At 50.2% G+C, this 92,823-nt stretch carries 72 protein-coding genes; 7 read left to right on the top strand and 65 right to left on the bottom strand.

Annotated elements, in window-relative coordinates; all coding sequences use genetic code 11:
- Positions 1 to 153: 153 nt before the first annotated feature.
- Positions 154 to 582, bottom strand: coding sequence for a DUF6442 family protein (locus tag SHK35_RS04005; RefSeq protein WP_318702519.1), 429 nt, complete (start codon positions 580 to 582; stop codon positions 154 to 156).
- Positions 579 to 782 carry a helix-turn-helix transcriptional regulator gene (locus SHK35_RS04000; RefSeq protein ID WP_318702520.1) on the bottom strand — a complete coding sequence of 68 codons (204 nt, stop codon included), beginning with the start codon at positions 780 to 782 and terminating at the stop codon, positions 579 to 581. The genes SHK35_RS04005 and SHK35_RS04000 overlap by 4 nt, the downstream gene beginning before the upstream one ends.
- Positions 783 to 1,138: 356 nt before the next feature.
- Here SHK35_RS04000 and SHK35_RS03995 point away from each other — a divergent pair, with 356 nt between their 5' ends.
- On the top strand, positions 1,139 to 2,593 hold the full coding sequence (locus SHK35_RS03995) for an ArnT family glycosyltransferase (protein ID WP_318702693.1): 1,455 nt from the start codon (positions 1,139 to 1,141) through the stop codon (positions 2,591 to 2,593).
- A 91-nt stretch (positions 2,594 to 2,684) separates the two neighbouring features.
- Here the strand turns inward: SHK35_RS03995 and SHK35_RS03990 are convergent, their stop codons facing one another.
- The 7 genes from SHK35_RS03990 to gap all read right to left on the bottom strand — a co-directional run bounded on the left by SHK35_RS03990 (position 2,685) and on the right by gap (position 10,940).
- Positions 2,685 to 5,342: an ABC transporter permease gene (locus SHK35_RS03990; protein ID WP_318708696.1), complete on the bottom strand. Its 2,658-nt coding sequence runs from the start codon at positions 5,340 to 5,342 to the stop codon at positions 2,685 to 2,687.
- A 12-nt stretch (positions 5,343 to 5,354) separates the two neighbouring features.
- Positions 5,355 to 6,023 carry an ABC transporter ATP-binding protein gene (locus SHK35_RS03985; protein ID WP_318702522.1) on the bottom strand — a complete coding sequence of 223 codons (669 nt, stop codon included), beginning with the start codon at positions 6,021 to 6,023 and terminating at the stop codon, positions 5,355 to 5,357.
- 112 nt (positions 6,024 to 6,135) lie between these two features.
- Positions 6,136 to 7,062, bottom strand: a complete 927-nt coding sequence (locus SHK35_RS03980; protein WP_318708695.1) for a sensor histidine kinase — start codon at positions 7,060 to 7,062, stop codon at positions 6,136 to 6,138.
- Positions 7,059 to 7,724: a response regulator transcription factor gene (locus tag SHK35_RS03975; RefSeq protein ID WP_318708693.1), complete on the bottom strand. Its 666-nt coding sequence runs from the start codon at positions 7,722 to 7,724 to the stop codon at positions 7,059 to 7,061. Before SHK35_RS03975 ends, SHK35_RS03980 begins: the two co-directional genes overlap by 4 nt.
- 125 nt (positions 7,725 to 7,849) lie before the next feature.
- Complete coding sequence (tpiA, locus tag SHK35_RS03970) at positions 7,850 to 8,602, bottom strand: triose-phosphate isomerase (RefSeq protein WP_318702526.1); 753 nt, start codon at positions 8,600 to 8,602, stop codon at positions 7,850 to 7,852.
- Between the two features lie 15 nt (positions 8,603 to 8,617).
- A complete protein-coding gene (locus SHK35_RS03965) occupies positions 8,618 to 9,844 on the bottom strand; it encodes a phosphoglycerate kinase (RefSeq protein WP_318702527.1) in 1,227 nt (408 codons plus the stop codon).
- 82 nt (positions 9,845 to 9,926) lie between these two features.
- Positions 9,927 to 10,940 carry a type I glyceraldehyde-3-phosphate dehydrogenase gene (gap, locus tag SHK35_RS03960; RefSeq protein WP_318708692.1) on the bottom strand — a complete coding sequence of 338 codons (1,014 nt, stop codon included), beginning with the start codon at positions 10,938 to 10,940 and terminating at the stop codon, positions 9,927 to 9,929.
- 278 nt (positions 10,941 to 11,218) lie between these two features.
- Between gap and SHK35_RS03955 the strand changes: the two genes are divergently transcribed.
- Positions 11,219 to 12,037 (top strand): histidinol-phosphatase HisJ family protein, encoded by an 819-nt coding sequence (locus SHK35_RS03955; protein ID WP_318708691.1) that lies wholly within the window; start codon positions 11,219 to 11,221, stop codon positions 12,035 to 12,037.
- On the opposite strand, the gene SHK35_RS03950 is transcribed toward SHK35_RS03955, so the two are convergent.
- Entirely contained in the window at positions 12,024 to 12,527 is a 504-nt protein-coding gene (locus SHK35_RS03950; protein ID WP_318708690.1) for a S24/S26 family peptidase, read from the bottom strand. The two genes, SHK35_RS03955 and SHK35_RS03950, sit on opposite strands and share 14 nt — an antisense overlap.
- Positions 12,528 to 12,653: 126 nt before the next feature.
- On the opposite strand from SHK35_RS03950, the gene SHK35_RS03945 reads away from it, so the two are divergent.
- Both SHK35_RS03945 and SHK35_RS03940 read left to right on the top strand, forming a co-directional pair.
- Complete coding sequence (locus SHK35_RS03945; protein WP_318708688.1) at positions 12,654 to 13,820, top strand: PqqD family protein; 1,167 nt, start codon at positions 12,654 to 12,656, stop codon at positions 13,818 to 13,820.
- Positions 13,821 to 13,869: 49 nt separating this feature from the next.
- Positions 13,870 to 15,639 (top strand): ABC transporter ATP-binding protein, encoded by a 1,770-nt coding sequence (locus SHK35_RS03940; RefSeq protein ID WP_318708685.1) that lies wholly within the window; start codon positions 13,870 to 13,872, stop codon positions 15,637 to 15,639.
- A gap of 129 nt (positions 15,640 to 15,768) precedes the next feature.
- Here SHK35_RS03940 and SHK35_RS03935 read toward each other — a convergent pair whose 3' ends face one another.
- The 24 genes from SHK35_RS03935 to nifS all read right to left on the bottom strand — a co-directional run bounded on the left by SHK35_RS03935 (position 15,769) and on the right by nifS (position 47,432).
- Positions 15,769 to 16,173: a hypothetical protein gene (locus SHK35_RS03935; protein WP_318708684.1), complete on the bottom strand. Its 405-nt coding sequence runs from the start codon at positions 16,171 to 16,173 to the stop codon at positions 15,769 to 15,771.
- Between the two features lie 81 nt (positions 16,174 to 16,254).
- Positions 16,255 to 19,011, bottom strand: coding sequence for a nucleotidyltransferase family protein (locus tag SHK35_RS03930; protein WP_318708683.1), 2,757 nt, complete (start codon positions 19,009 to 19,011; stop codon positions 16,255 to 16,257).
- A gap of 18 nt (positions 19,012 to 19,029) precedes the next feature.
- Complete coding sequence (locus SHK35_RS03925; protein WP_318708682.1) at positions 19,030 to 20,070, bottom strand: Stealth CR1 domain-containing protein; 1,041 nt, start codon at positions 20,068 to 20,070, stop codon at positions 19,030 to 19,032.
- Entirely contained in the window at positions 20,048 to 21,550 is a 1,503-nt protein-coding gene (locus SHK35_RS03920) for a DUF4832 domain-containing protein (protein WP_318708681.1), read from the bottom strand. The genes SHK35_RS03925 and SHK35_RS03920 overlap by 23 nt, the downstream gene beginning before the upstream one ends.
- Positions 21,547 to 23,976, bottom strand: coding sequence for a hypothetical protein (locus SHK35_RS03915; RefSeq protein ID WP_318708680.1), 2,430 nt, complete (start codon positions 23,974 to 23,976; stop codon positions 21,547 to 21,549). Before SHK35_RS03915 ends, SHK35_RS03920 begins: the two co-directional genes overlap by 4 nt.
- Positions 23,973 to 25,298 carry a DUF4874 domain-containing protein gene (locus tag SHK35_RS03910; protein ID WP_318708679.1) on the bottom strand — a complete coding sequence of 442 codons (1,326 nt, stop codon included), beginning with the start codon at positions 25,296 to 25,298 and terminating at the stop codon, positions 23,973 to 23,975. Before SHK35_RS03910 ends, SHK35_RS03915 begins: the two co-directional genes overlap by 4 nt.
- Positions 25,298 to 26,071 (bottom strand): glycosyltransferase family 2 protein, encoded by a 774-nt coding sequence (locus SHK35_RS03905; protein WP_318702542.1) that lies wholly within the window; start codon positions 26,069 to 26,071, stop codon positions 25,298 to 25,300. The genes SHK35_RS03910 and SHK35_RS03905 overlap by 1 nt, the downstream gene beginning before the upstream one ends.
- A gap of 25 nt (positions 26,072 to 26,096) precedes the next feature.
- Positions 26,097 to 27,299, bottom strand: a complete 1,203-nt coding sequence (locus SHK35_RS03900) for a glycosyltransferase (protein ID WP_318708678.1) — start codon at positions 27,297 to 27,299, stop codon at positions 26,097 to 26,099.
- Positions 27,296 to 27,682, bottom strand: a complete 387-nt coding sequence (locus tag SHK35_RS03895) for a DUF2304 domain-containing protein (protein WP_318702544.1) — start codon at positions 27,680 to 27,682, stop codon at positions 27,296 to 27,298. Before SHK35_RS03895 ends, SHK35_RS03900 begins: the two co-directional genes overlap by 4 nt.
- 9 nt (positions 27,683 to 27,691) lie before the next feature.
- The gene (pelG, locus tag SHK35_RS03890) at positions 27,692 to 29,173 is read right to left on the bottom strand and encodes an exopolysaccharide Pel transporter PelG (protein ID WP_318708677.1); all 1,482 of its coding nucleotides are present in this window, start codon (positions 29,171 to 29,173) and stop codon (positions 27,692 to 27,694) included.
- Positions 29,149 to 30,618: a GT4 family glycosyltransferase PelF gene (gene pelF / locus SHK35_RS03885; protein ID WP_318708675.1), complete on the bottom strand. Its 1,470-nt coding sequence runs from the start codon at positions 30,616 to 30,618 to the stop codon at positions 29,149 to 29,151. The genes pelG and pelF overlap by 25 nt, the downstream gene beginning before the upstream one ends.
- Before the next feature lie 25 nt (positions 30,619 to 30,643).
- Entirely contained in the window at positions 30,644 to 32,449 is a 1,806-nt protein-coding gene (locus tag SHK35_RS03880; protein WP_318708673.1) for a DUF2194 domain-containing protein, read from the bottom strand.
- Positions 32,450 to 32,464: 15 nt separating this feature from the next.
- On the bottom strand, positions 32,465 to 33,373 hold the full coding sequence (locus SHK35_RS03875) for a hypothetical protein (RefSeq protein ID WP_318708672.1): 909 nt from the start codon (positions 33,371 to 33,373) through the stop codon (positions 32,465 to 32,467).
- Complete coding sequence (locus tag SHK35_RS03870; protein ID WP_318708670.1) at positions 33,370 to 35,550, bottom strand: NAD-dependent epimerase/dehydratase family protein; 2,181 nt, start codon at positions 35,548 to 35,550, stop codon at positions 33,370 to 33,372. The genes SHK35_RS03875 and SHK35_RS03870 overlap by 4 nt, the downstream gene beginning before the upstream one ends.
- Positions 35,547 to 35,861: a PqqD family protein gene (locus tag SHK35_RS03865; RefSeq protein WP_318702551.1), complete on the bottom strand. Its 315-nt coding sequence runs from the start codon at positions 35,859 to 35,861 to the stop codon at positions 35,547 to 35,549. Before SHK35_RS03865 ends, SHK35_RS03870 begins: the two co-directional genes overlap by 4 nt.
- Positions 35,862 to 35,964: 103 nt before the next feature.
- Positions 35,965 to 36,492 carry a hypothetical protein gene (locus SHK35_RS03860; protein WP_318708668.1) on the bottom strand — a complete coding sequence of 176 codons (528 nt, stop codon included), beginning with the start codon at positions 36,490 to 36,492 and terminating at the stop codon, positions 35,965 to 35,967.
- Between the two features lie 919 nt (positions 36,493 to 37,411).
- Complete coding sequence (gene mnmA / locus SHK35_RS03855) at positions 37,412 to 38,485, bottom strand: tRNA 2-thiouridine(34) synthase MnmA (RefSeq protein WP_318708666.1); 1,074 nt, start codon at positions 38,483 to 38,485, stop codon at positions 37,412 to 37,414.
- Between the two features lie 87 nt (positions 38,486 to 38,572).
- Positions 38,573 to 40,576, bottom strand: a complete 2,004-nt coding sequence (locus SHK35_RS03850; protein WP_318708664.1) for an FtsX-like permease family protein — start codon at positions 40,574 to 40,576, stop codon at positions 38,573 to 38,575.
- Positions 40,569 to 41,345, bottom strand: coding sequence for an ABC transporter ATP-binding protein (locus SHK35_RS03845; RefSeq protein WP_318702556.1), 777 nt, complete (start codon positions 41,343 to 41,345; stop codon positions 40,569 to 40,571). Before SHK35_RS03845 ends, SHK35_RS03850 begins: the two co-directional genes overlap by 8 nt.
- A gap of 148 nt (positions 41,346 to 41,493) precedes the next feature.
- Complete coding sequence (locus tag SHK35_RS03840; protein WP_318708663.1) at positions 41,494 to 42,567, bottom strand: sensor histidine kinase; 1,074 nt, start codon at positions 42,565 to 42,567, stop codon at positions 41,494 to 41,496.
- 28 nt (positions 42,568 to 42,595) lie between these two features.
- The gene (locus SHK35_RS03835; protein ID WP_318702558.1) at positions 42,596 to 43,297 is read right to left on the bottom strand and encodes a response regulator transcription factor; all 702 of its coding nucleotides are present in this window, start codon (positions 43,295 to 43,297) and stop codon (positions 42,596 to 42,598) included.
- Positions 43,298 to 43,303: 6 nt separating this feature from the next.
- Complete coding sequence (locus SHK35_RS03830; RefSeq protein WP_318708662.1) at positions 43,304 to 44,983, bottom strand: glucosyltransferase domain-containing protein; 1,680 nt, start codon at positions 44,981 to 44,983, stop codon at positions 43,304 to 43,306.
- On the bottom strand, positions 44,967 to 46,247 hold the full coding sequence (locus SHK35_RS03825; RefSeq protein ID WP_318708660.1) for a hypothetical protein: 1,281 nt from the start codon (positions 46,245 to 46,247) through the stop codon (positions 44,967 to 44,969). Before SHK35_RS03825 ends, SHK35_RS03830 begins: the two co-directional genes overlap by 17 nt.
- A 21-nt stretch (positions 46,248 to 46,268) precedes the next feature.
- Positions 46,269 to 47,432: a cysteine desulfurase NifS gene (gene nifS / locus SHK35_RS03820; protein WP_318702563.1), complete on the bottom strand. Its 1,164-nt coding sequence runs from the start codon at positions 47,430 to 47,432 to the stop codon at positions 46,269 to 46,271.
- Between the two features lie 155 nt (positions 47,433 to 47,587).
- On the opposite strand from nifS, the gene SHK35_RS03815 reads away from it, so the two are divergent.
- The gene (locus SHK35_RS03815) at positions 47,588 to 48,880 is read left to right on the top strand and encodes a putative polysaccharide biosynthesis protein (protein ID WP_318708658.1); all 1,293 of its coding nucleotides are present in this window, start codon (positions 47,588 to 47,590) and stop codon (positions 48,878 to 48,880) included.
- A 48-nt stretch (positions 48,881 to 48,928) separates the two neighbouring features.
- Here the strand turns inward: SHK35_RS03815 and nrdR are convergent, their stop codons facing one another.
- The 5 genes from nrdR to SHK35_RS03790 form a co-directional block, all read right to left on the bottom strand.
- A complete protein-coding gene (gene nrdR, locus SHK35_RS03810; protein ID WP_318702566.1) occupies positions 48,929 to 49,378 on the bottom strand; it encodes a transcriptional regulator NrdR in 450 nt (149 codons plus the stop codon).
- Positions 49,379 to 49,439: 61 nt separating this feature from the next.
- On the bottom strand, positions 49,440 to 57,665 hold the full coding sequence (locus SHK35_RS03805) for an InlB B-repeat-containing protein (RefSeq protein ID WP_318708657.1): 8,226 nt from the start codon (positions 57,663 to 57,665) through the stop codon (positions 49,440 to 49,442).
- 145 nt (positions 57,666 to 57,810) lie between these two features.
- Complete coding sequence (locus tag SHK35_RS03800) at positions 57,811 to 59,121, bottom strand: ATP-binding protein (RefSeq protein ID WP_318708655.1); 1,311 nt, start codon at positions 59,119 to 59,121, stop codon at positions 57,811 to 57,813.
- 3 nt (positions 59,122 to 59,124) lie between these two features.
- Positions 59,125 to 59,853, bottom strand: coding sequence for a LytR/AlgR family response regulator transcription factor (locus SHK35_RS03795; protein ID WP_318708654.1), 729 nt, complete (start codon positions 59,851 to 59,853; stop codon positions 59,125 to 59,127).
- A 139-nt stretch (positions 59,854 to 59,992) separates the two neighbouring features.
- A complete protein-coding gene (locus SHK35_RS03790) occupies positions 59,993 to 60,226 on the bottom strand; it encodes a YlmC/YmxH family sporulation protein (RefSeq protein ID WP_318708653.1) in 234 nt (77 codons plus the stop codon).
- 89 nt (positions 60,227 to 60,315) lie between these two features.
- Here SHK35_RS03790 and sigG point away from each other — a divergent pair, with 89 nt between their 5' ends.
- Positions 60,316 to 61,095 carry an RNA polymerase sporulation sigma factor SigG gene (gene sigG / locus SHK35_RS03785; RefSeq protein WP_318708652.1) on the top strand — a complete coding sequence of 260 codons (780 nt, stop codon included), beginning with the start codon at positions 60,316 to 60,318 and terminating at the stop codon, positions 61,093 to 61,095.
- Positions 61,096 to 61,105: 10 nt separating this feature from the next.
- Here the strand turns inward: sigG and SHK35_RS03780 are convergent, their stop codons facing one another.
- The 13 genes from SHK35_RS03780 to SHK35_RS03720 all read right to left on the bottom strand — a co-directional run bounded on the left by SHK35_RS03780 (position 61,106) and on the right by SHK35_RS03720 (position 76,279).
- On the bottom strand, positions 61,106 to 62,125 hold the full coding sequence (locus SHK35_RS03780) for a VanZ family protein (protein ID WP_318708651.1): 1,020 nt from the start codon (positions 62,123 to 62,125) through the stop codon (positions 61,106 to 61,108).
- Positions 62,110 to 62,391 (bottom strand): hypothetical protein, encoded by a 282-nt coding sequence (locus SHK35_RS03775; RefSeq protein ID WP_318702570.1) that lies wholly within the window; start codon positions 62,389 to 62,391, stop codon positions 62,110 to 62,112. Before SHK35_RS03775 ends, SHK35_RS03780 begins: the two co-directional genes overlap by 16 nt.
- Positions 62,392 to 62,465: 74 nt before the next feature.
- Positions 62,466 to 63,206, bottom strand: coding sequence for an RNA polymerase sporulation sigma factor SigE (gene sigE, locus SHK35_RS03770; RefSeq protein WP_318702571.1), 741 nt, complete (start codon positions 63,204 to 63,206; stop codon positions 62,466 to 62,468).
- Positions 63,207 to 63,250: 44 nt separating this feature from the next.
- The gene (locus SHK35_RS03765; protein WP_318702572.1) at positions 63,251 to 64,078 is read right to left on the bottom strand and encodes a sigma-E processing peptidase SpoIIGA; all 828 of its coding nucleotides are present in this window, start codon (positions 64,076 to 64,078) and stop codon (positions 63,251 to 63,253) included.
- A 181-nt stretch (positions 64,079 to 64,259) separates the two neighbouring features.
- The gene (locus SHK35_RS03760) at positions 64,260 to 65,399 is read right to left on the bottom strand and encodes an ABC transporter substrate-binding protein (protein WP_318708649.1); all 1,140 of its coding nucleotides are present in this window, start codon (positions 65,397 to 65,399) and stop codon (positions 64,260 to 64,262) included.
- Between the two features lie 48 nt (positions 65,400 to 65,447).
- A complete protein-coding gene (locus SHK35_RS03755) occupies positions 65,448 to 66,461 on the bottom strand; it encodes an ABC transporter permease (protein ID WP_318702575.1) in 1,014 nt (337 codons plus the stop codon).
- Positions 66,462 to 66,478: 17 nt separating this feature from the next.
- Positions 66,479 to 67,972: a sugar ABC transporter ATP-binding protein gene (locus SHK35_RS03750; RefSeq protein WP_318702576.1), complete on the bottom strand. Its 1,494-nt coding sequence runs from the start codon at positions 67,970 to 67,972 to the stop codon at positions 66,479 to 66,481.
- A 162-nt stretch (positions 67,973 to 68,134) separates the two neighbouring features.
- Positions 68,135 to 69,142 carry a substrate-binding domain-containing protein gene (locus SHK35_RS03745; RefSeq protein ID WP_318708648.1) on the bottom strand — a complete coding sequence of 336 codons (1,008 nt, stop codon included), beginning with the start codon at positions 69,140 to 69,142 and terminating at the stop codon, positions 68,135 to 68,137.
- Positions 69,120 to 70,928 carry a sensor histidine kinase gene (locus SHK35_RS03740; RefSeq protein WP_318702578.1) on the bottom strand — a complete coding sequence of 603 codons (1,809 nt, stop codon included), beginning with the start codon at positions 70,926 to 70,928 and terminating at the stop codon, positions 69,120 to 69,122. The genes SHK35_RS03745 and SHK35_RS03740 overlap by 23 nt, the downstream gene beginning before the upstream one ends.
- Positions 70,925 to 72,532, bottom strand: a complete 1,608-nt coding sequence (locus tag SHK35_RS03735; protein WP_318702580.1) for a response regulator — start codon at positions 72,530 to 72,532, stop codon at positions 70,925 to 70,927. Before SHK35_RS03735 ends, SHK35_RS03740 begins: the two co-directional genes overlap by 4 nt.
- Positions 72,507 to 73,919 (bottom strand): rhamnulokinase, encoded by a 1,413-nt coding sequence (rhaB, locus tag SHK35_RS03730; protein ID WP_318702581.1) that lies wholly within the window; start codon positions 73,917 to 73,919, stop codon positions 72,507 to 72,509. Before rhaB ends, SHK35_RS03735 begins: the two co-directional genes overlap by 26 nt.
- 119 nt (positions 73,920 to 74,038) lie before the next feature.
- Positions 74,039 to 74,473, bottom strand: coding sequence for an RbsD/FucU family protein (locus SHK35_RS03725; RefSeq protein ID WP_318702582.1), 435 nt, complete (start codon positions 74,471 to 74,473; stop codon positions 74,039 to 74,041).
- 12 nt (positions 74,474 to 74,485) lie between these two features.
- Entirely contained in the window at positions 74,486 to 76,279 is a 1,794-nt protein-coding gene (locus tag SHK35_RS03720; RefSeq protein WP_318702583.1) for an L-fucose isomerase, read from the bottom strand.
- A 128-nt stretch (positions 76,280 to 76,407) separates the two neighbouring features.
- Between SHK35_RS03720 and SHK35_RS03715 the strand changes: the two genes are divergently transcribed.
- Positions 76,408 to 77,262 (top strand): AraC family transcriptional regulator, encoded by an 855-nt coding sequence (locus tag SHK35_RS03715; protein ID WP_318702584.1) that lies wholly within the window; start codon positions 76,408 to 76,410, stop codon positions 77,260 to 77,262.
- A gap of 21 nt (positions 77,263 to 77,283) precedes the next feature.
- Here the strand turns inward: SHK35_RS03715 and SHK35_RS03710 are convergent, their stop codons facing one another.
- From SHK35_RS03710 to lgt, 13 genes are all read right to left on the bottom strand, one after another.
- Entirely contained in the window at positions 77,284 to 78,480 is a 1,197-nt protein-coding gene (locus tag SHK35_RS03710; RefSeq protein WP_318708647.1) for a D-alanyl-D-alanine carboxypeptidase family protein, read from the bottom strand.
- Positions 78,481 to 78,597: 117 nt separating this feature from the next.
- Complete coding sequence (ftsZ, locus tag SHK35_RS03705) at positions 78,598 to 79,788, bottom strand: cell division protein FtsZ (RefSeq protein ID WP_318702586.1); 1,191 nt, start codon at positions 79,786 to 79,788, stop codon at positions 78,598 to 78,600.
- 109 nt (positions 79,789 to 79,897) lie between these two features.
- Positions 79,898 to 80,629, bottom strand: a complete 732-nt coding sequence (locus SHK35_RS03700) for a cell division protein FtsQ/DivIB (protein WP_318702588.1) — start codon at positions 80,627 to 80,629, stop codon at positions 79,898 to 79,900.
- A complete protein-coding gene (gene murA, locus SHK35_RS03695; protein WP_318702589.1) occupies positions 80,622 to 81,875 on the bottom strand; it encodes a UDP-N-acetylglucosamine 1-carboxyvinyltransferase in 1,254 nt (417 codons plus the stop codon). The genes SHK35_RS03700 and murA overlap by 8 nt, the downstream gene beginning before the upstream one ends.
- 98 nt (positions 81,876 to 81,973) lie before the next feature.
- Positions 81,974 to 83,140: an FtsW/RodA/SpoVE family cell cycle protein gene (locus SHK35_RS03690; protein ID WP_318708646.1), complete on the bottom strand. Its 1,167-nt coding sequence runs from the start codon at positions 83,138 to 83,140 to the stop codon at positions 81,974 to 81,976.
- A gap of 26 nt (positions 83,141 to 83,166) precedes the next feature.
- Positions 83,167 to 84,531, bottom strand: coding sequence for a UDP-N-acetylmuramoyl-L-alanine--D-glutamate ligase (gene murD / locus SHK35_RS03685; RefSeq protein ID WP_318708645.1), 1,365 nt, complete (start codon positions 84,529 to 84,531; stop codon positions 83,167 to 83,169).
- Between the two features lie 27 nt (positions 84,532 to 84,558).
- Positions 84,559 to 85,515 carry a phospho-N-acetylmuramoyl-pentapeptide-transferase gene (gene mraY, locus SHK35_RS03680; protein WP_318708643.1) on the bottom strand — a complete coding sequence of 319 codons (957 nt, stop codon included), beginning with the start codon at positions 85,513 to 85,515 and terminating at the stop codon, positions 84,559 to 84,561.
- 12 nt (positions 85,516 to 85,527) lie between these two features.
- Complete coding sequence (locus SHK35_RS03675; RefSeq protein WP_318708641.1) at positions 85,528 to 87,261, bottom strand: peptidoglycan D,D-transpeptidase FtsI family protein; 1,734 nt, start codon at positions 87,259 to 87,261, stop codon at positions 85,528 to 85,530.
- A gap of 94 nt (positions 87,262 to 87,355) precedes the next feature.
- Positions 87,356 to 89,632: a penicillin-binding transpeptidase domain-containing protein gene (locus SHK35_RS03670; RefSeq protein ID WP_318708639.1), complete on the bottom strand. Its 2,277-nt coding sequence runs from the start codon at positions 89,630 to 89,632 to the stop codon at positions 87,356 to 87,358.
- Positions 89,633 to 89,641: 9 nt separating this feature from the next.
- A complete protein-coding gene (locus tag SHK35_RS03665; RefSeq protein ID WP_318708638.1) occupies positions 89,642 to 90,151 on the bottom strand; it encodes a cell division protein FtsL in 510 nt (169 codons plus the stop codon).
- A 21-nt stretch (positions 90,152 to 90,172) separates the two neighbouring features.
- The gene (gene rsmH / locus SHK35_RS03660; RefSeq protein WP_318708635.1) at positions 90,173 to 91,114 is read right to left on the bottom strand and encodes a 16S rRNA (cytosine(1402)-N(4))-methyltransferase RsmH; all 942 of its coding nucleotides are present in this window, start codon (positions 91,112 to 91,114) and stop codon (positions 90,173 to 90,175) included.
- Positions 91,115 to 91,140: 26 nt separating this feature from the next.
- Entirely contained in the window at positions 91,141 to 91,572 is a 432-nt protein-coding gene (gene mraZ / locus SHK35_RS03655; protein ID WP_318702597.1) for a division/cell wall cluster transcriptional repressor MraZ, read from the bottom strand.
- Between the two features lie 258 nt (positions 91,573 to 91,830).
- The gene (gene lgt, locus SHK35_RS03650) at positions 91,831 to 92,703 is read right to left on the bottom strand and encodes a prolipoprotein diacylglyceryl transferase (RefSeq protein ID WP_318708633.1); all 873 of its coding nucleotides are present in this window, start codon (positions 92,701 to 92,703) and stop codon (positions 91,831 to 91,833) included.
- Positions 92,704 to 92,823: the final 120 nt, after the last annotated feature.

Genomic DNA, 92,823 nt, shown 5'->3' with positions numbered 1-92,823 from the left:
GTTGTGAGAAAAAAATCCGCTTGTTTGAGCGCAGCGAGTTCGGATTTTTTGGAACGCATTTAGCAAATTTGTCGATTTCTGGAGCAACTTGACTCCGAAGCCGCAAACAATTCTGACGATTTTTGACTGGGAGACCTTTTGACCCCAACATCTTTACATTTCTTTATCATACTTAAGACGATAATAAATTGCACATCCATGTACAAATAAATAAGCGAAAACCAAAAGCAGAATGGGCACAATATCCACTCCCATAAGGGCAAAGGAAACCATCAATGCCCCAAATACAAATGTCATGATGTCATAAGCCTTTGCTTTGGCGCTGTTGGAAATTGCTATATTCCGCTCGTCATTTTGTTCAATTTCCATCTGCTTTTGTACGCTGGGATCGCTTTTGACAGCCTTGTCTGCAATCAGACTGCCCATTCCATGTCCGAAAATACCGCATCCAAACCCGATACAGACATATGGCAGCGCAGTCAGAAGCTGGCTGGGATTTTCTACACTTTTTAACAAATATAAGCCCGCTGCCACCAGAACGATGCCAATTATGACGATGATATAATTTGTGGATTTCTTCATTTTGCTTCCTCCTCGTAAATAAAAATCTCTTCAATGCTTAATCCAAAAAATTTTGCAATTTTGAATGCCAATAAAATAGATGGATTATACCTGCCATTTTCTAATGAACCAATGGTTTGGCGGGAAACTTCAAGTATGGCCGCCAGCTCCTCCTGCTTAATGCCACGCTCCTTTCGCAGCTCTTCTAATCTGTTTTTCATAACGGACCTCCTTTCTATGGAAAGTTTGCTTTACATTTGTAGTATAACTGCAACACGCAGAAATGTCAAGTATACTTTCCATTTTTTTATAGAGTAAAACAGCTTCCTGCGGTTCTAACCCAATGGTCAGCGTTGACATACATATCAGAGCTTGCTAGAATAAAGTTGAATTTACCATAAAACGCTTTATGATTATCCCCTGACAGGGAAATCTATATCAAGAGAGGGGATTTACAAACGTGAAAAGCAAACAACTATATCATATTGCCCTGGGTTTTTTATTTTTGATATTTCTAATCACAAGACTTTGGCGCATTGATATAATTCCCTTTGGACTGCATTACGACGAGGCAGGAATGGCATATGATGCCTGGTGTCTTTCGCAGTACGGAGTAGACAGATATTTAAATTCCTGGCCCTTGTATCTAACAAATTACGGGGGCGGGCAAAGCATATTGTACGCATATCTTTGTGCCGCACTCTTTCGTATATTCGGATACCATTCTTTTCTGGTACGGCTTCCATCAATTCTATTTTCATCATTAACTCTGTTCTTTGGAGTCAAGATTACAGAAAAGCTGTACCCCGGAAAATATATGCCGGCCCTTGCAGCAGGTATACTGCTCACCATTTGCCCAGCCCTTATTCTACAGGGACGCCTTGGCATTGACTGCTATCTGATGCTGGGAGCATCTACCGTTTTTCTGTACCTTTTCCTCTGTGCTGCAGAGACTGGAAAAGTCAGGTACTATATCGGTGCAGGGCTGTCAGGTGGACTGCTGTTGTATACTTATGCCCTGACTTACTTTGTGCTTCCACTGTTTCTGGCAATAAGTCTTTTTTATGTTCTCTGGGTGAAAAGATTTTCCCTTCGTGGCTGGGCTGCCATGGCCGTCCCTATGGCTGTCCTGGCATTTCCTCTGATTCTGATTCAGATTATCAATATATTTGATCTGCCGGAAATGAAGCTTGGATGCTTTACTCTGACCAAACTGAACATGTACAGAGTAAGTGAGTTTACCGGCTTCGACTTTTCCAAATTCCTATCAATGCTCCGGATGGTTTTTATCGGAAATGAGCTTTCCTATACATCGGCTCCGGGCTTCTTCAATTTTTATATTTTATCGATTCCCCTGTTTTTCATCGGATTCTGCAGTCTGCTTTGGAAGGCATGGAGAAGTATTGCGAAAAGGAAGCATGTAGGCAGCATTTATGTGCTCCTATGGTTTTTGATTATTTTTCTTCTCTTTTGTAATCTAAAACCCATCGGCTACCGTATCAGCGGGATTTATTTTGCTGTGGTTGCCATAACAGTCTGCGGCCTGCAGAGTCTGCTTTGCTTTTTAAGCAGAAAAAAAATACTGAAAATCAGTTTATCTGCGGCATTTTCGGCATTCTATCTGGTGGGTTTCGCCCGTTTTGGATTCTACTACTACATGGGCGCTTATACTGCTGAAACCAACCCTCTTACCCATTTCGACATCTTAGTGACCGAGGCAGTAGAATATCTGGAGGCGCACCCGGAGTTTCAGAATCAAGGCACCTATATGGCCGAACCCGTCGTCTATTATATGCTCAGTACACTGGCATCTCCCTATGACGTCCGGTATGATATCCACACACTGGACAGTGATTACTATGTCTGCGGCAGTCTGCCGGAAATACAGGACGGGTACAATTATATTGTGAGAAATCACCTTACCGAATATGCCGAGGAATTGCGCCGCAAAGGTTACACAGAAGTGATATTTACAGGATATTCCTTATTTTACCAGGAAGCTGATCAAAATGGTATTTCCAACGCCGGTTAAACCGGACATCGTACCGTAAAAACGCCCGGACAGCATGAAGCTGTCCGGGCGCAGATTTGGAGCATCCGTATTCAATAAACACTAAGCTGTCTCATTCTTCCCGCAGGCGTTCCACGATGGTGTGTCTGGCCGCCAATCGAACGGTAAGGACAGGGATACCTGCTCCCAGCAGGGCGAATAAGGGAATCACCAGCAGGAAAGGCATCAGGGTCAGCCGATAAGTGAAGAACCAGAACAGCCCTTCCACCGCCCGGAAAGCCACCGGCCCCAGAGCAACGGTCAAAACCAGGGCCAGTACCGCAGCCCCCAGGGCGTACAGCAGCCCCTCCCACACCAGCATGGCCCGCAGCTGTTTTCCCGTCATGCCGATGGACTGAAGTACCGCCATCTCCCGCCGTCTGGCGATAATGCCGGTGAGAACGGCGTTAAAGAAATTCAGTATCCCAACCAGGCCAACGATGAAGCTCAGCGCCCCGCCCAGCAGCAGGAACATGGTGCGCATACTTTCAAATTCTCCGGCGTAGGTAGCTTTACTTTCATAGTCAAGGGCAGGATTCACATTTTCGGTATAGTCGGCCAGAAATTCCTCCATGGCGGCGTTGGCGTCATCGGTGATATCGAAGGCATAGTACATAACGGAATCCGTGCCGGTATCGGCTACAAATGTCTCATCATTGAGAATAAACTCGTCGCTGCCATAGTAACGGTAGGAAAGGGCCGAGGGCACTGTCACCAGGGCAGCCACTTCATACTCTACATCCCGGAATTTCACAGGCCGGGTCACAAAATTTGCTCCCTGGGGCACATCCTCATAGTCTCCGTAGATTTCCCCGGTATCGGGGTCGTAATATTCCAACTCCTCCACATACCGAAGGGTTACCATATCTCCCAATCCGGCCCAGTGAGAGTCCATATCGGCGTTGCCATAGTCGTCCTCGGAGTATACGGCTGCAATGGCGCGGCTGCCCGGTTCATAAAGGGCCGACAAATCCCCTTCCAGCACAGTAAGGTGATCCAAGGCGAAGGGACTCATACCGGAAAGCTGGATACCAGCCGCCAGCAGGCCCTCCTCGTTCCGATCCGTAAGGCGTATCAGGTTATCCAGCTGTTGTGGCGTATAAAAATACTGGTTTAACTGCCGGAAGTAATCCTCCTCCACATACTCCAGCATTTGAGAGGTCTGGCCATACACAACGCCGCTGTCTGTGATGCCTCCCTGGGCCTTTATTTGATCCATTGCCGTCTGCGGCACGCCCATATCAGTGTTGAAGCCTGCGGTAGAGGTCTGAAATTTGGCCGCATCTGCCACAATAAAGTCGCTGGCCGTAAAGCTGGACACATACTTATCCATGTCAAAGCCGCCGGTGAAATTGACGGTCACAGCAAGCAGCACCACCGCCAGGGAAAGAGAAATCACTGTCGCCGTGGTTTTCCCCTTGCTGCGGCCCAGGTTGGCCCAGGCCATGGTAAATGGACTTACCTTTCTGGCCCTGCGGCCTTTGGCACGGTTCTTACTTCCGGCCTCGGTGTAGCGAACCGCCTCCACCGGGGAAACCTTAGCCGCCATCCGCCCCGGCCTGCGGCAGGAAAGCAGCACAGTGAACAGGGCGAACAGGGCTGCAATGATGAAAATCAGGGGGTTCTGGGAGGTAGGCGCTATCACTCCATTGAGCCGTTCCACAATCACCGGCGTCAGCTGCCCTCCCACAAACCAGCCCAGCACCAGGCCTATTGGGATACCGGCAATACTGAGGGCCAGGGCCTGGAGACGGATAATCCGCCGCAGCTGTCTGGGCGTAGTGCCGATCGTTTTTAAGAGGCCATAGAACCGAATGTCCCCGGCCACGGAAATCTGGAATACGTTATAAATGATAAGGTAGCCGGTGAAGATGATAAGGAGCGCCACAGCGACGATGGCGGCAATAGCTGTGGGGTCTGCCGCATCTGAAAGCCGCGCCCCGGTGTAGCCCCAGTTGACACCAATGTCAATGTAGTTGTCTCCCCTTTCCTCATTCTGATAGCCATGGTTTTCCAAAATCTGGTTCAGGTCCTGCTCGATATGCCGGGAGCCGCTTTTCAGCATCACATCCATATTCCAGGCTCCGGTCATGCCGTCAGCAGGATTGTTTGGGTCCACGCCGGTCTCTGCCAGAATCTCATCCACCCGGCTCTCCGGAATGAGAATATGGTTGGCTACGATGGCTTCGTCGTACTCCCACCAGCCGGACAGGGTAAAGGTTTGGGTGGTAGGATTGCCGTCCACATCGAAAGAGATTGTGAACTTGGCCCCGATCTCCGGCTCAATGCCCAACAGCTCCAGCACATGAGTGTCGGTGGCGGCCTGATCAGTGCCCTCCTGGGGCAGGGAGCCCTCCACTGGGTCACAATACTGCCAGTGAGCCTCTGCGGCGTCAGAATAGCTGATCTCCACATGGGATTTATGGAAGGGCGCATCCATAGGCATGCCCAGGAAGCGCCGCACCCCCCATTGGTCGATGAGGGGGTCGTCTTTTAATTCCTCGAACTGCTCTTTGGTCAGATACTTGAACCCGCCGTGGGAGAATCCGCCCACCTGGCGGAAGTTGGACTGCTGAAAGCCCTCATTGATGGAAAGGGCGATGGTGAACAGGCTGGTAAACAGCACTGCCGTCAGGGCGATAGCCGCCACTGCAATCAGATTTCGGGTGCGGCTGGCCTGTAAGCTTTTCAGAGCCAGATGTCTGATACATTTGCCATTTTTCACGTTCATGAGCCCACCTCCTTACCGCGTCACGATCCGGCCGTCCTCGATGCGGACGATTCGGTCTGCCAGCTGGGCAATTTCCTCGTTGTGAGTGATCATCACCATGGTCTGGGCGAATTTCCGTCCTGTGACCTTCATCAGGGACAGCACGTCCTGGCTGGTACAGCTGTCCAGGTTGCCAGTGGGCTCGTCAGCCAGAATAATGGCGGGCTTAGTGGACAGGGCTCTGGCAATGGCCACCCTCTGCTGCTGGCCGCCGGAGAGCTGACTGGGCAGATTGTTCAATTTCTTCTCCAGCCCCAGGGCAGTAATGACCTCCTTTACATAGGCCTCATCCACCTTTCCTCCATCCAGCTGGATGGGAAGAACGATGTTCTCATATACCGTCAGCACCGGCACCAGATTGTAGCTTTGGAACACAAAGCCGATCTTTCTCCGGCGGAAAATGGTCAAAGCCTCATCCTTCAGGGAAAAAATGTCTTTTCCGTCCACGGTGACTAAACCGCTGGTGGGACGATCCAGACCGCCCAGCATATGGAGCAGCGTGGACTTGCCGGAGCCTGAGGTGCCCACGATAGCCACGAATTCTCCGTCCTCCACCCTTAGATTGACTCCATCCAGAGCCTTTACCAGCGTATCCCCGCTGCCATAATATTTTTTCAGATCCTTGGTTTCCAAAATTGTCATAGTAATATTCCTCCTGGAAAAAGTCTGTACTGTCTTTCAACAATACAGACTTTACCAGAACAATCTTTCCAGGCCCTTTCTCAAATCTAACAAAATGGAAAGATTCCTGCCTTCACTTTTCCCCTCCAGCGTCCTGTATTTCTCTTGGCAGATACAAAGAAAAGGTACACCCCTCCCCGGGTCTTGATGTCACCTTAATATAACCACCCTGCTTGGTTAATATCTCCCGGGCAAGGTAGAGTCCAAGGCCCAATCCCTGTGCAGTGCAGGCGTCCCTGCCCCGGAAAAAACGGTTAAAGATTTCAGCCTGCTCACTCTCCGGGATGCCCGGGCCGGTATCCGCCACATCCACCCGGCAGAAGGAATCCAGCATCTGGGCGGAGATGATCACTGTTCCACCGGCCGGGGTATACTTCACTGCGTTGTTCACCACATTTCCCAGTGCCTCACCTGTCCAACGGGGATCAAAGGCTGCATCGCCCTGGAATGGCATGACCCTGAGGGTGATCTGCTTGGCTTGCGCCCCACGTTCCTCCTGCTCTGCCGCTCCCTCCAGCAGCGGCCCCACCGGATTATGGGCCGGAAGCGGAGCCACGATGCCAGCTTCCAGTCTGGAGGCTTTCACCAGCCCATGAATCAAAAAGGACAGCTTCTCTCCCTGGGCTGTGATGGCCTGTGTCTGCTCGCGCTGTTTCGGGGTCAGATCACTCTCGGAAAGCAGGGAGGCATACAAAAGCAGGTTCGAGATAGGGGTGCGGGTCTGGTGGGAAGTATCAGCGATGAGGGTTTTTACCGCCGCCTGTTCCCCTTCCACTGCCTTTCTGGCGGCAGCAGAGCCTCGCAGGAACCTGGCCAGCCTGCTCTCTAAGGCGGACATCTCTGTCTCATCGAACCTGTCCTCAACAAAACCGCCGGCAATGGCACTGTCCAGCATCTGGTTCAGCTGCTGTATCATGCGCCGTCTGGCCACCCACTGCCAGATTCCAAAGGCCATGCAGGCGGCAGCCAAGGCGGTCAGGCCCCAGGTCAGGGCGGTCATTTCCCCACCTCCCAGGCATAGCCCACCCCATACACCGTCTTAATAGGTGCCTCTCCCAGCTTGGCACGCAGCCTGCGCACCGCCACGGACAAGGCGTTCTCATCCACAAACTCGCCCCCGTCCCACACCCGCTCCAGCAGCAGATCACGGGGCAGGGTGCGGCCCCGGTTTTCCACCAGCAGACGCAGCAGCCGCTGCTCCGTTTTGGACAATTCAATGGGCGTTCCATCCTTGGAAAATTCCAGGCGGGAGAAGTCAAAGACAAAGCCGTCCAGCTCCACCCTCTCAGACTGCACCGGGCCTGACCGCCGCAGCTGAGCGTTCACCCTTGCCCGGAGCACTGCCAGGGAAAAAGGCTTGGTGATGTAGTCGTCCGCTCCCGCCTCTAAACCTGTGACTTCGTCCAGCTCCAGATCGTTGGCGGTGAGCAGAATGACAGGCGTTTGGTTTCCTTCCTTCCGCAATGACTGCAGCAGCTCCAATCCGCTGCCATCCGGCAGATTAATGTCCAGTATTAACAATTCAAATCGCTGTTTTAACAAGAGGTCCGCCGCCTGGCGCAGCGTACCGCAGCAGGTAACTGTACAATCCGGCGTTTCAAGGGCCATGCCAATTCCCCGCCCCAAAGCCTCATCATCCTCTAAAAGCAATATCTGATTCAACTGTGCCCCTCCTTGCTTACCCTGCCGTTCACCGGCTTTTTTCGTCTTTTGCCAGCATAATTTATGAAGAGGACATTTCTCAGCTTTCCTCCTGAAAAATGTCCTCTTCCTATGAATTCTTTTGCTTATTTATTATAGCACACGATCTTGCCGAAATCCGGCTTCAAGGACGCGCCGCCTACCAGTCCGCCGTCAATGTCCGGCTGTGCAAACAGCTCCGGCGCGCTGGAAGCAGATACGGAACCGCCGTACTGAATCCGGATTGCCTCCGCCGTTTCTGCATCGTAAATTTCAGCGATACAGTCGCGGATTGCCTTGCATACCTCCTGAGCCTGCTTTGTAGTTGCAACCTTGCCTGTACCGATAGCCCAGATAGGCTCATAAGCGATCACGGCTGACGCCGCCTGACTGGCCGTCACATTTAAAAACGCAATCTTAATCTGCTGACGGATAAAGTCAATGGTAACCCCCTGTTCCCTCTGGGTCAGGGTCTCACCACAGCAGATAATTGGCGTTATGCCGTGCTCAAAGGCTTTTAAAACCTTCTTGTTTACAGTTTCATCGGTTTCTGCGAAATATTCTCTTCTCTCAGAGTGGCCGATGATCACATATTTTACGCCCGCGTCTGTGAGCATTTCAGGAGAAATCTCCCCGGTAAAGGCTCCCTTCTCCTCAAAATACATATTCTCCGCGCCAATCACAATGTTGGTGCCCTTGGCTGCCTCTATGGCCGGAATAATGTCAATGGCCGGTACGCAGAAAACTACATCCACATCCTCATTCACCACCAGGGGCTTTAAGGTGTTGATCAGCTCCACCGCCTGGCTGGGTGTCATATTCATCTTCCAGTTGCCGGCAATAATCTTTTTTCTTGCCATTTGATTATCCTCCGCTCACTCTTTGTCATCCGCTGCTGCCACGCCGGGAAGCTCCTTGCCCTCCAGGAATTCCAGGGAAGCGCCGCCGCCGGTGGAAATATGGCTCATCTTGTCGCCAAATCCCAGCTGATTTACTGCCGCCGCAGAATCACCGCCGCCGATGATCGTGGTTGCGTCTGTCTCTGCAAGGGCTTTTGCAACGGCGATGGTTCCCGCTGCCAGAGTAGGATTCTCAAATACACCCATAGGTCCGTTCCATACAACGGTCTTTGCAGATTTCACTGCATCTGCAAACAGCTGGCAGGTCTTAGGTCCGATATCAAGTCCCTCCATATCGGAAGGAATCTTGTCAGAATCCACATAGGATACCTCCACCGGACCGTCGATAGGATTGGGGAAATCTGCCGCAATGGTGGTATCAACCGGAAGCAGCAGGGTTTTGCCCAGCTTCTTAGCCTTATCCATCATTTCCTTGCAGTAGCCGATCTTCTCATCATCCACCAGAGATTTGCCCACCTCATATCCCTGTGCCTTTAAGAAGGTATAAGCCATGCCTCCGCCGATGATCAGGGTATCGCATTTCTCCAGCAGATTGGAGATTACATTCAGCTTGTCAGCCACCTTTGCACCGCCTAAAATTGCAACAAAAGGTCTCACGGGATTCTCAACCGCATTGCCCAGGAAATTGATCTCCTTCTGCATTAAGTAACCCACTACATTCTCGCCGCCCTTTGCGGAGATGAATTTGGTCACGCCTGCAACGGAAGCATGCGCTCTGTGGGAAGAGCCAAATGCGTCGCAAACATAAATATCAGCCAGGTCAGCCAGCTCCTTGCTGAACTGCTCGCCGTTCTTGGTCTCCTCAGCTCCACGGAAGCGGGTATTCTGCAGAAGAACCACATCCCCTTCTTTCATTGCCTCCACAGCCTTGGCAGCGGCCTCGCCGGTTACGTTGTAATCCGATACAAACACAACCTCCTTGCCCAGCTTTTCGGAAAGTCTTTTTGCAACAGGCGCCAGAGACTCTCCTTCGTTGGGGCCATTCTTCACCTTGCCCAGATGAGAGCAGAGAATCACCTTGCCGCCGTCGTTAATCAATTTCTGAATGGTGGGCAGCGCCGCCACAATACGGGTGTCATCGGTGATCTCCCCGTTCTTTAAAGGAACGTTAAAGTCACATCTCACCAGCACTCTTTTTCCCTTTGCGTTAATGTCGTCAACTGATTTCTTATTTAAGCCCATTTCCTTTACCTCCAAATATTAAGGGTCCGGCCCTTTAAGACCGGACCCTGATAGGTCTTGCTTATTTTTCTGTAAAAACAGCTTAGTTCAGCTCGCTGAAATACTTGATGGTACGAACCATCTGAGAGGTGTAGCTGTTCTCATTGTCATACCAGGAAACAACCTGTACCTGGGTATTGCCGTCCTCCATGGGAGCAACCATGGTCTGGGTAGCGTCAAAGATAGAGCCGTAGGTGCTTCCGATAATATCGGAGGATACGATCTCATCGGTATTGTATGCGAAGGACTCTGTAGCAGCAGCCTTCATAGCCTCATTGATCTCTTCCTTGGTAACAGCGCCCTTTACAACTGCCACCAGAATCGTGGTGGAGCCTGTAGGGGTAGGAACACGCTGTGCGGAGCCGATCAGCTTGCCGTTGAGCTCAGGGATAACAAGGCCGATTGCCTTAGCTGCACCTGTGGAGTTAGGAACGATGTTGCATGCGCCTGCACGGCTTCTTCTCAAATCGCCCTTTCTCTGAGGTCCGTCCAGAGTCATCTGATCGCCGGTGTAAGCGTGAACGGTGGTCATGATACCGCTCATGATAGGTCTGCAGTCGTTCAGTGCCTTAGCCATGGGAGCCAGGCAGTTGGTGGTACAGGAAGCTGCGGAGATCACGGTATCCTCCGGCTTTAAGGTGGTATGGTTTACGTTATATACGATGGTAGGAAGGTCATTGCCGGCGGGAGCAGAGATAACAACCTTGCGGGCGCCTGCAGTGATATGTGCGGATGCCTTCTCCTTGGAGGTATAGAAGCCTGTACACTCCAGAACAACATCAACCTTCAGCTCTCCCCAGGGAAGCTTGCTTGCATCAGCCTCTTTATAAATCGTGATGGTCTTGCCGTTAACGGTGATGCAGTCCTCGCCTGCCTCTACGGTGCTTGCATATTTGTAAACACCCTGGGAAGAATCGTACTTCAACAGATGTGCAAGCATCTTAGGGCTTGTCAGATCGTTGATCGCTACCACTTCATATCCCTCCGCATCAAACATCTGTCTGAATGCCAGACGACCAATACGGCCAAAACCATTAATTGCTACTCTTACTGCCATTTTAGTTTCCTCCTAAAATATTAATTTTATATCTTTTGACGATCCTTAAGCCCTGGCACCGGCGGAAAAACCGCGGGAAAACCCTGTCAGATTGTCAAAATTTTATCAGCAAATCCATTTTACCTAATTCCCATGGAGAATTCAAGATGTAAATAAAAAATAATTACCGGTTTTGGGTAAATTTTACACTTTGTTTAGATTTCATATGGCTTTTCACCGGATTTTTGATATACTGTGGATGTACGCTTTTAAAAGTTTTTACAGGAAAGGAAAAAATTATGCCCATTACGTCTGATTTTCATCTGCACTCCTCCTTTTCCGGGGATTCCTCCACTCCCATGGAGGAAATGATCCTGAGAGGAATTTCCCTGGGACTTACGGAAATCTGCTTTACGGAGCACAATGATTTCGAATATCCGCCCTCCCCCGATGGAGACGGCTCCCAGTTTTTATTAAACACCGACGCCTATCTCTATGACCTGATCCGGTATCGGGAAAAATATGCTGACAAAATCAAGGTTCTCTTTGGCGTAGAGCTGGGCCTGCAGCCGCAGCTTATGCGGCAGGACGCCGTATATGCAAAGTCCTATGATTTCGACTTTATCATCGGCTCCTCCCACTTGTGCCACGGGAGAGACCCCTACTTCCCTTCTTTTTTTGAAGGGCGCACGCAGGAGGAAGCCTATCTGGAATATTTTGAATCCATTCTGGAAAATATTAGGAAGCACTCTAATTTTGACGTGTACGGCCATCTGGATTATGTGGTCCGCTACGGCCCAAACAAGGATCAGGGCTATTCTTACGCCGGATACAGGGAAGTGCTCGATCAGATTCTGGAAGCGTTAATCGAGGGCGGAAAGGGGCTTGAGGTAAATACAGGGGGGCTAAAGAGAGGACTTTCCGATCTTCATCCCTGTACGGATATCCTGAAGCGCTACAGACAGCTTGGCGGAGAAATCGTCACCGTCGGGTCCGATGCCCACAACGCGCAGAGCATGGCTGCCGACTTCGACCGGGCGGGAAAAGTGCTGCTGGATTGCGGTTTTCGGTATTACACCATCTTTGAAAAACGCACTCCCGAATTTAGGAGGATCTAATTTTTCGTATTTTCGCCAAAACGCCCCAGAAAAAGGGGCGGATTGGGCGGAAAAAAAGCCATATCCCGGCAGACAGTCTGTAAATGGGGTTTTTCACAGAAAACCGGTGTCCTCTGCGGATTACCTCTTTTAGAATGCCTTTGATCTGTCCCCCTGAAAGAGGCCCTTCTATTTCCTTTTGATTATCTCCCAGCATATAAAATTCATTGCCCCTCCGCTTCCAGATGCGATGCAGCACCAGTCTGCCGCTTTCCCTCCGGTAAAGGGCTACATCCCCTCTTTTGAGCTTCGCTATGTCCGGGGGGCCGATCACCGCCTCATCCCTTTCCGGCACAAAAAGGGGATACATGCTGAAGCCCTTTGGGTGAATCCTGATCAGGTTCCCTTCCTCCAGCAGTTTTTCGATATCCGCCTTCGCCCCCCGCTCCTTTTCTTTCCGTTCCATGTGTCTTTGCCCTATGTCCCTTTTTTCTGCATTCTTCTGCTCCATGCCCATTTGCTCCCCTTCCGATCCTTCCCCTGTTTCCGCCCTTTATCATGCCTGCTTGTATGAAGTATTATAGCATTTTTACTTCAGGAATGCTATAATGCCCTTATACTGAAATCGGAGGAAAAAATGAAGCGAAGCAAGGACTATATGTTATGCCATATATCGGGAATCCCCTATCTTCTCCCCTTCGGGCAGGGAATTGCCGATCACAGGCGGGGAATCAAAATCAACGAAACCGGCGTCTATCTCTGGGAGCTTTTAAAGCAGGACTGTACGGAAGATATGCTGGTTTCCAAATGTGCCTCTCATTTCCATGCAGACAGCGCCCTGCTGCCGGGGCTTCGAAAAGACATCCAACAATTTTTGAATATCCTGCAGGCCCATGGGATTATAGAATCCTCACAGGCAAGACCGGACAGCCCCGTCTCCTTTTACAGGCAGATCAAAATCGGAGGCCTTATATTGGAATTAAGGGGTCCTGCCGGTGCATTTTCAGATTTTTTTCTCCCCTTTGCCGTACAAAAATGCGAAAATGTGCACCAAAGGATAAGGGTGCTGTGCCGCATGCCTGCAAAGCATCCAAACGGCGCCGTGCTTCTGCGAAGCAGTGATCTGGTGGTTATGGAGGGGGAGGCAGAATATATCTTCCTGTTCCCCGCTCTTCGTCATATTTGGGAAGCGAGAATAACAAGGGACGGCTCTTTGATGACCTTTTACTGCCGTCCGCCCTTTACGGATGCCTTTCGGGAAAATCTGTTTCACGCCATCCGGCTGGGCTTTTTGTATCTTTCCCAAAGGCATCACATGGCGGTGATTCATTCCGCTTCTTTGCTCTACCAGGGCAGGGCATGGCTCTTTGCCGCTCCCTCTGGAACGGGCAAATCCACACATACCGGGCTTTGGAACCAAGTCCTTCAGGCTCCCCTCATCAACGGGGATTTAAATCTTCTTGCCATGGATGGGGAAACCCCCTTCGTTCATGGGCTTCCCTGGTGCGGGACCTCCGGAATCAGCAATACGGGCTCCTACCCCTTAGGAGGCATTATCCTCCTCAGACAGGCGGAAAAAAATTATATAGAAGCCCTCAGTGAGGATCAGAAACAGCTTCTTGTGATGCAGCGGTTCATATCGCCGGCCTGGAACAAAAAGCAGCAGGAGGCTAATCTATCCTTCGCGGGCAGGCTGCTGCCCCATATTTTCATCTGCAGACTGCACTGTACAAAGGAGGTCTCCGCCGTTTATGTGATCAAACAGGCCATCGACAGCTATTTGGAAATGCAGATTGAAAATTAAAATTCCCTTCTGATTACAAAGCCGTCCGCGCGGCAGAATGAGAGAAAAAATGTTTGAAAAGATAAAGCATATCAAAAAGAGGATACAGGAAGGCCTGCTGAAGGATATGTGGCGGCAGACAAAATGGATTTACCGGTACGCCAGACGTTATTGGGGGGCCATGATTTTTTATACATTTCTGGGTCTTACGGGCACACTGGTTTCCCTGGGCTCCAGCCTTATCTCCAAAAATCTGGTGGACATTATCACCGGCCGTCAGACCGGTGAGCTGCTTAAAACCTTTTGTCTGATGATCGGCTTTGGCATGGGCAGCGCCCTGATGAATCAGCTCTGCAATTATGCCTCCTCCTGGATCAGCATGAAGGTGGACACGGAAATCAAGGCGGATATTTTTTCAAAAATGCTGGTAGTGGATCTGGAATCCATAGCCCATTACCACACCGGCGATCTTTTGACCCGCTGGAGCCAGGATACCTCCAATATAGCTTCTGGGGTGTTAAATTTTCTCCCAAATCTGATCATTTACCTGTTCCGGTTTATCAGCGCCTTTGCCATTGTTGTCTACCACGACGCCTCCTTCGCCTTCTTTGCCCTGCTTGGCATCCCCTTTGGCGCCGCCGTGTCCCGCAGGCTGTTAAAACGCATGACAGACAATAACCAAAAGAGCGCGGCCATGAATGCAAAAATGTCGGGATTCAACCAGGAATCCTTTGCCAATCTGCGCACCATCAAGGCCTTTGACATGGTTCCTCTGTATGTGAAACGGCTAAAGGATCTGCAGACAGAATATATCTCCATGAAAATGGATTTTCAGAAAATGTCCCTCTTTACCTCTCTTTTGATGACGGCGGTGGGACTGCTCGTGTCCTACAGCTCCTACGGCTGGGGCATTTACCGGGTCTGGAGCGGCGCCATCAGCTACGGAACCATGACGCTGTTTCTATCCATGTCCGGGACCCTGACCGGTGCCTTAAACAACTTAATTTCCCTGGTTCCCACCTCCATCTCCCTGACCACCTCTGCAGGAAGGCTCATGGATATTTTGAATATGCCAAAAGAGGATTACAGTCATACTGAGGAAACCTCTCTGTTTTTAAAGCAATACGGCGCAGAGGGCTTTTCCATCCATTTCAGCCACCTGACCTACTCCTACCGGCAGGGCGTAAATGTATTGGAGGATGCTTCCTTTACTGCCCGTCCCCACCAGATTGCGGCCCTGGTGGGGCCCTCCGGGGAAGGGAAAACCACAATGCTTCATCTGATGCTTGCGCTGCTTCGCCCGGTATCGGGAGAAGCCCTTCTGCTTGCAGGCAGTGGGGAATCCGGGGTTTCTCTGCCCCTGTCTCCCTCCACCCGCAGGCTCTTCTCCTATGTGCCCCAGGGAAACACTATGTTTTCCGGCACCATAGCAGAAAATCTGCGCAATGTAAAGCCCCAGGCCACGGATGAGGAAATCATTGCCGCCCTGGAGGCGGCATGTGCCTGGGAATTTGTAGAAGCGCTTCCGGAAGGCATCCACAGCTATATCAGAGAGCGGGGAGGAGGCTTTTCTGAGGGTCAGGCCCAGCGGCTTGCCATTGCCCGGGCGCTGTTGTGCCATGCCCCTATTCTTTTGCTGGACGAGGCCACCTCTGCCCTGGATACCGCTGTTGAAAAAAGAATTCTTCAGAATATTGCAAGGGATGCTTATCCCCGCACCTGTATCGTGACAACCCACAGACCCAGTGTGCTTGCCATCTGCGATGCTGTATACGCCATTCGTGACAAGCGCTGCGTACTGCTTGACCAGGAAGAAATACAGGCTCTTTCCGGCCTCTGACAATGCCAGCCTCTGGGTCAGAAAATGCAGTGGGCAACGTGCGCCGCCAGGCATACGCATAACGGGGGAACGGCCAAAGCCAGCCGTTCCCCCGTCTGTTTTCATGTATGTCAATGCCTGTCATGTCTGTCAATGCTGCCCGCAGTCATAATTACAGCTCAGCTGTGCACCTGTAATGGCAAGACCGGAATCCGCCTGCACCACCACATCTCCCAGCCCTACATTATCCTGGGCATTGTTGTGATAACCGTAAGAAATGGAAATGGCGCTGGTGCCGTCTCCTCCGGCCAGACTTCCGCCCGATGACACATAGGTCACCGGCTGATTGAAGGACAATGTCAGCACCTGCGCGCCGCTGTGATGTCCATCTGACGCATTATGGGCTCCCACTACCTGAATCCGGTAATCGCCCCGTCCCATCTGCGGTGTCTGCGTAATCACGGCATTTACCGTATAGCAATCACCACTGGCCAGATACACGCCCTCGCTGACTTCATCCACAATTTCCACTACAGGCATTTCATATTTTTCCATCAACCAATACCTCCCACACCTTTACAGTCTTCATAATCTACTTAATATAATACACTAGTCAATCAATATATGTCAATCACTTTACTTTTTCCACAGCCTCAAGCCTGCCATCAGACGGCTTCTCTGCCTTGCCTTCTTCAGGATGGACCAGCCGGACACCCTGCGTATTCTGCGGTTATTGAGCAGAAAACGCGCAAGCGTCACTGTCCAGAGGGCAGGCCAGATGAAAAACACGCTTCCCGCTCTTGGAAAATTCAGCCGCATCTGATGGTGAAATTCTCTGGCAAAGCCTCTAAGTCCCGCCTCCCTGAGCGCCACCATACGATCCGCAGCGGATTTTCCGAATTCCTCCGCCTCCAGAATCTCTTCCATGAATTCCCTTTCACAGCCCTCTTTCGGAAGTTCCATCCACTCCACCCTTTCTCTGGCAAGTCCCAGATAGGCGCAGCATGCCAGGGTCACCGTATCAGAAAAGCCCTTCAGTCCGCTTTCCTTCACCAGGCAAAGGTATTGCTCTTTCTGGGTTTGGGATACGCACCTTCCCCAAAACACCGTCCAATCGCACAAAAGCTTTAACCCAAAGCCCGCCCTCAGAAAATGCTGCAGCATATGAAGCAGCAGCTCATAAGCATGAAAGGCATCCTCCAAAACAGGAAGCTCTACTCCCATAAGCTCCTTTCTGTACACATGCTCTCCACATTCACGGAGCTTTTCCTCCAGATATCTGTTGATGCGCTCATGATCAAAGGGCTCGGCCAGCATGGTGTGCAGCTCTATTTCGATTCCCTCTTTGGAGGAAAACACCACATGGTGCAAGGCAGTCTGCTTTTCTTTTACCCAAAAGCCTTTTTTCTTCAGCACGGCGCATGCCCGGGCAAGCTCGTTTGGACAAAGCAGCAGCAGATCCACATCCCCGGACTTTCTAAGCTCCGGCTCCGGATAAAAGGAAGCCGTGGCCGCTCCCTTTAACAGCACCGTCCGTATTCCCTCCTTCTCCAGCGTGCCGATCAGATACTTGCTCAGAAAAAGAAGCCGATAGCTTTGCATAACCGTTTTTCTTGCCGCCTCCAGAATTTCTTCCCGCACCACTTCAGGAGCCTGGCCTGTCTGCCCCTTTGCAAGAAACAAAAGGGGAAGCACTCCGTGAAGTCTGGCCGTCTGCAAGAGGCTGCTCCATTGATACTCAGGTCTTTCATCAGTGCTTTCCTCTTCTCCCAGCGCTTCCTTTAACAGGTTCAGAAGACCCGCCTCCTGTGGACCGAAATCCTTCTTTTGTGCAAGAGCGTCTTCCTGGGAAGCCCTTCTTTTCTGCCTCCACCTGCCTGCAAGCATTCGTCCCTTGCGCACCAGCAGCTTAAATTCCGGCCTGCGGCAATAGAGAATCAGATATCCAGAATTCACCAGAAAAACACAGATAAGAAGCCTGCATACAAGAACCATAGAAAGGGGGCCTGTGATCTGGCCGCACAGGCCATCGGCCGCCGCCCCCAGTACAAGGGTCACTGCAGAATACAGCCCGTAGCGCAGAAAATAGGGCTTCGCGGAGGTCTTAAGATGATGCTTGTAAAGCATATAAGGCTCCACCCACAGGGAAGTGGTCACCGTGCTGATCATAGTGCCCATAAAAATCCCGGCAGTTCCCATGCTCCTTCCCAAAATAACGGAGGCTGCCAGATTGATCGCCGCTTCCGCAAGGGATTTATACCTGTCATACCGGAAAAGTCCTATGGAATCCCGGAATACAAGGCAGGCCTGACGCATTCCCGTCAGGTAAAAATTAAGGCAGAGAATCAACGTCACCTCTCTTGGAAACACATATTGTTCTCCAAAGCTCAGCGCCACAAAAGGATCTATAAGCTCATACAGGCACACAGCCGCCAGCCCAAACACCCATTGTCCTGCAAAAAAGGCGGCCTCAAAAATCCGCCTGACCCGGTCTGTGCTTTCCTCCACTCCGAGATTGCCCACACTGGCGGTAATTCCCTGGAACATCTGGTTTAACACCTGGCGCACAGAGCCAATGATCAGATAGTAATTGGAATAGCAGCTTACGCTGGCAATCCCCACCATGGAGGACAAAAGCAGATTGTCCGTATTGTTCACAATCACATTGCCCACCTTGTGCATCAGCATGGCGCGGACATCTCTGTATATCCCCTTTCTCTCCTGCCTGGGAAGCCTCTGTACATTCTTCTGGCGCAGATAGGGATACATTTTATCCGCCTTTCTGGAAATACAGAAATTATTTCCCAAAGTGCACAAAATCAAAATACTTACAAACAGGATAAAGTTTCCTGTAAGCAGAAGCGCCGCTATCTGCAGCGCGTTTTGCAGCAGCAAAAAGCCGGTCTGATACAAAACGCCTATATAGCTTTGCTGATGCGCGTCGATCAGGGTTTTTTTGTATACCAGCAGATAGGACAGCACGGAATTTAACAGGTACATCAGATAAATAAACGTAATATGCTCAATGCCTGCCCCATCCTTGATCAGCACATCCAAAAAAGGCAGCACCATAAGTCCACAGACAAGCACAATGGCCGCCACCACACGATAAAAGGTTCGATACATGCGCATCAGAGATTTCTGGCGCTCCAGATCCTCCTCGGCAATAGGCCTGTACAGGGCACAGGTGATGGCCGTTCCCACTCCAAGCTCCGAAAGGGACAATATGTTTAAAATATCCGTAAACAGCCCGTTGATTCCCACATAGCTTTCACTGAGCGTATGGGTAAATACCACTCTGGTTAAAAAGCCTGCCAAAATAGCTATGATTCTCGCCACAATAGCCACAGTGGTATTGCGCGCCGAGTATTCCGTCCTGCTTTTCTTCGTCACAACGCTTCCTCCAGATTTCTACCTTTCAAAGGAGCAGGGCTTTGGCAGTATCTGTGCAAATGCCTCCGAAAGCTCCACCTTTATCTGTTCAAAGTCTCCCGCAAACCGGGCGTCATTGATACAAATCTGCTTCTTTTTCTGTCCTCTCACCGTCTGCACAAGCTTCCTGTTATCCTCCGAGATATCAAAATACCCAAAATTTTGCTGTACATTACAGGGGAAAAAATTCCCCGACAGCTTCTGCCATTCCCGAAACAGATAAGGCGTCAGATCCTTTTCGCTGCGGAAACGGTGGGCCGACATTTCGCAAAGAGCCTCTCCCTCCTTTTCCCACACCTCAAAAAAAGTGCTCTTTAAAAAAGGAGAAGGCCCATGCACCGTATAAAATCCCGTATACAAGGGAAAGGAAAGCTCCAGCAGATTGTAAAAAAAGTATAGGGGCGGATAGCCAGGTTTAAAATAGCTTCCCGGCTGCAGCCGCACATTTTCCCTTTTTGAAAAATGTCTGGCCAGCACCAGCGTATTGTTCAAAAACAAATGGGACATTACAGGATTTTCAGGATTTGCCACCACCGGCTGGAAGGCCAGCATATCACAGGGCTTCCCTCCTCTGAAAAAATCTTCAGGGTCCGCTTTTTTTATCAAAAACATATCGTCATTAAAGTATACAAACTGTTCAGCAAGCCCCTCTATCCTGTGCAGATAAACTTCAAGCACATTGCTGTTAAAAACAGGCAGATATTCCTTGGGAATGTAGTCCTCATGTCTCACCACATGAAGCTTTTCATGATCCACATTCAGCCATTTCGGAAGATGTCCCCAGGTAACGAAATGAATCCTCCTAACCCAGGGCGCAAAGGCTTCCACACCTCTGAACCAATAGGGCAGAAGCTCCCAGTCTCTGTAGCGTTCCTCGCCTGCATCCCTTTTTTCAGCCCCTTTTCCCATCTCCTGCCCGTACAAGTTTCTTTGTCTGCGCCAGGCCGGATCACTGCCGTCCACCCAGGTTACCACAAAATCAATTTCCTTCTCCCCGTCAAACATCTGTCTGCCCTTCAAGCTTTTCTTCCTCCCAAAACGTTTCCGCAGCTCCAAGCTCTACCTCGCCGATAAAATATCCGTACTTCTCCGGCTCTTTCTCATTTCCCAGAAGGATACGCTGCCCGGAAAGCCGGTCCGTAATGTCAAGATACACCTGAAAGCTTCCCGTCTGCTCTCCCCAAAGGGATACCTCCCTGGAAAGTACCTGTGAGTCCTTGGCCTGCGTGCCGCCGCAAAGCTGCCTCAAATCCTGTTCTATCTCATAGCTGTACACCCTGTCATTGGATGTGCTTAGAAATGTAAGCTGCACCTGCACCTCCCGGTACAAGGGGGCAAAGCCCACATTCTGTATGGTCACATAGGTCTTTAAGCTGTCTCTTTTCCAGTCATAAGTAAAGGATGCCTCCCGCAGCACAAGACGATACCCCAAATGTCTTTCCATATAGGAAAGACCGTCCATCCCCTGAAAGCAGCCTTCCTCACAAGCTACATATTCCGCCCATTTATCCAGCACCTGCGCGTCATAATCCCTGTTTAAGTAGGTTACGTGCATACGGGAAAAATCCTCCAGGGCATTTTCGAAATCATTATAGGGATTATCGTTGATCACTTCTCCTCCTAAGGGCACTATCCTGCACAGCTGGTCCTGAAAGGCAAGCTCCTCCTCCCTGTTCCAGGGGGAAAAAGCTCCCTGCTCCACCCTGGAGGATGCTCCATAGGTTCCATAATCCCCCTGGTTTCCCAGCATTCCGTCGTTAAACAGACCAAGTCTGGAGGCCAGGGTGCCATCCCCTGGCTGCACCCTGGCCGGATCTGCAATTCCGGTAATATTTCGCCATTGTGCCGGCGTTCTCACTGCCAGATAGGCGCTTAGTGGAGCTGCCTGGGCCAAGCCCTCTGCAAGGGCTCTAAACGCCCCAGGCTGCGAAAAGCTTGTGCCGTTCATTTCTCCCCAGCGCCCGGTAAACAGGCCCTGATAGAGAAAAACCTCCTTTTCGTACTCCTTTAAAATGGGCCCAAGCTGCTCCATATGCCCCAGAATAATACTAAGATCATCTGGTTCCGATTGTGTGGTTTCCCCATCCCAGTTATATAAAAAGCGTATGATCAGCTGCTTGTCGGTGGCACTGAGCGCTTCAAAGAGAGCACGGATATTGGCAAGTCCCCGGCTGGAAATCTCCCCTTTGGCGTATTGCTGGAGATTGATTTCTATGAGGGCTAAGCTTGTATCCGTATCCTGACGGAACCTTTCAAAAATCTCCTTCTGAAAATCCGTCTCCTCATCCACAATCCGAAACCCATGAATATGATAAAAGCCCCTGTTTGGATTTTTAAGCTCCTTTGCGGATTCCGTAAAAACGGCGCTCTGGGTATGGACTCTGCCATGGCCTCTCAGCTCAAAATAAATCCGCACTCCAAAGAGTCCGAACATTCCAAGCAAAAAAAGCGCCAATAAAAGAGACAAACCTCGCTGGAGCCTGCGCACACCGTCACTCATCCGGCATCCTCCTGATACAAAATTCCCAGCTGATACAGGCTCTGCACATTCTGCCTGAAATAATAGCACACAATAGACTCATCCTCGTAATAAAGCTTCAGCTCCCCGGGGTAAAGCCTGTCAAATTCCTCACACCATTCCATTGCCGCCTCCTCCACCAAGGTTCTGGATTCCAGATCGGAATAAGTGCTGGAATGACTGACAAAGACTCTGTCCTGCGCCCTCTCCTCTCCCGTAAGAGACGCCGACAAAATCTGCGGGCACTGACTTACATTGGAGGGAAAATAGGCCGGATACTTTTCCCAGGCAAGCCACCTGGGCCCTGTAAAGAAATGGCTCTGGGAGGATTGGATGGGCCTCTTTTCCACATATAAAAACACATACTCCGTGGGAAGGGTGTACTCCTTTGTCCGGCTCTTGTTGACAAAATCAATCAGCTCTTCATGCCAGCCGTACTGGATCACCTGATAGAGCTCCTCCGTAGGGGACACTATGGTATAGGTCTCTTCGGGTAGGGCATTCACAATAGAGCAGGTAGCAAGCACCGCACCGTTATAGCGGGTCAGCTCATAATATAAATAGCCGTGAAAGCTTCCCGTAAGCATGGTTCCCACATAAATTGCCCCGGCCAAAAGCACCGACGCCGGATTCAGAATAAGCTGCGGGACAAAAGGCTTTGTAAGCATAAAAAGCACATCCGGCCCAATTCCCATTACAGCCAGAATCAGCAGCTGCTCCGTGGAACAAAGCCTTGCGCCCTCTACCAGCTGGGGCAGTCCGACACTGGAGGCGCAGTACATTGTCATATACAGCACAGAGGCAAGGGCGATTGCAAGATATCCGTCAAAAAAGCTTTTTTCTGCGGGCCTCTTTCTGCGAATAAGCCTCACAAACAGCAAAATGATCCGGCATACAGCCCACAAGAGCACTGCAAGAGCCGTTGCGCCTGCAATCCACTGCGCCCTCTGCTCTCTGTATAACGTCACATAGCCCTTTTGATACACAGTCCAAAGCTTCTCCCACAAAGCATTCCCAAGGCTTTCAAGCTTCTCTGAAAGGCTCTCTGCTTCTTTCCCGGTCTGCGTCTGCTCTTCTGCCATCTGCCCAAGGGCAGATTGACCATGGGCAGCTTCCCCCTCCATGCTCTCTCCTCCGGTCTGGCCGTCCAGGGCCTCCCCGGCTTCTTCCGGGGAAAGTTCTGACGCTTCCTCCTGCGCGTTTTCCTCCTGCGCGCTTTCCTCCTCTCCATTGATCACGCTCATAGCCCAGCCGATGGAGCCCTGAAAGGGAATCCCCGAGGCCAGGGCGCCGCCCATAGGTATCACCGCGATCAGAAAGCCGCAGATCACTGCTGACAAAAGAGGAACAAAATATCTGGGGCGGAAAATTTTGTGCCAGAACACCGGCACAAAGCACACGCACAGGAAAAAGGCCATAATGGTGGGATAAAAATGGATCGCAAGAGAGGCCGCAAGGGACATAAGAAACAAAAGCAGATTCTCATCCCAGCAAAACCTGGTGCTCTTTCCCCTCCACTGCCTTTGGCCCGCGTTCTTTAAATATCTCACAAGAAAGGCCGCGCAGGCAAAGATCGTAAACAGACCAAATTCCTGGGGAAGCGTCCACTGCAGGCGGGACATGCTGAAAATTTCGTCAACGCACAAAACGTCCACGGTCAAAAAAGCCGTCAGAACCCACAGCGCCGTAAATCTCCAGCAGAAAATTTCCTTCATCAGAATATAAGCCGACACCAGAAACGCCGTCACATGAATTCCCCCAAGGAAAAGAAGGCAGCTGTATATCTTTATGCCAAAGAGCGTATGCAGCCCGTAAACAAAGCAGTGCATTCCTTCGGGATACACCCCTGCAGAAAAAACCTGTCCCTCCGTCAGCCCGTATATCCAGGCGTTATGGACATACAAATCCCCGGACCCAAAGGAATAATCCTGAAAGGCTCCATAGCTGAAATAAATCATGGCATACACAAGCAGAACGGCCAAAAGCCCATATTCCAATACGTGTCCCCCAAGCGTCCTTCGAAAGCATCTCCACCCTGCAAGCAGGCTTCCTTTCATTTTTTCCCAAAGTCGCAGGAAAAAGAGCTTTTTCCCATAGGTTCCCGTAAACAAGTGCCGAAGGGCCCTCTTCTCTCTCTCCTCAAATTTTATGCCTCTGCAGATAGAAAAAAGAAACACGCCGTAAAACAGACCGCAAAATATCCACGGCTTCAAAATGTGAAGCAGGCCCAGCAAGAGCACCACTGTGTTGAAAAGCAGGATTTGTCCCGCCACGCAGAAGGAAAAACGGAAGGTCAGGGATTTTCCCTTAAAAACTCCCCGAAACACCACCGACGGCCAGATAAACATCACAAACAGATAGGCAAAAAGCACCTTTGCATACTCCAAAAGCCAATAACCTGTAATCATGAATCTACCTCCAGGGTTCCAAGCCTTATCCTCCCCCTTTTGTCACAGCTGTTGGCAAAGCGAATGACGGCTCCGTCCCTTTTTCTTTTCATTTCCAGAAAAAACGGGCCTTCTACAGGCCAAATGTCACAAAAAAAAGTTTTTTCCTCTCCCGGGTCCAGGCTGCGCATATCCCACGTAAGCTTCTTTTTCTGCCCCGGTCCCATTTTATCCTCGGTGAAAACAAACAGCTCCGCTTCCTGATAAAGCGGGGCAAAGCCCTTGTTTTGCACCGTAATTTCCAATCCCGGGCCCTCCTTTTTGAAAACTGCCTTCACCTTTCGAATCACAAAGCGATACCCCATATGACCGCCGATATAATCAAAGACGCTTTTTCCCTGCCAGACGCCCCCCGCGCTGTATTCCCACTGTCCAAAAAGCGTAAGAAGCCTCTGGTCATATGTCCTGTTGAGATAAGTGATCCGCATCTGTGCAAGCTCCGCCAGCACTTTCTGGGGCGTCAGCTGTCTGTAAAAAGATTCTCCAAAAACGGCCTCTCCCCCATTGGGAACCGTTCTGCACAGCTTTCCTTCAAATAAAAGCTCTTCTTTTTTCCCCCATGGCTCCTGCCATCCCGGCTTTTTCCCGGTATTTTCCCCAAAGGTTCCAAGATTGCTTTCCGAGCCGAATATCCCGTCGTCAAAAAGCCCTATCTGATCCCTTGCAGCCGCTTCCCCAATTCCCTTCTCAAGGCCCTCGGGATGCAGCATGCGCCAATGCACCGGCCTGCGCACGGCAAGATAAGTATTCCCTCCTTTTACAGAAGCAAGGGCTTCTGCCATGCTGCGCAGCTTATCCGCTCCAAGGAAACGGGAGGTGTGCATTTCTCCCCAGTTTCCCACAAGAACCCCCTGAAACACAAAGATAATGTCTCCATATTCCTGCAGCACCTCTCCAAGCTCCTTTATGTGCTGCAGCACCCACTCAAAGAAAAAGGGTTCCCGTTCCATGGCTTTTCCCTCATGGTCATAGGCGATCCGCAAAATGACATCGCACCGGTTTTTTCTGAAAAAAGACAATATCCTTCCTATGCGCGCAAGTCCCTCCGCCTTAAGACTCCTGTCCCGAAAGGCTCCGATATTTATCCTAACCAAATCCAAAGCGTCTCTTTTGTCAATGCACCATTCCAGTTCTTTAAAATCCGGCTCCTTTTCCGCATAGAAGGTGAAAATCTGATACCATCCCCTGGCAGGATTACAGACAGCCTCCGTGGTTTCCGTAAAATCTGCCGGACAAAATCTCCATCTGCGATTGCCTCTGCGCCTTAAAAATATCCGCTCCATCAATTCCTTTCCTCGCCCACAGCATCCGTGTCAATGTGAAACAGCTTGATTCTGATCCACACCGCCACTATGGAAAACAACATACGCAGCACATACACAAAGGGCTTAAGCCCCGAGTGCATGCTCACACCCTCCGTTCTGGGGTGCATCACCGCGGGAATTTCCTCCACCCGAAAGCCAAGCAGCAGCATTTCCATTATCTTATTGGCGTCCGGATACCTGTCGTCAAAGCGACTGTATCCCGCATAAAAGGAGAATACTCTTTTATCAAGCCCCCACAGTCCTGTAGTGGGATCCTTTATATGCCTCCCTGTTCCCATATAAATCAACCGCCGAAACAGCACAAACCCAACCTTTTTGGCAAAGGAAACCGGAAAGGATACGCTGTCCTTTAAAAAACGGGAACCCAGCACCACATCCGGGCATTCTCCCCTTTCGTCTTTTTTCTTAAGTCTTTCATATATGGCTGCAATATTCCCCACATCGTGCTGTCCGTCCCCGTCTATCTGAATCACATACCGGTAGCCATGGCGCAGGGCGTATTTATAGCCTGACTGCAGGCCGCTTCCATATCCAAGATTAAACACATGATCCACCACTATATGGTTACTGGCCCGGGCTATCAGGCCTGTCCGATCCTTAGAGCCGTCGTTTATCACCAGAATATCCGCAATCCTCCCGATCTCCGGTTGTTCCAGACGCTCCAAAAGCGCTCCGATATTCTTTTCTTCATTGTAAGCCGGAATGATCACCAAAAGCTCCTTGTTGTTCATTCTACCACCTTTCCCCCCTCAAGTTTTAAGCCAAAAGGCAAAACAGCTTTTCCAGCTCCGATGCGTCCCCAAAGCTTCTTGCCGCCGCAGCAAGGCCAAGCCTCTTTCGCAAATCCCCATCATGAATAAGGGCCTGTACCCCGTCACGGATGCCCTCCGGCGTCAGGCTGCACATCATCCCGTCCTCCATGGGTTCTACCTGCTCTCTGTTTCCACTGCAGTCCGACACCAAAATGGGCTTCCCCAGAATCTGGGCCTCCTGTATGGCAATACTCTTTCCCTCATAGCGGCTGGCGTGTACATAGATATCTGCCTGCCGCAGATAGGGATAGGGATTGGGGACTGCGCCCAGGAGCAGAAAATCCCTCTCCAGGCCAAGCTGCCTGATTTTCCCCTCCAAAAAGCGCCTCTCATCTCCCTCCCCCAGCACATACCATCGCACATTTTCGCCGCTTTTTTTCAGAAGCGCCATAGCCTCCACCGACACCTCCAGAGCCTTCTGGGCCGTCAGCCTGCCCACGGTGAGAATCCTGAGTCCCTGAAAGGAATCGGAAAATCCCCCAGGAAGCTGCGCCTTTTTCAATATGCCCTCCCTGTCCACAAGATTGTGGAAAATTTCCGTCTTTTCCCTGCATTGGGGATACACCTTTAAAAACGCCTTTCTCACCTCATCCGAAACCGTAAATATTCTGTCAAATTTCAGATAACAGTCTCTGTCAAGCCTTCTGGTATACCCGGCCCTTGTGTAATCCACATGAATAAACGCGGCCTTTTTTTTGGCCTTCACATGATCCGCCACATAGTAGGAGGCGCCGCCCTCCAAAAAGGCCACAGCCAGATCATAAACCCTGTCAAAACGCTCTGCGCCGTCAGACAATGCCCTCCACATCAGCTTATCCGGCAGAATTCTTTTTTTTCCCGCCATCTCCCAAAAATTTCCTGCAAGATATGGCAGCAGAAAAAACAGGTTTCCCCTTGCAGCAAGCGCCCGGAGCGTATTGGAAAAAAGAAGCTTTTTCCCCTCTCTGGAAAGCACCGAGCAGTCACTGTAGCGTCTGTTAAGCAGCCTTATATGTTCCGGCAGCCTGTGCACCAGCTCCCCCTGTCCCAGCAGCACATACAAATCCGTTTGGTATTCCCTGGGATTTATATGGCGGACAAGCTCTAAAAGAGCCGTCTCCGCCCCTGCCATCCCCAGCGTGTTGATCACAATCAATATCCTTTTCATAGCGGCTTCTGCCCCATCTCTTCCGCCAGCTCCTCAAGACGCTTTTTGATCACTTCGTTTTCCTGATTGAGCAAAGATACCTGCATGGCCAGCTCCAGATTTCTGCGCATCAGCTCAGAAACCCGGGCGCTCATAATGTACGCGCCGTAAATTGCGCAGAAGCCCAAAAGCAGAACCAGTGCCATGCCCGTTGTAGAGATATATCGATTCAAAATCACCGGGCGCAGCAAAACCCCCGCCAGAATTATGATGATGCTGATAAGTCCCCAGGTAAGGCAGAAGGGTTCCGTCATCCTCCTTTTTGCCAGCGATGAAACCGTGATGCAAAGCAGCACCACCCCGGTGATGATGATAATAATGCGCAAAACATTTCCCACTTCCATAAGTTTACCTTACCTTCCTCTTTTTTTCTCCAATTTTGTCTCCATTTTGGGAGTGGGACCGCCATAAACCAAATTAGAGAGTTTCCTCCCATGTCCCGCCTTCATAATGCTTCCCTGGCAGAATACATGGATATCCAGCGTCCTCTCCATCACCCTGAGTCTGTGATACGCTGCGCAAAAGCCCGTAAAGGCTCCGGCCACAAGCCCCAGCCCGTACCAGGGAGCCGACAGCTGCGAGGAAAACAAGCTGCCAAGAAACGTGATCCCGCAAAAGCTCGCCGCCGTAAGCACCGCTCCCTTCAAATCATTAAAGTAATACAGAAAAATGATAGCAGCGTACATTAAAAACAAAATGAAATATCCTGCCGCCAGACACGGATAAATACGCATCACCTGCCCTCCTATCCCCAGCCTGGGGAGCAGAACAATGCAGACGAAAAAAATAGCGCATGAAATAATAAACTGAATACGGGCCAGATTCATAAGCTCGTCGGAAAGCTGACGGAACATTCTCTTTTTGGCATTTTGGATGTCAATGCCCCGGCCGCCGATCACCGCCTCCGAATACGCTTTATAGCGCTCATGATAACGCATTTCCACTCTGGAAATAAATATAACACTGGCAGAAATATTTGTAAACATGGCAAGGCAGGAAGCCATGTCATAGGATGTCATGCACACAAAGCTCCCCGCCACTTCAATACGCATATCCGTATTCCAAAACACAAAATTATGGATAAAAAGCCCCAGGGTATACAAAAAGTTTGCAGCCACCAGCTGGGGATACTTCCTAAAATACGCCAAAACCTCCCGGTATCTGCCGCTGTTTACCCGAAAATAGCTCTTTACCAGCGCAAGCTCCAGGGAGGCAATCAGCAGAAATCCCCCATCCAGCGCAAGCAGCATGGAAAAAGTGACCTCCATGCCCAGCACATAAACAAAAAACAGGGACAAAAGCACCGTCAGGGTCATTCCAAGGAGATAAAAAATAGATATCTTCTTATAATCCTTGCAGATAGACAGATAAAGCATGGAATAAAACACCAGCACCAGGGAAATATAGCCGCAATATCCTGCAAACACATAGGAAAGGTCACTTCCCCCTGCCAGATACCATCTGACGCAGAAGGGAATCCCGGCTAAGGCCGCCAGAAGCATATTCAGCCAAAGCCCCAGAAAAAAGCAGGGACGTATGTCCTCATAGGTCTCATTATATATGACGTCCGACAAATATTTGGAAAGCACAGAGTTAAAGGGCGCCGCCGCCAGCAGGGCGAATATGAAAATATAGAGAACCGTACAGGAATAAAGCTCTCTTTCGGCATAGCCCACCCTGGAATATCCAAGCAGCGCCTGCATCAGCGCCACCGCCCCGATCACCAGAAACATGGGAGCTATGGTAAACATGGTGCTGTAGCCAAACCCTATCAGGTTGGTGGTTATGGTTCCTTTTCCAAAGATTTTATTTAGTCTGATTCCGATTCCAGCCATGACGCATCCTCCTCGGGCCATAGTTTTCCATAATCCCAGCCGATTCTCTCATAGATTTCTTCATAGGCCTCTTCCATCTGTTCCTGTCTGTATCTGTTTTTTACTCTTAGATACCCACACTCCCCCATATGGGCGCAGAGTGCCTTTTCCTCTGCCAGCTCGCATATGGCCGCGGCTATCTCCGCCGTATTCATAATATGGGTGAGAATCCCCGCAGTGCCGTATCCATCTCCGTCTCCATAAATCAATTCCCTGCAGCATCCCACGTCTGTGGCAATCACAGGCTTTTTCGCCGCAAAGGACTCCAGAATGGTCAGAGGCTGTCCCTCGCTGATGCTTGTAAGAAGCGTAAAATCCATCCTTCCCAGATATTCCCTTACATCCACTCTTCCCGTAAAAATAATATCCGCCGCCCCCAGAGCCTCAACCAATGCAAAGCATTCCTCCGCATACTCCTTGTCCTCGTCCAGGGGGCCCATAATCCAAAGCCTGAGATTTTCCTTCTTCTCCTTTGCAAAGGCAAAGGCCCTGATCATGGTTTTCACATCCTTGATGGGAGCCACTCTCAGCACAGCTCCGATGTTCACAAAGTCCTCATCCTCCTCCTTTTTGCAAGGCAGCTTCTCAAACCGCTTTAAGTCAATGCCGTTGGGCGTTACCGCCGTTTTCTCCTCAGGACAGCCAAGCCCGATCTGCAGCTGCCTGGCATGCTCGTAAAGGCTTGTCACCCTATCCGCACGCTCATAGGCCAGCGCGGACATTTTCCGAAACTGGTCAATCCAGATATTTTTGTAAATTCCAGCTACCCAAGATGCCTTTAGCAGCTCCTCCTCCCGCTCTCTGGTATATATGCCGTGCTCGGAAATCAGAAGCCCGCTTCGATAAAAATGCTTGGCCATGCTTCCCAGCACCCCTGCATAGCCCGTGGAGGCGCAGTGATAGATATCCGCCTTGGGAAGTCTGGTCTGGAGAATCAAAAACAAAGGCATATAAATAGACCGCATGGTCCACAGGAAATCCGAAAATACAATATAAGGATATCTCTGCCTGTAATATTCCTTTACGATCTCCAGAAAATCCGCCCCCATCAAAAGATCGTCAATGGAAAACTTTTCCTTCTGAAACATTTCAAATACCGTGTCCCAGTCGACATCCTCATTGGAAATAATGCTCCGAAGAGCGTTATATTCCTTCTCATTCAGCCTGGTGCGCTTTCCCCGCTTAGCCTTCCTGCCCCAGTCGTAGTCCTCCAGATAGGCCTCATAAACCGCAGTGAGGTTTTCCGGCAGTTCATATACAAATCTGCCCCTTTGGGAACGGCTTCCCACAATGCTTAAGAGCACAAACTCCACCTGGGGAAATGCCTTTATCATGCTGTGTATCCAGCTGGACACGCCGCCTACCACATAAGGGTAACAGCCCTCTGCAATCATACAAATTTTCATTGCCCGCTCCTTGCGCTTTCTGCTCTCATAAACCAAAAGAAAGCTCCTCCTTTGATTTTCCCAGCTCAATCCTGGCTCTGTCAGACAGCATTTGAATCAGAAAAGCATCCTCCTCCAGCTTTTGATAATCGGCTCCCGAAATCTCTGTGATTTCCTCACCATGGGTGCGTAATAAAAACCATGCCTTATCTGCCTCCTGTCCGGTTTCCAGCACAATCACATCCTCCGTCCGCTCCCAGGCATAAGAAAGGTTTAAAAAGCATCTCACCCGTTCATCGCTCTCCGACAGGGTGGTTGCGGAAAAGCCCTGAAGGCTGTATCTGTTTAAGCTTCCGGAAATCTCTTCATAAAAATTCTCCCAGCGGTCCTCTTCGGAATCCGGCCACAAAACAGACTGCATATCAATCAACAGATTGGAATACCCCAGCGCCGTCATCAGGCTTTTGTGCCGCAGGCTCTGGGAATAGGTGTCCTGCGCCCCGTTTACGGTTATCCTCTGAGCTGTCAGATCGTCACTGTAATAAGCCACCGGAGGAAGGAGAAAATCCGCTTCCTCCCCTGCGGTATACGCAAGGGTTACCGCATCCTCCAGGGCGTCTGCCTCTGCCAGCCTTTGCAGTTCCTCAGGGATTCCCTCTCCCGTATAATAGGCGCCAAACTGATACCCATTCTCAACCTTCTCCCAAAATGCACTGTCCCTCTTTTGCTTTTCCTCCAGAGTGATCCCCTCTCCATGCTCCAGCGTCTTTCCCGCCTCCCCATCTATCTCCTTCATCTGCTGCAGGTAAAAAGCATAGCTTTCCGTCTCCGGCTCCTGTCCGTCCCCATAATCATACTGAGGCATCAGAAAAAAGGTTCCCTTCAGGCCGCTTCTGCGAAACAAAGCTGACATCCCCGGCCATATGATATCCTGCTGCAGCGAGGAGGACCTCCTGCTGTAGAGCGTCTCCATCACCTCTGCGTTTTCCTCCGCAAAGCCGGGATAACCTGTTACGGTCACATTTTGGGCATTGACCACCGGGTACAGTGTGACAGAGCTTGCCTCATATTCAATGGCGCTCAAAAGACCCAGTCCCGTAACATCGGACATATAGTCTCCGTTTACCGCAAAGATAAAGGCTCCTTCAAAGGTGTTTCTCCAGATAAGGGCCGGATATTCCTCCCTGTCCACCCCCTCCTCCTCAATGACTCCCCGCATATAGGTCTTTGTACCCTTTCCTGTGACATACCAGGGAACGGAAAGCGCAAGGTCCTGCTTTTTCTCTTCCTCTTCATTCTGGGCTGCGTAAAGGCTTTCTCCTCCCAGCAAAAAGCCGGAAAACAGCTGCACGCCCGAAAGCTTAACCTCCTCCTCTTGTGCCCTTTCAATGCCAAGAAGCTCTCTAAGCCCGGCATTTTCCTCTATCACAGAAAAGGAGGGCAGGTTTAAGAATACAATGGGCACCCCCTTTCGGGCCATTTCCGCAATCTGCTCTGTCTGCGTCCCGAAATCCGTCCCATTCCCTTCAAGCAGCACAAGCCTGGGCAATTCCCCCTCTTCCAGAAGCTTTTCATCAAGTGCTGGACACAGAGTAAGCCTGCGCTTCGTGTACAAACACCATTGGGAGGCCACTCTCTGAGCGTCGCTTCCTTCCTTTCCCACAAACAATACATATTCTCCTTCCCCTTCCTTCGCCTGCCAGCGCCCCTCTCCCGACAGACGTTCTCCCTCCATGTATTGATTGGTGCTGTATTCATTTCCCATTTCCTTATAAAGCTGTAAAAACTGAAACATAAAGAACAGCACCGCCATCATAAGGCATATGCTGAAAAATTTTCTGTAGGATATCATTTTCCGCTCCCAACATCAGGAAAACACCCTGATCAGTTCAAGGGTCTCGCTGTCGATCACCACAGGCGACTTTTTCAATTCCTCCACCACTGCAAAAAATTTTCTTTTCTGCCCGCTGCTGAAATAAAGCTTAAGCTGGCAGGTGTAGGTTGCCAGGGTATTGGGATATTGATATTCCGCCCTTTCGCACCACTTGGCGCAGCCGTCGTAATCCTGGATTTCCAAAAGCCTCAGACTCACCGCCTCATACATAGCGCTTGTCATCTGCTCCCGCTTTTCCTTATAAATGATCTCGCAGACCTGATTCAGAATGTCCGCAAAGCTTTTCTGCTCCATATCCGTAAATACTCTCTGCTCCAGAACCTCGTTCATGTAATCTACAAGCATTTCCGCATATACGAGCCGATTTTCATCCCCCTCTAAAATGGCCTTGTACTGCTTCTGCACATGAAAGCGGAAATCATTCAGCGCATCCTGCAGGACGCTTGCCGCATAGTGGGCCGTCTCCGAATCCTCGCTGTTTAACGCCAGCGCAATGGAAGAAAGGGACTTTCTGATATCTCCCCGCACCACATTAAACATCAGGTTTCTCAGCTCCTCCTTGTCCGTGATTTCTATGGCCTCTTCCAGGGGAACCATATTGCGCTCTCTTTCCTCCTCCGCATGGACAAAGGTCCGCACCCGCTCCTTACTGAAAATAACATCCTCCAGATCTACCGGCTCAGAAAAGAAAAAAACAAAGAAAAGATTGGAAAGCAGAAAAAAGACGGGGCCCGCCACCGGGCATAAAAGCATCACTCCCGCCCGCAGCAGACAGCCCTTGCGCCTCCCCTTTTTCCTGGTGTAATTCCAGACCAGATAAAGGACGACAATGAGAAGATTCACTCCAAGCACCGCCGTCAAAGCAATCATTTCTCTGCTCATGCCTTTGCCTCCTCAGCGATACAAAGCCTAAGTCCCAGCCCCTCAAATCTTTTGATCACAAACTGGGCGTTCTCCCTGTTTGTGTTTGACAGCAGCACATATAAGCTGCCGTCCGGCATGGTTCCCACATAATCCGACTGGCGAAGGCTTCCAGCAATCAGCAGAGCCGTCTCCTTTTGATCCTTCACCCCGGATTCTATCTTTAACAGCGTGCATTCCGTAAGCCCTCTCTTTTGGGCCTTCACATAGGCCTGCACCAACGCCGTAAAGGCATCCGTTCCAAGAAGCGGCGTTCCATCCACATACCGCTGATGTTCCAAAGCCGCCAGATATCTGCCTGCCCGAAGCACTGCGTTTTGTATCAGGGCGCTGATCACCACAAGCTGGTTGGCCTGTCCAAGGGTCATGCGTTCCCAGGGAATATCCCACACCATAAGAATCATCTGCATCTCATCATTTTCACAGATGGCGCTGGCCATCAGCGGATAACGCTCGTCCATCTTACGGTTGATAAACACTTTTCCCGCCGCCAGGGTTTCATACAGCTCTCCCATCTGGGTATACTGTATGGAATAGCCCAGCATACGCGCTTTTTTTGATGTGGCGGAAAACAGACGGGCATAGACCTTGTTTGACACCGTATAGATGGCCACGTCCCGGCTTTTTAAAAGCCTGCCCAGCATCTCCGCCGCATAAAACAGCACCTCCTCCGGACTGTAATGCTCCAGGGCAGAGGTGATACTGTAAATTTTCCCCACGCTGTCGCTCTGGTTTACAATCTGCGTCTCCAGCGCGTCCTTCACACGCACATTGCTGCTGTTGATGTCCTGAATATCCGTAAGCTGAAGCGTAAGAAAGTCCTTCTCCTGCTCACTCTCCTCCTTCAGTCTCAGAATCTGGTCCCGCATATACCCCACCGTCAGTCCCAGAATAAAAAGCTGGGCAATCCAGGCGTAGGTATTTGTATCGATCAAAACATCAAAGCCGGAACGGTCATACATCTGCCTGAAGCAATAGCCCGCCACCGCAAGCACCACAGAAAGCATGGCCTGCTGCTGCCCATAAACAATGGCAAACAAAAGCACATACAGCAGATAAAAGTCCAGACTGGAAAAATATCCGCTGCCCACCGCCCGGTTGTTCAGCATAAAAAAGGGAATAAACGCGATCAGATTTTCCACAAAGGGAAGCAGTGTTTTTAACAGGCTCCCCCCTTTTTCCTTCATTCGTTCCAAAAGGGGCGGCTTCCTCTGGGCTTCTGTGAGGAACAGATAGCTATTTTTCTTCATCTGCGCCGCCGTCTTTTCTACAATCACAGATACCTCGCAGAAAAAGGAGCTTCCGAATTCGCTTTCATACAAAGCCTGGGACAGCACAGCCCGCCTCTTTTCTCCCTCCTTCGGGATGACTGCAGTGCCATCCTCTCCCATTGCCCTTTGAATCATTCCAGCCAGCTCCATGCGGGATATCTCCGTCTGAGAGGATATGTTGTAAAGCACCCTTTTATGTTCCCTGGACACTGCCGCCCGGTAAATAAGCTCAACGGCATCCGTCACATACAAAAGGGAAAAGCTGTCATTCTCCGGAACCAGAATGTGCCCCTGCTCTAAGGCCTCCAGACACATTCTGCTGCAGATATCCCTGATTTCCCTGCGGTTTCTTGGAATCACATACAAATGATCCAGCCGAAGGATCAAAATATCTCTGCCCGTACTTTTCTGGCAGCTTTCACACATTTCCTCCCCCTGGGCCAATATCATGCCCTTCATCCTCTGGGAAGAGGGAGGAGCCTGCTCCGTAATATCCTCCGGATAATCACCGCCGTACACCTCATCTGAGGAAATATACACAAATCTTCCGCTGCCCCGGGACACATACCCCATGAGAATATTTGTCAGGGCTGCCATATATCTCACGGCCTCTGTCTCCTCCTTCTTCCAGGTGAAATTGGTGTCACAGGCTCCCGCAAAAATAGTAAGGTCCGGCTGAATGCTCTCAAAAATTTCCGGCAGGCTGGCGCTTTCATAGGAAAAATTATATTTCTCAAATACCTTTTGATAGGATGTCTCTTCCAGACGGCTCCCTGTAAGCAGATAAACACGGTGCCCTTCCTTTTTCATCTTAAGAATCAAATGGTTCATCAGGCCTCCGGCTCCCCCAATCAGCAATACATTCATCCTTCGTCACTCCTGACCCAGCCGCTTTCCTTTGGTGTAACAATACCGCACTCCCGAAGCGTTTCCTGAAATTGTTTCACATCCCGTCTCACCTTTTCCACATCCTCTTTGTATCTTTCACTGAGCAGTACGGCAATTTCTTCCTGGCTCTTCCCCTGGGCAGACAGCCTCCAGATTTCAGCGCCGGCTTCGTTTACCACAACCGGTCTGTGAAAGGGCACTCCCTCCTGCTGCATATCCAATATCCAAAAGCAGCCTGCCGCCTGGCGCAGCTGATACCTGGGTCTTTCCTTTTTTTCCTCCCCGGCCATATCAAAAACCTTCCCTTTTGTCACGCTTTTTTACTTTTTTACTGTTCCCATTGTACCACAGTATTGTGCAAAAGGGAAACACTGTTTTCCCGGCTGCATCCTGCTAATCGCACAGTACTACCACCTGTCTGGGAGTGGTCTGGGCCGGAATGCTTCTGGTTGAGGTATCATAGATCACAACCAGATTGTGATTGGCAGGACTTCCCTGATAATACTGGTTATTTGTGGTTCTAAGCTGTACCGTTCCGTCCATGTTCAGCTGCAGCGTCTGATCCTCATTCACCAGAGCGGTGTTAAAATACCCCACGCTTACCATCCGTCCGGTTTTCTCCCGGGCCGCTGCCACAGCGTTATACTGGGGCGGATAAATAAGGGGAACAGGAGCGTCCGTCCTATAGTAAAAGGTGCAGGTCATACCCACGGAAAGGGTTTCAAAGTCCACCACATAAGTGGAGGGGGTGATGATAAAATTTACCGTATTGCCGTCCGCATCCTCCACAGTGGTGAATATCATGCAGCCATTTGTGCGGCGGTTTCCCATCTGCGCCGGGGTCATATCCACAATCATTCCCGTGACGGAGGCAAAGCTGTTTCTTCTATAGGGTCTCATGCCGTTAAAACGAAAATCCATAGCCTTTTTCCCTCAAAATACTCCTTCCTTCTATCATATGCCTCCTGCATCCTTTTGTTACGGTTCTGGGGGCTTTGCAGAGCAGAAATGCAACAGTCTGGATCGTCTACGCAGCATATTTCATAAACAGACCCTGGCTGACCGCCGGTACTTAGGCCGCGTTCTTTGCAGCCTTACGTACCGTTGCGGTCAGCGCGGAGCGAAAGCGTGTCTGTGTTGAAATATGCTGCGTATGCGTCTGGACTGTTGTCTTTTTGTTTTGCAAAGTTCCAGGGCTATAACAAAAGAAGTGCCGCTTCCTAATTGATTTTCTCTGCTTTATTTCAGCTTTGAATCTCAATTATTCTGCGACACTTCTCTGACATTTTTCTTTCGGTTTTTTCATTCAGATGATTTTTGTTTTTCTTTCTCTTTTACTTGTTTTCCTCACCTGCAGTGAATTTCATTTTGATTCTTTTTACAAGTCCTTTGTCACTTTCTCGATTCTTTATTCTTTTTCTTCTGCCGGAATCCCTCTCATTTTCATGAGCTTTATTCCTGCAAATTTTTTGAATATTCCTCGTTTCTGTGCTCTTTTGTCCTTGTAAAAATCCTCCTTTTGTCTTTCACTTGTGAAGTCACCCAGGTAAATTGGATTTGAAAAACCCTCATTTGAATGCTTTCACCTATCCGGATTATGGTAAATGTCTGACCTCTTTTTTTAGCTGGTAAGATATTGTTTCCGGATCATTATCTTACTTTTGCTTTGGAAAGACAATTTCGATTGCCTTTCTGTGATTCTATAGTATTACACTTTTAGGAATCTGTCAATAGTTTTTTCTGATTTTTTTTAAAATTTTTCTCTCTTTGCAATCTTATTTGTTTTCTTTATTTTATTTTCTGTTTATTTTGTTTGTTTTTCATGAATTTTATAAGCAATTTATACTCCTATAATAGTACCGCCCCCCAGCACATATTCCCCGTCATAAAACACCAGGGCCTGGCCGGGAGCTGCGGCCCGCACCGGCTGTTCAAAGGTGCAGAGCACCCTCCCATCCTCCTTTTTTTCTATGGTGCAGAATTCTCCCTTGTGGTTATACCGTATTTTTGCCAAAACCCTTTTTGGTTCCAAAAGGTCTGGCACCGACATATAGTTTACCCTGTCACAGAAAACCTTTGTGGTAAAAAGCGCATCATTGCCTCCCACCACCACCTCGTTGGTTTCCGGATGGATTTTGGTCACAAAAACTCTCTTTCCCATGGGAAGCCCAAGCCCCCTTCTCTGTCCCACAGTGTAATGGGTAATTCCCTTGTGCCTTCCCAAAACCTCGCCTTCCTTTGTGACAAAGTTTCCCGGCCCTGGCACTCTTTCCGCAGCCTCACGGTCAATAAAGGATGCGTAATCGTTGTCCGGCACAAAACAGATTTCCTGACTGTCCGGCTTATGGGCCACCGGCAGCCCCGCCTTTCCTGCGATCTCTCTGATCTGCTCCTTGGTGTATTCCCCCACAGGCATCAGGGTCCTGGCAAGCTGCTTTTGGGTCAGGCCATACAGCGCATAGGTCTGATCCTTTGCTGCAGTGACGGAATTTCTCACTGCATATCTGCCGTTTGGCAGCTTTTGGATTCTGGCATAATGTCCGGTGGCGATATAATCCGCCCCGATGGCCAGGCTCCGTTCCAGCAGGGCCTCCCATTTCACATAGCGGTTGCAGGCGATACAGGGATTGGGCGTGTGTCCCTTCAAATATTCCTCCACAAAATAGTCTACCACACAGCGCTTAAATTCCTGCTTGAAATTCATTACATAATAAGGGATATCCAGTTTCTGGGCCACTCTTGCAGCGTCGTCCACCGCAGAAAGTCCGCAGCAGCTGCCCTCTCCTGCATTCTCTTCATTCTGCCAGATCTGCATGGTTACGCCGATCACATCATATCCCTGTTTTTTTAACAGATACGCCGCCACGGAGGAATCCACCCCTCCTGACATTCCCACAACTACCCTTTGTCCCATTGCCCTATTTCCTTTCTGCAGGCCAAAGCCATAAAATCTATATAGAATTTTACATGACCGGGCGTATTTGTCAACAATGGGAATGTCTTATCTCCAGCGCACAATTTTGTAATAGGTTCTGGCTGTCCACCGATAACAGAGAATATAGAGCAATGCAAATATCCCGCTCACACAAAGGGCGCTTAAGACAATCAGCCTTGGGGCAAAGAGATTCAGCGCCCCCAGCAGCTTGATCACCATGTTGGTTCCCGCCGCGGTATGGCAGAAGGCCCCCGCCAGGGGCAGGAAGAATACCAGCAGAATCTGCTTTTGAATGGTGCCCTTTACCTCTTTATCGCTCATGCCCACTTTCTGCATGATCTCAAAGCTGCTCTGATCCTCAAAGCCCTCCGTAACCTGTTTATAGTACAGTATCACCAGCAGGCAGATCAAAAAGATAGCGGAAAAAAAGATACCGATAAACAATAATCCCCCGTACATGGATTCCTGCTCCAGCATCCGTTCCCTGAAATCATCAAAAGAGGCAAAGCCGGGGGTGGAAGAAGCCGCCTGGTAAAGGGCTTCCACAAAGGCTTCTATATTCTGCTCCTCTCCCTTGGGCGTAAGCTGCATTTTAAAAGACGAGGCGGAGGCGGCGTCCACACCATAGCAGGCCGCAATCTGGGAGAGGGTTTCCCAATCTTTTACCACAATCACAAACTCGCCGCCAAAATTATTATCCTCTGCCTTTGGCGCAACCTTACATTCCGAAAGCTCTTCCTTGATCACAAAGGAGGCGTCCATAAAGCTTACGGCTGCGCTCTTTTCCAAAACCTCCTCTTTCCCGGCGAAATCCGATCCGCTGGAAAACAAAAGCACTTCCCCCGGATTCAGGGTATCGTCCCTTCCCTCCAGGCGATTAAACTCAGAGACTGTCATCAGCTTTACCTGATACATATCCTCGAACTGGGTGCTTTCACTTCTTGTCACAAAAGTGTTTCCCCTTCTTTCCACCGGGCACTCCACATAGGAATAATATTGGCTCTCCTCAAGGGAAACCTGATGCTCCCCGGCCAGTCTGCCTGTATTTTGAAGCCACCCCTCCCTGTCCGTAAAGGAGGCCTCCATAAAGTTAATCTCCACGTCAAAGGGATAGCTGAAGCTTTGTATTCCCGGTATCCCCAGATACAAAGAAACCGTGCAGACTACTGTGATGATCACCATGGTTGAAAAAATACAAATATTCACCAGGCTGGCAGCGCTCTTTTTCATACGATACAGCATACCGGACACAGTGACAAAATTGTCCGCCCGATAGTAAAATTTCTTTCTCCTCTTTAAAAATCTCAAAAGAACAATACTGCCGGAGGTAAAGAGAAAATGGGTTCCCGCCACCACCAGAAAAATTGCCAGGAAAAAGTCTGTAAAAATCATGGAATTAAGCTTGGCCTGTATTGCAATGCGATAACCCGTTCCCAATGCAAGCACGCCCAAAAGGCTCCAAAGCCAGATAAACTTAGGCTCCTTTTCCCCTTTTCTGGACTCTCCCATCAAATCAATGGGATTTGCCCTGCCTACCTGAAACAGATTAGCTGTCAGGTTGATTGCGGATACAATTCCAAAAAACACCAAAGTATCTGAGAGCGCTTTCAGACTAAAGGAAAAATCTGCCTGGACGGGAAGCTTTGCCAGGTTTAAGAGCAGCAAAAACAAAAGTCTGGAAAACAAAAGTCCCAAAAGGATGGCCGAAAAAACCACTACCACATAGATCACCGCCGTCTCCACAAAGAGCAGCATCCCGATATGCTTTTTTTCCATTCCAAGGATACTGTAAAGACCCAGCTCCTTCTTTCTTCGCTTGATTAAAAAGCTGTTGGTATAATACAGGAAAGGCACCATGATCATCCCAAGCAGCCAGAAGCCTATGCTCATCAGCATCAGCGCATAGCCTGCCCTGGGTATGGTGGACATAACATCATTGTTTAAAATCAGGTCAAACACAAAGTATGTGAACATGGCAAAAATGCACACGCCTATATAGGGCAGATAGGAAGCGCTGTTTTTGCGGATGCTTTGAAGGGCCATACGGGGAATCAGACCTCTCTTATTCATGAGAAACCCCTCCTTCCTTTCCGGTCTGCAGCACCGTCAAAGTATCTGAAATCTTGCGGTACATTTCCTCATCCTTCAGGTTTCCTCTGTAAATCTGATTAAACACACAGCCATCCTTGATAAAAAGCACTCTTCCCGCCCGGCTGGCCGCCTGAATGCTGTGGGTCACCATAAGGATGGTCTGGCCGTCTCTGTTCACATCCCCAAAGATGCGCAACAGCCTGTCCGAGGCCTTGGAGTCCAGCGCCCCGGTAGGCTCATCCGCAAGAATGATCTGGGGCCTTGTAATCAACGCCCGGGCCACTGCCGCTCTCTGCTTCTGTCCTCCCGATACCTCATAGGGATATTTGTCCAAAATGTCCTGAATATAAAGCCTGCGGGCCAGCGGAAGCAGTCTTTCTTCCATCACCTGATAGCTTACGCCCGCCAGCACCAGAGGCAGAAAAATATTGTCCCGAAGAGACAGGGTATCCAGCAGATTAAAATCCTGAAACACAAAGCCCAGGTTATCCCGTCTGAAGGCGCACAGCTCCTTTGGCTTAATATCCGCCATATTCTTTCCCGCTAAAATCACCTGGCCGCCGGTAGGCTTATCCAGAGAGGCCATAATATTGAGCAGCGTGGTTTTTCCCGATCCCGACTCTCCCATAATAGCCACATATTCCCCCTGCTCCACTGAAAAGGTCACGTCAAAAAGAGCCTGTACCTTGCTGCCTCCCAGACGCTGGGTATAAATCTTTTTTACATTTTTCACTTCCAATAACGCCATAAACACACTCCTCTTTTCCCGAATCTAAATGAATGAAAACGACGCCCAGAGGTACCGTTTGAAATAATGATACAGAAAAAGGAAATGCGCTGCCATAAGGCTGTCTTACATTTCCCTGTTAAACCTTACATTTTTGTCACATAAGGCATCAATCCTTATTCTCTTTTGTCTGATAAAGGGACAGATACACTCTCGTGCCCTGATTTTCCCTGCTCTCTACCCTGATCTGATTTCCCAGCCGGTCTAAAATCTGCCTGCAAAGATATAAGCCTATCCCTGTAGATTTTTTGTCCATGCGTCCGTTATAGCCCGTAAAGCCTCTCTCAAAAATCCGGGGCAGGTCCTCGGGCCTGATTCCGATGCCGTTGTCCTCCACCACCAGCGTATGGGGTTCCTGCTCCCACAGATAAATGGAGATGCAGCCCGTAGCCGGAGCCGTATATTTGATGCTGTTTGACAGAATCTGTTCGATGCAGAAGCCAAGCCATTTTTCGTCCGTCAGAACAGACAGCCTCATCTCCGAAAGCTGCAGGCGGACTCCCTTGTTGATAAAAAGCACGGCATACTTTTTCACTGCCTGCTTTAACAAGGTGTAAAGATCACACTCCTGTAGGACCAAATCCTGCCCCATGCTCTCCAGCCTCTGATAGTGAAGCACCATCTCCACATACTGCTCCGTTTTGAAAAGCTCCTCCTTTAACAAAAATCTTTCTCTGGAGCCGATTGTCTCCCCTCCTAACAAAAGCTTCATGGCCGCAATGGGGGTCTTGATCTGATGGGCCCACATAAGATAATAATCGCCCCTCGCAGTCTGGGCCTCCTCCTCCAAAGACTGTTTACGTTTTCTTAATTCCTCCATCGCTTCAATCAACCCCTCATAAGCGCCTTCTAAGGGTTTTCTTTTCTCCCGCCACAAATCCGGGTTCCACTCCACCGTCCCAAGCTGTTCCAGATTTTCCCCCGCAAGCAAGAGCTCTCTCCTCTTTGCCACATACCTTTTCCCCGCAAAAAAGCCGGCGGCCAGCCAGAAAAAAGCAGAAAGGGGAATTGCATACAGCAGTCTCGACACCTGTTCCATTCTGTAAAGGGCTCCCACCGCCATAAACAGAAACACTGTGAGGCCATACAGTAAAAGCGCTCCTTTGCATTCCCATACAAAATCAAGCCACAGTCCCAGACTGCTTTCTCCTCCTGCTTTTTTTCTTTTTTCCATTGCCTCCATGCCTTTCTCCATGCTTTTCTTTCATGCCTCAGGAAACCGTAGAATCCCCAGCGCTGCCGCACAGATAACCGATTCCTTTCTTTGTGGAAATAAGATGCTCTGCCCCTGCGCCCTCCAGCTTTTTGCGCAGTCTGGCCATGTTTACCGTCAGCGTGTTGTCATCCACAAAGCACTCGCTGTCCCAGAGACGCTCCATCAGCTCCTCTCTGGATACGATCCTACCGATATTTTCAAACAAAAGCTGCAGGATTTTAAACTCATTTTTTGTCAGCTCCATCTTTCTTTCCCCCACCTTTAGGGAGGCGTCCGCCAAATCCAGCACAATGCCCCGGTATTCCAGCACGCTGGTAGGGCCCCGGAAGGCATAGGTCCTTCGCAGCAGGGCCTGCACTTTGGCGGAAAGCACCTCTAAATCAAAGGGCTTTGTAAGAAAATCGTCTCCGCCCATATTCACCGCCATGACAATGTTCATGTTGTCCCCGGCAGAAGACACAAAGATAATGGGCACCTGAGAAATCTGACGGATCTGACCGCACCAGTAATGCCCGTTAAAAAAGGGCAGCACAATATCCAAAAGCACCAGATGAGGAGAAAACGCAGCAAACTGCGAAAGCACATTGCAAAAATCCTCCACACACGCCACCTGATAGCCCCATTTTTCCAGATGCAGCTTCATGGAACCGGCAATCACTGCATCGTCCTCCACCACCAAGATTTTATATTGATCCATGCTTCTTTACTCACCCGTTTCCACATTTCCGAAATTCACCACAATATACTCCTCAAGCTCCACCACGGAACCCTCTTTGGGCCAGGCGGGTCCATCCTGCATCAGCTCCCTGGCCTGGGCATAGTGCTCCAGATTGCCGTCCTCCGTAAAGGAAAAGCCGTGCATGGACCAAAAGGAAATCAGCTCTCTGTCAAAGCCGTAAAAGGCCGTGGCGCCCCAGTTGATAAAGGAAAGCCTTGGTGTCTCCGCAAAAGCATAGCCCTCCGGGGAATTGTATGTTTCAAAAAGCTCCGGGGAGAGCCCCTCCACTAAAAATTTTATCAACGTGTATTTTTTCGACCACTCAGGACAGTAGGCCTGGCTGATCAGGCTCTCTGGCGTCTGATAGCTGCCGATCACACAGACCGGCTTTGAGGTGTCGCAGTTTGCCTGCAGATAAAGAGCCACGTTTTCCATGGTGCGCTTTGTGTCCTCATATTTCATGGCATCCACATAAAACCATTGATTCATCTCATAGCTCTGACGATACAGAAGCACAAAGGCTGCCAAAGAGGCCGCCGCCCGCACAGGCAGGCGCTTTACATTTCTGATCTCCCAGGCAATGAGCAGAACCGCAAACGCCGTGATCAGGGGCACATATTGGCTGGAGCGGTAATAGGTGGCCACTCTCTCCATCACCGGAAGCACCCAGGGAAGCAGTATAATGCCCGCTCCCGCCGCCAGAACCCAGCCGTCCCGTTTTCCTGCCGCATACCGTATGGAAAAAAACAGCACCACAAGCACTGAGAGCACCAAAACCATCACGGGAAGGTATACCACCGCGTTCAGATAGTATTTCACAAAGAAATCCTTCAGCACATAGACGAGCTCCTCCCTTCCCTGGGGTGAAAACCAGGAGAGAATTCCCTCCAAAATCTCCGAAAGCCCTCTGTCCTCCAGCACATGCTTCTGCTCCTCCAGGTGAAATGCCGCCGTAAGAAAACCAGTCACCGCCGCCCGCAAAAGCATCCCCAAAACGCACGCTCCAAGCACATTTAAAATCCACGAAAGGGGCTTTTTTTCGTACTCCCTGCAGTCCGTCACACGAACCAGCCAAAAGGCCATCACCATTCCCATCAAAAATACAAGCATGAAGGACTCATAAAAGCCCGCAGCCACAGCGGCAAAAACTGCGCACAGAAAAATCCGGAAAAAACGCTTTTTGAAAGAAAGCCTGCCCCCGGCGCGCAGGCTCTCCATCCCCATAAGCACCGCTGCCGCACAGGCCCCATAGCCCAGAAACAGGCCGTTTTGCAGATACCATACCGCCACCTCGCTGATCATGGGGCTGGAAAGCATGGCCGCTGCAGCTATGGTATAGGCCCACACAGATAATCTCTCTCCCAGAATCCGATAAAAAACCACGCACCAGAGGGTCACGGACAGGCAGAAAAAAACAAGCCCCAGTGCCTCCACAAAATAAGGATTATAATCCAGGGGAAGCAGCTTATTGATCAGATACAGGCACCACCGCCCGGTGGCAGGTGAAACACCATCCACAAAGTAAACCTTAAAGGCGGTATCGTCGATACCCACCGTAGGATTGAGAAGCAAGGTGCAATAGCTTAAGGCCATCATCAGGGGAATCCCTATGGCAAAGCATTTTCTGCTCCAGAAATATTTGATATCCTTAATCAGTTCTGACATAATTTTCAATTCCTTTTCCAAAAGCACAGATCAGGGCAAAGACGCTGACCGCAAATATTTTACAGGTATAAATCCAATGCTGCCCGGAATGATTCTGGGTAAAAAATATCCATATAAAAGGCAGAAGGGCCGGGAGAAGAAAGGGCAGCATATATTTTACACTGTCCATCCTAAAACCCTTGCGGCATCCTGCAAGCAGGCCAAACAGCCAAAGCGCTATCCCCACAGCAGGCAGATAAAATCCCCAATTATCGTAAACGCTCAGATTCTGCTTAAGAACGGACAAGAATCCTGACAGGATATTCTGGTCTTGCGCAGTCTCCGTTCTGGCAAGCAAAGTGTTCCAGCCATCCAGGATCACATTCCCTCCCACAAGCAGATCTGTCATCACCCATTTCATTGCCCAAAATCCCCCGTATCCAATCATCCAAGACAAAATAAAAGCAAGTGCTTTCACAAAAGCCGCCTTCGGCTTATCGCTGCTCAGATATAGAAAAACGCACAGGGGAAAGCCTAAAGTCACCAGCGGATAAGTCAAAAAGTCAAAATAAGCTGTGGCCATTCCCAAAAGCAGGAAAAATTCCCAATACCAGCCCCTGCTTTCCATTTTTTTGTGAAGCCCAAGCTGCACAAGCACCGCCCCGCACATGATATAATAACAAATACTCAGGGACAGAGAAGTATACAAGGTCACATAATACAAAAACGGCAGGGACAGCAGGAAAGCCGCCCCCAGCATTTTTCTTTTTCGAGCCGCGCATTCCAGACAGACAAACCCCGCCAGGGCAAGCTGCAGTGCAGAGGCTCCAATCCGGATGGAGCCCAGCGTAGTAACCGCAAGAAGGGGCTTTAGTACCACAAGATATCCATGCCAGTATCTTGCATATTCCACCTCTCTTGGCTGCTGTACACCCTCAAGATAATCCACCAGGGAGTCTCCTGCCGCCCAGCCGTCCCCCTGCCCGCTTTCTTTGCGGTACATATACAAAACCTGCTCCAAAAGAGAATGCTCCTCATTTTGATAAACAGCGTTTTCCAGCATCAGGCAATCCGTAAAATTCCCTGTAAGCGTGGCCGGGTAGCCGGAAATCATCTCTGAATCTCCAAATTCATCCTCCAAAAGATACAAAGACTGCCAGACATGAAGCCTCATGGGCTCCAGCGGAAGGCAGAATACAAGAAGAAGAGCCAAGAGGCCCACTATGCTTCCAGCCAAGATAAAAAACACACTATGAAACGCTTTTTGGACTACCGTTCTTTTCAAACTCCCTGTTTCCTTCCTTAGTTACTGCAAAAAAGAATCTCCTGGTTTTCTCATTTCCTGGAGCCTGAAAACGCATTCTTTCACCTTCTCCACAGCCGCGTCCAGCTCCTCCTTTGTGTTCTCCTCAGACAAAGTAAGACGCAGGGCCCCCCTTGCCTCCTTCTCGCTCAGTCCAATGGCCAGCAGCACATGGGAAGGGTCAATGGCGCCCGAAGAGCAGGCCGAGCCTGAGGAAGCGCAGATTCCCTGCATATCCAGCATAATAAGCAGGGATTCTCCCTCTATTCCCGGAAAGGATATATTTACATTGCCCGGAAGCCGCAGCTTTGGGTGCCCGTTCAGCCTGCTGCCCGGTATTTCCGTCAGCAGTCTCTCCGTCAGATAATCCCGCAAAGCAGTTTCTTTCGCGGTCTTTTCCTCCATGATCCTGACCGCTCTTTTTGCCGCCGCAGCAAAGCCCACAATCCCTGGGACATTTTCTGTTCCTGCCCGGCTGTTTCTTTCCTGCCCTCCTCCGTGCACAAAGGAACGAAGCCTGGAGCCTCTTTTGATGTAAAGGCATCCAACGCCTTTGGGTCCGTTGAGCTTGTGCGCACTTACACTCATCAAATCGATTCCCAGCTCCTGTACCTGCACCGGCACCTGGCCATATGCCTGCACCGCGTCTGTGTGGAACAAAATCCCCTTCTCCCCGGCCAGAGCGCCGATCTCTGCAATGGGCTCCAGGGTGCCGATCTCATTATTTGCAAACATAACGCTGATCAAAATAGTGTCCGGCCGCAAGGCTTCCTGCACATCCTGTATTTTTACCATCCCATACCGGTCCACATCCAGATAGGTAACCTCAAAGCCGCTCTCTTCCAGGGCCCTGCAGGTGTTAAGCACCGCAGGATGCTCTATCCTTGTGGTCACGATGTGGCGTCCTCTGCCGGCCAGGGCCTTTGCCGCCCCTTTTATGGCCCAGTTATCCGCCTCCGTGCCTCCCGAGGTAAAATAAATCTCATCCGCCCTGGCTCCCATACTCTCTGCGATGCTTTCCCTTGCATCACTTATCGCCCGCTTAGCGGCAGTGCCCATGGAGTATATACTTCCCGGATTTCCATAATTTTCTGTAAAAAAAGGCAGCATAGCCTCAAGAGCCTCCGGCGCCAGTCTGGTGGCAGCCGCATTGTCCAAATATATCATAAAATCTCACCGTTTCCCGCAAATTCAAAATTAATATAGCATCGGCCAATCAGTTCTGTCAACTGTCCGGGCGGCATATAATGACAATGAAATTATAATGAGGAAAAGCTTTTCTTTGGTGTTATATGAAGCAAGGCAAAAGACACCCTCTTATCATGGGTACCTTTATTCTTACCATTACAGGCCTGATCAGCCGGATCATCGGCTTTTTTTACCGCATTTATCTCTCCAGACTGTTTGGAGAGGAGGGAATGGGCATCTATCAGCTTTTAAGTCCCGTTCTTTCCCTTTCCTTCTCCCTGACTGCAGCGGGATACCAGACGGCCATCTCCAAATTTGTGGCGGAGCGTTCTGCCAAAGAAAAAAGCCCCTCCTTCAAGCCCATGCTGGCAGGCATGAGCATCTCCATGCCTCTGTCCTTTTTATGCTGCGCCGTTATCTTCTTTTTCTCCGACTTTATCGCCGCCCGCCTGCTCTTAGAGCCAAGAACCGCTCCCATGCTGCGGATTCTGGCCTTCTCCGTGCCTCTTTCCGCCGTACATTCCTGTGTGAACGGTTATTTTTACGGCATCAAAAAGGCGGGACTGCCCGCCTTCTCCCAGCTTGTGGAGCAGCTCACCCGGGTGGGCTGTGTGTACGCAGTATCCGCCCTGGTTCTTTCCCAGGGAAAGACACCCACCATCAATGTGGCGGTTGTGGGGCTCACAGTGGGAGAATTCTTCTCCATGATCGTGTCTGTGGTCTCTATTTACTGCTGCTGCTTTCAAAAGCGTGCCGGCTCTGTCTCTGCCCCCGTGGGCGCCATTTACAAAAGTATTCTTGGGATGGCGCTGCCTCTGACCGCAAACCGCATTGTGCTCAATCTTTTACAGAGTGTGGAGTCCGTTTCCATTCCCGCAAAGCTTCGGGCATACGGCTACGACACCTCCACCGCCTTAAGCGTCTACGGCGTTCTGACAGGCATGGCCATGCCGCTTATTTTCTTTCCAAACGCCCTGACAAACTCTGTGGCTGTGCTTCTTCTGCCTCTTATATCCGAAAGCTATGCGCTGGGAAATCTGCAGGCAGTGCGCCAATCGGCTCTGCGCACCATCAAATACTGCTGCCTCCTGGGACTTTTTTGCATGTGCGGCTTTGGACTGTTTGGAAAATGGGCGGGCAATGTACTCTTTGGCAGTCCCCTGGCGGGGCATTTTATTACCACTCTTGGCTTTATCTGCCCTTTTATGTACTTGGACACCACCCTCTCCAGCATCCTTCAGGGGCTGGGCCAGGCCGGAAAAATTTTTGTCATGAATGTGATCTGTCTCTTTGTCCGTCTTGCCTTTGTGTTTTTTGCCATACCGGTTTTTGGCATCACAGGATATCTGTGGGGCATACTGGCAAGCCAGATTTTGCAGAGTCTCCTTTATCTGGGATGTCTCCACCGCTTTTTAAAACACACTTAGGGCCCTGTCCTGCACCCTTTGTGCAGCGGCAGAGCCCTTTTGCATTTCTCATTTCAGAACATTTTTTAATTCGTCCATAAAGGTGTTGATATCCTTAAACTCTCTGTACACAGAGGCAAACCGCACGTAAGCCACCGCATCCAGATCCTTCAGCTTATTCATCACAAGCTCCCCGATCACCTGGCTTGGAATCTCCTTTTCCTCCAGATTGGAAATCTCGTTTTCCACCTCATCCACAAGTCTGGTCAGCTCCTGTGCGCTCACCGGTCTCTTGTGGCAGGCGCGAAGCACTCCTGCTTCAATCTTGGAACGGTCATAGGTCTCCCTGTTGTTATCCTTTTTGATAATAATAAGCGGGATGGTTTCTACCTTTTCATAGGTGGTAAATCGCTTTCCGCACTCATCGCACACACGTCTGCGGCGTATGGAATTATTATCCTCTGCCGGCCTGGAATCAATCACCCGGGTGTTATCATGACTGCAAAACGGACATTTCATGAGCGTTCTCCTTTTTTTCTGACATTCCTTGGATTTATTATATTTTGTTTATTAATTTATGTCAACTTAAATCGTCCTCCTTAGACGCCTCCACGTTGTGGAAAAAAGCCACAGCCGCCCCGATAAGAAGCATTCCCGCCGCCCCGGACAGCCAGTCAAGGACACAGGTGCCTGCTGCCGCAAGCAAGGCAGACAGCACAAGGCAGACGCCCATGACAATCCACACATAGGATTTCTTGTGCCTGTAAACAAACACAGCCGCTATCGCTCCCAAAGCATCCGCCGCCAGAATCAGCCAGTGCCAGAAGCAGTCTGCAATATCCTTCCCACTGCTGCCAAGACCCACACCATCGCCGCCGTCCAGGCCGGTAACAGGACTCTTTTCCAAATCTCCCTCAGGCTCTGAGGCCGTATATAGCAAAGCGTAGGTGGAAAACAGCCCTGTGCGGATGGTAACCGTTCCCGCCGTCTCATCCATATCCTCCAAAAGCTCACAGGTTCCCTCGTGATTCCGAAGCACCCAGTATGTCGTCTGCTCCTTTGGCAGCTTTGGGGGAATATCCAGTACAATCTCCAATTCCTCAGATGACTCCCTTAATTTCTGCCATTCCCCTCCTCCTACTTTTTTCAGCAGAGAAATGTCAATGTAGGAGCCCAGCGTCAGCCCCTCTATCTGTCTGGCATAAGAAACCGTCTCTTCCTCCATCTGCCGTTTATCAGTCTCAGGCACTTCTGTAATCAGCTTCGTAACCACCAGACGAATCTGCGCATCCTCACCATTCTGAACCAGCTGCTGCTCCTCCTCAGTGAGCGCCGCCTGCAGCACCGTGTCAAAGGTATTTAGGATTACGCCAGTGATCACATCCCCCTGGCTCTGTCCCTGTTCATCTATGGATTCCACCGTAATCCGCACTGTCCCCTGGCCGTAGGATGCCTGCATGGGCTCTTCCACCGGCTTTCCAACTGCTTCTTCATAGGAAAGGATGCCTCCTTGGGACGGCGTCTCTTCCACGGCCGGTTCCTCCTCTAAATCCTGCGCGCCAGACTGCGTCTCGTTGTTATCTTGCGCCTGTCCGCCGTCCTGCGTCCCATTGTTATCTTGCGTCTGGCCGCCGTCCTGCGTCCCATTGTCATTTTCCGTCTGGCCGCCGTCCTCGTCCTCGGTCTCTCCGGGAGCCTCCGGCTCCTCTTCCTGTCTTGTCAGAACACGCACAGTCACTGTAGCAGCGTTCCCTGCCTGATCAACGGCAGAAATCACATAATCTCCTTCTCTCACCTCCGGGTCTAAAACCAGCTCTCCGCTTTCCTCCAGAGTGATCTCTTCTCCGTTCACGGTAACCTTTTCCAGATAGCTGTCCGCAATCACCGCCGTCTGCTTCTCATAATAGGTCTCTCCATCCGTCACGCCGGTGATGGATGGCGGCGTCAGGTCAAGCACCAGCCCGTCAGAACCTGCGTAGGAAATATTTCCTGCCTGGTCCTGCGCTTTTGCATAAATCACATACTGCTTTTCCTCCTCTATGGAGAAGGTTCCGGCATACGGGGTCCATCCCGTGAAGGCCTCCAGCTCCTCCAGACTCATTCCCTCCTCCGACAGGTAATAAGATACTTCCTTGATGCCGCTTCCCATATCCCGGGCAGTGATTTCCACATCCTGGGTATCCTTGAAAAACAGACCAAAGGTAATGGTATTCAAAAGCTTTTTCCAGACAGAATCCTGAATGGAAATGGCAGCCTCCGGCGGGGTAACATCCCCAACTCCCGTTACCTCCACACGCAGATCTCCGGTAATGCCGGTGATCAGATACGCTCCCTCCTCCGGCTCCGTAAGGCTGCCCCTCGTGCCGTCCTCTAAGGAAACGGCAAAGTCCTCCATCCGGGAATAGCCCTCCAAAAGAGTAAACAGGAGCATTACGCTTCCATCATGGCCCGCCGTCCCGTCAAAGCCCTCCGCAAATTCCAGGCTGTAGCCCGTCTGAGCATCCGGCAGCGTCACCGTATACTTTCCTCCCGGCGCAATGGTCACTGTGACAGGATCAGAGGGCTTATATTCCGCCGTCTCTTTAAACCGCACCTGGTATTCTCCGTCCGAAAGGCCGGATAAGGTTCCTTCCGCAAACCGGTCCGCCGGAAAATCCTGGTACGCTCCTTCCGTTCCCGCACGATACTCCATGGCGTCAAAATCAAGCCCGTGCATCTGGCCGTCGTTCTTATTATCTATGGTCTCATCGGTGTGGGTAATGCCCTTTGGAGTCTCCCTGGTCTTTTTCTCCACCGCTTCCGTCTGCGGGGTCTCCAGGGTGCCCATAAACAATCCCGTGCCCGCAGCCTGTGCCAAAATGCCATAGCCGAAATCCTCTGTGGTCAGCTGGTAGGTGTCGCTGTCCGCGCCGGAAATCTGCTGTCTGGTCCCTCCGTCGTCCACCCGGTACCACTGCCAGTCCACTGTCGCCCCGTCCGGAGCAAGGCCGCTGTCATTTACCGTAAGGACACTGCCGATAACCGCATCCCCCTCTATGAGAATAGAACCGGACAGATACGCCCGCACCGCCTCCGTGGGCTGGGACACAAGCTCTCCCTTAAAATCCTGCGCCGTCACGCGCACCCCAAGCTTTTTGCCGATATCTGCGTCTGTCAGGATGTATGTGCTTTGCTCCGCTCCTTCTATGTCCTGATTCTGCTGGGATGTATCCCCCGCATAATACCACTGGTACTGCAAAGACGCTCCCCCAGGGGTACCTGCTGTCTGGGCGGTTAAGGTGCTGCCGGAAACAGCAGTTCCATTTATGCCAGCTGTGCCGGTGATGCTTTCCCGGGAATAATAAAGATCAATCTCAAGGCTCCCGTCAGCAAGCACCTGTGCCTGCTCCACCGTGCTGCCGTCCACCCTTCCCAGGGCATAGGCACAGCCCGAAATACTCTGTGAAAGATCGGCCAGGGTCAGCATACCGTCCGTTATGCCGTCGGTTTTTTCCTCCGTTTTGAAAAGAGTATAATTGCTCTGGTCATAGGGCTGCTCTGCCCCATCCATATTCTGGGTCCAGTGACGCACCACATACCTGGTATCCTCATTTGGCGTCCACCTTGCATACAATGTGGTATCCATCCCGATTGTATCGGTAAAGCTCCACTTGCTGCCGTCCACCGTCTGGGTAAACCATCCGGCAAAGTTATAGCCCTGTTTTTCAGGCTTTGCCGGCTCTGTCAGCGTTCCCCCTGATATCACAAGCTGGGTCTGGTCATTGGTGCCGTTTTGGGCTGCAAAGACCGCCTCATACACCGTCACCTCTTCCCTGTCCGTCTCCCCTGTGCCGCTTTGAGCCACAAAGGCATACGTACCCTTTTGGCTGACAGTATACGCAGCTTCCTTTGTGCTTCCCGTGCCGGAAGGATCAGCCGTTTCCGTCAGTTCTTTTATCTCAGAGCCGTTTACCGTGGTCTGACCGCCGGAAATGCCATATTCCGCCTTTACCGTAAGCTGTAAGCCCTGTTCCTTGGAAACGCCTGTGGTCTGGCCGGATACCATCAAAACAGGCTCTTTGGTGTCTATCCGGATGGGGCCTGCAAAGCCCTCCGTCCAGTTTCCTTCCCTTTGAGTCTGGGCGGTATTATCTCCCGCCTTGTCATATACCTTGTAATACACATACCATACGCCGTCCTGGGAAATAGTTACGGTTTGGCCCGCCGGGTTCAGAACCGAAAGCCCCTCTGTGGGAATCTCATCCCTGGAAGCTACCACCTTATAATATGCCTCTCCCACACCGCTTTGGCTGTCCGTGGGAGTGAGGGTAATAGACTGAGCGCTTTCCTCCCAGCCTGTGGGAACGCCGGATACCGCCACTGTGGGCGCCGTCAAATCCAGCTTATCCACCGTCACCGACGCCGTATTGCTTCCGCCGTAATCCTCATCCAACACCGTCACTGTATAGGTGCCGTTTTCTGTGGCCAGGAAGTTTCCAGACGCCTCCTGGGAGAAGGTAAGTCCCCCCGGCTCCGTCACCGTATAGTTTTTATTCGCATAATCCGAAAGCTGCCATATCAGGGTGGGCAGGTCGTTGGTCCACTGGGTGGGTGCGCCGGTGAGGGTAATCTTCGGCGCATGGGTGTCCACTGCCGTCTGGGAAATCACCAGATAAGGCTGGGACGTAACAGAATAGGTATGCCCTACCTGATCCGTCACCCGAATGTGCAGATATTTGGCAGCTTCCGCAGTTTCCACCGCAGTGTAGGCCAGCACGTCCGTATTTAAGTCTGCAAGGGTCTCCCACGAGACAGGCTCTGCGGCACTGTCCGTCCAGGCATACTCTGCCTTGCTTACTCCGGATTCCCCGTCCCCAAAGGAAATGGGCAGAGCAAGCTTTGTATAAATCCCCGCCCTGGGGGCTTCCACACTGTCCGCCGTCAGGCCGCCTATGGAAGCCCATGGAGCGTTCAAATCAATCTTTTCCACCAAAACATTTTCGGTGATGGTCTGGTCGCCTGCCGTGAGCTGAAAGGTGTAGTATCCATTTTCCGTCACCGTGACGCTGGTATCCGTTATGTTCAAATTCGTCCACGTTGTCCCGCCGGAAGCCCGGTACCTGAGAGAAGCATCCGTTCCCGATGCGCTGGCAGTAATACGAATCTCCCTCTCCCTTGCCCAGCTTGTGTTGTCCGCCGAAACCGTCAAAGCAGGGGGCTCACTGCCCGGGACAGGGCTCTCCTTTGTGCCAAAATCTACTTGAGCATATTGGTACGATGTGGCTCCTGTAGTGTCATAGGTGCCGATCACATGGAGATACCATTTCCCATTGCTTTGGCCGCTGCCGGCCTCCTTGCGGATGGAGAGAGAGACGCCTGCGCTTCCCTTTGCGGCCGCCAGCTCTTCGTCGCTCATCTCCACCCAGCCCTCTGCTGGCATAGCTGTAGAATCCGACCACACATACCGCAGGCTGCTGGTCTTACTCTGATCCCCGGTTACCGTAACCACCGCCGTGCCGGTTCCGTTTGCAATACCCTTTCCCGCAACTGTAAAGGAGGGGACAGAAGCGTCCACCTTGGCATCAGTGGAGCCATTGGCAGCACCCGTCTGGGTCCCCGTGGTGTCACACATGTCCTTGATATTTTCCCCTCCGGTCATGCCGGTTACCTTCAAGGTTTCTTCGGGGTTTGCCGCCACAGTGCCAGTAAAATACAGCACGTTGGTATCCGCGCCTCCCGCATAATATGCCTGTCCCCAGGAAGTAGCCAGATAGGTGTTCTGGGCAGTCATAGTGCTGTTTTGGCTGTCCACAATCTCGTCAAAAATCACGGACACCGTAAAGGAATCCCCCACCTTATACAGGCCTCCTGCCATAGGGGCAATTCCCAGGACCTGGGGCTCTCTGCCGTCGTCAATCAAGGTGTAGTCCGCAAAGCTCGTCACGTACCATCTGTCATAATCTGCCCCGCTGGCTGAAAAATAGCTGTACACCGTATCCTGGATGGAAAGCCTGGCGTAATAGCTGCCGTTCCTTTCTACAATACTCCCTGACGCTGCGTTGTATCGGTACACCGTTCTCTTTCGGTCTTCATTATTTCCTGTATCTATACCACTATCTGTCCTTAATGTAGGAAAATACTTGGTTGTGTCGTCGCCCTCACCCAGCTGGAAATTTGCCGTCCAGATGGCTGCTCCTGCCACGCTGTCATTCAGGGCAATCGGGTCGTCGGTATAGCTTCCCGCAAGCTTTGTCTCAATCCCCGCATTGTTAGGCGCATGGTTGCCCATCCAGGCATGCTCCCAGCAGTCTTCATCCTCATGTACCCCCATCACATATCTGTAGAGATAGGAGTCCGCCGTATTGAGGATATAGGCCGTCTCTGCGGAATACCTGTCCGCAACATTAGCGCTTGCGTTAAAATTATGCTTTTGGGGATGGGTGTTCTCATCCCTGTCAGACACCCAGTAAATATCTCCGTCTCTGGTATCACTGTGGTCCGTCACCCACTGGAAAGCGCTGCTATAATCCGTGCTCTTTCCGTTCTCCACAGTATAGATGCTTCTGTCCACCTTATAGGCGTCTGCCGCCGTCATGGTGCGCACGGCGGTTTTTTCCGTCTCCAGGCTTCCTCCGCCGGTAACACGGTACAGCTCTACGGAATACGTCCTGTGAGTGTTGGAATAGGCGGTAGCCGTCTTGCTTGTGCCGCCTGTGCTGTAAGCTGCATTAGCGCCGCTCTCGCTGACGGTAATGGTCTTTGCGGTCTCCCCTTCCCCAAAGGTAAGGGTACCGGCATTATGGGTAAAATGGGTGCCTCCCACCGCGGAGCCGTTCACCGTCCGGTAATACACCGTCTGGCTTCCTGCCGTCCCGCCGCTTCTGGTCACCGTAAAGGTATTGTCTCCATTATTTTGTATGGTGAAGGTTCCGTAATCCGGCAGCCCCAGTCCTGCAGTGAGCTCCTCACTGTAATAGGTCACATCGTCTACAGTGACAGCGTAGGCTCTGGCGTAATAGGTCACACCCTCCTGCAGTTCTGCATGCACACTGATGGTGCCGTTCGGCTCCGTCACAGGGGAAGCAGTGGCCGCCTTTCCATTGTTCAGGGTAAGGGTAGGATTGTTCATCACACCCCACACAAAGCCGGTCTCCTTAAGGGCCTCCGACCCTGGCTCCACCAGGACTGCAGAAAAAGTCATGGCGCTCTCATCAAAGGACAGACTTGCAAATTCCACCGGCCTGGCCACCACGCTGATGAAAAGGGTCTCCTTCGTCACATTCCCCGCCTTATCCGTAACGGTGACGGTAAACGCCACGTTTCCCGCCTTCTTTGCGATGTCCGCAGGAAGGCTGATTTCTATGGTGCACTCCTCCACAGGCTCATTGTCCGTAACAGTCAGTGCATTCTCCACCGCAGCCCGCACCTCTTCATCGGATGTGCGCGTCAGCACCTGCACCTGATTATAGCCAATCTCCGGCGGCTGCACATCCTTCCACTGGGCGGCAAGGTACAGTATCTGCCGGAGAGAAAGTGTGTCTCCCGGCTGATAGGTTTCGCTTCCGTCCCTGTCCTTCCACCCCTGGAATTCATACCCCGTGCGCGTGGGCCTGCCGCTGCTTAAGGAGAGTTCCTCCCCTTTCCATGCCTCCTGGACTGCAGGCACATTCCCGGCGTCCTCACTGCTTCCGTCATAATGTACTGCCAAAGGCCCCTGGAACAGGGCGGTAATCGTATTACCCCCATCGTCCGATACCTGAATGGTGATTTCGTCCCCATTTTCCACCTGCACCTTGTAGCTGTCCGGATTTAAGGTAACGGTTCTATTGTCAAAGGAAAGGGTCACGGTATAATCCTCAGAATCCTCAGAGCCGCAGTCCTCCAGGTCGTTTAAGGCCGCGGATACGTTTTCCTGGGTCAGAGTGGCTGTCTCATAAGTATAGGCGTACAAAGGCCCGCAGTTTTGCGCGCCGCCGGCCCAGCAGAAATACCGGTAAGCCACAGGATTTTCGGTACCCGGCACCGCGTAGAGGCCGCCGGAGGGACAGGTGTCAAAGCCCTTTCCCTTGGTGACCACATCCACATAGACCCTGACCTGGGCGTCCTCCCCATACCATCTCCTTATATAGCGGCTGGAATTATTGCTGTCTTCTTTCGCCGTCAAAATAGCCCCGGAGCCCAGCATGGAAACCGCGTCCTCCGGTCCGTAGACGCCGTTTAAAAAAGCATAGGTCACACCGGGAGTAAAGCTTGTGGTTTCCACAAAATTGTAATAGATAAAGGCCTGGCCTGAGCCTCCCGTTTTTCGCAGGGCAACGGGCTGCTCTGCCGTCTCTGCGGGAGACGCAAGCAGACTGTAGAAGGCAGGAGCCAAAATCGTCTCCCCTGCAGCCGCAGCCTGTATGCCTCCCTGCAGCTGTGACATCAGATACTGCAGCCTCTCGTTTTGCTCATCCTCCTGTGTCATAGCGGCTGTAAAATTTTCATAGGCCGCCGTCAGGGAGAGCCTGGTATTTTCGTCCATGGAAAGGATGGCATCATAAATCCCCCCGTCCTCCACTCCGGGAAAATAATCTGAGAGAATCGTCCCAAGAAGCGCTCCGGCAGGCGTCTTTGGAAGCGTTTGTCCGGCAAGGTTCCCGGAGGACACATCCCCCGAGGATACATCCGGCACATAGCTTTCCTGGGGCGATGCCCCGGATGCGGTCTGCTCCGTCCCCGAATTCTTTTCTGCAAAGGCGTTTATGGTGCCTGTCTGTGCTGCAAGCAGTGCGGCGATCAGTACGCACGCCAATATTCTTCCCTTCTGCTTTTTCATCCTTTTCATAGAATTTCTCCTTCTCTTTTGTCTGACACATGATGTATGCAAATTCTGATCAGTCTTTTAAAGTAAAGTAATTATAGCAAAAAGGAGCATTCTTTTTAGGACTTTGGAACCATCTGCACTTTTTTCGGCACAATTTGCAGATCTTCTATTCAGCCTGCTTTTCCGGAATCTGCAGCAGTATCCTCGCCACAAACTCTCCGCTCTCTACAGTAAAATCCGCCTCCCCCTTATACTTTTTTACACTGCGCAGAATACTGGAAATCCCGATTCCGCCGCCATCCTTCCTCACTGGAAGCCCATTTTGAAAGCTGATTTTTTCTGGGCAGGTATTGGAAATTCGTATGGCCAGCTTGTCCTGCTTCTGCTTCAGATATACCGAAATCCGCTTCTCTTCTCTGCCAGATTCTTCACAGCCATGAATTGCATTTTCCATGGCGTTTCCCAAAATAGCAATAAAATCGTTCTCTCTGATTTTTGTCTGACGGGAGCAGGCCACCTGCAAATCCACCCATATCCCCTTTTGCCTCGCTTCCCTTACATACGCCTCCAGAATACTGTTCACTGTAAAATTTTCACAGATTCTTTCATAAGCCTCTCCGGCATACTCACCTTCCCGCTGCTTCAAATAAGCAAGAAGCGCTTCCATCTCTCCCCGCCTTACATACTCTCCAACCACCAGATCATGATGCCGCAGATCATGGCGGACACGCCTGGTCTCCTCCACCTGCTTCTGCATCAGAGAAAGCTCTCTCTTTAGCAGGCTGGCGTTTAACGCAGTCAGCTCCATTTCCTTCTTCTCCTCCATCTCCCGCTGCATCAGGTATAAGGTATACAGCATAACCAGATGGGTAAGAAAAAGAAGGGCGCATATGCAGAAAAACAAAATCTGCTCCCTGGTTCCCCGCAGGGGGATCAGGGCCGGGCGGGTGGCATAATACAAGGTCAAAGCATTTCCCGCAACAGATATGATGCAGATTCCCCACCACTGGGTTTTCAGATCATCCGAAATTTTGCGGAAGGGTTTTCGAAACCACTTAAGATACACAAACGCCAGCAGACCAATGTCAAGGGTGCGCAGGCCCACATCCACCCAGGGATTTCCGTCAAAAAAATGCTCTGCCGTCAAAATACCTGCCACAATCATAAAGAGCAGCACAAATATCTGTAAGGATAAATTATAGAGCACCTGAAAAAAGTGATCCCGGCTTAACAGCTGAAACAATATGGCGGACTTTGCAAAGATAACCATAGTACAATATTTCCCAAAACTCTCCGGCGCAGCCAGCACCCACAAAGTGCCTGCCAAAACGCCGGTAAGCACAAAGATTCCATAGCAGAGACAGGTCTTTTTCCAGGACAGCCTCGGTCTGTCCAGACATAGAAACAGCAGACAAAAGCCCAAAATCTCAACCAGATTTCGAAATACGGATAAAAGCGGCGTGATTCCCAGCGTCAACTGTCATTCCTCCTCACAATAGTACTGCAGATACTGCTTTTTTAAGGACTGGTAAGTTCCTCTCGGCAGATAGATTTTCCTTCCGGTATTTAAGCTGAGCTCTCTTGCGTTCAGGCTGTCAATATACCCCAGATTCACAATATAGGCAGCCCCCACCCTTACAAACTCTCTGTATGGAGCAAGCATGGAGGAAAGCTCCTTCATTGTCATATGCACCATAGGCTGTGCTCCGTTTGCCAGAAAAAGGCACTGGGACTTGCCCTGGGCTTCACAAAAAACAATGTCCCTCAGGGCCACACGCCGCAGCCTGCCGTCAATCCGAAACAGCAGATACTTTTCCCTCTCCTTTGCTATGGCGCTCAAAAGCCGGTTAAGCACCGAAAAAAACTTCTCCTGCTCTATAGGCTTTACCAGATACTGGGCCGCATCCACGTCAAATGCCTCCAACGCATGCTCCTTAGAGGAGGTGAGAAATAATATCCTGCTTTCGTTTCCCATATCCCGAAGGTCTCTGGCTGCTTCCATTCCTGATTTTTCCGGCATATAAATATCCATCAGCACCAGGTCCGGGAGATAACCCTCTTCCCTGACCGCAGACAGCAGCTTCCGGACGCTTTCAAAACGTTCTATGAGAAGGTCTGTACCGGAATGCTCTTTACAGTAAACCTCCAGCATATTCTGTACCTTATCCAATTCTGTCCTCTCATCATCGCAAAGAGCCACCTGATACATGCTGCCATCTCTCCTTATCTGTCTGATACCCTGTTGTCCAATCCCCTTTTCTCATTTATTTATCCAAAAAATAGGACTTTTTTCCTAATAATTGTAGCATATGGCCCAAATATCCGCAAGTATTGACAGTGCACTATGTCTAGCAATTTATGTCAACCAAAATAATGTCCGGCCCTATCTGCCTGATGTCCTTATAGGGAATGACGATATCCGGCTCACAATTCAAAAAGCCCAGCACCCTGCTGCAGCCCGGCACCATAATTTTGCGGATGCAGCCGCTGCACTCATCGAATTCCAGATCACAGACCTTTCCCAGCTTTTTGCAGTCTCTTATGTTAATCACATCCTTGCATTTAAGCTCAGAAAAAAGCATTTTCTCCGCCGCCCTTTTGTTTTTTTCATGTATATGCAAAAGCACCTTCGTAAATACTAGCAATACATCATTTTAAGGAGGCAGCGACAATGGCACAGGGTAAAGTAGAAATCTGCGGAGTAAACACCTCCAGACTTCCGCTCTTAAAATCTGCGGAGAAGGAAGCACTTTTCAAGCGAATTGAGGAAGGGGATTTAAAGGCCAGAGAAGCCTATATTGAAGGGAACCTGCGGCTGGTATTAAGCGTGATCAAACGCTTTTCCTCCAGCAATGAAAACGTGGACGATTTATTTCAGATCGGCTGCATTGGCCTGATCAAAGCCATCGATAATTTTGATTCCTCCCTGAACGTAAAATTTTCCACCTATGCCGTACCCATGATCATCGGGGAGATCAAACGTTTCCTTCGGGACAACAATTCGATCAGAGTTTCCCGTTCCCTAAAGGATACTGCCTACAAGGCCATCTACGCGAAAGACGCCCTCACCCGGAAAAATCTAAAGGAGCCCACCATTGAAGAGATTGCAAGCGAGGTGGGTATTTCCAAGGAGGATATTGTTTATGCCATGGACGCCATTCAAAATCCTATGAGCCTTTACGAGCCCATCTTTACCGACGGCGGCGATACCCTTTATGTGATGGACCAGATCAGCGACAAAAAGAACAAGGAGGAAACCTGGGTGGAGCATCTCTCCTTAAGCGAGGCCATGAAGCGGCTCAATCCCAGAGAACACGAGATCATTTCCATGCGCTTTTTTGAGGGGAAAACCCAGATGGAGGTTGCCCAGGCCATAGGCATCTCCCAGGCCCAGGTTTCCCGGCTTGAGAAAAACGCCCTCCGCACCATGCGCGCCTATCTCAGCGCATAAAAGGGGCCGGCTACTCCTCTTGGCCGGCCAGAAAATCAAATAATTCACTTAAAAAAACATACACGCAGCCTCCCACGATAGCGCCGCAGATGTCTATGGCGATATCAAGCGCCCTGCCTGTTCTGGAAAAGACATATTTCTGGAGCATTTCATCCAGAACGGCGATAAAGCCGCACAGAATCACTGCGTAAAAGAAATTCACCACCTTGGCACGTCTCTGCTTCATCAGCTGATAGCCGAAGCCGAACACCACAGCAAGGGCGGCATACTCAGAGGCGTGTGCAAGCTTTCGCAAAAGGGGATTCATAAATTGGATTACCGTGGAGGCCTCCCCGCTGTCCAGGCCAATGTGCAGCCACTGATCCACCGTCCTTACCACAAAGGAGGCTGCCCGCATACTGAAGGCATTGGAATCGGCTGCGCTTTCACTGGAAAAGGCGAATATCCCCAGAATCATGGCCGCCATTGCAAGCACAGCCAGAATGATATACACCAGCTTTGCCCGTTTTGGCTCTGTGCGTCCCTCGCTCAAAACACACCGAAACAAAATATAGCCCAGCACAGCCCCCAAAAAATTTGTGAGAATATCATCAATCTGAAAATATCCTCTTCCTGTGGCAAGCTGGAGGCATTCGATGGCTATGCTGGAAAAAAGCCCTAAACCCGCACATACCCAGAATTTTCTCGCCGCCCGTATGGCCCAGGCGCACACAAAGCCATAGGGAATAAACAAAAGTACATTTTCCACCACATAGGCGTTATTTCTTGCGTTAATTCCCCAGGTGGAAAACAGCTCCAGGTCCACGCCCCTTCTGCTGCCGCTTTCCCGGGAAAAAAAAGTAATGAGCAGAATGATGGCCGTGTACATAAAAAAGCTTGTGACCGCAGCCACAGAAATAGGCTTTTTATGTCTGCGCACCCTGCGGTCATTTACTGCGCTGAGAATAATGGCCACCACGATTCCCACTACCAGTCCATAGGGAAGGTACCGAAACACGGATGCCATATCCCTGATTATATATTCTCCCATTTATCCTTATCCTCAAATAATCTGTCGTTCATCCAGGCCACAGCGTCTGTCACCCCATCCTCTGAAAAGTCAAAAAAAGCGCTTGTCTTTAACTCCTGTGCCGTGCAGAAAAAGTTAAAGGGCTCCGGCCAGACTGTAACCTTCAGTTTTTCTTCTCCCTGGTCATTTTGGGCTTTCTCCAGACGATAGCGCATTCCCTGGTGACAGCCCGTATATTCTGTTTTCTTCAAATATTCCATTGACAAGATATCTTCCCGCTGTATCATTTCCTGCACCGCCTGCTTTTGTTTGAAAGCCGCCGAAAGACGGCTGTGATTTCCAGTATATACTATCCGTCCTGTTATTGCAAATGGTTGCTCATTTCTTTTTTCAGCTGGCGCATGATCTTTTTTTCCAGTCTTGAAATATAGGACTGGGAAATTCCCAAAAGACTGGCCACCTCCTTCTGGGTCATCTCCTGCCCGTCCAGGCTCCCCAGTCCGAATCTGAGATTGATAATGGTTTTTTCCCTCTCCGACAGCTTTTCCACCGCCCCCATCAAAAGCTTGTGCTCCACCTCGCTTTCCAGGTTGCGGTAGATCACGTCCTCATCCGTCCCCAGGATATCTGACAAAAGCAGCTCATTTCCGTCCCAGTCCACGTTTAAGGGTTCGTCTATGGACACCTCAAGTCTGGTCTTGTTATTCCTTCTTAAGTACATTAAGATTTCATTCTCAATACATCTGGAAGCATAGGTGGCAAGCTTGATTTTTTTCTCAGGGTTAAAGGTATTGATGGATTTGATCAGGCCGATGGTTCCAATGGAAATCAGGTCCTCCACCCCTACGCCCGTATTGTCAAACTTTTTTGCTATGTACACCACCAGCCGGAGATTGTGCTCGATCAATATGGATTTGGCTTCATCCTCGTACTCTGTTCCCAGATCGCTTATCACCTGATTTTCCTTCTCCGATTCCAAGGGCGGCGGCAGCACCTCCGCCCCGCCGATATAATGGATATCACCCTTTTTATGCAGCAGAATATTTTCCCTTCGTATCATCTTAAGCTGCATTTTTCCCGGTATTACAACCTTAAATATCATACTGATACCTCCTGGACCATTTTTACTTCTTTTTTTCTGGAGCTTCAGCCTGCAAGAAGCGCAGGGTTAAGAATCATTTTTACCTGTCCCCCCAAAGCCTCTTCCCCGCAGAGCTCTTCGCTGACCGCAACATAAACGTCTCTGCACAGCTTCACCTCGCCGTCTATTTCTATCTTAAGCTCCGGCAAAAGATAGCCTTGCAATATCCCCCTCTTTTTTCCGATGCTGTGGTAGGGAATGGCCCTAAAGCCCTCCGGCATATCCCTCCACAGGCTTTGAAAAACATTTTTTTCAATGATGGAAACCGGTTTCCCGCTGATGGGCTCAATCAGGCTGTTGCCGGAGTCCATAAGGGCCGCCACCGTCATTTCGTCCCCCTTTCGTATGAGCGTGGCTTTGCAGAGACAATGACTTTTTCTTTTATCCGTAAAAAAGCGGGACAAAAAAAGAAAGCCTGCCCCTCCCAGGGCCATAATGCCAAAGCAGTTGACAAGACCTGCTTTAAATCCAGGAAGAAAACGGATCAAAAACAGCAAAATCCCGCCCATAAAAAAAGAGTAGACAAACAATTTCCACAGAGCTTTGCCAAAGGCCCTCACGCTGGCCGTCCGAAAGGCAATCAAAATCATGCCTCCTGTTCCCAGAGACACACCCAGGGCCAGTCTAAGCCATATTGGCCCTGGCAGCAAAAACGGCAGGAAGTAAGACACCGCACCGAAGGCTGCCGCTCCAAGAAGCCTCTCCGGCGTGGCCGGGCTTAAGGAGGTACGGCTTACCAGCATTAAAGGATACAGGTTCATCACAAAATTGACCAGCAGAAGGCTGTCAACATAAAGCTCGTATTGCATTTCTATCACCCTTTTCACAATCATTATAAGGTTCATAAGTCATGGAATTTGTCAAAAGAACGATGGGAATGGAAATTTTTTCCCGATGGAATTCGACAAAAAAAGCCCTGAGCGGGCTTTTTTGCAAAGCATGGATTGCCATGTCCAGAATTGCCGCTCAGAGCTGATTTGAGACTTCCTATTCTGTTTTATATTTCAAATAAGGTTAATCATAAAGGTTGGGAGCAATATCGGGATCCTCCATGTTTTCAGCGGTATACCACTTGCAGCCGGTATCAACATCGGAAACCGCTTCTCCTTTGGCTGCCTTGACGCAGAGCTCAACAGTCTTATAGCCAATCTGAACAGGATCCTGTGTAACGGCTCCCGCAAGCTTGCCTTCCTTCACTGCGGCCTTGATCTGTGCGCCAGAGTCAAAGGCTACGCCTACAACATCATTGCCCAGTTTTCCGATATTCGCGTCTCCATTGATGAGTCCTTCACCTGAAAACTGATTGGAAGCATAAATACAAATGGTGTCCTGCTTGTTCAGAAGATTCTGCGCGTCGATAGCGGAAAGGGATGCGTCCACAGAGGCAGGCACCACTACTTCTATAATAACATTGGCGCCATCCACAGGATTTGCCCACAGGTCGTGTCCTTCCACGGATACAACCTTGCCGTCTGCTTCCATCAGAGATTTGATTTTGTCAATAAAGCCGCTTCCCCGGTTTACAATGGATTCCGCCGTGGCATCCTGGCTCATCACGCCGATTCTTACGGTGTCCGCAGCATTTGCCACGGTATCGCTGATCAGAGCATAGGTTTCCTCCCCTGCAAGCTCTCCCGCCGCATAATTGTCGGTGGAGGCATTGGCTACGATTGCGCCTTCCGGAGCGCCGGGCACGCCGGAGTCAAAGCCTACGATGGGAATTCCGTTTGCCTGGGCGGTCTCGATGCTCGCAAGACAGGATTCCGTATCCAGGGCAGCCAGACCGATTACCTTGGGCTTGTTATTGATGGCATTGTTCAGCATCTGTACCTGCTGGGCATATGCGGACTCATTGTCGGGACCCTGGAAATCTATTTCCACACCATACTCCGCTGCGGCCTCATTTGCCCCCTGGTACACCGCCTGCCAGAACTGATGCTGGAATCCCTTGGAAACCAGATAGATTGTCCCGATGTCGCTGTTGTCCACAGCTTCATCTGCCGTCTCAGAGCCCTCTGCCGCAGTCTGGGTTGTTTCAGCCGGCGCTGAGTTCTGTGTGGTTTCACCCGACGTCTGCGCTGCCTGTCCACATCCGGTGAACATAACGGTAGTCATTGCCGCCGCCAGCAAGATACTAGTAATTTTTTTCTTCATTGCATACCTCCCTTAAGATAAATTATTTATTGTATATGGATACTCTCCTTATACTCTCTTTTTCTTGTTACGGTTCCACACATCAATAAACACTGCGAATACCAGAACGATTCCCGTTGCAATCTGCTGATAATGGGTCTGCAGCCCGATAAAGGGAAGCCCAGTCTTTAGCACCGACATAATAAACACGCCGATCAATGTGCCGGAAATTGTTCCGAAGCCTCCGCTCATGGACGTTCCGCCAATGACTACCCCCGCAATGGCATCTAACTCCATTCCTCCGCCTCCTCCGGGAAGGATTGTGGAATAAATCGCTGCATATGCCAGCCCGGCCACTCCTGAGAGCATCCCGCTCAGCACATAGGCCAGTGTTCTGTATTTCGCAACGTCCACCCCCGAAAGCCGGGTGGCCTCATAATTGCTTCCCAGGGATACGATATAGCGTCCGGGCCTGGTCTTATTCAGAAGTATGGCCGCCAGAACTGCAATCACTATAAGCAGGATAAAGCCTGTGGGAATAATCACACCGTTTATGTTCATCTTAAAGATATTCCGGAACCATCCGTTTTCTGTTCCCGCCTGGGGCCAGGTAATGCTCTGGGCTCTTGTAAATACGGAGCCAACGCCCTTGGAAAACATCATGGTTCCCAGGGTTGCGATAAAAGGCGGCAGCTTCATATATGACACCAGTACACCGTTTACAAGGCCAAAAAGCGTTCCGATCAGAATACATACCACCAGCGCAATCACCACCGGAACATTATATTTTGTCACCAGGGCTCCCGCCATCAGCGAGGAGCACATCATCACCGTACCGATGGACAAATCAATGCCGTCCGAGGTAATGGCGAAGGTAACGCCGATTGCCATCAAACCAATGTAATAGGATGCCTCAAAAATGTTGATCAGGGTGGAATAGCTCCAAAAGGATCTGTTGATCATGCCAAAAACCACATAGAGCACAATCAGAGCCAAAAGCGCAATCAGCTTCTGCGTCCCCACCTTTTTCAACAAACCATTTTCCGCAACGGCGCTCTTTTTATTTTTTTCCGAATTAGCCACTTTTTTTCCTCCCTTTTCTAATCACGCAGAGTCGCCGCGTGCATAATTTTTTCCTGAGTAGCCTCCTCTATGGGAATTTCACCGGTTTTGTGTCCCTCGCACATCACCAGGATCCGATCGCTCATTCTCAGTATTTCCGACATCTCCGAGGAAACCATGATAATGGATTTTCCCTGACTCACCAATTCGTTCATCAGATTATAGATCTCGCTTTTTGCTCCCACATCGATTCCTCTGGTGGGTTCGTCAAAAATCAGAATGTCACAGTCTCTGGTGAGCCATTTTGCAATGACTACCTTCTGCTGGTTTCCTCCTGAAAGGCTGACTACCGGCGTATCAACGCCCGGCGTTTTTGTTTTCAGCTTTTCCACGTATTCCTTCGACTTATCATCACATTTTTTTCTGTCGATAAACAGTCCCTTTAAATGTCTCTCCAGTGCAGCCAGACATGTGTTGTCGGATACAGATTTCTCAAGCACAAGTCCATAGCGCTTTCTGTCCTCCGACAGATAGCCGATTCCAGCCCTTACCGCATCCTTAGGGGAATGGATTTCCACCATTTTCCCGTTTACGTATATCTCTCCGCTTTCAATGGGGTCCGCCCCGAACAAGGCTCTGGCCGTTTCTGTTCTCCCCGCTCCCATAAGTCCCGCCAGTCCCAGGATTTCTCCCTTTCTGAGCTCAAAGCTTACATCCTGTACCATTTTTCCCGCGTTCAGGTGCTCCACCTTCAAAACCACCGGAGCGTTGTCCTTCACATTGCTCTTTTCCTTGGGCTTTTCAAAAATGGTCCGGCCTACCATCATATTGATAATATCATCCTTGGTACACTGCTTTGTAATCAGCGTCCCAACATATTCCCCATCCCGCATTACCGTTACTCTGTCGGTAATCTGCTTAATTTCATCCATGCGGTGGGAAATATAGACGATTCCCAGCTGCTTCTTTTTCAGATCCCGTATGATTTTAAACAGCTCTTCGATTTCAGTGTCCGTGAGCGCAGCCGTGGGCTCGTCAAAGATAATTACCTTCACCTCCCTTGAAATAGCCTTTGCAATCTCACACATCTGCTGTTTTCCCACTGTGAGATTATCTATCACCTCACAAGGGTCAATCTCAATGTTCAGTCTTTGAAACAGCTTTGCCGCTTCTTCGTTCATCTTTTTGTCATCTATGATTTTTCCATTCATGAACTCCCGGCCTATAAAAATATTTTGTGCCACTGTCAGCTGGCCCATCATATTGATTTCCTGGTGGACAATGGTGATTCCTGCATCCTGAGCCTCCCTTGGGCTCAAAAACTCCACACTCTTTCCCTCGTATATGATCTCTCCCTCATCCTTTTGGTAGATCCCTGTAAGAACCTTCATAAGCGTTGATTTTCCAGCGCCGTTTTCCCCCATAAGCGCCAGCACCTCGCCCTTTCTGACTTCCAGGTCCACTCCGTTTAAGGCATGCACGCCGGGAAATGATTTGTGGATTCCCTTCATGGTCAATATAACTTCATTCAACCTGATACCTCCCTGCCCGTCTAATCAGACATCCGTTCATCTGCTCTTCTCCTACATTATAATTTTGGCGCCGAACCCATTGAATAGAATTTCTTGCCAAAAAAGGTTAAAAACTTACCGGCATAAGTTTTTAACCTTTCATACGTCTGGACATATGTTTTTTTAGTCCTCTGTAAACAGAAACAGTATTTTTTGATTCTCTTCTGAGTACATATCTTCCTTTGTGATCAGCTTTGAGCCGGAATTTACAAATTCCTGCGTCTTTTCACCCTTTAAAATTCTGTCCGCCTGCTCCACCGCCACATAACCCATGGTATATGGATTTTGAATGACAATTCCCTCAAATACGCCTCGCTCTAAAAGCCTGATCTCCTCCATGGAGCTGTCAAACCCTACCATATTCACCTGCTCCTCATATCCCTTATCCACCACGGCCCTGGCTGCGCCCACTGCGGCATACTCATTCAGCCCGGCGATCATATCAATCTGGGGATACTTTTCCAGAAGCTCCTTTGCAAGCCGGTATGCCTTGTCATAGTCTGAATCGCAGAATACCACCTCCACAATATTGTCCTCAAACTCCCCCAGTCCTTCCCTGAGACCCTTTTCTCTGTCGGCGGCTGTGGACGCCCCCTTCACATAGCTGACTATGGCAATCTGAGATTCTTTTGTGAGAAATTTCTTCATAAATTCTCCCTGGATTTTCCCGGCCTCCACATTATCCGTTGCCACTCTCGTAAGCCCCTGGGAGCCATTCACTGAGGAATCCACAAGCACTATTGGGATGCCGCTTTCTCTGACTTTTTCCACCGCCTGGGCCGTGCCCTCCTGGCTGGACGGCATTAAAAGAATGGCATCCGGTCTCTCCTCTATGGCCCAGTAAATCAGCTGGTTCTGCTCTTCTATGGCCGTCTCCTGAGAGGCTGCCACCACCTCCAGCTCTATGCCGTACTCCAAAGCCGCCATCTGGGCTCCCTCCAAAAGCTGTTCCCAGAAATCGTTTGTTTCATCCAAAACCTTAAGCACACAGATAATCCGCTTTGGCCCCCGCTCCTCCTTTTCTCTGGCATATTGGACATAAAATAAAAAAGCAAGAAAAAGGGCTGCCAGCACAACTGCCCCAATCGGAAGCAATCTTCTGACACTTTCATTTTTTCCCGGAAGCTTCATGTTCCCACCTCCTGCCCTCGGTTCTCTCCTGCATATATCTGGCCAGCCTGATTTTTACCACGGTGCCCTCTCCCTCCTTGCTTAAAAATGTAAGCCCGTATTTTTCCCCATAGTAAAGCCTGATGCGCAGATGTACGTTATAGATGCCAACCCCTCCATTTTTCTTCTTTTCATACTCTCTTGACATGTCAAAAATATGCTGCACCATATCCTGTGTCATTCCCACACCGTTGTCGGCCACCTCCAGAAGGATGTCGTCCTCCTGAATACGTCCTGTAATCTGAATCAGGCCCTTCCCGGCTTTATTCTTTATTCCGTGATAAATGGCGTTCTCCACAATGGGCTGCAGGATCAGATTTAAAATTCTCTCTTCCCTGATGTCTGGGCTGATTTCCATGGAAAACTCCAGCTTATTCTTATACCGCATTTTCTGAATGGTCAGATAGCTCTTTGTATACTCTATTTCCTTCCAGAGAGGAATCATCTCCTCTTCGTTGCTGATGCTCTGGCGCAGAAGCTTTGCCAGAGATGAGGTCATCATAACCACCTCTTTGTTTTTCCCGCCCTCTGCCATCCAGATAATAGAATCCAGCGTATTATACAAAAAGTGGGGATTGATCTGATTGCGCAGCGCTTTCAGCTCGCTTTTCCTCTTTTGCTGCTGCTCTCTGATGTTCTCGTCCATAAGCTGATGGATTCTGGAAATCATAATATTGAAGGAATTTCCAAGAACTCCGATCTCATTTCCCGGGATATTTTTGATGCTTGCCTTTTCAAAATTTCCTCTCTCCACCTGCCGCATGGCATCGCACAATTCTCCGATTGGCTTTGTGATCGCTCCCGTCAGCACCATGGCAAACAAAATACCGAAAAGAATCAATCCTGCGGCAAGCAAAAGATACATCAGCTTCGTCTCGTTCTGCAAGGGCATCAGAGAGGAAAAGGAGACAACTCCCACTACGCTCCAGCCCGTCTGCTCTGATTTGGAAATGGTGTAAAGCTGTCTCTCTTTTCCTTCTCCCGCAATAAAATATCCCTCTCCCCGCCGCATCACCTCATCTATTTTTTCCGTGGTCAGATTCCGCAAAAGCAGCTGCTGCTTGGGGTGATAGATAATCCTTCCCTGATCGTCAACAATGAATACATAGCTGTTTTGCCCAAGGCTGTTGTTTTCACACAAATCTCTCAAAAGCCTGTAATTCAAATCAATAAAAAAAACTCCTGCCGGTTCTGCTTTTCCATCCAGGTAAACAGGATGACTGAGCGTAACCACCCATTTATAATTATTGTCAATTACATACTGCACATGGGAAGACGAAAGCAGATAGCCCTGTGCATTCAGGGCATCCTGAAACCATTCCACATTTTCAAGCTCCACATTGGGATTTATTCTGTCGTTTCCCCGATTGATGACAGACTTTCCATCCCTGGAAATCACCGCGATATTGGCAATATCGTCTCTGGTTTCTATTACGGTTCTAAACTGGGTCAATATCCGTTCTCTGTCCTCTGTCTCCTCCAGCTTAGCCCCTTCGGACAGGTAATCCTGAATGTCATCATCCAGAATCATCATGGCAGAAATGTTTAACATATAGTTGATATAAAAATCAATGTCGCTGTTTACCTGATTTACCAGCTTTACCGAATAGTCTATGGAATTTTCCAGAACAGCCTTTTCCGTATACTGGAGAGAGATCTGATAAAAAATAACCAATGCCAGAAGAATCAGCGCCGAAAAGCACATCATGAGGGATGCTTTGATTGTCTTAAAGGGATTTGCCTTCATTCACTTCTCCATTCTCTGGCGTACTCAGTGGGAGTCTTTCCCGTCATTTTTTTGAATGCAATGCTGAAATAATGGGGGTCGCTGAACCCGACCTTTTCTGCAATCTCATAATTTTTTAATTCTGTGGAGGCCAAAAGCTCCCTTGCCTTTTTCATGCGCAGACCGATCAGAACATCCATAAAGGTAGCTCCGAAGGTCTGCTTAAAGGCGCTGCTGAATCTTGTCGTGCTGACCCCCAGATGAGTACAGATCTCCTGCAGGCTCAGTCCGCTTTCAGAATAATGCTGCTCAATATATTCATAGGCTTTGTACGCACAGGAGGCTTTATTTCCCCCCGTTTCTCTCTCCAGACATTCCATCTGTCTCCTGGCATGGGCGTGCAAAATTTCCAGGGCCTCCTTAAGATTCGCAGACTGCTTGATTTTTCCTTCTGTCTCCTTAGATGAAAGCTCGTCCTGCTTAAAGGCCCTCAGCAGCCCATCCATGCCCTGCTTTGCTGCCAGCAGCTCTTCGATTGCCTGCTCCCGTCGGTATCCGCTTTTTCGCAGCCCTTCCTCCAGCTGCGAAAAATCCTCCGACAGGCCGGACGCGTTATATTCCTTCATGTGCCGGATACAGTTCTTCTGAATTCTATACAGCTCTCCGGATACGGCTTGCGCAGACACCCTTCCTCTCTCGTCCATCACCACATTATCTCCCGCCGTAAACTGCCCAAGAAGAGCATCCTCCGCCTTCTCATAGGATTTGTAAGCGCTGCCCAGAGATTCCACCCAGGATCCCAGGGCAATACTTATACCAAGCCCCATGCTCCTGTTAACCTGCTCTATGATTGCTCTGCAGACAGTCCGGATTTTATCCTCCTCCCTGATAGGGTTATCTGCGGCAAACAGCAGGAAAACCCGGTTATCCTTTCCCTGGCACACTTCCCCCACGCTGTGTTCTTTTACAATTTCCTGGCACAGATTATATACGATAAAAGACATCAGTGCACTCTCTTTTCTACACTTTTCGTTTAACGTCCGGCTGCCGGAATAAATGCTCAGCTGGGCAATACCCACCATATAATGGCTTTGGGCGATTTCTATTCCCGCAGCTCTTCTTTCCTTTTCACACTCTTTTTCTGTCTTAGTCCCGATGATAGTATGCAAAAGAGCGTCCGAGCGCAGAAGCATCCGGCCCCTTCTGTAAGCCGTGTATACCTCCTCCTGTCTGCGCCTGCTGTCTCTTTCCTCATCCAGCCTCCCTTTCAGCTTTGTAAGGACAGCTCCCAGCTCAAAGGATGTGATGGGCTTTAACAGGTATTCCTCTATGCCGTATTTAATTGCGCTCTGCGCATATTCAAATTCGTCATAACCGCTTAAAATCAATACTTTTGTGTCTGCGTGCTTTTCGTGAATATATTTGCTCAGCGCAATTCCGTCCACAAAGGGCATACAGATATCCGTCAGAACCACATCCACATCCTGCCTTTGCAGAAATTCCCTGGCCTCTCTTCCATTCTCACACACTCCCGCCAGCTCATAGCCAAGCTCCTGCCATCTGATATTTTCACTGATACCTTCCCGAATCAGCGCTTCATCATCCACAAACAGAATCCTGTACATATATCTTTACCTCAAAACTGTCAATCACACACCTTCTTGCCTCAGAAAGATTCTGAAAGCATTTCTCCTTTAACATCTGACACAAAAGATTTCCCAGGGCCGTGGCCTCCGCAGGTCCGGCGCTGACCTGACAGCCGGCATATCTGGCTGTCAGCTCATTTAGGTATTCCGCGTTTGAGCCTCCTCCGATAATATAAATCCGGGGAAATTTCCGGTTCAAAAGGGACTCCATCTGCTCCTTTGTCTCACCATAGCACCTGGCCAGACTGTTGTAAATCACGCACGCCAGCTCGGAAATGGTGACCGGCTCCTGCTGCCCTGTCTCCCTGCAAAATTCCTGTACTGCAGCCGTCATGCTTTGGGGGCTTAGAAAACGTTCATCGTTGCAGTCCACCAGCGAGAGGATCTTTTCTTTGGATGCCCTGCGGCAGATCTCATCAAAGGACTGCTGAGGAGCCATTTCCCTGCGCACAGACTGAATCATCCACAATCCCATGATATTTTTCAGATAGCGGTATCTGTTCTGGTAGCCTCCTTCATTGGTAAATCCTGCCTCTCTGCTTTCCCTGGTGCTGTTTCCCCTCTCGCTCTCGCAGCCCATAAGGGACCATGTTCCTGAGCTGATATATAAGGTGTCCTCCTCCAGGCTTGGGACGGCCATAACCGCCGATGCGGTATCATGAGAGGCTGTCAAGATCACCTTGCAGGAAAAGCCCACCTCCCGTTGGATTTCCTCCTTAAGCGGTCCCGCCTCTGTACCGGGCTTTTCTATGGGAAGAAAAATATTTTCCGGCAGTCCAAGCCTTTTTATCACTTCAAAATCCCATTGGCCCGACTCCATGTTCACAAGCTGAGAGGTGGTGGCGATTGTATACTCCTGTTTCCTGACCCCTGTCAGCAGAAAATTAAAATAGTCAGGCGTCATCAGCATGGCATCTGCCTGTGTAAGCTGCCAGGGTGCCTCCTCCTTCAAGGCTGCAAGCTGATTCAGGGTATTGTAGGGCTGAAATTGAATTCCTGTTCTGGAATAAAGCTCCTCCTGTCCAATCAAGCAGTCCACCTTTTCCCGGATGCCATCCGTGCGGTGGTCTCGATACCCCACCGTCTGGCTCACAGCGCTGCCTTCCCTGTCTATCAGAACAAAGTCCACCCCCCAGGTGTCAATTCCCATGCTTACAGGAATCTTTCCCAGAGCCTTGCACCTTTTCATACCGTTTTTGATCTCCTCAAACAGCCGTTTTGTGTCCCAGCAAAGATGTCCCTTTTCCTCTTTCATCCCATTTTCAAACCGATATACCTCCTCCAGCTTAATCTTTCCGTTCTCCACAGAGCCCAGTATGTGTCTTCCGCTGGAAGCTCCAATATCCACCGCCAGATAATACTCCATTTTTCCCTCCATTCAAAGCGTCGCAAATTTCTGTTTTCCGTATGCCAAATACGACGGCTTTACAGCAAGCCGCCGCATTTCTTCTTTATTTTACTTGTAACCTTCTTATCCGCCAGAGGCTATACTACGCCTTTCTGCAGCATAATATTGGCGTAAAGAGCGCTTTCCGATGTGGCTGCGATGACATAGGCCTTTCTGGCCTCCTCATAGAAGGCAAAGCGTTCCAAATGTTCCACCGCGCCAGCCCCTCTGGCATCGTGTTTTATCAATATTTCATGATAGACATCCCAGATAGGAGTCTCAACCGGATCTCCATCCATGACTGCCATAAGCTGCACAGGCTTTTCTACATAAGTATCCAGGGGAAACACTGTCAGAACCGCATCTAACAGTTCCGCAACCCCATGCCCGTCGCACCGAAGCACAATGGAAGCCTTTCCCATGGATTGCGCCGGAAAATTCCCATCCCCAATTACAATTCTGTCCCCATGGCCCATTTCACAGAGCACCTTTAAAAGCTCCGGAGATAATATGGGGGGAATACCTTTCAGCATAAACGGCACCTCCTATTTGTACAAGGGGCCGTAAGCCGCGCACGCCCTATAATCCTGCCCTTCCTTATCCATTCCAAAGGCTGCCCAGGACGCAGGACGGAAGATATCTTTTTCAGGCACATTGTGCATTGCCACAGGAATCCTGAGCATGGAACACAGGGTAATCAGATCCGCCCCGATATGCCCATAGCTGATAGCGCCGTGGTTGGCCCCCCAGTTGTTCATCACATGATATGCCGACTCAAAGGCGCCCTCTCCTGTCACTCTGGGTGCAAACCACGTGCAAGGCCAGGTATAGTCTGTAACCTTCCAGAGCTGATCGGACACCTCCTGAGGAAGCTCCACTGTCCAGCCCTCGCAGATCTGAAGCATGGGCCCCAGACCCTTTACCAGGTTCAGCCGTATCATGGTCACAGGCATCTCACACTTGGTTTCAAACCTGGAGGAATATCCTCCTCCTCTAAAATATCCAAAATCTGCCGGGCACCACTGGGTAGCTTCCAAAATGGCTTTCTGATCCTCTTTCGTCACCTCATACCAGGGCTTCATAACGGGATTGCCTTTCTCATCCTTAGCCGCTCCGCTTCCATCCAGGCATGCCGCGCCGGAATTAATCAAATGGATGATTCCTCCCGCTTCTTTGGCTGCTCCCGACAGCTCATAGCCAGTCACCCGGCGTACCGCCTGAGGGCTCCAATAGGTGCGCACGTCTGCGAAAATCTGTGCGCGGTGTGTCAAAAGCTTCATAAACAGCATGCCAAGACCATTGAGCACATCGTTTTCCGTCGCCAGTATGTAAGGCTCCCTTGCGCCGTTCCAGTCAAAGGTGGTGTTTAAAAGGGATTCCGGGAAATCGCAGTTGGGATAAAAGTCCGTCCACTGTCTCTGGCCCTGGAAGCCTGCCGCCAGAGCGTTATGTCCAAGCCGCTCCTCCTCACAGCCTGCAGGAAGATTGGGATTTCCGTTCATCAGATCCTTGATGATGCACATCATCTTCACCACAAACTCCCAGTCCTTTTCCTTTTGCTCCGGTGATTTCTGCACCTCCTTGGGATTCTTGTCAAAGCCCTCCCTACAGTTTTCCTTGGTCCATGAGAGAGCTTTCTGGAAATCTTCCTCATCATAAATATTTTCAGACATCCTGCGGATAATTTCCACCTCATCTACGGACTCCACCCGCATTCCCAGATATTCCTGTATAAAGTTTGGATCAATAATGGAGCCTCCTATTCCCATACAGATGGAACCAATCTGAAGATAGGATTTCCCTCTCATAGTGGCCACCGCCACTGCGGCTCTTCCGAATCTCAACAGCTTTTCCGACACATCCTCTGGGATTTCCTTTGCATCTGCCGGCTGCACGTCATGTCCGTAAATGCCAAAAGCCGGAAGTCCCTTCTGGGCATGGGTGGCAAGCACCGAAGCGAGATAAACCGCTCCCGGACGTTCCGTGCCATTGAAGCCCCACACTCCCTTGATTGTCTTTTCATCCATATCCATGGTCTCAGAGCCATAGCACCAGCAGGGCGTCACCGTAAGCGTAATTTCCACCCCCGCTTTTTTGAATTTATCTGCACAGGCCGCCGCCTCGGCCACACGGCTGATGGTAGTGTCCGCAATGATGACCTTTACCGGCTCACCGTTGGAATACTTCAGATTTTTTTCAAACAGCTCCTTTGCCGCTTCGGCCATTCCCATGGTCTGCTCCTCCAGACTGGATCTCACGTCCAGATAGCCTCTTCTCCCATCGATGGTGGGACGGATACCGATTACGGGATAATCACCAATCAATCTGTTCTCTGCCATTGTTACCTCCTTTTTTTATCGACAAGTTGTTTCTATAAAGTATTATACCTTTGAAAACACTTTATTTCTTGTGTTATAATTACTTGTAATAAAACAAAATTCACTTTTTACAACAAGAGGCTGCAAAGATGAAGTATCTGGATTATCAGGAACACAGAAAACAGGGAACCTTTAATTTCCCCATTGCATTCTATCATGTGGAAAGGACGCATCCCCGCTACCACATGCCCTATCACTGGCATACGGAATGCGAAATTATTCAAATTATCCGCGGTAATTTTTCTTTGACCATAGATGAAAAAAATTACCAGCTAAAAGAAGGGGATATTGTATTTATTCAGGACGGGATGCTCCACGGTGGAAGTCCCGAAAACTGCGTATATGAATGTCTGGTGTTTGATATGAAGCTTCTGCTTAAGGATCATCACATCTGCAGCAAGCAGGTGGAAGCCATTATCAGCCACGACCTGCAGATTTTTAATCTGCTTCCAGGAGAGGGCTCTCCCATCGGGGCCGTGACAAAAGAGCTGTTTGCGGCCATGCGGGAAAAATTTACAGGCTATGAATTTGCGGTACAGGGTTCTTTGTACCTGCTGGTGGGCCTGATTCTGCGGGACGGTCTCTATACCGCAGACGCCAGTCCTCAAAAGCATGCTCTTTTTCGTCTAAAGCAGTTAAAGCAGGTGCTGCGGTATATCGCAGAGCATTACAAAGAAGAAATCACCCTGGAGGCACTGGCCTCCGTTGCAGGAATGAATCCCAAGTACTTCTGCCGCTTTTTCCGGCAGATGACTCAGAAAACTCCTGTAGAATACTTAAATTATTACAGAATAGAATGCGCCAGGGAGCAGCTCTCCACCACAAGCTGCACCGTCACAGAAATCGCCTTCAACTGCGGATTTAACGATGTGAGCTATTTTATTAAAATCTTCCGAAAATACATGGGAATGACTCCCGGACAGTTTGTCCGCCAGCAATACTGACAAACTGTCCGAAGCCCCATTTTACGTGCCTGACGCCTCCTTGTACAACGCCACATGATCATAAATACATTTCCAGGAGCTGCCCGCATCAGCAGTCACACACACATACTCCCTGCCGTTTACGTCCCTTCCATAGCTGGCCGCGCAGCTTCCTGACTGCACTACATAGCCGGTCTTTCCGCAGATCACCTCGCCGCCGGTGTCCTTGTCCTCAATACGGCGCAGAAACCAGTTGGAAATGGTAATTCCCTCGGGATGCTGGGGCGTGGAGGAGGTGGTATAGGTGTGGGCCGACAAAACCTCCCTGCACAGCTCATTATCCAGGGCCGCCTCCATAATCATAGCCATATCATACACCGTACAATAATGATCTTCATCATAAAGCCCCACGCAGTTGGTCATATGGGCCGTGTCGGACAATCCCAGCTGTGCAAGCTTTTCATTCATCAGCTCCACAAAGGCCTCTCTGGACCCCGCCACATAAGCAGCCAGACCGGCAGCTGCGTCTCCTCCCGAGGGCAGAATGGTTCCGTAAAACAAATCCCGCACGGTAACCACCTCATTTTCCGCAAAGCCTACGCTGCTGCAGTCATTGACATAGCTGTAATCCGTTTCATTTAAGGTAATCGTAAAGGTATCATCCAAATTTTCCACATGCTCCGCCGCAACCAAAACCGTCAGTACCTTGGTCATGGATGCGGGATTGATTCTTGCCTCCGCCTGCTTTTGCGCCAGCACGTTCCCTGTGTCCAGGTCAATCAATATGGCATAGCTGCTGTCGATATCCGCTCCAAGCTGCGCAGTCTGGGCTGTGACGTTTGCGCTGTAAGCCTCTTTTGTATCCTCCGCCTCCTGGGTCTGGGCAGTCTTTGAGGAGCTTCCCTCCATAGGCGCCCCCTCTTCCGCAGACTGGCTTTCTTCCATGGCAGCATCCGCCTCCATGAGCGCTCCTTCCTCTATAGAAGCCGTCCCACCCTGGGCCGTTTCCTCATAAGCCCCGCTCTCCTGTCCGGCCTGCACATTCCCGGCCTTGTTTCCCGAAAGGCTCACGCCCACACAGACCAGCACAATCGCAGCCACAAGCCCCGCCGCATAGGGACCGAATTTCCGAATACACGCATATATGAGCTTAAGCCGCCTGCTGCGGCGCTTTCTCTCTGCCATCAAGCGCCTTCTGCGCTCTCGTCTTTCTCTCTCGTCCTCTATCTCATGATTCATTCAGCATATCACCTCTCTAAAAAAGGCATACAGGGAGGTTCTCCTCCTTATATGCCTTATTCTTGCCATATTGTTTCACTTCTATCCGAAATCACTGCTGTCCGAAAAAACACCCTTCTATTTGCGCTGCAAAAAGTCAGGTATCTTCAAAGATTTCTCTTCAACAGAGCTCCTGATATCCGTCGGCCTGTGAATGCCTGCAAGAGGCTTTAACGGCGTCTGCCCTCCGCCGGATGCACCTGCCTGCTGGCCAGACTGCAGGTTCAGTCCCTTCAGGGAATTTGGCGTGGTCATGTGCGATCCAGGCTGTCTGTAGGCATTTCCGCTGCCAAGCCTGTTCTGCAGGGTATTGTTTGCCACATCCTCCAGACCGGTGGCAATTACAGTGATGGTGCAGCTGTCAGATTTGGACGCGTCATACATAGCGCCGAAAATGATGTTTACCTCATCACCGGCCAGCTCCTGTACATAGCTTGCGGCATCCGAGGCATCCGCCAGAGTGATATCGCCGGAAACATTGATAATCACATGGGTAGCACCGGAAATGGTGGTCTCAAGCAGAGGGCTCTCCACCGCCATCTTAACAGCCTCCAGGGCCTTATCATCTCCCTTTCCTTCTCCAATCCCGATATGAGCGATGCCCTTATCCTTCATAACGGTCTGTACGTCCGCAAAATCCAGATTAATAACAGAGGGCACATTGATCAGATCCGTAATTCCCTGCACAGCCTGCTGGAGCACCTCATCCGCCTTCTTCAAGGCCTCCGGCATGGTGGTACGCCTGTCCACAATTTCAAGGAGCTTGTCGTTGGGAATCACAATCAGGGTATCCACGTTTTCCTTGATGCGCTCAATACCACTCAGGGCATTTACCATACGGGCCTTTGCCTCAAAACGGAAGGGCTTTGTCACCACTCCTACGGTCAGAATGCCCATTTCCTTGGCAAGCCTGGCTACCACCGGAGCAGCTCCGGTGCCTGTTCCGCCGCCCATGCCGCAGGTAACAAAAACCATATCCGCCCCCTTCAAAGCGGCGGATATCTCCTCCGTGCTCTCCTCGGCGGCCTTCTCGCCAATCTCCGGCTTTGCGCCTGCTCCAAGCCCCTTTGTGAGCTTTTCGCCGATCTGCAGAAGCCTGGGAGCCTTGCAGAGCTGCAGGGCCTGCTTGTCCGTATTTACTCCAATAAATTCTACACCGTCAATTTTTTCATCAATCATTCTATTTACAGCATTATTACCTGCTCCGCCTACGCCAACTACAATGATCTTCGCAGCAGATTCAGCATCGTTTGTCTTAATCTCCAGCAAGGGTAAATCCTCCTCTTCCCAAATGAAACCGCAAAATTTCATTTTTAAATTCCATATAGATTATCATATAATTATTTCACAAATTAATCAATACATTTTTTGAGAAAATTCAGTCCGGTTTGAAAGTAAACTGCCCGTTTCCACCGTCAAAATTTTCCATCTGCAGGGTGCCGCTTTTCCCTTCCAGCTGCTGTAAAAAATTGGGAAGAAGCATAATCTTGTCCTCCAGGCTCTCTCCCGTTTTTCCCACGGACACCTTCACATCCCCGAAATAAATAGTAACCTCATCGGCGCTGTGAAAATAAATTTTGTCCGCACTCAGCTCATATTTGTTTAAAAGCTGTGTGATCTCAAGAATATTGGCAAAAACCCCGTCATCCTCCACCGGCAGGGGCTCTCCCAAAACCACATGATCAAAATCAAGTCCCGTGATCTGGGGGACCCCCTGGGTCTTTACGCTGGAGCTTTCCACCACATAGCCGTCCTTGTCAAAATACATATAGGTATCCAGATATTTCACATAGCCGGCCAAAGCCTTTTCATACACTGTTATTTTAATGGTATCCGGTGAAAGAATGCTTACATCCATCACATCTACAAAGGGGATATCCTCCACCCCCCTGTTTTTGTATTTCAGGGACAGGTACAGAGAGTTGTTGCCCAGAAAGCCTTCCATGACAAAGCTCTTTATCTCATCCTCCGTATAGTGCACATTTCCCTCCACATACACAGTCTGAATGGTATGAGTCTGTATCACGTAAAATGCGCCTGCAGCCAGGACCGTAAAAACCGCTGCCGCCGCCAGTATTTTGATTATGATTTTCCTTTTGCCGCTATGCACTTACAATACGCGCTCCTAACTCTCTTAAATCTTTGCAGATGTTTTCATATCCCCGGTAAATATAGGAACAGCCGTTTACCCTGGTGGTTCCTTCCGCCATCAGCCCTGCAATGACCAGGGCCGCGCCGCCCCTCAGCTCCCTTGCCTCCACCGCAGTCCCCGACAGTTTCTCCACGCCGCGCACCAGGACCGTCCTCTCATCCAGCAGGGTGATATCCGCTCCCATGGCTTTCAGCTCCTTCGCTGCCCGGAAACGATTCTCAAAAATAGTTTCCTCAATCCTGGATTGTCCGTCGCCCACGGTCATGACAGCCAATGCCATGGACTGCAGATCCGTGGGAAATCCCGGATAGGGAGCGGTTTTGATATGGGAAAGGGATTTGGGCCTTCTTGGGGCCTGGACATAAATGCCCTCCTTTGCCACACACAGTCCTGCGCCCATCTCCTGTGCCGTCTGCAGTACAGCCTCAAGCTGTTTTACAGGCGCATCCTCCAAAAGCACGCTGCCTCCGGCGGCGATGCAGGCAAACAGGTAGGTTCCCGCCACAATCCTGTCGGAGCAGATTCGAAAATCCGTGCCATACAAGGTCTGGCCGCCCTGTATCTTAAGTGTGTCCGTGCCTGCGCCTTCAATCCTGGCGCCGCAGCCTGTCAGATAGCGGACAAGCTCCGTCACCTCCGGCTCCATGGCAGCTCCCATAATCCGGGTATCCCCCTCCGCAGCCACAGCGGCCAGAAGAATATTTTCCGTTGCCCCCACGCTGGGAAAGGGCAGGCGGATATCCGCTCCGTGCAGCGCCTCGGCCCGTCCTTTCAGCTTTCCGTCCTCGCAGATAAAGCACACCCCCATCTGCTCCAGCGCCCCAAGATGCAGGTCTATGGGTCTTTTGCCGATGACGCAGCCTCCCGGGTACTCCATTTCCACCTGACCGCATCTGCCAATCAGCGCTCCCAAAAGACATAAGGAGGAGCGCATGCCGGTGATGGCTTCTCCCTGCATATCCCGTCCGCATACCTCAAGGGCGTTGACCCGAAGGCCGTCCTCCCCCCAGACCACCTGGCAGCCCAGGCTTCTTAACAGGCTCACCATGCGGTGCACATCGGCAATCCTGGGACAGTTGTGTATGCAGGAGGTCTCTTTCGTAAGCAAGGTTGCCGCTAAGATGGGCAGAGCCGCATTTTTAGAGCCTTGAATGCGGACCTTTCCCTGAAGGGCAACACCACCCTGAATCTGAATCGAATTCATGCAACACCATCCGGTTCCAAAATTTAAGACCTATTCCATCATATGTAACAGGAACCGGCACGGTACCTTGTACCAAGGGCGGACACACCATGATTCCCCTATAATTCCTTCAGCTGGATTCTCTTTGCCACGCTTAACACCAGCCCGATCTCTATCAGAAGGAACATGACCGAGGAGCCGCCGTAGCTGATAAAGGGAAGGGAGATTCCCGTATTGGGGATGGTGTTGGTGACCACCGCAATATTCAGTATGGCCTGAATGGCAATATGTCCGATCACACCCACCACAAGCATAGCCCCGAAAAGATCCGGCGCATTGTTGGCTATGATCATCATGCGCCACAAAAGAAGTATAAACATCAGGATAACACAGATGGCGCCAAAAAGCCCAAGCTCCTCACAGATAATGGAAAAGATCATATCGTTCTGGGCCTCCGGCAGAAAGCTGAGCTTCTGCATGCTCTGTCCCAGTCCCTTTCCCCAGATGCCGCCGCTTCCAATGGCATAGAGAGCCTGTATGGTCTGAAAGCCCTTGTCCTGGGAATAGCTTTCCGGATCCAGCCAGGCCAGAATGCGCTCGCTTCGAAAGCCTTCCACAGAATCTGCATTCACGATCATAAAAACAATCAGCGCCACTGCAGCCACTCCCGCAAGACCCATCAGCACAAATTTTTTGTAATCCGGGCTGGCCACAAACACCATAAGCAGAGAGATTCCCATGATAATAATAGCGGAGCTTAAGTTATCCGTTATCTTCCAGACCATGATCACAATGGGCAGCGGAATACAGACCATGAGGAAAAAGCCCTTCAGGGTCCGGACGCTCTTTCCCATCCTGCACACCAGTGTGGCCAGGAAAAGAATCATACACAGCTTTGCCACCTCCGCCGGCTGCAGATTAAAGCCAATGCCCGGAATCCGAATCCAGCGCCTTGCACCGTGGCTTTCCACGCCCAGGGGCGTGAGCACTACGGGAATCATCGCCGCTGACACAAGATAGCCCAGCACTGCAAAGCGCTCCCAGAAATGATAGGGAATGTTGGCCACAATGGTCATCAGCACCAGTCCCAGGATGGCAGCCATCAGCTGACGCTTCAGATAATAGGCCGCGTCCCCGTACTCTTCATAAGCCTCGTAGGAGCTTGCAGAATAAATCATAATCAGTCCGAAGCCCAGCAGGAAAAATACAATAAACAGCAGACTGTAATCAAAAAAATATTCAGATTGTTCTTTTCGTTTACGTTTCCTGGTTCCTCTCGCCGCCATACACAACTCCTTTTCACAGCCTGCTCTTAAAGGCTGTTTACATATTCCTTAAATTTCCAGCCCCTGACCTCATAGTTGGGAAACATCCCCCAGCTTGCACAGGCGGGAGACAAAAGCACGGCATCTCCTTCTTCTGCCAGCTCAGTGCACAGCTTAAGACATTCCTCAAAGGTGTCCGCAAATCTGATCCGGTCAAAGCCGTGGCGTTTGGCGCAGTCCGCAATTTTCTCCCTGGTCTGGCCCACAAGCACCAGCCATTTCACTCTGCCCTGAAAGCTTTCGATCCATTGGTCATATTCGCTCTGCTTATCGTAGCCTCCCCCAATGAGCACCGTAGGTCTGCTCATGGCGCGTATCCCCTGTATGGCCGCGTCTGGATTGGTTGCCTTGGAGTCATTGTAATAGTCCACGCCGCCCTTAGACGCCACAAATTCAATCCTGTGCTCCACCGCGCGGAAAGCTTTAATCACCGAAAGGATAACCTCCGTTGGGGCTCCCATCCCTTCCGCCACCGCTATGGCCGCCATCACATTCTCCACATTGCAGATTCCCACAAGGTTCATATCCTTGTGGATATCAAGCAGCGCCGTCTCCTTTCCCCCCTGGCTTTTTACAATACTGTCCCCTTTCAGATAATAACCATCGGCCAGCGCTCTTTTTGAGGAGAACCAGACAACTCTGGCGGGACATCTTTCTCCAAAGCTTCTGGTATAGGCATCCTCATAATTCAGGACGCAGATATCCGATTTTGTCTGATTAGAAGCCACAGCCTCCTTTGCCGCTACATACGCCTCCATGGTATGATGACGGTTTAAGTGATCCGGCGTAATGTTTAAGATTGCGGATACGGCAGGATGGAAGGTATGTATGGTCTCTAACTGAAAGGAGCTGATCTCTCCAACGGTAACGGAGGAAGGCCGGGTTTTTAAAGCCTCCATGGTGTAGGGATTTCCGATATTCCCTACCACAAACACATTGTCCTCTCCCAGATGCGCCTTCATAATCTCCCCCACCAGGGTAGTGGTAGTGGTTTTCCCATTGGTTCCGGTGATGGCTGCAACTCTTCCCTTTTCCGCCAGAAATCCCAGCTCGATCTCTCCCAGAATTTCTGCTCCTCTGTTTCGCAGTCTCTCTACCAGCGGAAGGTCCACCGGCACACCCGGACTCAGCACCACATGCTGGACGCTCTCCTCGATTTCACGGGGAAGCTCTCCCGTCACACAGGTCACGCCAGGGGAAAGTTCCCCCAGCTTTTTTATAAGCTCCTCCTTCGTCATGTTTTCCTTGCTGTCGTAAAGTATGATCTGCGCTCCAAAATGCTTTAAGAGGCTGACTGCTCCCATTCCGCTGATACCGGAGCCTATCACAAGACACTTTTGTCCTTCAAACATTTCCTTCCTCCTCACCCGTTTTGTAAATTACAATCCCTTTAATGCGGCCAGACACATGATCGCCGTAAAAATGGTAAACAGCGCCACGATTCTGGTCTCGGACCAGCCGCAAAGCTCAAAATGATGGTGCAGGGGCGCCATGCGGAAAAGCCTTTTTCCGCCGCTGCATTTGTAATACACTACCTGCAGGATCACGGAAGCTGCCTCAATAAGATAAACGCTGCCCACAATGGCTATGTATAAGGGCATCTGCAGCATATATCCGCAGGCGGCCACAAACCCTCCAAGGGCAAGGGAGCCCGTATCCCCCATAAATACAGAGGCCGGATATACATTAAACAAAAGAAAGCCCATCAAAGCCCCCGCCGCGGCGCAGGTCACAGGTTCAATCCCGCTGCCGCTGCCCACAGCCACCACCGTAAAAAACACGGCGATAATTAAGGTTACGCTTCCGGCCAGGCCATCCAGGCCATCCGTAAAATTTGCACCGTTAACGGTGCCCAGAACCACAAAAAATAAGAGGGGCAGATTCCAGATACCCAAATCCAGGTATCTGCCCTGGGCCCAGGGCAGACGCATGGCAAGACTCACATCCGTATAATGCAGCAGATAATAAGCAAAAATGCCAGTCACTGCCACCTGCCCGGCCAGCTTCTGCCAGGGATAAAGACCTGTGGAACGCCTGCACACCACCTTGATATAATCATCCAGAAAGCCTACCAGCCCAAAGCCTACCGTGAGAAACAAAACCGGCGCCGTCTCTGGATATTCCTCTATGGAAAAGAGAGTGGTAACCACCACACTCAAAAGGATCAGTATGCCGCCCATGGTGGGCGTCCCTGTTTTTTTCAGATGTGTTTTCGGCCCGTCGTCCCTGACGGTCTGGCCGCATTTAAGCTTCCGTAAAAAAGGAATCACAATCGGTCCTGCCGCCGCGCTGATGGCAAAGGATACGATTACCGATACAACACTGGTATTGCTCATAGCCTGATCCTTTCATTGATTATACCCCATTATCCCCAAATACGGAAGAATATTTTCAAAAAGCTGGCGTACAATGGGCGCCGCCACCTGTCCTCCGTAATAAACGCCCTGAGGGTTGTTTACAATGGCCAGGGCGATGACCTGTGGATCGTCTGCAGGTGCAAATCCGATAAAGGAAGCGATATAACGTCCGCTGTCCCTGGGAAGTGTCTGACTGGTGGCCGTTTTCCCTCCGATGCGGAAGCCTTCGATCCCGCCGTTTTTACCGGACCCTTGCGATACTACCATTTCCAGCATATTCCTCATAATGGCGCTGGTTTCCTCCGACACAATGCCTTCGGTAACAGGATACTCCAAAACCGAAAGCACCTCTCCTTCCTCGTTCAGTGTCTTTACCCCAAAATGGGGCGTCACTCTGTTTCCTCCATTTATAATAGAAGAAGCGGTGGTAAGCAGCTGTATGGGAGTGATCTGGAAGGACTGGCCAAAGGCTACTGTTGCCAGCTCCACATTTCCCATATCCTCCTTTTTGTGCATGATGGTCCCGGCCTCCCCGGGAAGGTCGATTCCCGTTTTCTGCATCAGGCCAAACTGTTCAAAGTACTTGTAATAATTGTCCACCCCCAGTCTGAGCCCCACAGTGATAAAAACTGGATTGCAGGAATTCATGGTGGCCTGAACAAAGGTCTCCGCTCCATGTCCGGCCACCTTATGGCAGCGGATTTTCCTGTCGTCCACCAGGATAAATCCCGGACAGCTGAAGGTGCTCTCCGGCGTCACCACCCCTTCCTCCAGCCCGGCGGCTGCCGTCACAATCTTGAAGGTAGAGCCCGGTTCATAGGTATCGTTGATACAGCCGTTTCTCCAGACAGCATTCAAAAGATTCTGCTTTTCCTCATCAGTCAGGTTCTCTCCCGCATCTGAAATTTCGTAGGGATCATTCAAATCAAACTCCGGCACATTTACCATAGCCAGCATTTCCCCGTTCTTTGGATTCATGACCAGGATGGATACACTGTCCGCCTCCTTGGCGGCCATGGCCTGCCTTGCCAGCTGGGTGGCATAGGACTGAATGTTTACATCCATGCTGATCACAAGATCATTTCCGCTAATGGGTTCAATGCGCCGCTCTCCCGAGGTTTCCACCTCTATACCCTTTGCATCCGTCACCGTCAGTATAGTGCCCGGTTCTCCCTTCAGAATTTCCTCATAAACCACCTCCAGTCCGATGATTCCCTGATTGTCTCCCCCTGTAAAGCCAAGCACCTTGCTGGCAAGCTCTCCATAGGGGTAATAGCGCTTATAATCCTCATCCACCTTCACCCCGGCCAGATCATATTCCCGGATTTTGTCCCCTACGTCTTTGTCCACATTGCTTTTGATGCGCTCAATGGAAGAATATTTCTCCACTCTTTTCCTGACGTATTCCTCCGACAGCCCAAGCTCTCTGCTGAGTACTTCGATCACCTCCTTCGGCTCCTCCACCTGATTATGTATCACAGATACGGTGCAGACCGTCTTATTATCCGCTAACACCGTCTGATTGCGGTCCAATATCCTTCCTCTGGCCGCCTTGATGCTCCGCTCTCTTTCGTGCAGCTCATCCGCCAGCTGGGAATAATGGTCGGCCCGCCACACCATCAGATATACCAATCTGGCAAACAAAAGAAGAAATACCCCGGCACAGATAAAAAATACCACTGTGATTTTTTTTCTATGAAATATCTTGTTATTGTTCGTAAGCATACGAAACCTCATAAAAAGGGCTTTAATACACTGTATTCCCAATTTTATGAGGTTATTCAATCTTTCGTATGACCTTTTGGCACGGGATTGCTTTTTAAGGCTCTCCTGTATCCTGGCTGCTGTCCGGGTTTATCAGATTTTCATTTACCGGCCCGTCCGTCCCCAGCGCCGACTCATCCGGGTCGATTACCTCTCCCGTCTCTTCATCAATTTTCTGTCCGGTCTCAGGGTTTACCCGATATCCCGTTTCAGGGTCAACGGGATAGCTCATCCACACAGGCTCCTCCCCGTTTTCCCCTTCTGCCGTACCGTCCTGGGGATTTTCCTCACCGCTTTCCCCGTCCTGGGCATCCTCCAGGGCGTCCTCCTCGGGGGTCTGGGTATACTGGGTGGTGATTTCCAGCTGCTTCTCATTCAGCTCTGCGATCTCCGCCTCGCTCAGCTCCTCCGTCATGAAAATATTCAGATAGGGAAGCACTTCCGTCAAGATATCTCTCACGATGCCCGTTGCAAATTTGGCGTCATCCTGCTGCTTTGCATTGGGTCTGTCCACCACCACATAGATGGCAATCTCTGGGTCATCCGCAGGGGCATAGCCGATAAAGGAAACCACATATTCGTCCTCGGAACGCTTGTGCGTATTTTCATCGATGGTCTCCGCCGTTCCCGTCTTTCCTCCGATGGCATAGCCTGCAGGTCTGGCGGTTTTTCCCGTCCGCAGGTCTCCGCCCTCCTCCATGACAACGGCCCGGCAGTACTGCCTGATTAACTCCGAGGTGGATTCGGATACCACCTGCTTTAATACCCGCGGCTCAATGTTTTGTACGGTAGCGCCGCTTGCATTGGTAACCTTGTACACCATATGGGGCTCATAATAATAGCCGCCGTTGATCAGGGAGCAAAAGCCTGTGATCATTTGAATCATGGTCACGTTAAAATTCTGCCCGAAGGAATTGGTTGCCAGATCCGCGCTTCCCATATCCTCCGCCGTATAAATCAGGCTGGCTGTTCTGGCCTCTCCGGCCAAATCCACATTGGTTTTCAGCCCGAAATTAAATATCTGCTGGAATCTGCAGAATTCCTCCACGCCCATTGCCTGTCCGATTTTCATAAGGGCCACATTGCAGGACCAGGCTATGGAATCCTGGACGCTTACAATGCCGTCCCCTCCCCTGGCGTAGCTGTGGCATTTGATCCTATGTCCTCCTACCTCTAAGGCGCCGTTGCATTCAAAGGTGCTGTTTGCCGTGATGGAGCCGTCCTCAAGGGCCGCTGCCACCGTAAAGGGCTTTGCGGTAGAGCCTGGCTCGTAGGTGGTGGTAATACAGAAGTTTTTCCACAGATTATTCAGATTCAGGTAAATTTCGTCCTCACTCATGGCGGCAAGGGTCTCTTCATTAATCACCGTATCAGTCTTGTGAATCTCGTAGTATCCGTTTGCGTTGGTGATCTGCTCCACCTTGATGGAACCCAGCAGACTGTCTGTATTTCTCACATCATTCAGATCATAGGTGGGATAGCTTGCCATAGCCAGAATATTTCCCGTGTCCACCTCCATGATAATGCAGCCAAGATTTTCTGCGCCGTTTCCTTCCCGCACCGCATCCTTGTATTCTTCGTTGAATTGCTTTAAATATTTTTCCACAATGCTCTGAATATTCGCATCCAGCGTGCTGTGTATGGTATTTCCGTCCACTGCTGCCTTGATGGTTCTCTCCAGATTGGAATCGTCATTGAGATAACCATATTCTCTGCCGTTGATGCCGTTTAGCGTATCGTTATAATACTCCTCCAGGCCGTAGGTTCCCACGTTGTCCGTGGTGGTAAAGCCAATCACATCCGCCGCCAGGGAGCCATTGGGATAAACTCTCTTGTATTCCTCTTCAAACCACACGCCCCTGATATTGGAATTTTCCAGAGCGGCCGCCTGAAATCCGCTGATCTCCTCATAGGAAAGCTGGCGAAGGGGCACATACCAGGAGGAATTCTCATGGGTAGTCACATACTCTCTGATAGCGCTCATGTCCAGATCAAAATTTTCTCCCAGCGCCTGCAAGGTGGGCTCCAAATATTCCTCTCTGTCCAGCATCACCTTTGCGTCAATGACCAGGTTATACACCTTTTCGCTGACAGCCAGCTTTGTGCCCTTGGCATCCACAATATCTCCCCGTCTGAAGGGAATTGTGGTGGAATCATAGCGCTGCTGGGAAAGCACCTGCTTTTGATACTGGGTTCCGTTTTCTCTGGTAATCCAGATCAGCCTTACGCTTAAGCCTGCAAAAGCCAGCAGTACAAACAGGAAAAGTACCACCAGCTTCTTCTGCATTTTTATGGAAAATTTCTGCGGTTTCTTTGCTTTTTGTTCCTTCACTGTGCACCTCTAATTACCGCTTTCCGACACCTTGCGCATGGAGTCATTTCCCTCTGCGGTATACATGATAATCTGCCCCTCCTTGGCATAGGTCATTCCCAGCTCCCCTATGGCCACGCGTTTGATTTCCTCCAAATCCACGCTGCTGGTAATCCTGCTGTACTCCTCATCATTGGCAAGTTTCTTGGAATTCAGCTCACTCTCCAGGGATGCAATATTTTCCACCTTGTTTGTAAGCTCCGCCTGCATCTGTATATAATTCACCAAAACAAAGGCTGCCGCACACAGCGCTGCCACCAGAAATACCACATAGCCAAAATTCATGTGTCTGGCCTTGTCCCTGTTCTTTCTGACCTCATGGCTGAGCTGTCTTTTAGGCTGCTCTTCAAGCTGTCTCTGGAGATCAAGCTTACGCGCAGTATTTCCGTACACATAAGAGCCCTGTGCCCTTCCTGTTTTCTGTCCGGTTCCTCTATTTTTGTTTGTATAGGTTGTGTTTCTTCTTGCCGTCTGCGCCATATCAACTATCCGCCTTTTTGCCTATATTTCTTCCTTCCCCTTCTCAAACACTCTCAGCTTTGCACTCTTAGAGCGCGCATTCTGCAAAAGCTCCTGCTCCCCGGGAAGAATGGGTTTTCTCGTGATTACTTTTCCCCTGGATTTTTTTCCGCACACACACACCGGAAACTCCGGCGGGCAGGTACAGGGGTTTTCATTTCTCTTAAATGCAGTCTTGACGATTCTGTCCTCCAGGGAGTGAAAGGTAATAATGCAGAGCCGCCCTCCCGGATTCAACAGATCAATAAAGTCATCCAGAGAATTCTTAAGCACCTCCAGCTCTCTGTTGCACTCAATGCGCAGGGCCTGAAAGGTCTGCTTGGAGGGATGGCCCTTCTGCCGCATCTTCGCGGGGATGGCTGCCTTTATAATCTCGTTGAGCTGATAGGTGGTCTCCACAGGCCCCTGCTCTCTTGCCTTCACAATATGCTTGGCAATATTCTTCGCAAAGGGGTCCTCTCCGTAATCCCTGATAATATGGAAAAGCTCCTGCTCTGAATAATTGTTTACGATGTCTCTGGCCGTCAGGGTCTTTCGTCTGTCCATACGCATGTCCAGGGGCGCGTCAAACCGATAGGAAAATCCTCGCTCCGCCTCGTCAAACTGATGGGAGGAAACCCCTAAGTCAAGCACCACTCCATCCACCTTTTTTACTCCCAGGGCCGAAAGCGCCGCTCTGGCATTGCAGTAGTTGTCTCTGAGAATGGTAACCTTGTCCTGAAACTCTGAAAGCCTGCGTTCTGCGGCTGCAATGGCTGCATCGTCCTGATCAATGCCATACAGATGCCCCCTCTTAAGACGCCTGCAGATTTCCAGAGCATGTCCGCCCCCTCCCAGAGTGCCATCCACGTAGATGCCGTCCGGGTTTATGTTCAGCCCTTCCACCGTTTCCGAAAGCAACACCGAATAATGTGAAAATTCCATAGGCACCTCCCTTTTATCTGCCGTCATCAGATGGTAAGTCCCAGTCCTTCCATGGCAGAGGCGATGTCATCCATATCCGCATCTGCGTTCATGTCCTCCCACTTTTCCCTGCTCCAGATTTCGATGCGGCTCCCCACGCCAACCAGTACTACGTCTTTATCCAAACCGGCAAACTCCCTTAAGGCTGCCGGCAATAGTATTCTGCCCTGCTTGTCCAATTCCACCGTGGCAGCTCCTGCCAGAAAGAATCGTGCAAACTGTCTCGCTTCCTTATTAATCAATGGCAGTGAGGTCAGCTTTTGTTCAAAAGCGTTCCAATCGTCATTTGCGTACACAAACAGACAGCCGTCCATTCCCTTTGAAACCACAAACTCTTCTCCCAGAGCTTCACGGAATTTAGAGGGGATGATCAAGCGGCCCTTGGCGTCTACCGTATGGTTATACTCGCTCATGAACATACCATCACCACCAGTCAAAAGCAGGTGTATATTACCACTTTATGACACTTCGTACCACTTTCACCCACTTTTACTATTGATTTTAATATAAAATACTGTATTTTACAAGCCAAATCAACCAGAAAGTTTTGACACAAAGCGCGCAAAAAAGCGCCTTGCAGATGCCTGCAAGGCGCTTTTATACAAGATATTGTATGTTCAAAAAATTCATTCTACCAGATATGTCTTTTTTGTCTCATTTTATTTTCTTAAGATTTCTTAAAAATTTTTTGGTTTTTCTTTCTTATTTATCCTGAACCGAATAACTACATCCGCAATCACGGAAAAAACAAGCAGGCACAATGCCAAAATCTGGGAAACGGCCAAATCCGTGCCCGGTATCAGCAGCTGATCCGTGCGCAGACCTTCAATGAAAAATCTCCCCAGTCCATAGCCCCCCAGATAAAACAGACACATTTCCCCCTGAAATTTTTTGTGCTTTCTATAACAGAGCATCAGAATCAGGATCATCAGATTCCAGACGCTCTCATAAAGAAAGGTGGGATGCACCTGAATGTAATTGGTCGCTTCCACAATATGCGCTGCAATATTCTCCGAAATATCACTGCTCCGCACCGCTTCAATGGGCAGACGCATGGCAAAGAGGCTGTCCGTATACTCTCCGAAGGCCTCTCTGTTCATGAAATTTCCCCAGCGTCCGATCACCTGTCCCAAAATCAGTCCCGGCATACAGGTATCACCAATCTGAAAGGGATTTAGCTTCTTTACCTTGCAATAAATAAAAAGCGTAAGAAAGGCTGCAATGACGCCCCCGTAGATGGCCATGCCTCCCTTTCTGGTATTGAATATACTGAGCAGATCATTCTTATAGTTATCCCAGGAAAAGATCACGTAATAAAGGCGCGCGCCAATCACGGAAAAAATCACGGCATAAATGGCAAAATCCCAATATATATCCGGGTTTTGTCCCGTTATCTTGGCCTGGTGGACTGCCATCAGTATGCCGGCCAGCACCCCGATGCCTATAATCACACCGTAAAAAGCAATGGAAAATCCAAACACGGTGAATGATTTCGGCACGTTTTCCAAATATATCCCCAGATGGGGAAAGGCAATATCTCCTGCGTTCATAGACAAATCCTCTTTTCTGTGTCATACGTTAAATAGGTAATTACGAAACTCGCTCCCTGGTATCAGAAACTGGGCGTAATAACCAAAATAAGGGTGACTAGCCACTGCTTCGGAACCCGT

Origin of the sequence: Candidatus Acetatifactor stercoripullorum (genome assembly GCF_944382095.1) — a bacterium.
Classification (GTDB): Bacteria; Bacillota; Clostridia; order Lachnospirales; family Lachnospiraceae; genus Acetatifactor; species Acetatifactor stercoripullorum.
Note: the sequence above shows the minus strand (reverse complement) of the source record. Positions and strands in the feature narration are given on the sequence as shown.

Coding starts and splice junctions, on each gene's coding strand:
- SHK35_RS03690 (WP_318708646.1), bottom strand. CDS start 83,140: ATGGCGGCGAGAGGAACCAGGAAACGTAAACGAAAAGAACAATCTGAA.
- SHK35_RS03780 (WP_318708651.1), bottom strand. CDS start 62,125: ATGGGAGAATATATAATCAGGGATATGGCATCCGTGTTTCGGTACCTT.
- nifS (WP_318702563.1), bottom strand. CDS start 47,432: ATGATATATTTGGACAATGCGGCTGCCACCAGACTGGCGCCGGAGGCT.
- pelG (WP_318708677.1), bottom strand. CDS start 29,173: ATGGCTGGAATCGGAATCAGACTAAATAAAATCTTTGGAAAAGGAACC.
- SHK35_RS03760 (WP_318708649.1), bottom strand. CDS start 65,399: ATGAAGAAAAAAATTACTAGTATCTTGCTGGCGGCGGCAATGACTACC.
- SHK35_RS03775 (WP_318702570.1), bottom strand. CDS start 62,391: ATGATACAGCGGGAAGATATCTTGTCAATGGAATATTTGAAGAAAACA.
- SHK35_RS03665 (WP_318708638.1), bottom strand. CDS start 90,151: ATGGCGCAGACGGCAAGAAGAAACACAACCTATACAAACAAAAATAGA.
- SHK35_RS03815 (WP_318708658.1), top strand. CDS start 47,588: ATGGGTACCTTTATTCTTACCATTACAGGCCTGATCAGCCGGATCATC.
- gap (WP_318708692.1), bottom strand. CDS start 10,940: ATGGCAGTAAGAGTAGCAATTAATGGTTTTGGCCGTATTGGTCGTCTG.
- SHK35_RS03950 (WP_318708690.1), bottom strand. CDS start 12,527: ATGGAGCAGAAGAATGCAGAAAAAAGGGACATAGGGCAAAGACACATG.
- murD (WP_318708645.1), bottom strand. CDS start 84,531: ATGTTTGAAGGACAAAAGTGTCTTGTGATAGGCTCCGGTATCAGCGGA.
- SHK35_RS03880 (WP_318708673.1), bottom strand. CDS start 32,449: ATGATATCCTACAGAAAATTTTTCAGCATATGCCTTATGATGGCGGTG.
- SHK35_RS03845 (WP_318702556.1), bottom strand. CDS start 41,345: ATGGCGTTATTGGAAGTGAAAAATGTAAAAAAGATTTATACCCAGCGT.
- SHK35_RS04000 (WP_318702520.1), bottom strand. CDS start 782: ATGAAAAACAGATTAGAAGAGCTGCGAAAGGAGCGTGGCATTAAGCAG.
- SHK35_RS03745 (WP_318708648.1), bottom strand. CDS start 69,142: ATGAAGCTTCCGGGAAAAAATGAAAGTGTCAGAAGATTGCTTCCGATT.
- SHK35_RS03900 (WP_318708678.1), bottom strand. CDS start 27,299: ATGAAAAGGATATTGATTGTGATCAACACGCTGGGGATGGCAGGGGCG.
- sigG (WP_318708652.1), top strand. CDS start 60,316: ATGGCACAGGGTAAAGTAGAAATCTGCGGAGTAAACACCTCCAGACTT.
- SHK35_RS03865 (WP_318702551.1), bottom strand. CDS start 35,861: ATGGCCGGGGAGGAAAAAAAGGAAAGACCCAGGTATCAGCTGCGCCAG.
- mraY (WP_318708643.1), bottom strand. CDS start 85,515: ATGAGCAATACCAGTGTTGTATCGGTAATCGTATCCTTTGCCATCAGC.
- pelF (WP_318708675.1), bottom strand. CDS start 30,618: ATGAAAATTTGTATGATTGCAGAGGGCTGTTACCCTTATGTGGTAGGC.
- SHK35_RS03860 (WP_318708668.1), bottom strand. CDS start 36,492: ATGGATTTTCGTTTTAACGGCATGAGACCCTATAGAAGAAACAGCTTT.
- SHK35_RS03905 (WP_318702542.1), bottom strand. CDS start 26,071: ATGAACAACAAGGAGCTTTTGGTGATCATTCCGGCTTACAATGAAGAA.
- SHK35_RS03985 (WP_318702522.1), bottom strand. CDS start 6,023: ATGACAATTTTGGAAACCAAGGATCTGAAAAAATATTATGGCAGCGGG.
- nrdR (WP_318702566.1), bottom strand. CDS start 49,378: ATGAAATGTCCGTTTTGCAGTCATGATAACACCCGGGTGATTGATTCC.
- SHK35_RS03995 (WP_318702693.1), top strand. CDS start 1,139: ATGGCATATGATGCCTGGTGTCTTTCGCAGTACGGAGTAGACAGATAT.
- SHK35_RS03980 (WP_318708695.1), bottom strand. CDS start 7,062: ATGACCGCCCTGACCTGGGGCCTGACCGCCTTGGCTGCCGCCTGCATG.
- SHK35_RS03850 (WP_318708664.1), bottom strand. CDS start 40,576: ATGAATAAGAGAGGTCTGATTCCCCGTATGGCCCTTCAAAGCATCCGC.
- SHK35_RS03710 (WP_318708647.1), bottom strand. CDS start 78,480: ATGAATCATGAGATAGAGGACGAGAGAGAAAGACGAGAGCGCAGAAGG.
- SHK35_RS03735 (WP_318702580.1), bottom strand. CDS start 72,532: ATGTACAGGATTCTGTTTGTGGATGATGAAGCGCTGATTCGGGAAGGT.
- rsmH (WP_318708635.1), bottom strand. CDS start 91,114: ATGGAATTTTCACATTATTCGGTGTTGCTTTCGGAAACGGTGGAAGGG.
- SHK35_RS03720 (WP_318702583.1), bottom strand. CDS start 76,279: ATGGCAGAGAACAGATTGATTGGTGATTATCCCGTAATCGGTATCCGT.
- murA (WP_318702589.1), bottom strand. CDS start 81,875: ATGAATTCGATTCAGATTCAGGGTGGTGTTGCCCTTCAGGGAAAGGTC.
- SHK35_RS03920 (WP_318708681.1), bottom strand. CDS start 21,550: ATGAGTGACGGTGTGCGCAGGCTCCAGCGAGGTTTGTCTCTTTTATTG.
- rhaB (WP_318702581.1), bottom strand. CDS start 73,919: ATGGAGTATTATCTGGCGGTGGATATTGGAGCTTCCAGCGGAAGACAC.
- SHK35_RS03830 (WP_318708662.1), bottom strand. CDS start 44,983: ATGTCAGAACTGATTAAGGATATCAAATATTTCTGGAGCAGAAAATGC.
- SHK35_RS03715 (WP_318702584.1), top strand. CDS start 76,408: ATGAAGTATCTGGATTATCAGGAACACAGAAAACAGGGAACCTTTAAT.
- SHK35_RS03835 (WP_318702558.1), bottom strand. CDS start 43,297: ATGGATCAATATAAAATCTTGGTGGTGGAGGACGATGCAGTGATTGCC.
- SHK35_RS03875 (WP_318708672.1), bottom strand. CDS start 33,373: ATGAGCAGAGAAATGATTGCTTTGACGGCGGTGCTTGGAGTGAATCTT.
- SHK35_RS03990 (WP_318708696.1), bottom strand. CDS start 5,342: ATGAACGTGAAAAATGGCAAATGTATCAGACATCTGGCTCTGAAAAGC.
- SHK35_RS03725 (WP_318702582.1), bottom strand. CDS start 74,473: ATGCTGAAAGGTATTCCCCCCATATTATCTCCGGAGCTTTTAAAGGTG.
- sigE (WP_318702571.1), bottom strand. CDS start 63,206: ATGATATTTAAGGTTGTAATACCGGGAAAAATGCAGCTTAAGATGATA.
- SHK35_RS03765 (WP_318702572.1), bottom strand. CDS start 64,078: ATGATTGTGAAAAGGGTGATAGAAATGCAATACGAGCTTTATGTTGAC.
- SHK35_RS03945 (WP_318708688.1), top strand. CDS start 12,654: ATGAAGCGAAGCAAGGACTATATGTTATGCCATATATCGGGAATCCCC.
- SHK35_RS03840 (WP_318708663.1), bottom strand. CDS start 42,567: ATGGAGGCAATGGAAAAAAGAAAAAAAGCAGGAGGAGAAAGCAGTCTG.
- SHK35_RS03940 (WP_318708685.1), top strand. CDS start 13,870: ATGTTTGAAAAGATAAAGCATATCAAAAAGAGGATACAGGAAGGCCTG.
- SHK35_RS03935 (WP_318708684.1), bottom strand. CDS start 16,173: ATGGAAAAATATGAAATGCCTGTAGTGGAAATTGTGGATGAAGTCAGC.
- SHK35_RS03895 (WP_318702544.1), bottom strand. CDS start 27,682: ATGGAAGTGGGAAATGTTTTGCGCATTATTATCATCATCACCGGGGTG.
- lgt (WP_318708633.1), bottom strand. CDS start 92,703: ATGAACGCAGGAGATATTGCCTTTCCCCATCTGGGGATATATTTGGAA.
- SHK35_RS03675 (WP_318708641.1), bottom strand. CDS start 87,261: ATGCTTACGAACAATAACAAGATATTTCATAGAAAAAAAATCACAGTG.
- SHK35_RS03805 (WP_318708657.1), bottom strand. CDS start 57,665: ATGAAAAGGATGAAAAAGCAGAAGGGAAGAATATTGGCGTGCGTACTG.
- SHK35_RS03870 (WP_318708670.1), bottom strand. CDS start 35,550: ATGAATGTATTGCTGATTGGGGGAGCCGGAGGCCTGATGAACCATTTG.
- SHK35_RS03910 (WP_318708679.1), bottom strand. CDS start 25,298: ATGGAGCGGATATTTTTAAGGCGCAGAGGCAATCGCAGATGGAGATTT.
- SHK35_RS03915 (WP_318708680.1), bottom strand. CDS start 23,976: ATGATTACAGGTTATTGGCTTTTGGAGTATGCAAAGGTGCTTTTTGCC.
- SHK35_RS03790 (WP_318708653.1), bottom strand. CDS start 60,226: ATGCTTTTTTCTGAGCTTAAATGCAAGGATGTGATTAACATAAGAGAC.
- SHK35_RS04005 (WP_318702519.1), bottom strand. CDS start 582: ATGAAGAAATCCACAAATTATATCATCGTCATAATTGGCATCGTTCTG.
- SHK35_RS03795 (WP_318708654.1), bottom strand. CDS start 59,853: ATGTATCAGGTGGCTCTTTGCGATGATGAGAGGACAGAATTGGATAAG.
- tpiA (WP_318702526.1), bottom strand. CDS start 8,602: ATGGCAAGAAAAAAGATTATTGCCGGCAACTGGAAGATGAATATGACA.
- SHK35_RS03965 (WP_318702527.1), bottom strand. CDS start 9,844: ATGGGCTTAAATAAGAAATCAGTTGACGACATTAACGCAAAGGGAAAA.
- mraZ (WP_318702597.1), bottom strand. CDS start 91,572: ATGTTCATGAGCGAGTATAACCATACGGTAGACGCCAAGGGCCGCTTG.
- SHK35_RS03740 (WP_318702578.1), bottom strand. CDS start 70,928: ATGAAGGCAAATCCCTTTAAGACAATCAAAGCATCCCTCATGATGTGC.
- mnmA (WP_318708666.1), bottom strand. CDS start 38,485: ATGGGACAAAGGGTAGTTGTGGGAATGTCAGGAGGGGTGGATTCCTCC.
- SHK35_RS03955 (WP_318708691.1), top strand. CDS start 11,219: ATGCCCATTACGTCTGATTTTCATCTGCACTCCTCCTTTTCCGGGGAT.